This is a genomic window from Embleya sp. NPDC020630, assembly GCF_044334985.1.
Taxonomy (GTDB): domain Bacteria; phylum Actinomycetota; class Actinomycetes; order Streptomycetales; family Streptomycetaceae; genus Embleya.
This window is the reverse complement of the sequence record NZ_JBIRUB010000019.1, coordinates 1-115,343: the sequence shown is the minus strand read 5'-3', so window position 1 is coordinate 115,343 and position 115,343 is coordinate 1. Positions and strand designations below refer to the sequence as shown.

General features: G+C 70.6%; 93 protein-coding genes and 6 pseudogenes. 64 read left to right on the top strand and 35 right to left on the bottom strand.

The features are described 5' to 3' along the window. Positions 1–140: 140 nt before the first annotated feature. A complete protein-coding gene (locus ACH4XV_RS39065) occupies positions 141–317 on the top strand; it encodes a hypothetical protein (RefSeq protein ID WP_395797737.1) in 177 nt (58 codons plus the stop codon). A gap of 1,338 nt (positions 318–1,655) precedes the next feature. Continuing rightward, positions 1,656–2,183, top strand: coding sequence for a hypothetical protein (locus tag ACH4XV_RS39060; RefSeq protein ID WP_395797735.1), 528 nt, complete (start codon positions 1,656–1,658; stop codon positions 2,181–2,183). 194 nt (positions 2,184–2,377) lie between these two features. On the opposite strand, the gene ACH4XV_RS39055 is transcribed toward ACH4XV_RS39060, so the two are convergent. Further along, complete coding sequence (locus ACH4XV_RS39055) at positions 2,378–2,572, bottom strand: hypothetical protein (protein WP_395797733.1); 195 nt, start codon at positions 2,570–2,572, stop codon at positions 2,378–2,380. Between the two features lie 868 nt (positions 2,573–3,440). Here ACH4XV_RS39055 and ACH4XV_RS39050 point away from each other — a divergent pair. Together ACH4XV_RS39050 and ACH4XV_RS39045 are read left to right on the top strand one after the other, a co-directional pair. Then, positions 3,441–4,352 (top strand): glycoside hydrolase family protein, encoded by a 912-nt coding sequence (locus ACH4XV_RS39050; protein WP_395797731.1) that lies wholly within the window; start codon positions 3,441–3,443, stop codon positions 4,350–4,352. 958 nt (positions 4,353–5,310) lie between these two features. Continuing rightward, positions 5,311–5,523, top strand: a pseudogene (locus tag ACH4XV_RS39045) (DUF3592 domain-containing protein); the annotation flags it as partial. 85 nt (positions 5,524–5,608) lie between these two features. Here the strand turns inward: ACH4XV_RS39045 and ACH4XV_RS39040 are convergent. The 3 genes and pseudogenes from ACH4XV_RS39040 to ACH4XV_RS39030 form a co-directional block, all read right to left on the bottom strand. Next, a pseudogene (locus tag ACH4XV_RS39040) lies at positions 5,609–6,614 on the bottom strand (integrase core domain-containing protein). Positions 6,615–7,288: 674 nt separating this feature from the next. Then, positions 7,289–7,540: a type II toxin-antitoxin system RelE/ParE family toxin gene (locus ACH4XV_RS39035; protein WP_395797729.1), complete on the bottom strand. Its 252-nt coding sequence runs from the start codon at positions 7,538–7,540 to the stop codon at positions 7,289–7,291. Further along, the gene (locus ACH4XV_RS39030) at positions 7,537–7,779 is read right to left on the bottom strand and encodes a hypothetical protein (RefSeq protein ID WP_395797727.1); all 243 of its coding nucleotides are present in this window, start codon (positions 7,777–7,779) and stop codon (positions 7,537–7,539) included. The genes ACH4XV_RS39035 and ACH4XV_RS39030 overlap by 4 nt, the downstream gene beginning before the upstream one ends. Positions 7,780–8,168: 389 nt before the next feature. Between ACH4XV_RS39030 and ACH4XV_RS39025 the strand changes: the two genes are divergently transcribed. From ACH4XV_RS39025 to ACH4XV_RS39015, 3 genes are all read left to right on the top strand, one after another. Beyond that, positions 8,169–8,564: a hypothetical protein gene (locus tag ACH4XV_RS39025; RefSeq protein ID WP_395797725.1), complete on the top strand. Its 396-nt coding sequence runs from the start codon at positions 8,169–8,171 to the stop codon at positions 8,562–8,564. Positions 8,565–9,513: 949 nt separating this feature from the next. Beyond that, positions 9,514–10,137, top strand: a complete 624-nt coding sequence (locus tag ACH4XV_RS39020; RefSeq protein ID WP_395797723.1) for a hypothetical protein — start codon at positions 9,514–9,516, stop codon at positions 10,135–10,137. Positions 10,138–10,211: 74 nt separating this feature from the next. Next, positions 10,212–11,330, top strand: coding sequence for a tetratricopeptide repeat protein (locus tag ACH4XV_RS39015; protein ID WP_395797721.1), 1,119 nt, complete (start codon positions 10,212–10,214; stop codon positions 11,328–11,330). 509 nt (positions 11,331–11,839) lie between these two features. Here the strand turns inward: ACH4XV_RS39015 and ACH4XV_RS39010 are convergent. From ACH4XV_RS39010 to ACH4XV_RS39000, 3 genes are all read right to left on the bottom strand, one after another. After that, the gene (locus ACH4XV_RS39010) at positions 11,840–13,003 is read right to left on the bottom strand and encodes a methyltransferase domain-containing protein (protein ID WP_395797719.1); all 1,164 of its coding nucleotides are present in this window, start codon (positions 13,001–13,003) and stop codon (positions 11,840–11,842) included. Beyond that, the gene (locus ACH4XV_RS39005) at positions 13,000–13,125 is read right to left on the bottom strand and encodes a hypothetical protein (protein WP_395797717.1); all 126 of its coding nucleotides are present in this window, start codon (positions 13,123–13,125) and stop codon (positions 13,000–13,002) included. The genes ACH4XV_RS39010 and ACH4XV_RS39005 overlap by 4 nt, the downstream gene beginning before the upstream one ends. Positions 13,126–13,707: 582 nt before the next feature. Further along, on the bottom strand, positions 13,708–20,988 hold the full coding sequence (locus ACH4XV_RS39000; protein WP_395797715.1) for a LamG-like jellyroll fold domain-containing protein: 7,281 nt from the start codon (positions 20,986–20,988) through the stop codon (positions 13,708–13,710). Positions 20,989–21,559: 571 nt separating this feature from the next. Between ACH4XV_RS39000 and ACH4XV_RS38995 the strand changes: the two genes are divergently transcribed. After that, on the top strand, positions 21,560–23,065 hold the full coding sequence (locus ACH4XV_RS38995; RefSeq protein ID WP_395797814.1) for an ISL3 family transposase: 1,506 nt from the start codon (positions 21,560–21,562) through the stop codon (positions 23,063–23,065). Positions 23,066–23,110: 45 nt separating this feature from the next. Here the strand turns inward: ACH4XV_RS38995 and ACH4XV_RS38990 are convergent, their stop codons facing one another. Both ACH4XV_RS38990 and ACH4XV_RS38985 read right to left on the bottom strand, forming a co-directional pair. Beyond that, positions 23,111–23,869 (bottom strand): hypothetical protein, encoded by a 759-nt coding sequence (locus tag ACH4XV_RS38990; RefSeq protein ID WP_395797713.1) that lies wholly within the window; start codon positions 23,867–23,869, stop codon positions 23,111–23,113. Between the two features lie 172 nt (positions 23,870–24,041). Next, positions 24,042–25,616 carry a hypothetical protein gene (locus tag ACH4XV_RS38985; protein WP_395797711.1) on the bottom strand — a complete coding sequence of 525 codons (1,575 nt, stop codon included), beginning with the start codon at positions 25,614–25,616 and terminating at the stop codon, positions 24,042–24,044. A gap of 182 nt (positions 25,617–25,798) precedes the next feature. Between ACH4XV_RS38985 and ACH4XV_RS38980 the strand changes: the two genes are divergently transcribed. Continuing rightward, entirely contained in the window at positions 25,799–25,960 is a 162-nt protein-coding gene (locus ACH4XV_RS38980) for a hypothetical protein (RefSeq protein WP_395797709.1), read from the top strand. Between the two features lie 175 nt (positions 25,961–26,135). Here ACH4XV_RS38980 and ACH4XV_RS38975 read toward each other — a convergent pair whose 3' ends face one another. The 9 genes and pseudogenes from ACH4XV_RS38975 to ACH4XV_RS38935 form a co-directional block, all read right to left on the bottom strand. Further along, positions 26,136–27,437, bottom strand: a complete 1,302-nt coding sequence (locus tag ACH4XV_RS38975) for a methyltransferase domain-containing protein (RefSeq protein WP_395797708.1) — start codon at positions 27,435–27,437, stop codon at positions 26,136–26,138. Then, positions 27,434–28,141: an ATP-dependent carboxylate-amine ligase gene (locus ACH4XV_RS38970; RefSeq protein WP_395797706.1), complete on the bottom strand. Its 708-nt coding sequence runs from the start codon at positions 28,139–28,141 to the stop codon at positions 27,434–27,436. Before ACH4XV_RS38970 ends, ACH4XV_RS38975 begins: the two co-directional genes overlap by 4 nt. Before the next feature lie 105 nt (positions 28,142–28,246). Beyond that, positions 28,247–28,900, bottom strand: coding sequence for a response regulator (locus tag ACH4XV_RS38965; protein ID WP_395797704.1), 654 nt, complete (start codon positions 28,898–28,900; stop codon positions 28,247–28,249). Next, positions 28,891–30,117, bottom strand: a complete 1,227-nt coding sequence (locus ACH4XV_RS38960; RefSeq protein WP_395797702.1) for a sensor histidine kinase — start codon at positions 30,115–30,117, stop codon at positions 28,891–28,893. The genes ACH4XV_RS38965 and ACH4XV_RS38960 overlap by 10 nt, the downstream gene beginning before the upstream one ends. Positions 30,118–30,245: 128 nt before the next feature. Next, positions 30,246–32,819, bottom strand: a complete 2,574-nt coding sequence (locus ACH4XV_RS38955; protein ID WP_395797700.1) for an FtsX-like permease family protein — start codon at positions 32,817–32,819, stop codon at positions 30,246–30,248. 422 nt (positions 32,820–33,241) lie between these two features. After that, a pseudogene (locus ACH4XV_RS38950) lies at positions 33,242–34,024 on the bottom strand (ABC transporter ATP-binding protein); the annotation flags it as partial. A gap of 166 nt (positions 34,025–34,190) precedes the next feature. Continuing rightward, on the bottom strand, positions 34,191–34,421 hold the full coding sequence (locus ACH4XV_RS38945; protein WP_395797698.1) for a ferredoxin: 231 nt from the start codon (positions 34,419–34,421) through the stop codon (positions 34,191–34,193). A gap of 450 nt (positions 34,422–34,871) precedes the next feature. Beyond that, positions 34,872–36,185 carry a PIN domain-containing protein gene (locus ACH4XV_RS38940; protein WP_395797696.1) on the bottom strand — a complete coding sequence of 438 codons (1,314 nt, stop codon included), beginning with the start codon at positions 36,183–36,185 and terminating at the stop codon, positions 34,872–34,874. A 501-nt stretch (positions 36,186–36,686) separates the two neighbouring features. Continuing rightward, positions 36,687–37,157, bottom strand: a complete 471-nt coding sequence (locus ACH4XV_RS38935) for a TetR/AcrR family transcriptional regulator (RefSeq protein ID WP_395797694.1) — start codon at positions 37,155–37,157, stop codon at positions 36,687–36,689. A 36-nt stretch (positions 37,158–37,193) separates the two neighbouring features. Between ACH4XV_RS38935 and ACH4XV_RS38930 the strand changes: the two genes are divergently transcribed. Next, positions 37,194–37,607: a VOC family protein gene (locus tag ACH4XV_RS38930; RefSeq protein WP_395797692.1), complete on the top strand. Its 414-nt coding sequence runs from the start codon at positions 37,194–37,196 to the stop codon at positions 37,605–37,607. Between the two features lie 34 nt (positions 37,608–37,641). Here ACH4XV_RS38930 and ACH4XV_RS38925 read toward each other — a convergent pair whose 3' ends face one another. Then, entirely contained in the window at positions 37,642–38,574 is a 933-nt protein-coding gene (locus ACH4XV_RS38925; RefSeq protein ID WP_395797690.1) for a LysR family transcriptional regulator, read from the bottom strand. A 70-nt stretch (positions 38,575–38,644) separates the two neighbouring features. Here ACH4XV_RS38925 and ACH4XV_RS38920 point away from each other — a divergent pair, with 70 nt between their 5' ends. Together ACH4XV_RS38920 and ACH4XV_RS38915 are read left to right on the top strand one after the other, a co-directional pair. Continuing rightward, positions 38,645–39,532 (top strand): SDR family NAD(P)-dependent oxidoreductase, encoded by an 888-nt coding sequence (locus ACH4XV_RS38920; protein ID WP_395797688.1) that lies wholly within the window; start codon positions 38,645–38,647, stop codon positions 39,530–39,532. 87 nt (positions 39,533–39,619) lie between these two features. Continuing rightward, entirely contained in the window at positions 39,620–40,549 is a 930-nt protein-coding gene (locus tag ACH4XV_RS38915; RefSeq protein WP_395797686.1) for an SDR family NAD(P)-dependent oxidoreductase, read from the top strand. Here the strand turns inward: ACH4XV_RS38915 and ACH4XV_RS38910 are convergent. After that, positions 40,533–40,742: a hypothetical protein gene (locus ACH4XV_RS38910; RefSeq protein ID WP_395797684.1), complete on the bottom strand. Its 210-nt coding sequence runs from the start codon at positions 40,740–40,742 to the stop codon at positions 40,533–40,535. The two genes, ACH4XV_RS38915 and ACH4XV_RS38910, sit on opposite strands and share 17 nt — an antisense overlap. Positions 40,743–40,832: 90 nt before the next feature. Here ACH4XV_RS38910 and ACH4XV_RS38905 point away from each other — a divergent pair. The 3 genes and pseudogenes from ACH4XV_RS38905 to ACH4XV_RS38895 form a co-directional block, all read left to right on the top strand. Then, a pseudogene (locus ACH4XV_RS38905) lies at positions 40,833–40,904 on the top strand (hypothetical protein); the annotation flags it as partial. Beyond that, positions 40,889–41,383, top strand: a complete 495-nt coding sequence (locus ACH4XV_RS38900; protein WP_395797812.1) for a TetR-like C-terminal domain-containing protein — start codon at positions 40,889–40,891, stop codon at positions 41,381–41,383. The pseudogene ACH4XV_RS38905 and the gene ACH4XV_RS38900, both read left to right, overlap by 16 nt. Then, the gene (locus tag ACH4XV_RS38895) at positions 41,373–41,744 is read left to right on the top strand and encodes a winged helix-turn-helix transcriptional regulator (protein WP_395797810.1); all 372 of its coding nucleotides are present in this window, start codon (positions 41,373–41,375) and stop codon (positions 41,742–41,744) included. Before ACH4XV_RS38900 ends, ACH4XV_RS38895 begins: the two co-directional genes overlap by 11 nt. A gap of 9 nt (positions 41,745–41,753) precedes the next feature. On the opposite strand, the gene ACH4XV_RS38890 is transcribed toward ACH4XV_RS38895, so the two are convergent. Together ACH4XV_RS38890 and ACH4XV_RS38885 are read right to left on the bottom strand one after the other, a co-directional pair. Continuing rightward, positions 41,754–42,263: a nuclear transport factor 2 family protein gene (locus ACH4XV_RS38890; RefSeq protein WP_395797682.1), complete on the bottom strand. Its 510-nt coding sequence runs from the start codon at positions 42,261–42,263 to the stop codon at positions 41,754–41,756. Between the two features lie 74 nt (positions 42,264–42,337). Then, the gene (locus tag ACH4XV_RS38885; protein WP_395797680.1) at positions 42,338–42,976 is read right to left on the bottom strand and encodes a TetR/AcrR family transcriptional regulator; all 639 of its coding nucleotides are present in this window, start codon (positions 42,974–42,976) and stop codon (positions 42,338–42,340) included. Between the two features lie 89 nt (positions 42,977–43,065). Between ACH4XV_RS38885 and ACH4XV_RS38880 the strand changes: the two genes are divergently transcribed. The 4 genes from ACH4XV_RS38880 to ACH4XV_RS38865 all read left to right on the top strand — a co-directional run bounded on the left by ACH4XV_RS38880 (position 43,066) and on the right by ACH4XV_RS38865 (position 48,792). Next, positions 43,066–44,031: a quinone oxidoreductase family protein gene (locus ACH4XV_RS38880; RefSeq protein ID WP_395797678.1), complete on the top strand. Its 966-nt coding sequence runs from the start codon at positions 43,066–43,068 to the stop codon at positions 44,029–44,031. Positions 44,032–44,066: 35 nt separating this feature from the next. Further along, entirely contained in the window at positions 44,067–45,728 is a 1,662-nt protein-coding gene (locus ACH4XV_RS38875) for a hypothetical protein (protein ID WP_395797677.1), read from the top strand. 717 nt (positions 45,729–46,445) lie between these two features. After that, positions 46,446–47,654 carry a methyltransferase gene (locus ACH4XV_RS38870; protein ID WP_395797675.1) on the top strand — a complete coding sequence of 403 codons (1,209 nt, stop codon included), beginning with the start codon at positions 46,446–46,448 and terminating at the stop codon, positions 47,652–47,654. A gap of 976 nt (positions 47,655–48,630) precedes the next feature. Continuing rightward, positions 48,631–48,792 (top strand): hypothetical protein, encoded by a 162-nt coding sequence (locus tag ACH4XV_RS38865; protein WP_395797673.1) that lies wholly within the window; start codon positions 48,631–48,633, stop codon positions 48,790–48,792. An 897-nt stretch (positions 48,793–49,689) separates the two neighbouring features. Here ACH4XV_RS38865 and ACH4XV_RS38860 read toward each other — a convergent pair. Both ACH4XV_RS38860 and ACH4XV_RS38855 read right to left on the bottom strand, forming a co-directional pair. Next, positions 49,690–49,926 carry a hypothetical protein gene (locus ACH4XV_RS38860; RefSeq protein ID WP_395797671.1) on the bottom strand — a complete coding sequence of 79 codons (237 nt, stop codon included), beginning with the start codon at positions 49,924–49,926 and terminating at the stop codon, positions 49,690–49,692. Positions 49,927–50,156: 230 nt separating this feature from the next. Continuing rightward, a complete protein-coding gene (locus ACH4XV_RS38855) occupies positions 50,157–50,351 on the bottom strand; it encodes a helix-turn-helix domain-containing protein (protein WP_395797669.1) in 195 nt (64 codons plus the stop codon). Between the two features lie 506 nt (positions 50,352–50,857). Here ACH4XV_RS38855 and ACH4XV_RS38850 point away from each other — a divergent pair. The 5 genes from ACH4XV_RS38850 (at position 50,858) to ACH4XV_RS38830 (ending at position 55,101) form a co-directional block, all read left to right on the top strand. Next, positions 50,858–51,034 carry a hypothetical protein gene (locus tag ACH4XV_RS38850; protein ID WP_395797667.1) on the top strand — a complete coding sequence of 59 codons (177 nt, stop codon included), beginning with the start codon at positions 50,858–50,860 and terminating at the stop codon, positions 51,032–51,034. 407 nt (positions 51,035–51,441) lie between these two features. After that, positions 51,442–51,981, top strand: coding sequence for a hypothetical protein (locus ACH4XV_RS38845; protein ID WP_395797665.1), 540 nt, complete (start codon positions 51,442–51,444; stop codon positions 51,979–51,981). Between the two features lie 134 nt (positions 51,982–52,115). After that, positions 52,116–53,378: a cytochrome P450 gene (locus ACH4XV_RS38840; protein ID WP_395797663.1), complete on the top strand. Its 1,263-nt coding sequence runs from the start codon at positions 52,116–52,118 to the stop codon at positions 53,376–53,378. A 48-nt stretch (positions 53,379–53,426) separates the two neighbouring features. Further along, the gene (locus tag ACH4XV_RS38835; RefSeq protein WP_395797661.1) at positions 53,427–54,374 is read left to right on the top strand and encodes a hypothetical protein; all 948 of its coding nucleotides are present in this window, start codon (positions 53,427–53,429) and stop codon (positions 54,372–54,374) included. Between the two features lie 4 nt (positions 54,375–54,378). Continuing rightward, positions 54,379–55,101: an SDR family oxidoreductase gene (locus tag ACH4XV_RS38830; RefSeq protein ID WP_395797659.1), complete on the top strand. Its 723-nt coding sequence runs from the start codon at positions 54,379–54,381 to the stop codon at positions 55,099–55,101. A gap of 551 nt (positions 55,102–55,652) precedes the next feature. On the opposite strand, the gene ACH4XV_RS38825 is transcribed toward ACH4XV_RS38830, so the two are convergent. The 4 genes from ACH4XV_RS38825 to ACH4XV_RS38810 all read right to left on the bottom strand — a co-directional run bounded on the left by ACH4XV_RS38825 (position 55,653) and on the right by ACH4XV_RS38810 (position 59,062). Then, positions 55,653–56,447, bottom strand: a complete 795-nt coding sequence (locus ACH4XV_RS38825) for a protein-L-isoaspartate O-methyltransferase (RefSeq protein ID WP_395797657.1) — start codon at positions 56,445–56,447, stop codon at positions 55,653–55,655. 474 nt (positions 56,448–56,921) lie between these two features. Further along, positions 56,922–57,470 (bottom strand): TetR/AcrR family transcriptional regulator, encoded by a 549-nt coding sequence (locus ACH4XV_RS38820; RefSeq protein ID WP_395797655.1) that lies wholly within the window; start codon positions 57,468–57,470, stop codon positions 56,922–56,924. A 26-nt stretch (positions 57,471–57,496) separates the two neighbouring features. After that, positions 57,497–57,967 (bottom strand): nuclear transport factor 2 family protein, encoded by a 471-nt coding sequence (locus ACH4XV_RS38815; RefSeq protein WP_380004468.1) that lies wholly within the window; start codon positions 57,965–57,967, stop codon positions 57,497–57,499. Positions 57,968–58,528: 561 nt separating this feature from the next. Beyond that, positions 58,529–59,062 (bottom strand): hypothetical protein, encoded by a 534-nt coding sequence (locus ACH4XV_RS38810; RefSeq protein ID WP_395797653.1) that lies wholly within the window; start codon positions 59,060–59,062, stop codon positions 58,529–58,531. A 271-nt stretch (positions 59,063–59,333) separates the two neighbouring features. On the opposite strand from ACH4XV_RS38810, the gene ACH4XV_RS38805 reads away from it, so the two are divergent. From ACH4XV_RS38805 to ACH4XV_RS38775, 7 genes and pseudogenes are all read left to right on the top strand, one after another. Next, positions 59,334–59,711 carry a peptidase inhibitor family I36 protein gene (locus tag ACH4XV_RS38805; protein WP_395797651.1) on the top strand — a complete coding sequence of 126 codons (378 nt, stop codon included), beginning with the start codon at positions 59,334–59,336 and terminating at the stop codon, positions 59,709–59,711. A 2,178-nt stretch (positions 59,712–61,889) separates the two neighbouring features. After that, positions 61,890–62,660 carry a LamG domain-containing protein gene (locus ACH4XV_RS38800; protein ID WP_395797808.1) on the top strand — a complete coding sequence of 257 codons (771 nt, stop codon included), beginning with the start codon at positions 61,890–61,892 and terminating at the stop codon, positions 62,658–62,660. Next, positions 62,599–64,467, top strand: coding sequence for a hypothetical protein (locus tag ACH4XV_RS38795; RefSeq protein WP_395797649.1), 1,869 nt, complete (start codon positions 62,599–62,601; stop codon positions 64,465–64,467). Before ACH4XV_RS38800 ends, ACH4XV_RS38795 begins: the two co-directional genes overlap by 62 nt. 12 nt (positions 64,468–64,479) lie before the next feature. Continuing rightward, a pseudogene (locus tag ACH4XV_RS38790) lies at positions 64,480–65,034 on the top strand (LamG-like jellyroll fold domain-containing protein); the annotation flags it as partial. Beyond that, complete coding sequence (locus ACH4XV_RS38785; RefSeq protein ID WP_395797647.1) at positions 64,983–65,480, top strand: LamG-like jellyroll fold domain-containing protein; 498 nt, start codon at positions 64,983–64,985, stop codon at positions 65,478–65,480. The pseudogene ACH4XV_RS38790 and the gene ACH4XV_RS38785, both read left to right, overlap by 52 nt. A 150-nt stretch (positions 65,481–65,630) precedes the next feature. After that, a complete protein-coding gene (locus ACH4XV_RS38780; RefSeq protein WP_395797645.1) occupies positions 65,631–66,161 on the top strand; it encodes a hypothetical protein in 531 nt (176 codons plus the stop codon). After that, positions 66,158–68,320, top strand: a complete 2,163-nt coding sequence (locus ACH4XV_RS38775; protein WP_395797643.1) for a hypothetical protein — start codon at positions 66,158–66,160, stop codon at positions 68,318–68,320. Before ACH4XV_RS38780 ends, ACH4XV_RS38775 begins: the two co-directional genes overlap by 4 nt. Before the next feature lie 1,185 nt (positions 68,321–69,505). Here ACH4XV_RS38775 and ACH4XV_RS38770 read toward each other — a convergent pair. Next, the gene (locus ACH4XV_RS38770; RefSeq protein ID WP_395797641.1) at positions 69,506–69,844 is read right to left on the bottom strand and encodes a MerR family transcriptional regulator; all 339 of its coding nucleotides are present in this window, start codon (positions 69,842–69,844) and stop codon (positions 69,506–69,508) included. Between the two features lie 1,099 nt (positions 69,845–70,943). On the opposite strand from ACH4XV_RS38770, the gene ACH4XV_RS38765 reads away from it, so the two are divergent. The 10 genes from ACH4XV_RS38765 (at position 70,944) to ACH4XV_RS38720 (ending at position 80,510) form a co-directional block, all read left to right on the top strand. Next, positions 70,944–71,435 (top strand): SpoIIE family protein phosphatase, encoded by a 492-nt coding sequence (locus tag ACH4XV_RS38765; RefSeq protein WP_395797639.1) that lies wholly within the window; start codon positions 70,944–70,946, stop codon positions 71,433–71,435. 671 nt (positions 71,436–72,106) lie between these two features. Next, complete coding sequence (locus ACH4XV_RS38760) at positions 72,107–72,466, top strand: peptidase inhibitor family I36 protein (protein WP_395797637.1); 360 nt, start codon at positions 72,107–72,109, stop codon at positions 72,464–72,466. 627 nt (positions 72,467–73,093) lie between these two features. After that, a complete protein-coding gene (locus ACH4XV_RS38755; RefSeq protein ID WP_395797806.1) occupies positions 73,094–73,318 on the top strand; it encodes a helix-turn-helix domain-containing protein in 225 nt (74 codons plus the stop codon). Between the two features lie 166 nt (positions 73,319–73,484). Next, positions 73,485–74,417, top strand: coding sequence for an alpha/beta fold hydrolase (locus tag ACH4XV_RS38750; RefSeq protein ID WP_395797635.1), 933 nt, complete (start codon positions 73,485–73,487; stop codon positions 74,415–74,417). Next, positions 74,414–74,995, top strand: a complete 582-nt coding sequence (locus tag ACH4XV_RS38745; protein WP_395797633.1) for a hypothetical protein — start codon at positions 74,414–74,416, stop codon at positions 74,993–74,995. The genes ACH4XV_RS38750 and ACH4XV_RS38745 overlap by 4 nt, the downstream gene beginning before the upstream one ends. 178 nt (positions 74,996–75,173) lie before the next feature. Next, complete coding sequence (locus ACH4XV_RS38740) at positions 75,174–75,389, top strand: linaridin-like RiPP (RefSeq protein ID WP_380029518.1); 216 nt, start codon at positions 75,174–75,176, stop codon at positions 75,387–75,389. Positions 75,390–75,550: 161 nt separating this feature from the next. Then, complete coding sequence (locus tag ACH4XV_RS38735) at positions 75,551–76,486, top strand: hypothetical protein (protein ID WP_395797631.1); 936 nt, start codon at positions 75,551–75,553, stop codon at positions 76,484–76,486. A 30-nt stretch (positions 76,487–76,516) separates the two neighbouring features. After that, positions 76,517–77,272 carry a class I SAM-dependent methyltransferase gene (locus ACH4XV_RS38730; protein ID WP_395797629.1) on the top strand — a complete coding sequence of 252 codons (756 nt, stop codon included), beginning with the start codon at positions 76,517–76,519 and terminating at the stop codon, positions 77,270–77,272. Beyond that, complete coding sequence (locus ACH4XV_RS38725) at positions 77,269–79,050, top strand: ABC transporter ATP-binding protein (RefSeq protein WP_395797627.1); 1,782 nt, start codon at positions 77,269–77,271, stop codon at positions 79,048–79,050. The genes ACH4XV_RS38730 and ACH4XV_RS38725 overlap by 4 nt, the downstream gene beginning before the upstream one ends. Further along, entirely contained in the window at positions 79,047–80,510 is a 1,464-nt protein-coding gene (locus tag ACH4XV_RS38720) for a phytoene desaturase family protein (protein WP_395797625.1), read from the top strand. The genes ACH4XV_RS38725 and ACH4XV_RS38720 overlap by 4 nt, the downstream gene beginning before the upstream one ends. On the opposite strand, the gene ACH4XV_RS38715 is transcribed toward ACH4XV_RS38720, so the two are convergent. Together ACH4XV_RS38715 and ACH4XV_RS38710 are read right to left on the bottom strand one after the other, a co-directional pair. Further along, positions 80,461–80,784, bottom strand: coding sequence for a GNAT family N-acetyltransferase (locus ACH4XV_RS38715; RefSeq protein WP_395797623.1), 324 nt, complete (start codon positions 80,782–80,784; stop codon positions 80,461–80,463). The two genes, ACH4XV_RS38720 and ACH4XV_RS38715, sit on opposite strands and share 50 nt — an antisense overlap. Next, positions 80,781–81,209 (bottom strand): protein-L-isoaspartate O-methyltransferase, encoded by a 429-nt coding sequence (locus tag ACH4XV_RS38710; protein ID WP_395797621.1) that lies wholly within the window; start codon positions 81,207–81,209, stop codon positions 80,781–80,783. The genes ACH4XV_RS38715 and ACH4XV_RS38710 overlap by 4 nt, the downstream gene beginning before the upstream one ends. A 274-nt stretch (positions 81,210–81,483) precedes the next feature. On the opposite strand from ACH4XV_RS38710, the gene ACH4XV_RS38705 reads away from it, so the two are divergent. Next, entirely contained in the window at positions 81,484–81,747 is a 264-nt protein-coding gene (locus ACH4XV_RS38705; RefSeq protein WP_395797619.1) for a hypothetical protein, read from the top strand. Next, positions 81,744–82,397, top strand: coding sequence for a protein kinase (locus ACH4XV_RS38700; RefSeq protein WP_395797617.1), 654 nt, complete (start codon positions 81,744–81,746; stop codon positions 82,395–82,397). Before ACH4XV_RS38705 ends, ACH4XV_RS38700 begins: the two co-directional genes overlap by 4 nt. Before the next feature lie 76 nt (positions 82,398–82,473). Here ACH4XV_RS38700 and ACH4XV_RS38695 read toward each other — a convergent pair. Next, positions 82,474–82,608 (bottom strand): annotated as a pseudogene (locus tag ACH4XV_RS38695) (hypothetical protein); the annotation flags it as partial. A gap of 171 nt (positions 82,609–82,779) precedes the next feature. Here ACH4XV_RS38695 and ACH4XV_RS38690 point away from each other — a divergent pair. Further along, entirely contained in the window at positions 82,780–82,968 is a 189-nt protein-coding gene (locus ACH4XV_RS38690; RefSeq protein ID WP_395797615.1) for a hypothetical protein, read from the top strand. 808 nt (positions 82,969–83,776) lie between these two features. Beyond that, positions 83,777–84,268, top strand: coding sequence for a hypothetical protein (locus ACH4XV_RS38685; protein WP_395797613.1), 492 nt, complete (start codon positions 83,777–83,779; stop codon positions 84,266–84,268). A 611-nt stretch (positions 84,269–84,879) separates the two neighbouring features. Here the strand turns inward: ACH4XV_RS38685 and ACH4XV_RS38680 are convergent. Together ACH4XV_RS38680 and ACH4XV_RS38675 are read right to left on the bottom strand one after the other, a co-directional pair. Further along, positions 84,880–85,419, bottom strand: a complete 540-nt coding sequence (locus ACH4XV_RS38680) for an AAA family ATPase (RefSeq protein WP_395797804.1) — start codon at positions 85,417–85,419, stop codon at positions 84,880–84,882. A gap of 398 nt (positions 85,420–85,817) precedes the next feature. After that, positions 85,818–86,015, bottom strand: coding sequence for a helix-turn-helix domain-containing protein (locus tag ACH4XV_RS38675; RefSeq protein WP_395797611.1), 198 nt, complete (start codon positions 86,013–86,015; stop codon positions 85,818–85,820). Positions 86,016–86,342: 327 nt separating this feature from the next. Here ACH4XV_RS38675 and ACH4XV_RS38670 point away from each other — a divergent pair, with 327 nt between their 5' ends. The 3 genes from ACH4XV_RS38670 (at position 86,343) to ACH4XV_RS38660 (ending at position 88,173) form a co-directional block, all read left to right on the top strand. Next, positions 86,343–86,579 carry a DUF397 domain-containing protein gene (locus ACH4XV_RS38670; RefSeq protein WP_395797609.1) on the top strand — a complete coding sequence of 79 codons (237 nt, stop codon included), beginning with the start codon at positions 86,343–86,345 and terminating at the stop codon, positions 86,577–86,579. Between the two features lie 269 nt (positions 86,580–86,848). Further along, positions 86,849–87,622, top strand: a complete 774-nt coding sequence (locus ACH4XV_RS38665; protein WP_395797607.1) for a DUF5753 domain-containing protein — start codon at positions 86,849–86,851, stop codon at positions 87,620–87,622. A 182-nt stretch (positions 87,623–87,804) separates the two neighbouring features. Next, positions 87,805–88,173 carry a hypothetical protein gene (locus tag ACH4XV_RS38660; protein WP_395797605.1) on the top strand — a complete coding sequence of 123 codons (369 nt, stop codon included), beginning with the start codon at positions 87,805–87,807 and terminating at the stop codon, positions 88,171–88,173. Positions 88,174–88,213: 40 nt separating this feature from the next. On the opposite strand, the gene ACH4XV_RS38655 is transcribed toward ACH4XV_RS38660, so the two are convergent. Beyond that, the gene (locus ACH4XV_RS38655; RefSeq protein ID WP_395797603.1) at positions 88,214–88,423 is read right to left on the bottom strand and encodes a hypothetical protein; all 210 of its coding nucleotides are present in this window, start codon (positions 88,421–88,423) and stop codon (positions 88,214–88,216) included. Positions 88,424–89,433: 1,010 nt separating this feature from the next. On the opposite strand from ACH4XV_RS38655, the gene ACH4XV_RS38650 reads away from it, so the two are divergent. From ACH4XV_RS38650 to ACH4XV_RS38575, 16 genes are all read left to right on the top strand, one after another. Then, the gene (locus ACH4XV_RS38650) at positions 89,434–91,002 is read left to right on the top strand and encodes an RICIN domain-containing protein (protein ID WP_395797601.1); all 1,569 of its coding nucleotides are present in this window, start codon (positions 89,434–89,436) and stop codon (positions 91,000–91,002) included. Between the two features lie 1,020 nt (positions 91,003–92,022). Beyond that, positions 92,023–92,667 (top strand): tetratricopeptide repeat protein, encoded by a 645-nt coding sequence (locus ACH4XV_RS38645; RefSeq protein WP_395797599.1) that lies wholly within the window; start codon positions 92,023–92,025, stop codon positions 92,665–92,667. A gap of 879 nt (positions 92,668–93,546) precedes the next feature. Then, positions 93,547–94,716 carry a ComEC/Rec2 family competence protein gene (locus tag ACH4XV_RS38640; protein WP_395797597.1) on the top strand — a complete coding sequence of 390 codons (1,170 nt, stop codon included), beginning with the start codon at positions 93,547–93,549 and terminating at the stop codon, positions 94,714–94,716. A gap of 18 nt (positions 94,717–94,734) precedes the next feature. Further along, entirely contained in the window at positions 94,735–99,066 is a 4,332-nt protein-coding gene (locus ACH4XV_RS38635) for a DUF6603 domain-containing protein (protein ID WP_395797595.1), read from the top strand. Between the two features lie 7 nt (positions 99,067–99,073). Further along, entirely contained in the window at positions 99,074–101,338 is a 2,265-nt protein-coding gene (locus ACH4XV_RS38630; RefSeq protein ID WP_395797593.1) for a hypothetical protein, read from the top strand. Further along, the gene (locus ACH4XV_RS38625) at positions 101,335–105,567 is read left to right on the top strand and encodes a discoidin domain-containing protein (protein ID WP_395797591.1); all 4,233 of its coding nucleotides are present in this window, start codon (positions 101,335–101,337) and stop codon (positions 105,565–105,567) included. The genes ACH4XV_RS38630 and ACH4XV_RS38625 overlap by 4 nt, the downstream gene beginning before the upstream one ends. Next, positions 105,564–106,073, top strand: a complete 510-nt coding sequence (locus tag ACH4XV_RS38620) for a hypothetical protein (RefSeq protein ID WP_395797589.1) — start codon at positions 105,564–105,566, stop codon at positions 106,071–106,073. The genes ACH4XV_RS38625 and ACH4XV_RS38620 overlap by 4 nt, the downstream gene beginning before the upstream one ends. Further along, positions 106,070–107,548 carry a hypothetical protein gene (locus tag ACH4XV_RS38615; RefSeq protein WP_395797587.1) on the top strand — a complete coding sequence of 493 codons (1,479 nt, stop codon included), beginning with the start codon at positions 106,070–106,072 and terminating at the stop codon, positions 107,546–107,548. The genes ACH4XV_RS38620 and ACH4XV_RS38615 overlap by 4 nt, the downstream gene beginning before the upstream one ends. Positions 107,549–108,272: 724 nt before the next feature. Further along, positions 108,273–110,471: an MMPL family transporter gene (locus tag ACH4XV_RS38610; RefSeq protein ID WP_395797585.1), complete on the top strand. Its 2,199-nt coding sequence runs from the start codon at positions 108,273–108,275 to the stop codon at positions 110,469–110,471. Positions 110,472–110,591: 120 nt separating this feature from the next. Beyond that, positions 110,592–110,768: a hypothetical protein gene (locus tag ACH4XV_RS38605; protein ID WP_395797583.1), complete on the top strand. Its 177-nt coding sequence runs from the start codon at positions 110,592–110,594 to the stop codon at positions 110,766–110,768. A 223-nt stretch (positions 110,769–110,991) separates the two neighbouring features. Further along, positions 110,992–111,405: a hypothetical protein gene (locus ACH4XV_RS38600; protein ID WP_395797581.1), complete on the top strand. Its 414-nt coding sequence runs from the start codon at positions 110,992–110,994 to the stop codon at positions 111,403–111,405. Continuing rightward, positions 111,287–111,589, top strand: coding sequence for a hypothetical protein (locus ACH4XV_RS38595; RefSeq protein WP_395797816.1), 303 nt, complete (start codon positions 111,287–111,289; stop codon positions 111,587–111,589). Before ACH4XV_RS38600 ends, ACH4XV_RS38595 begins: the two co-directional genes overlap by 119 nt. Before the next feature lie 279 nt (positions 111,590–111,868). Beyond that, complete coding sequence (locus tag ACH4XV_RS38590; RefSeq protein ID WP_395797579.1) at positions 111,869–112,441, top strand: hypothetical protein; 573 nt, start codon at positions 111,869–111,871, stop codon at positions 112,439–112,441. Between the two features lie 4 nt (positions 112,442–112,445). Then, entirely contained in the window at positions 112,446–113,285 is an 840-nt protein-coding gene (locus ACH4XV_RS38585) for a hypothetical protein (protein WP_395797578.1), read from the top strand. Further along, the gene (locus ACH4XV_RS38580) at positions 113,279–115,003 is read left to right on the top strand and encodes a prenyltransferase/squalene oxidase repeat-containing protein (protein ID WP_395797576.1); all 1,725 of its coding nucleotides are present in this window, start codon (positions 113,279–113,281) and stop codon (positions 115,001–115,003) included. Before ACH4XV_RS38585 ends, ACH4XV_RS38580 begins: the two co-directional genes overlap by 7 nt. Positions 115,004–115,071: 68 nt before the next feature. Next, a partial coding sequence (locus tag ACH4XV_RS38575; protein WP_395797574.1) for an inositol monophosphatase family protein occupies positions 115,072–115,343 on the top strand: 272 nt, incomplete at its 3' end.

The following is a 115,343-nucleotide window of genomic DNA, read 5'->3' as shown; positions in this document are numbered from 1 at the left end:
GAGCGACGCGCCGGGGGACCACCGTGCTCCCAGTAGTTGTCGGTTCCGAATGAGTCTCGACCACATCGCTGGTTGCGCCATGAGCGGGCGTTGCACCGTCCCTTCGGTCATGGTCCTGGTCGGAGTGGCTCACCGTCTCGTTGGGCGGTCTCGCACCGTTCCTGCTGTACACAGGCACGATCCCGGCGGCGAACCTGGCGATCACCGCCGCGGGAACCGTGCCGGTGCGGCCCGGGATCACCGCCCCCGCCGCCGTGCCCGTGGCCGCCCTCGCCCCCACCCTGCGCAACGCCGTCCTCGAACCATGTACCGGCTGACCAGGCTCTGTTCGAGCACACCTCGCGAGCCGCCGCCGGGGTCGCCTTTCCGTAACCGACCCTCGTCGTGGCGCCGACCGGACCATCGCACGGCAGACAATCCCTTCGCCCCACCCGATTGCCAAGCCTGTCTTCGACCACACGCGGCCGGGCGTCCGAGCCCACCCGGACACCGACGAACGCCCCGCCGACATCCTCGACCACGATGATGGGGAAGCATCCTCGGTGCAATGCGGTAGCGTCCCACCCGGCGCATCCCGCGGTGTCGGTGGTTGGCGACAGCATGCAGGCGCCAACCACCGAGACGACGGGCCATGGGCGCGACGCGGAGTCGTCGGCCCGTGGGTAAGCGAGTTTGACGCCCGAGATCGCGCACGCGCATGTTCTGCCGTGGCTGCCGGCACGGAACCAGATGGCCCATCCGCTTCGTCCGCTCCGGACCAACCGACCGACGACAACGACGGGCACCATCCCCGAGCATCGATCCCTTGCCGCGAAGTGCGATACCCGGAGCGGGACCTCGGTCGGTCCGGAGCGGACACCGCCTCGGCCGGGATCACGGACACTCGCCGAAGGATCGCCAACTCCGCTCAGAGCAACGAGAGTTGTATCCGATCCATTGGCGCACCCCACGCTACCGAGTCCGGTCCTCCCATGGCGTGCGCATGCGGCTCCATTGCGTACCACGCCGACACGGTCGCAACGGGCGCCAACCTCAGTCCGGCACAGGCGCCCGAACCGGCCGCGTCCCCGGCAGAGACCGCCACGCCGAGGACGGCGATGGCGAAGCGCGGCCCGACGCGGCAATGAACACTCACGTCCGCGAGGCTCGTTCACGGTGCGACGGACTCCGATGACGGCCGGCCGGCAACGCACGAGACACGACAGCGCACTCACAGCCCGGGCCGAACGCACACGTCGAGGACGACGAACCACACCCGACCGACGCCCTCCTCGGTCGTAACCGACCCACCACGCGTCGGCGACCCGCCCTGCGGCGATCCCCCAGTCGTGGCGACGGCGAACGAAGAGTGGAGGTACCGTCCCCACCCGCCGTCGCGGACACCGACCCCGGCCGCACGTAGTCCCGGGCGGGTCCGACGACGACAAGGCGGATTCGACCATGCGCGGCGCCCTGGCACGCACGACGGCGGCAGGTACCGTCCTCGCAGCCCGGCAGCCCTCGCGGACCGCCGTCGCGCCCCGATCACCACGGGAGCGAACACCGCACCGGCCCCCGCGGATCACCAGCCTGCCTCCGCGCCCCGCCACCCACGCCCGCCCCGCTCGTCGCCGACCGTCACCGTCCCGCTCGTCCGCTCAACCCACGCACAGGAAGTGGGATCCACCGCCTCGCGTCGCGTCCGACCGCGGGCATGGCTGCGCGCCGTGGACTGGCTGATCACCACGCGCTCGCACCCCAGGGCCGGAGCGACCACCGCCCGCGTCGCGCGTGACCTGGCCGCTCGCATGGACCATCACGAGGGAACCGTGATCTACGGCCTCGACGCCACCGCCGAGCGCCTACGGCTGTCCCGCGCCACCGTCAAACGACACGTCGCGATCCTGCGCGAACTCGGCGCCCTGGCCTGGCACATCCACGGATCCCGGCGCAATCTGCGCAGGCCCGGCCGGCCCTACACCGCCACCGGCACCGTCTACGCCGCCGTCGTCCCGCCCGCCTACGACCACGCCCACGGCCACCGCATCAGCGGCACCGGCTACACCGCCCGCCTGATCGGCCTCACCTCCACCGCCCGGGCCCGCATGGCCGCAGCCGCGGCTGCGGCCACACGTTCGCGAGGCGAAGCCGCTCCCCCACCGCAGCGGGGAGTCACAGGCCCCGCCATGCGCCCCCTTCCCTGAACACACCCACTCCCCCGTTCGGGTCTCGGTCGATCAACGGGTTCAAGAACACACGCACGCCCCCGAACACGGTGGCGACCGCGACCACGATCAATCACCCGGGTAGGGGCGTCCGTTCGCCCCTGCGGGTCGCCCGCGACATTCGCGTCGCCGCCACCGTCCGCGCCCGGGTGACCTGGACCGCCCACGAATCCCTACGCCGCCTGGCCTGGGCCCTGCGACCCCTGATCGACCGCGAACTCGACGCCCCACGCATCGCCGGCGAACTCACCGCATGGCACCTCGACGACTGGCGCCCCCGAAACCCGGCAGCCTTCATCACCGCACGACTGCGCCGCGAAGCCGCCCTCGACGCCCAGCACCACGCCGAACGGGCCGAGGCCGTCCACCCGACGAGCAACCCCGCATGGCGCGCATGCATGGACCGGCTGTTCCCCCCCGCCCACCGACCCGACGCACGCACCACCACGCACCCCCGAAGCACGCCGGGCCGCCCGCGCCGCGGGACGCCACGACCTCGTCCGCGTCATCGAACACCTCGAACACGACTTCACCGACGCCCTGGACCTGTACGGAACCGACCTCACACGACGCGCAAGCAACCTCGCCGGCTCCCCCACCATCCACTGGCACACCCACTGACCCGGCCCCCGACCCGGGGGAACCGCACCCCATCGTCGACGACACGGTCGCATCGCCGGTGCCGCACACTCGCCGGACCGATGTCGCTCCCCGCCGGGATCCGGCACGTGATCACGGTCCGGGGCCCACCGATCGCGTCGGTGCAACGCCCCTCGTGGACTTACGCGATCCCATGCACACACCCGCGAGACGACGTTCGATGGACGGACCGTGCCGAAGAACTTCCGACACAGGCCGTTGCACACGATGGCCGACGCCTTCACCGCCGTCGGCCACGGACTCGAACCACCGACATCCAGGCGCCTAGCAGACCCGGAACTCGCCCACCATCGCCGGAAGTTGCGAACCTCCGCGACTTTCGCGGCTGTCGAGGAAGGCACCACGCCCTCCAGGATGGTGACGCCCGCGGTTCCCGCGGACGACGTGGGCCCGTCCGTAAGGCGGCGGCAAAGGCCGGTCGGGGCGCACGACGATCCGAACCGCTCGTCGTGCACATGGGTCGGCCGATGGGTGCGCCTCGCGGCAGCGCGGGTCGGATGACGCGGGCTTCACGTCGCCGTGGTGTGTTCGTGACGCTCGGCCCGGAGCCGGCGTCCACCGAGAAGGGGTTGAACCATGTTCACGGCATCCGAACGCGGCGCGCGGGCACCCTGGTTGCGTGCACTGGCCGCCGGGTTGGCGGTGGTGGGGGTGTTGGGGGCCGGCGCGGCACCGGTGTCGGCGGATCCGGTGCAGGTCGTGCCGTGTCCGGACGGCACCTATCCGGCGCTCATGAGTCCGCAGCAGATGCGGGAGTTCGTCGCGGGCCACGAGAGCGCGAACGGCCTGGCGGGCGACAAGCACGTGTACACGGACTCGACGGGCCATCCCACGATCGGGGTCGGCTTTCGACTCGACCGGGGCGATTCCCGCGCCATGCTCACCGCGGTCGGCGCGGACTACGACGCGGTCCGCGAAGGGCGGGCCGACCTCACCGGGCGGCAGATCGCCCTGCTGTTCGAAGCCACCTACGACCAGGCGGCGTGGGCGGCGGAGGAACTGGTCCCCGGGTACGCCGCGTTGCCCACGACCCGCCAGGCGGTCCTGGTGGACATGGTATTCAATATGGGCAAAACGGGCGTGGGCAGGTTCACCGGGATGTTGACCGCCCTGGCGAACGGGGACTACGACGCAGCTGCGGCGGAGATGCGCAAATCCGTATGGGCCAAGCAGGTCGGAGCCAGGGCAATCGAGGCGTCGCGGTTGATGAAACTGGGGTACGTGTGCAGCACCGTCAACCCCGACGGCCCCCCGCCGGTGTCCTCGGACATCCCCGGCAGGCCCAAATCCTCCACCCCCGGGGGCGGAAGCGCACACGGCGGCACGGTGCACTACCCGGACGGCGAGACGATCGCCTACGGCGGCTCGGCCGGACCCGGCGAGGGATGCCGCTTGCGCGCGTGGTACTCCGACTACGCCGGGGAGCGCTACTACTCGATCGCCGCCGACTGCCCCGGAGGCGTCTCGATCGTCATCCAGCTCTCCTGAGCGCGCCCACTCGCCCGAGCGGCGCGAACGAGACCCGCGCCGCTCATCGGCGTAGTCGGCCACCGCCACCGTGTCCTCGGGCACAACCACTTCGGCCGAGTCGGCAGTGCCTCGGGCACGGGGCACGATCGACGGCCGGCAAGAACAGGCCCGGTTCGACCCGGCCTGGCGATGTCGCACCGGGGCCCTGACAACTCAAGACGCGGCGGTCACGGGTGAGCGCCGGGCACCCGCGACGCCGGCCTACTTCCGACGGACTCGACCAAGTGCGTGTGTCTCGAAAGGAGTTCGTGCGCCATCCCTGCGCCCTTCGACCGCTCGCCCGGGGTGGGCGCGTTCGCGTGGTCGTCGTACACGTCGAGACGGATGTCGTCATCGTGGTCGCCCCGGACCTCCTCCCTCACGAGAACACGCTCTCGGAAGTGCCGTAGACGCGACTCTGGGCGCCTGGACAGCGGTACGCGCTCGGCCGTTGGCCGTTCTTGCACGGGTCGAAGAGGTGGATGGGCTTTGTGCTCGTCGACGACGGTAGGAGCAGTCCGTTCGGGCGGGCACGGTGGTGACGATGTTCATGCTGATCGCGGTTTCGTAGTGCGTTGCGTGGGTCGGCTCGAGGAGGTTCCATCGGATGGCGTGCACGAGGGCCGGTCACCCGCCACGGCCGGATCGCCTGGACTCCGCACACCGACTCACCAACGGGCCCGGCCACCACCGGATCACGTTCGGGCCAATTTCCGGGACGGCCGGGACGCGCTCGCGCGAAAGCTTGCACCGTCGGACAGGCCGGCGCCACCAGCACACCAACGGGAACCGGAAAGCGGCCTGAAGCACCTTCAGTCTCCGACGGCCGGTCCCGGCAACGGGCAGCAGGTGGCCGAATCGTGCGCTCGGCAAGCTTGTCGGCACCACGGCACGGGAACAACGCGTATACCTCTTGCCATAGAAAACGCTTCCGGGCATGGCGCCGCGTTTCGCCTTCATCATCCTACTGATCGCCGGTTCCGCTTTTCTGATCATCGGAGCGCGGAACATTGACAAGACCAGAAAGCTGCGGCGAACCGGAGAAAAGGCGAACGGAGAGGTTATTCGTCACAGCCAAAGCTCCAGTGACAGTGGAGAGAAGTTATACTCACCCGTTGTGGCGTGGCGGACCCCCGGCGGCAGCGAACATGAATACTGCCCCGGCATGCACCAGAACGGAAAGGGCCGCTTCGACCTGGGGACCCTGCCCTTGCCGAGAACCTCATCCGCGCAGCTCAGGCAGCATGTTGGTACTCGTGGAGGGTGCCACCGAGTCGCGCTCGTCGTCGTATGTCCAGATGAGCGATCCGGTCCGGATCCTCGATCGGGGCGGGCAGCGGGTAGAGGGGACGGGCATTGGCGATGCCCTGGTGCGGTCTGTGCTCGTTGTAGAACGTCTCGAACTCACGCAGGGCGTGTAGGAGATGGCGCTGGTCCCAGATCAGCGTGCGGTCCAGCAGTTCTCGCCGGCAGGTCTGCACCCACCGCTCCATGATCGAGTTCATTCGGGGCATCCGGACGCCGCTGAGTACAACCTCGATACCCGCATCCTTGAGTATCTCGTCGAACATTCGCGGGAACTTCCCGTCCCGGTCTCTGATCAGGAACCGTGCCCGGCAGTCGGCATCCTCAAGGTCCATGACAAGGTTCTTAGCGGCCTGGGCCACCCAGGACGCAGTCGGATGCGCGGTCGCGCCGAGGATCCGAATCCGGCGGTTCGCGTGCTCGATCGCGGCGAACACGTACAAGCGAGCCCCGGACAGGGTGACCGCCTCGAAGAAGTCGCAGGCCGGCAGTGCGCCGGCCTGGAAACGCAGGAAGTCCGCCCAGGTACTCGAGTCCCGCTCGCGTGCTGGGTCGATCCCGGCCTCCTTCAAGATCTCCCAGACTGTGGACGCCGCCACCTTCACCCCGAGCACGAGCAGCTCACCATGCAGCCGCCGATAGCCCCAACTCGGATTTTCCCGGGCCAGGCGCAGTACCAGCGCTCGGATCGAGTGCACGGTGCGGGGCCGGCCTCCGCGCTTCGGTCGGGACCGGACACCGTGCTGGCGGGCGATGATGTTACGGTGCCATCGCAGCACCGTGTCCGGCCGCACCAGTAGTAGCTGCCGCTCCAATACCGCGATCTGATGGCGCAGAGCCAGGATTTCCACATCCTTGTCGCGATCGCTCATCGGCAGCAGCCCGCAGCATCGCGAACGCGTTCGTCACGCCCAGGTACACCAGTCTCATCAGCACGGCCGATCATCATGCCGCGCCCACCGCCAATCGCGCGAGAGCGCCGACTCGGGCAACCAGTGCTGACACCGAAACCCACTCCCACCTGCATGGACGAGATATTCGGCAAGGGCAGGGTCTGATCGGCCATGCGGACGCCGCCGAAGCGGAGGATCTCGACTACCCGGCCGACACAACGCCACACAGCGCCATCGACATGCTCAGGCGTCGGATCGACAACCCCATCCGAAGTCGTAAGGAAAACCAGACAGGAAAACCAGACAGGAACCCGAAAGACGCCCCATAGGAACCGCCACACCAGCGACACCGGTTCACCTCAACCGTGGCCAGGACCCGCCGACCGGACGCCCCAGGCCTCACCCACCAAACAGCCCGCCCCCGTCCACAGGTTTTCCCAACCGAACCGACCATCCGTCCCAAATCCTGCAAACCACAGGCCACAAGCCAGACCAAAGCCGAGCAAGACGCAAAACCCAGGCCACGCACCCAAGATCCAAAATCCCAGACCCTGCAAACGCACTGGTCAACACATGATCAACCGACAAGAACTTTCAAAACACCCGGGACGGAGCAACCGGTTCGAGACATCACTGCACCACGACCTGCCGACCGGGCACTCCAGGCCTCACCCGAACGACCGGCCCTCCATCGATTCCGATCGCGGAGGCGGTTCGTCAGAAGGGGCTGGGCGTGGCCCGAACGACGGTGACACGCAGAACGGACTTGGAGACCTCGTAACGGATGACCACGTCGGCGACGGTGGCATCGCGACAGTCCTCGTAGCCCGCACGGGCGGGAGCGGATCCGTGCCCGTACGGATCACGCGCGAGCACGCTCATGCCACGCTCGAACGCACGCAGCCGATCGGGCCCCAACCGCCTGAGCTCGACCTCCGCAGCCGGCGCGTACGCCACCGCGTAACTCACGGCGTGAAGGGGGTGCCGTCGAGGTTGCGCAGCCCGGAGAAGTCACCCGCGCGCACCCGATCCAGAACGGCACGATCCTCGGCCCGCTCCTCCGGCGTCAACGCCCATTCCAACACGATCTTGGCGTAGAGCTGATCGAACGGAGTGTTAGCGAGCTGCTCCTCGAACTCCACACGCTCCTCCGGACCCAGCCGCTCACGAATCTCCGCGATCGTCGCCGGCCTACCGTCCTCCGCCATCACGCCTCCCGAGTCGTCGGTCCTCCCAGTCTGCCCGCCCCACACACCCCACGTCCGGCACTCCACCGCAAAGGCCGTGGAGCGTATGGCACGACCCCGGTTCTGTAGCGTTGCCCCGAAAACCGCTCGGGCTCCGCGTCGGGCCCACGCGGCAATCGTCGACGCCTCGGTCCCGGACGGCGGATCCCGCCCGCCGGGAGCGCAAGCGACACAAGGGGGGTTCGCGATGTGCCATGTGGATCACGAGGCAACGGCGGTCGCCGCGATCGCCAAGCTGGTGGCGGCATACCCGCATCTGGCGCAGGGGCCGTGTGCGCACTCGGCGTTGGCGGGGTGTGAGGAGGTGGCGTGGTCGGCGATCCCCGGGCTGCCCGGCGGAGATCCCGGTCGTGCTGCGCGGTCTCCTGGATGCCGGAGCGGCCGAGGAGGCCACGCGGGCGCTGGGTTGGGTGGTGATGTCGGGTGTGCTGAGCATCGGCCCGGCGATGTCGGCGGTGCTGCCGTTCCTGTTGCGCCTGGCGGCCGATCCCGAGGTTCCCCGCCGGGACGAGTTGTTCACCCTGGTGCTGGCCGCAGCGCTGTCCGAGGCCACCGACCCCGACAACCCGGTGGACATGGCGATCGGCGGCCCCGAGGAGGACCACCCCGAACGCGGCCTGTGTCGGGCCGCGTTCGTCACCCACCAATCGTGGGTACGCCGGCTCCTCGACGACGACACCCTCCTGGCGCACGGCCCGCTCCACGACGACGAACGCATCTGCCTGCACACCGTCGCCCAACTGTGACACCACCGACCGGGCCGCCGCCGCGCCGGCGGCCGATCGGGAACGGGCCGTAGTCCGGCCCGGCCGGGATCGTCCGTGCCGGCGCTCATGCAGGCGGCCGGACCCGTCATCGCCAGACGACCGTGTCGAGGGACGGCGGCACGCGGCCGGAGCCGTCCCGCGAGTGCGGGCGGCCGGGGCTCAGTGGTGAAGGATCCACCACATGAGCCATCCTCCGGCGGTGCTTCCCGCACCCGTGGCGATCCCGCGGACCGCGTGGGAGGCCGTCGTGCGGGCGGCACGGACGATCCAGGCGTGGACACTTCCGCGAGCCGCAGGGGTGGGGGTGGTGTCGGTCATGTACCGTCTCCCGAGTCCGGTCGGGCGCCCTCGGTATTCGGGCCGCCCGGTGTCAGGACCGATGAGGCCCAGGCAGCGGTGTGTTCGGTTTTCGGGCGGCGACCGGTCCGGAGGATCCCTACGCTGGTCACCCGGGAATCCACGAGTTCCCGAGAAGGGGTTCGGTCCGTGTTCGGACCGAAGACGAGGGCCTGGGGGCGTGGGTGGGGACGGACGAGCGAAACTCGGGCGACGACAGCCGCGATCAGGGCCGCGCGGGTGAGTCAGCCGCGGAATGTTTCGCGCGGCGTCTGCGCGAACTCCGCCAGTTGGCCATGAGCCCCTCGCATGCCGAACTGATCCGGCGGGGCCTGGCCCACAAACCACCCGTCCGCCTCAAGGCAGCCTCGCTCAGCAACTGGTTCAGCGGCCGCTCCACCCCCACCGCACGCTCCACCCAATTCGCTTTTCTTCTTGGGTATTTGGAAAGCACTGCCAACCGACTCGACCCCAATCGGCGATCCACTCCACTCGCGCAATGGCGCGAGGTGTGCGCGCACGGGCCGAAAAGGAACGCCGTACATCTCGACGATCTCCTCCCGGGGACACCGAACCCGACAGGACCGACCACGTGCCGGCAGCCATCGACGACGGGCCCGGTGCGCGCGCAGCCGGCTGGCCAGTCACGGTCGCCTACCGGGGCGAGCACATCGACTCCCGTCACGGCACCCTCACCGATCCTTGCCACCGCCTGAACGGCGCGCTCGAAGCCGCAGGCCGGCCTGTGCGCGAGTTCACGGACCCGTTTGCGCTCGAGGTGCACCAGGCCATCGACGCACCCGAACACACCAGGGAGGCACTGCCGGTGCTGCCGGTGTACGTACCGCGTGCCCACGATCGGGTCCTGCGGGCGGCCGTGGAACGCGCAGCGGGCGGGGAGAGCATGATGGTCACACTGGTGGCCGGGTCCTCCACCGGGAAGACCCGCGCCTGCTGGGAAGCGCTGCGGGGCGTGCCCGATGAGTGGCGGTTGTGGCATCCGATCGCGCCGGGACGGCCCGAGGCCGCCCTGGCCGAGCTGTCCGCCGTGGGACCGCGAACCGTGCTCCGGCTCAACGACGCTCAGTTCTACCTTGCCCTTCCGGGGCGGGCGAGCGCGTCGCGGCGGAGGTGCGCGAACTTCTACGCGACCCCGCCCGCGCACCGGTACTTGTGCAGGCGACGTTGTGGCCGGACCCGTACTGGGACGCCCTGACCGCTTCACCCTCCGCCGGTTCCCCGGACCCACACGCGCAGGCGCGGGCCCTGCTCACCCGAACCGACCTGCGTGTGCCCGACGCGTTCATGGGCACCGATCTGGACGAGGTGCGTGCCCGCGCCGGAGAGGACCCGCGACTGGCGAACGCCCTCGCGAGTGGGGACGACGGGCGTGTAACCCACTTCGTGGCAGGAGCGCTCGCGTTGCTCAAGCGCTACGACCTCGCCCCGGTCGGCGCGCGGGCGGTGATCGAGGCTGCCATGGATGCACGCCGCCTCGGCCACGGACCCGTCCTGCGCCAAGCGTTTCTCGAGGAAGCCGCCGACGCCTACCTCACCGACCACGAATCCGACACCCTCCACAACGACTGGTTCGAACAAGCCCTCGTCTACGCCAGCACCCATGTCCACGGCACCGTCGCACCCCTGACCCGCATCCGGCCCCGGCGGCGCGCCCGCGACACCACCCGAAACAACGGCCATCAACCGACCTATCGTCTCGCCGACTACCTCGAACAACACGCGCACCACACCCGGAGGCGCTTTTGTCCGCGCACCTCTTTTTGGGACGCCACTCACGAGCACGCGCATACCACCGAGGACCTGCTCAACCTCGCTGACGCCGCGCGCGCTCGATTGCGTCTGCGCCACGCCCAACGCCTCTATGACAAGGTGGCGGCTGCCCGCGATCCACGCGCACTGATGAGCCTCGCCGAGCTGCGGGATGAGGCTGGGGATCAGGAAGGCGCCGAACGTTGGTACCGCGAAGCCGCCGACGCCGGGAGCACCAACGCACTGAGCACCTTGGGTCGGATCCGGGAGGCGGCGGGCGACCTCGACGAAGCCGAACGCCTGTACCACCAAGTCGTCAACACCCAACTTGAAAGGATCCGCAGGTCGTCCAATTGGAGAGCAGGCGATCCGCTACTCCTCAGCCGTACATACCACCCAAGCCTCGGCTATGGCGGTGCACGCGGGCTGTTGTCCCTGGTCCAGGCCAGGGAAAGAATGGGTGACCGCGACGGTGGCGAACGCCTCGCCCGAGAAGTCGCCGACACCGGAGACACCCACGCACTGACGACTCTCGCCCAATACCGGGAGGAGACAAACGACCACAACGGGGCCGAACGCGTGTGGGGGTGGCTACGCAACGGCCTCGACGCAGACGACGCGCCATCCTTCGACGGCTGAGGACATATCGGCGCGGTGCCCGGGTGTCGGGCGAGAGTGTCTTCGATCCGGGAGTCCGGGCGGATGACAACCACCGACGGCCGCAACTCCCCGCCTGGGTGAACACCCTTTTTCTACCGCCCCCGGATGGTTTCCCCGCCGTCGGCCTGATCGCGACCTCGGCGGGGAACCGGGCGAGCGGCCGGCCCACACCGATGCGGAATCACCTGGTGATGCCGTTCGCGGGGTGTTGCGGTAGCGGGCGAAGTCGGCCTCTCCCGCTGCGCAACCCGGCATCTGCTGCGTATTCTCTCGCGGGATTTCGATTTCCTCGATCGGACTTTGTGGCGGACCGCTGTCGCGGCGTTGAAGGTCGAAGGCTTGTCATACGTGGCGCCTGATTTCGGACGCCCAAGGCGCAACGCACCTCGCGTCGCTCCTCATCCGCTGGTTCGCCACGGGAATCGGCGCCGCAAACCCTGACGGTCGGAAAGTGCCGACACGCGAGATACCCACGCACGCCATGCGCCTCATCCCGTGCCGACCTCTGCGCGGGCCGGGATGGGCCATCGGGGGCCGGTGTCGGAGTCGCCCGCCCAGATGAACTGCTCGTCGTCGGCCGTGATGGTCATGCCGTGGTCGTACAAGCCGATCGCGCCCGCCTCGATCCACGCGTCCCACACGTCCTCGAGTTCGTCGACGAGGCGACGCGGACCGCCCTGCGAGGCGATCGCGGGCCCGTTCGGTGGTGTGGAGATGGTCGCCCAGGACTCGGCGCCGTCGTGGAGACGGACGTGGACGCCGTCCGTGTCGGCGGTGGTGTCGAACAGGACGTCGGGCAGACGCAGGCGCAGCGCCCACATCAGGTGGGCGTTGTCGTGCAGGGGGCGTGGGTCGCGGGTGAGGGGGCGTTGGTGGTCGGGGTCGCGGTCGGCGCGGATGTGGCGGTGGGTGGGGGTGGTGGGGGTGCCGCGGGCGTTCATGAATTGGGCGAGGCCGTGGAGCCATCCGCTCGCCGAGCGGCCGTCCTTGGCGGTGGTGAGGGCGAAGTAGCCCAAGCGGGTCCAGGGGAAGACGATGTCACCGCCGGGGGTGGTCTGTTCGATCCAGGCGCGGGGGACGCGGTCGACCGCGTAGGTGGCGATCAGCCGGTCGTAGGGGGCGGCCGGGGCCCAGCCGAGGGCGCCGTCGCCGACCCGGACGTCCACGCGCGCTCCGGCGCGGGCCAAGGTCGCGGCCGCGCCGGTGGCGAGGGTGGGGGCGGCCTCGACGCTGGTGACGTGTCCGGTGGGTCCGACGCGGTGGGCGATCAGGGCGGCGTTCCAGCCGGTGCCGGTGCCCAACTCCAGGACGCGGTGGCCGGGTTCGAGGTCGAGGGAGTCGAGCATGTCGACGACGATCGACGTGCAGGACAGGGACGAGGAGGGGACGCCGTCGGTGATCTCGGTGATCGTCGCGTCGTCCGGGCCGGCGTGGACGAGCCGGGCCCAGGCGTGCGGGTCGCCGGCGCGGTGGACCCGGCGCCAGGCGTGGCCGTCCCAGGTCCACACGGTGTCCGGCGCGAATGCGTCGCGCGGCAGGTCCTCGACCGCGTCCCGCAGCCACGGGGAGTCCTTCGGCCACGCGTCGCCGGTGTCCATCGCCGCGAGCGCGCGGCGGCGATGGACACCGATGTCCTCCGGGTCGGCGTTCACTCCTGCCGGTCCTTCTTGTGCTTGCCTTTGGGGTCCTCGGGCTTCGGCACGCGACCGTCGCCATTCCCGGGAGGCGGATCGCCCTTGTCCAACGGCTGCTCCGGCTTGTTGTGCTCGCCCACCGCACACCCCCTGGGGTCGTCACGTTCCGGAGTCCCATGATGACGCGGAACACACCTCGAGAGGAACCCGCCGGCGGCGGGCGCCGTCACCCCTCACGCCGTCGGCGTACCACGGGAAATCGAGGACCGTGGCACGCGCCGCGGCCAATATCGCCCGTCGAGCCGCCGATCGTCGATCGGCCCGCCGCCGACGCGCCCTTCGACCGTGTCGGTACTCGTCGCTGGTGAACGGCAGCGGGCCGAACTCAGCGTGGTCGGCGCGGGGTTCAGCGCATTGCCGGTTCAGCGGCACGAAGTCCACGACCGCGTCGACTCCGAGGTCCCGGAGGCGGTCGCGGAGCCCGGCGGGGTCGCCGAACGCGCCGTGCTCGACCGAGGGGTGATCGTGAGCGCCTTGGTGTTCACGGTATCGGGCGATGTGTCGAGGTCGAGCGGATCGCGGTCCGAGTACGACCTCGTCGGCCCATGCGACCGAATGGCCGGCTGCCCGGGACCCGATGGGGCGGGTCCCGGGCGCCGAGGGCGGAGCGCGATGGTGGCGGTGGGTCCGGTGCGGTGTGCGCCGGTTCGGTGGGAGTGGGGTCAGCGGAAGGTGACGGTGACGGGTCCGGCAAGGGGCGTGTACCCGTCATCGTGCAGGTACCAGGCCGTGTAGGTTCCTGCGGGCAGCTTGCGGCCGGCCGTGAACCTGAGGGTGCCCGCGGTGCCGGGGGCGTACGTCCAGTCGGCGGCGTCGCCGTTGGCGGGGCCGGTGCCGGGGCCGTACAGGCCGATCCAGTTCTTGGGGGTGGCGGTCGCGGCCGGTGTCGCATAGTCGAGGGCGAGTTCGTTTCCTGCGGCGACGGTCGGGTTGGCGGTTTTCAGCGTGGAGGTCGGGGCCGGGGCTGCGGGCACGGGCGCGGGGGCGTCGAGGTTGTAGTAGGCGGCGACGCGGGCGGTGATGGTGTCGGTGTAGGGCACGAGTGTCGGGAAGCGGGCGGCGATCGTGGCCTTGGTGGCGGCGGTCAGTGCCGGGGCGCTGCCGGTGGAGCGGGTCAGGTACGGCTCCAGTTGCTTCATCAGGTGGTAGTCGCTGGTGATGCCGAGCGAGCCCAACGCCCGTGCCAAGGACGGTGTGGCGGTGGTGGTGTCGTGGACGCGGCTGACGAACGTCACCCGGTGCAGGACGCGCCAGCACGGGGGCTTGCGGTCGCTCTGCCGGGTCTGCCGCAGGGCGCGGGCGGCCGCGCCGGTGTCGCGGTCCAGCCAGTCCGGATCGACGACCTTGCCGTAGAAGTCCTCGAAGTTGTCGGCGGAGCTGTCGAGGTAGAACGTGATGAACCGGTAGGCGTCGACGCGTCCGGGCACCAGGACCGGCTTGCCGTCGATGTCGAACACCGGCTTTCCGTTCTCCTGCTTCTGCAGGATGCGCCCGGGATCGGCGCTGACGTCCAGGCGGAACGTGAGCGAATCCCCCTTGGTCTTGCTGCGCGTGACCGTGTAGCCGCCGCCGAGCGTGGCGCTGCCGCTGAGGTTGACGCCGGAAGGTCCCATTTCGAAGTTCCCGAAGCCGCCGTGCTTCACACTGCTGCTCACGCTGTACTCGCCCGTGGTCACCTGGGTGACTTGGTCGGTGGTGGACGTCGTCTCCGAGAACAGGCCGCCCGCGGCCGTCCACACGTAGGTGTTGGCCATGTGGCGGCGCGCGGCGACCTGGGCACTGCGGCGGGCCACCTCGGGGTCCGCGGCGCCGGTGCCGAGACCGGAGCCGCCGTGTGCGCCGAGCATGCCGCCCAGGACACGTTCGGCTTGGGCCTGGACCGGGTTGCGGGCGGCGAAGGTGGAGCTGTCGGTGGAGACGGACTCGTAGAAGCTCTGGAGCTGCTGCTCCTCGCGCTGGATGCGCCGCTTGATGGCGTAGGCCTCGCGGGGGCGGTAATAGCTGCACTCGCCGCCGTCCCCGGCATGGGGGAACACGGGGTCCGGGAACGGTTGCATGGCCCCGGACGCGGCCTTGGGCGCGTAGCCGACGAAGCCGTCGAGCGTCCCCTGCTTCGTGTAGCGGGAGTTGATGGGGAAATCGATGATGTTCCAGTCCAGGGGGATGTCCGCGTTGGGGAGCATGCGGTAGGCGACCAGGACCCCGCTGTGGGCCAGGCGAAGGGCGTACACGTCGGCGGTCGCGGACTGCACGATCGCGAAGCCGGTGTTGGCCGGCACCCACCGCCGTCCGACGGCGGGGTTGACCTGTCCGCTTGCCGCGTCCTCCTCCCACTGTCCGTTGAGGGTGACTTTGCTGGTGCGCGTGGTCGCGGTGCTCTGCGAGACCTGGAGGTTGGTCGACCAGCTGTTGGCGAACTTGATTTCCGCCTCCACGGTCAGGCCGAACTTGACCTCGAGTGCGGGCTTGGCGGTACCGACGCCGAGCGGAGCGGCGACGACGTTGGTCTTGTCCTTGGCCCAGACTTCGATCGTCGCCTTCGCGGAGGCTTCGAGACTGCGTTTCTCGTTCTGGGAGAGCGTGTTGGTGACGGAATCCGCTTGGACGAAGGACACGGCCGCCTTGTCGGCATAGGTGGCGGCGGTGCCCCAGACCATGTTCTCGGACGGCATGGGCGGGGCGCCCTCGAGGAAGCCGACCAGTTGCGGGTCGAACTGTGCCTGCCCGACCCAGGTGGTGGTCAGCGCGCCGATCTTGTATCCGGTGCGCAGATGCCACCGGTGATTCCGGATGTACGCATAGGCGCGCTTCATGACCCCGAACGGGTGGCCGTTGCTGTCGGCTTGCAGGTCGCCGTACTCGGAGACGGCGGGCATCGTGTCGATGGCGGTGTTGAAGGTGCTGACAATGCCGGTCAGCGCGGAGCGGACCTCGGCGGTGTCCGCGGAGATCGGCGCGCTGGAGATCACGTTCCGCGGCGGAGTGGAACCGGGGGTCAGGTCGTTGCCGCGCGGCCCGGCGTCCTTGACGTTGGCGCCGGGCATCGTGGAGGCGCCGTCGAACGGGTAGTAGGCGATGAGGTCGTTCTGTTCGCCGCGCAGGCGGCCGAACATGTTGTCCAGCACCTGCTCGCGGGTACGGCAGGTCCGCCACACCCGGACCTCGTCGAGTACCCCGGCGAAATCGCCCGTCGTCGCTGAAGCGCCCTGCGCTTCGGCGGCGACCGTCGCCCGCGGCCTCCCGGCCGACGGCGGGTCATCGGCGAGTGCCGGGACAACCTCGGCCGATTCCGCGGCGCCGTCGATGTAGAAGGTGGCCTGATTGCCCTTCGGGTCGGGGGTGAGGATCCGCCGTGGGCCGCAGAGCTTGGCGGGGTACGCCCGGCACGCGTCCGCGGTGACCGGCCCGTCCTTCTCGGGGAAGTTCCACCACGCGAGCAGCCCGGGCGTATCGGCGCCGGTCGGGGCGCCGATCTGCTTGTCCTCGCGGACGATGTTCCAGATCCGCGCATACGTGAGGCACCCCCGCAGCCCTGCGGATTCTCGGCCCCGGCGGATGCGCCCGACCTCGCAGTTCTCGTCGTTGCCGACGGGCGGGGCGCCATCGAAGGTGTGCACCGCGGGGGCTGTGAGGGAACCGTCGGAGACGTGGATCGTGATGGTCGCGTTGCCCTTGCCGTCGTTCTTGCGGGTGACGGCGACCCGGGTGACGGTCTTCGCTTTCATCGGGATCGTCGAGCGGAGGATTGTCACCCCTTTCTCGCCGGCCCCGGATTCGAACGCGAACGCGACACGCCCGTCGGGTTCCACATAGAGCGCGTACGGCACCGCAGTTCCCGCACGGCCTCCCCCCAGGGCACCCTTGCCGACGAGCCCGTGCACGACCCCGAGTCGGTCCAGGTACACACCTGCCTCGATGGTCAGGTCCCCGGTGAGATTCAGTCCGTCGGGTCCACCCGCGTCCAGGTGGCCGCCGTCCATCGACATCGCCCAGTGCTGCTTGAACGCGAAGGCGACATGCGTCCAGTCACCGAACGGTGTGGCGGCCTGGGTGCGGAACTCCTGGTCTCCCACCGTCGCCACCGGCCGATAGCCGAGCAGCGGGGACTGAGCGCTCCGGTAGGGGCCTTGCAGCTTCCCGTCGTGCCCGTTGCCGGAGCGGTCGACGGTCAGCCGGTCGTCGAACTGCCAGTACGCCAACAGGCCGCTCTCGTGGCCCCGCAGCCGGCGCCGCATGTTTGCCGTGATCTGCGCCGGGGTCCGCGCACTGTCCCACACCCGTACTTCGTCGATCCCGAACGTGGAAGGGTTCACCCCGACCTCGGCTCCGATGACGGTCTTGCCGTCGGGGCCGGTGTGTCGCATCGGTGCGAGCGGATTGTTGGAGTTCGGGTCGACCAGCGGCTGTGCGGTCCCGTTCCGGTAGACCAGGAATTCACCGGTGCTGTTCTTGTGGACGACACACCAGTGCTCCCAGGTGCCGACCGCAGCCCTGACGGTGGTGGCTGCAACCATTGGGTTGGGTCCGTGAACTCCGACGCCGAACCGATTCCCGTCAGCGAATCCGAGGGTCAGCGTGGTTCCTTTCCCGCCATGGATAGGGCTGCCGTTCGTGAACACGTGGCAGGCATCGGTGCCGTCCGGGCGGACCCACATCTCGACGGTGAAGTCGCGGCCGCCCAACCGCAGGCGATCTCCGCAGTCGACCCGAATGTCGCCGCCCAACTGCAGGCTCTGGTACAGGTGGCCGGTCATGAGGTTCATGCCGTAGCGCGGCGTCCCGGCGGGGGTGGCGTGCAGGACGGTGTACGCCACCATGGCGTTGGCAACCGGCCGCCTCAGATTACGGCCGGCGCCGATCCCGGGGTCGACCCAGGCTTCCAGCGTGAGGTCCGCGTCCGTGGCGAAGTTCGCGGTGGACGAGGCGGACAGGGATTGGAAGTCGCCGTCGAACGACGGTGCGCGCCCGGGCGCGTGGCCGCGCCAGTGCGGTCCGACGCCGTCGGCGAGGTCGGCCGCGGTGCCGTCCGGTACGGCCGCGGTGGTGCCCAGACGGTTGACGGCGACGATCTGCGAGCCTCGTGACAGGTCGACACCGGGGACGGTGCAGGTGGCGTCGGTGTAGTCGTAGAGCACCGCGGTGACCTGCGTGCCGGGGGCCGCGGTCACCGTGGCGCCGATCACGCCGAACGTCGTGGCGCCGGCCGGGACCGCCGCCTCCAGCGTCCGGATCCGGCCGCCCACCGCCACCCGGCTTCCGACGGCCAGCGGTATCGTCGTCGGGGCGGCGAGTTCGACGAGCCGGTCCTTGACCGACCGCACGGTGCCCAGGACCGCCCCGGGCGGGAGGTTTCCGTTGAGGACCGCGGCGAACGACGCCGCGGCGCGGGGCACGCCCCGGAACGTCTCGGTGCGGAGCCCGCGGGTCACCGTGACGGTGCACAGGTCCGCGGCGGAGTCGGCGGTGACCCGGACGGCGAAGTCCCGCATCCGGGTGCCGGTGTCCCGGGCGACGAACTGCACGGAACCGCTGCCGATGGCGGTGCTGCGGGTGGCCCGGGAAACGAGGGTGGAGTAGTAGGCGCTGAAGAACTGGCCCGCGCCGCCCCGGAAGTACATGACGACGTCGCCGGTGGAGGAATCCAAAAGGAACGGCGCCTGGTCGGTCCAGGCGAACGCCAGCAGCGCGCCGAACACCGTCAGGCCCTGGCGGTCGGTCGACACCAGCGGCATGTCCACCACCGTGTCCCCGCCACCGCGGGTACCGCCCGACACCGTCGCCAACCTGTCCTCGGCCGCCTCCAAGACCGCCTGGAAGGTGCCCAGCAGATGCTGTGCGGCCCGCGCGGCCCGCAAGCGCTCCTCCAAGCCGAACAGTTTCACATCGCGCGGGTCACCGAAGTCCCAGGTGGTGCGGCCGGGCGACGGGCTCGCGTTGAGTGCGGCGAACTCCGCGAGAATCTGCGGTATCTGGGCGGCGAGTGCGCGATAGGGAGCCATCACGGCCTGCGTCCGCGCCACGTTCGCTTCCGCGTCCGCGATCTCCGCGGGATCCCCCACCGACGCGGTGCTGCCGCGTTCGGGCAGCGTGAGCGAAGCCGGGGCCGAGGCGAGGCGCCCGTCCCGGGTGACACCGAAGTCCACCGTCGCGACATAGCTGCGGCTCGCGTCACCGCCCGCAGGCGCGGGGCCGGTGGTGCCGTAGGCCAGCAGCAGCCGGGTCTGGCTCTTCTCCTGCGTCACCGTGGTGCCGTAGCCGGATATGGCGGGTTCCTGCTGGGAGTACAGCGTTGCGGCGAGCCCCGTCGACGCCTTGCGGCCGGCGACCCGGAAAACGTCCCGCGCCAGCCCCGGACCGTCCCCGACCGGTGCGCCGGAGGCGACCCACTCCGGGGTGTTGCGCGCCTCGGCGTCGCGCCGCGCCCGGGTATGGTCGCCGACGACGGCGCCGATACCTTCGTCGAACCGGTAGTACGCGGCCAGACCGGGCTCGATCCCGGGCAACCGGCGTCCGCGGTCGGCGAATTCGGGTGCCTGCCGGGCACGATCCCAGAGTCGGACTTCGTCGATGTCGCCCACGAAGCCCGCCTCGGGCGCGTCCGCGACCAGCCGTGCGCCCAGGGTGGTTGCCCACCCCGCACTCGGCACGACGGTCGCCGCGACACCGCCGACCTTGTCGCCGTCCACGTACAGCACGGCGTTGCGGCCGTCGAACACGGCGGCGACGTGCATGTGGACACCGAGCGGAACCTGCGTGCCGGACACCACCCGGACGCCCCGGAACTCCGCGGCCGGCCGGCGGTCCGCGTCCAGCTCCAGCACGAATCCACCGGTGGGAGAACCCATCGCGGGCTGCGCCACGATCGTGCCCGACGCGGCCGCCGGTTTGACCCACGCCTCGACGGTGAAGCCCGCGGGCGCGGCGGCACCGCCGGCGGCCGGGAGCGCGGGTACCCGAACGTGAGTGCCCTTGGCCGCCTCGAACCGCAGCGCGGTCCCCGCCCGGTCGCCCGCCGCGGTCGTCAGCACCAGCGGCCGCTTGGTGAACGGGCACATCCCCGGCGCGCGTTCGAGCACCGATCCGACGAACCTCGGGTCCGGACTGGTGTACAGCTCCGCACCGGTCACGTCGAACAGGCCGTCCTCGCGCTGGGCGCAGTTGTAGCCCTCCACGCCGCCGGCCGCGTTCGTGGCGAACAACTGCCACCGGAACTTCCCCGCGACCGCGGTGGGAATCAGCACCGCGGCGAACTGCCCGTCCCGCACCGGCCCGACGAACGACAACTTGGACGTCGGCTCGTAGAACGGGTTCCCTTCCATGTCCCGGGTGCCGAGCGTGTCGCTCTCCGACGCGCCGCCCGCTTTCGACCGGGACCGCTGGTAGCGCACTTCCACGACTGGCTTCAGGACCGCGCCCACCAGGACGAACCGGTCGCACAACAGCGACCGGTCCACCAGCCCGGCCGGGGTCGTGCCGGTGCCGGCCGAAGCGCTGCCGGCCGCGTCCTCGTGCGACGCCTCGACCGACTGCCGGAACAGGATGATGTAGCGGCCGTCCGAGAGCACCTGGAACGGCTGCGCGGCGCTCAACCGCGCCGTGGTGGACAGGAAGGGGTCACGTTCGTCCGGGGGCACCAGCTTGCCGACCGACTCCGTCCGGCTGCCCTTGCGCACGATCGGCATCTGCAGCGGTCCCGGCGAACCGACACCCGCCGCCGTCGCGCCCGGCGCCGCCACGTCGGCCAGTTCACCGGGGAACGGCACCGGCGCCGGCTCCTCGTTCCAGTACTTCGCGTCCAACGGTCCGCGCTTCGCTGACGCCTGCTCCAGATCCAGGACCGTGTAGCAGATCCGCCGCTGGTCGTCCATCGCGAACGCCACCGTGGTACCGCCGTGCCGCACCATCGTCGTGCTCAGGTACCGGCGATCCCGGTAGACCCTCACCGAGCCCTCGTCGAAAACCACGAACCCCCCAAAAACTCGTGCCCGCGCGCAGGCGGGCGGCACGCGGGGCTCCCGCGACGCGCCTCGGCACAGGCCGAAGCCGCACGCGGCAGGCCGCACACGGAAGCAAGGAACGCACATCACAAGACGACGCGGCCGACCGGCCGCCGCACACCCACGTCGACGGACACGAGGCCCCACCAGCCCCGCGACCCGTTGCCACCCGGTGTCACAACGGACACCCAAAGCCCCTACCCACCAACGCAGTCGACGGCAAACGCTACCCACCGAACAACAACCGGAGCAGGAACAACCGTTCGCCTTCACCAAACCCACACAACATCGAAAACCTCCAGCCTCGATCGGCGAAATCCCCGCGACGATTCGCCGTGGAGCCTTCGCGTATGCACCCGCCGGCGCGGCCTCGACGTCCCGGCGCTGAGGACTATCAAGGACTCGGTGTAAACCCTGGGGACTGTAAAACTAACGGCTCTGCCTCACATTCGGTGGTCACGGACTGTAAGTCCGTGATCATGTGCGGGTGCTGAACGTGAACGAGCTTGTGGGTGTGGTGTTTTCGGGGCTTGGGCCGCTGGTGGTCGAGGAGGTTGCCAACGAGGGTGACGTCATTCGGGTGCGGGCCCGGACGCCTGGTGGTCCGGTGGATTGCCCGGATTGCGGTGGTCGGACTGGCCGGGTGCACGCCTTCCACGAACGCACGGTGACGGATGTCCCCGTCGACGCCCGCCGGGTTGTCGTTTCGGCGCGGCTCCGCCGGCTCGTCTGCCCTGCCTCGGCCTGTCCCCGCATCACGTTTCGTGAGCAGGTTGCCGGTGTGCTGGAGCGCTGTCAGCGGCGGACGGTGCGGCTGTTGGCCCAAGTCCGCGCCGTGGTGCGGGAACTCGCGGGCCGCGCGGGCGCACGGACGCTGCAGGCGCTCGGGACCGGGCTGTCGCGGTGCACCGCCCTGCGCATCCTGACCGGCATCCCGCTGCCGGCCCGCCCGGTGCCGCGTGTCCTGGGCGTCGACGACTTCGCACTCAAGCGCCGCCACCGCTACGCAACCGTGCCGACCAACGCCGAGACCGGCGAACGCATCGACGTGCTGCCCGGCCGCGGCGCCGACGCGCTCGAGGCGTGGCTGCGTCATCACGCAGGCGTCGAGACCGTGTGCCGGGACGGCTCGAGCGCCTACGCCGAAGCAATACGCCGCGCCCTGCCCGACGCAATGCAGGTGACCGACAGGTGGCATTTATGGCGGAACCTGTGCGACAAAACGCTCGCCGAAGTCCGCTCGCACAGCTCGTGCCGGGCCACCGTCAACCCGCCCCGGCCCGGCGGCGTCCACGAACAGACCACACGCGAGCGTTGGCACCAAGTCCACGACCTGCTCGGCCAAGGCGTCAGCCTCATCGAATGCGCCCGCCGGCTGGATGTGTCCCTGAACACCGTCAAACGCTACGCGCGCACACGCGAACCCGACACGCTGCGACGCGCGCCGCGCTACCGGCCGACGCTGGTGGACCCCTACCGGGACCACCAGCGCGCACGCCGCGCGGTCGACCCGGCCGTGCCCGTGCCCCAGCTCTTCCACGAGATCAAGGAACTCGGCTACACAGGCAGCTTCAACCTCCTCTACCGCTACATCACCCAGGGCCGGGCCGAGGGCGACCGGCCCGTGACCACCCCCAGACGCTTCGCCCGCCTTCTCCTCACCCGGCCGGACAACCGCCGCGAGAAGGACGCCGACCTGATCCGAGACCTCGCCGCCGCATGCCCCGAGATGACGCAACTGAACGTCTTTATCGGGGAGTTCGCCTCACTGCTGAACCCCGGCCCAGGGCACGACGCCAGGCTCACGACATGGATCGCAGCCGTCCGCGCCTCCGAACTGCCCCACCTGCACGCCTTTGCGAACGGCCTCGAACTCGACCGCGCATCAGTCGACGCCGCACTCACCACGCCCCACCACAACGGACGCACCGAAGGCGTCAACACCCGAACCAAACGCATCATGAGGCAAATGCACGGACGCGCCGGATTCGACCTCCTCCGCCACCGCATCCTTCTCCCATAACGCTCACGCAGAGCTACCACCGAATGTGAGGCAGAGCCGTTCGATTTACAGACCCCCGTGGATGTATGCCATCCGCCATTCCGGTCCGGTAAGACGGTTGAGGTGTTGGAACGCAAAGCGCTCTCCGGCATCGACGGCTTGTCGATAGAGGTGTTGTGCGCCTTGGGGATCGTGTTGCTCCTCGCGTAGGTGGGCGAGTTCGATGAGCGCGGTCACATATCCACGGTCAACAGCCGCTCGGTACAGGCGCTCGGCGCCTTCCGGGTCGTCCGATTCCCGGGTTTCGGGCGAGGTCGGCCAGTGCGGCGGCGGCGTGCTTCGAGGCTGCTTGCAGCGCGATCGACTCGGCCTCGGCCCGTTCGCCGACGCGTTCCAGGAACAGGACGAAGGCGCGGCTGGAGGTGCTGTCACCGAGGGCCGCGCCGCGCTGGTGCCAGACCCGGGCGCTCGCGGTGTCGCCGGCGCGTTCGCAGAACTCGGCGAGAAGATGGTGCGCACGGATGTGGCCGAGTTCCGCGGCCTTTTCGTAGACGCGTCAAGTCGGGTGTCGGGCGTGCGCTCGGCGGCGTAGACGAACATGTCCACGGGGTCGGTTCTCGTTCCGTCGAGGAAGGACCTCATGTCGTCGTCGGTGAACCTCGCGCTCCTGAGGATCCTGTCCAGTGCATGTTCGTCATCGAACTCGGAGAACAGGCGTGCCACGCGTTGGGCGCTCTCGGTGTCCTGGGCGTCGAGGAGGAACAAGGCCAGCTTTTCGAGGATTTCGGCGCCCGTGCCGAAGTCGGTCGCCGCCTCGTGGGCCACGCGTTCGGCGCCAGGCCAATCACCCCGGCGAGGCGGGCCCAGGCCAGGTCCGTCATCGCTTCGGGAATCCCCGATAGAGCCGCCTGGCGGGCGACTTGCTCGGCACCGATGGTGTCGCCCGCGGCCTCACGCGCGTAGGCGATCGTGCGCAGGGACACCCCGGTGCCGCGTCTCAGGATGACGAAGTCCTCGAGTCGGCCGTGTTCTTTCTCGGTGTCACCTCGATCGCCGTCGGCGATCGTGTCGAGTGCCCGCTGGTGGAGCAGATCGGCGTGGCCAGGCGTGAGCGGTTCAGGGCTGCGTGGGCCAGGGTGAGCAGGTCGGCGGGTGTGCCGGGGTGGCGGGTGGCCGCTTCCCAGAAGGAGGCCGGTGGGCACAGGAGTTGGCGGCTGTGGCGGCCGTGCTGTTCGAGATGGTCGGCGAGGCGGTAGTGGGGTTGGGTGGGTGCCGGTTCGCCGGGGCGTGGTCGGATGCGGGTGAGCGGGCTGCGGGCTCCTCGACACGGGGCGCCCGCCTCGGCGAGGGCTTGTTCGAGCCAGTCGTCGCGTTGGAGGCTCCATTGGAGGTCGGTGAGGTAGCCGGGAGCGGCTTCGGCGAGCAGTCCGTGGGGCAGGGCGAGGGTGTGGCCCAGGCGTCTGGCGTCCATGGCGACCTCGATCACGGCCCGGGTGACCGGGGAGGCGTTGCGGTAGCGCTCCATCACGGCGGGGGCACCGGCGAGGTACTGGGTGATCCGGTCGTCCTCGCAGGCGGCCCATGCCTGGGCCAGTCTGGGATCCTCGTCCAGGCGGCGGCGCAGGTTCTCCCGGTCCGTGCCGGAGAAGTCCGAGGCGACGGGAATGTCGGTGTCCGTGAGCAACGCGCGTGCCTGGGCGTGGGGATCGGGCATGCCGGGGTGGGGGGTGGTGGTCAGGAGGGACCAGAACTCGGGCCAGATCGTGCCCAGGATCAGGACCGGTCCGCGGTCCGGGGTGCGCAGCAGTTCGCGTAGGGCGGCTGCGACGCGTTCGCCCACGTTGGGTGGTTGCAGGTAGAAGTGGGCCTCGTTGAGCCAGACGACGGTGCGCGGGCCCAGACGGGGCAGCTCGGCGAGGGCCGCTTCGGGGCGGGTGGGGTCGAGGGGATGCCACAGGCGCCAGTCGCCGGGCAGACGTTGCACCGTTTCCCAGCAGGCACGGGTCTTGCCCGTGGAGGACTCCCCGACGAGGCAGACCATCGTGCTCTCGCCCGCTGCGGCGCGGTGCGCGGCGCGCATCAACGCTGCGTCGTGTGCGCGTTCGACGTAGACGGGCAGTATCGGCAGATCGGCGCGGGCGTCGTCCGGGGGGTCGATAGCGCGGTGGACCTCCAGTGCGAACGGGTCGGTCGATTCCCGGATGGCGCGGCCCACGCCGTGGTACTCGTCGGTTGCTTGTCCGTCGGTGGGGTGTTCGCGGCGGGGACGGCCGGGAGGTCGGCGCTCTCGCACGGCCTCCTGACGCAGGCGTTCCCACGAGGATGGTGGTACTTGGGTGCCCGTCGCGCGGGCTCGTGTCTCCAGGAAGGTCACCAGGAACGCGAACTTCGCCGCATCCGAGGGCACCGCTCGGCCGTTGAACCAGTCCCTCAGCGACGCGGGCCGCAACATCACCGCCGGGACGTGTGCCGCCCCTTGTCGGACCAGCACGTCGTAGGTGGGCGAACCCGCGAGCGCGTGTAGTTCGCGCAGCCGGTGGACCAACCGGGCAACCGCGTTCTCGTCCTCCACGCGTCCCGCCGTTCGACGTCGGATACGAAGCGAACTCCGACCGAAGAACCCACATTCCTCGGAACGAACAGCGTAGACGCGTCCGATCCTTCGTATCGGCCCTCGCCGAAGAATCCTTCGAACAGGCCGGATGGAACCCGACACCGGCCTGCGGCAAGGCGGGCCCGACTCGGGAGGACACCATGGACACGACCGACCCCACACCCATCCCCGTCGCTCGGCGGATCCGCACACGGATCACTCGGCTCGGGCGCGCCCTGACCGCGCACGCCCTACGCGGAGCCGCCACCGGAGCCGGCACCACCGCCGGAAGCTGGATCACCTGGTGGCTGCTCCATCGATGACCCCCGGGAATCAGGTGCGCCACCCGAAAACCCTGACGCGTCCGCGCCCCGAGGCGCATCCGGTCTGCCTTGTCAGGTGCGCCCGAGCGGCTCGCCACGTCTGGCGCATGGTTCGAGGCGCGCGGTGGTTTCCGCCGCAACTGCGAGTCCCGCGCGCTGACATCCGGGCCGAACGTCACACCGGTCCGACCCCGGGCGTCACACCGGTCGGTACGGACCCGATTGGGATGATCGCCCGGCGCATGTGCCACCGTCCTCGCGGATGGGTGCTTGCAGTGTGTTCACAGTCTCCGGGCGAACGCGCGTCCGTCGGGAGCCGCGAGGCGGACGAGTTGGCCAGTCGGACCCGTCTCGAGGGTGAACCACTCACGGCGGGGGCGATTGAGGCCCAGCCACAGGCGGTGCGCCCGCTCGATCGGCGCCCACAGGTCCCGCTCGCCGGACCGGGCGACGTCGGCTCCGATCTCGGTCTCGGTGATGGTGGTCGCGTGGCCGTCGGGGTGCGCAGGGCGGTGGTATGGCGGCCGTCGGTGTGGGTGAAGGTGCGGGTGGTGTGGGGGTCGAGGTGGAGTTGGGCGAAGAAGGAGAAGGTCCAGTCGTCCAGGATCCTGGGCGTCAGCGGTGAGGTGCGGGTCTCGTGTGCGGCGTGGCCGGCTTCGCTGTGGGCGGGTTGGGGGTCCCCTTCGTCCACGTCGGTGTCGGGCAGGAGCGGCATGAAAGCGGCGGGGGTGTGCATGAGGCGGCCCGCGGCGGTACCGTCGGGGAGTTTCTTCAGCCAGGCGATCGACCCGCCGGCGAGGGTGCCCTTGAGTGGGACCACCAACACCGCGCCCGGCGCGCACTGCTCGAGCCACGCCTCGGGGACACGCGGGGCGGAGGCGGTCGCGATCAGCCGATCGTACGGCGCGTTCGCGGCCCGGCCGGCGGTGCCGTCGGCCAGGACGACGTCGGGGGTGAACCCGGCAGCCTTGAGGCGTTCGCGGGCGGTGTCGACCAGGTGCGCGGTGTGGTCGACGGTGGTGACGTTCTCCGCCCCGACCAGCCGGGCCAGCAGGGCGGCGTTGTAGCCGCTGCCGGTACCGATCTCCAGCGTCCGCGCACCCGGGACGGGGTCGAGGGCGTCGAGCATGTCGGCCATCAGATCCGGCGCCGTCGACGACGACGTCGGTACCCCCGACACACCCCCGGACGGGGCGTGTTCCGCGTGGACGCCGTCGACCTCGGTGATCAGCGCCTCCCCCGAGTACACCGCGTCCCACCACGACCCGCCGCCGGCCCCGTCCGAGTCGTCGGCGCGCCACGGGAGGAAGCGGTCGCCGTGCTCACGGCGGTAGAACACCGGGGTGAACACGTGCCGCGGGACGTTGAGGAACGCTTCGGCGATCCGCGACGACAGCACCACGTCGCCGGCGGCGATCCGCTCCACCAGGCGCACCCGCGCGGCAATCAGGGCCTGCTCTTCGTCGAGAACCTTCACGTAATTCCTTCGGGGTAGTCGGCAATCACCGCAGTGATCGGCAACCCGGTGGCCTGTTCCACGAACCCGTACTGTCCGGACGGATTCAGCTCCAGCATCACCCACTCGCCGGCCGGGGTAATCACGAAGTCGAACGCGCCGTGGGGAAGGCCGAGTGTGTCGAGCATCGCCAGGACGCCTCGGATCACCGCCGGGGGCGGATCGCAGACCTTGTAGGAGAGGCTGTCGTAGTCGCGCCGCCAATCCACCCGGGCCGCAGCGGAGCCCGCGTGGATCTCCGCCGGGAACACCCTGCCCACCACCGTCAACCGACACTCGTACGCCTTCGCGACAGCGGCCTGGAACAGGTGCGCGGTGGTGGCGATCGCCGGATCGTCCAACGCGGCCGGGTCGACGACGCTCGCATACACCGCGACGGAGGAGCCGTCCACCACGCCGCGCACCGGGCCGAACGACTTGTACACCACCGGGCCCGCCACCTCGACCGCGAACGCCCGCGCCGCGGCCGGGTCGTTCGTGATCAACGTGCGCGGGGCCACAAGGCCGCACTCGGCCGCCACGCGCAGCTGGAGCGGCTTGTACTCCGCGTCCGCCGCCCGACCCGCAGGCGGCAACCACCGGCACGGCAACGCGGCGAGGAGCCCGCCGAAGCCCAGGCGAGCCTCGCGCTCCGCGATGCGCCGCGCCGGAGGGGACATATCCACCGGGAAACGCGGCCGGGTCGGACGACGGTAGTACACCGAACGCACCGCGCCGAGATCGAGCTTCGTCCCCGCCGGTACGGGCGGGGCGCGGTCGGGGTGGTCCGGTCAGCCGCCGAGGTAGCGCAGGATGGCCAGGACGCGGCGGCTGTAACCGGAGCCGGCGGCCAGGTGGGTCAGGTCGAGGCGGTCGAAGATCGCGTTGACGTGTTTCTCCACGGCGCTCTGCGAGATGTGCAGGGTCTTGGCGATGGCGGCGTTGGTACGGCCCTCGGCCATCCGGGCCAACACCTCGCGCTCGCGCGGGGTGAGTCGGTCCAGCGGGTCCACGTGGCTGGTGCGGGCCAGGAGTTGGCGCACCACCTCCGGGTCGAACGCGGCGCCGCCGGCGGCGACCCGGGCCAACGCGTCGAGAAAGTCGTCGACATGGGCCACCCGGTCCTTGAGCAGGTAGCCCACCGCCGCGTCGTCCTGGGTCAACAGCTCGACCGCGTAGCGTTTTTCGATGTACTGGGACAGCACCAGTACGCCCACCCCGGGCAGCCTGCGGCGCACCTCGAGGGCGGCCTTGAGGCCCTCGTCGGTGTGGGTGGGCGGCATCCGCACATCGGCCACCACCACGTCGGGTACGTGCCGGGCGACCGCCTCGACCATCGCCTCGCCGTCGCCGACGCTCGCGACCACCTCGTGTCCCTCGTCGGCGAGCAGCCGGGCCAGGCCCTCCCGGAGCAGGGCCGAATCGTCGGCCAAGACTATGCGCACGGTACCTCCGCGATGATCGTGGTGGGGCCACCCACCGGGCTGTCCACCCGCAATGTTCCGTCCAACGCGGCGACCCGGCGGGCCAGTCCGGACAGTCCGCCGCCGGCGGGGTCGGCGCCGCCGATGCCGTCGTCGACGATCCGCACCCGCACCGCGTCCGCGCCGCTCGCGCCGGTCCGGACGGCGTCGACGGACACGGTCACCGTGTCGGCACCGGCGTGTTTGGCCGTGTTGGTGACGGCCTCGGCGACCACGAAGTAGACCGCGGTGGCCACGATCGGCGCCGGTTCGAGCGCCAGCCGGTAGGTCAACTCGACCCCCGCCGCCGCGCGTTCGGCGATCGTCTGCAACACCGCGCGCAGCCCGCCGTCGTCCAGACCGGTGGGATGGATGCGCCAGGCCACGTCCCGCAGATCGGCCAGCGCCTGCTGGGCCTGCTCGTGTGCCTGGCGCAGCAATGCGTCGGCGCGTTCGGGGTCGGCGTTGCGCCGGGCCCGGCCGATCAGCATGCCCAGGGCGACCAGGCGCTGCTGTACGCCGTCGTGCAGGTCGCGTTCGATGCGCCTGCGCTCGTCGTGTACGGCGTGCACGACGCCGGCGCGGCTGGCGGCCAGTTCGTCCACCCGGCGCCGGAGTGCGTCGTTGGGGTCGGGGCCGAGCAGCCGGCGGGCCAGCGCTCGGTCGGTTTCCGCGAGTCCGACCAGGCCGTACAGCGCCAGGTAGCCCAGCGCCGGGCCGGGCAGGAGCAGGACGAGTACGTCGGCGGTGGTGGTGTTCGGGCTGCCGCCGAGCCAGGCGCCCACCATCACCGCGGCGAAGCCGATCCCGCCGGCGGTCAGCGCGAGCAGGGCGCCGCCGAGCAGGCCGAGGGGGACGTGCGCGGCGAGGTAGCGAAGCAGCCGGGCGGGGCCGGGCGGCGCGGGGTGGACCTGGCCCTGTCGGGCCAGGCGTCGGCGTTCGAGTTCGGTCAGGGCCCGGGCGCCGCGGGTGATCAGGCGCAGCGCGCGGCGGCGCGGGCCCGGGCGCGAGCGCGGCAGGACCGCGGTGCCCGCGTGCAGCAGGGCCGCGGCGAGCAGGAAGAGGAGTTCGAGCAGCGCGGTGGCGGTGCCGCCGGCGAGGCCGCGTGTGGCGGTCGCGGCGGTGCGCGCGGCGGCCCGGAGCGTCGGGCCGAGGCCGTGCGGGGGCTCCGCGTCGCTCGACCGGGTGGGACCGTCCATGGCTCCTCTGCGTCCGTTCTGCCTGTCCGTCGTCGGGTTTCTCCCGCTGGTCAGGGTGCGACCCGCAGCCTGCCAGGCGTGGGCGGGCGCCCGAGCGGCCGGGGTCGCTCGGGCGCCGGTGCCCCGGTTCAGCCCTGATCCACCATGGCCGCGGGCAGTGGCACCTGGGCGGCGCGGCGGGCCGGGAGCCAGGCGGCGAGCACTCCGACGGCGACCGCGCCGACCAGTACGGCCGCGCAGGTCGTCCACGGGACGGTGAGCGTGTCCAGGCCCTTGGTCGCCAGCACCCGCTGGGTGGCCACGCCCCACAGCAGTCCGGGGAGCAGTCCGAGCACCGCGCCCACCACGGCGATCACGATGGCCTCGGTGCGGATCATCCGGCGCAACCGGCGTCGGGTCAGCCCCAGGGCCCGCAACAGCGCGAGTTCGCGGGTGCGTTCGAGTACGGACAGCGCGAGGGTGTTGACCACGCCCAGCACGGCCACCAGGATCGCCAGCGCGAGCAGCGCGTAGACCAGGTCCAGGGCCAGGGCGACCGAGGCGTGCAGCGCGTTGCGGTAGCTCTCCCGGTCGCGGACCTTGGTCTGCGGGTGGTCGTGCAGCCGCTCGGCGAGCGCCGCGTACACCCGGTCCCGGTCGGCGCCGGGCGCGGCGGTGGCGATGTACACGTCGTCCAACGGCACCTGGTCGGCGGGCAGTTGGGCGCGGACCACGTGGGTGCCGACGTAGGTGGCGCCGGAGGAGAACACGTCGCCGTCGCGGACGATCCCGCCGACCCGGAGCCGGGCGGTGCCGCCGCCGTGGAAGCGGACCGCGATCGGGTCGCCGACCGCGAGCCGGTACTCCTCGGCGAACGCCTGTGGCACGGTGATCCCGTCTCCGCCCGGGGTCAGCGTCGAGCGGGCGTCGCCGGCGGTGAAGGCGAGCCGGAAGTCGTCGGTGAAGCGCTCGGTGGTGGCGGTCAGGTCGTGGTCCTTGTCGGTGCCGTGTGCGGTGATCAGGTCGGCGCGTACGGCCTTTTGCGCGGTGACGTGATCCAGGCCCGGGGTCTCCCGGACGACGCGGGCCACCTGTTCGGTCATCGGCTTGGTGGACATGACGAAGTAGTCGGCGTTCATGGTGCGTTCGAGTTGTCCGTCGACCGAGGTCACCAGGGACGCGGCGACCAGGGACAGGAAGCCGACCAGCGCGATGCCGACGGTCAGCGCGGCGGCGGTGGCCCCGGTGCGTCGGGGGTCGCGGATCGCGTTGCCCCGGGCGAGGCGGCCCACCGGGCCGGGCCGGCGGGCGAGCAGCCGGTCCAGGGCGCGGACTGCCGCCACGCTCAGGGTCGGCGCGCCGGCGACCACGCCGACCAGGGTGAGCAGTACGCCGAGCGCGAGCAACGGCCCGGCCGTGCCGAGGTCGTCGGCACCGACCGCGCCGAGCAGCGCGGCGGTGCCGAGCAGGCCGGTGGCGCCGGCGACGATGTTGCGTACCCGCAGGGAACGCGCGGTCGCGGGGCCGGCCGCGCGCAGCAGCGCGGCCATCGGGGACACCCGGCCGGCCCGCCGGGCGGGCAGGTAGGCGGAGGTCAGGGTGATCAGCACACCCACCGCGTAGGCGGCCACCGGTGTTGCCCAGCGCAGCGTCGGCGCGGCGGCGGCCGGCGCGTCCCCGACCTGTCCCACGATGCGCAGCAGACCGGCCGCGAGGCCCACCCCCAGGGCCAGGCCCACGGTCGAACCGGCCACGCCCAGCAGGGCCGCCTCGGCGAGGATCAGCCGGTCGACCTGGCCGCGCCGGGCGCCGATGGCGCGCAGGAGTCCGCTCTGTCGGGTCCGGGCGGCGACGAGCATGGAGAACGTGTTGCCGATCAGGAACACGCCGACGAGCACCGAGATGCCGGCGAAGCCGAGCATCAGGTAGGTGACCACGTCGAGCGAGGCGCCGGCGGCGTCGCCGCGTGCGGCGGCCTCGCCGTCGCGGGTGCGCACGGTGTAGGGGGTGGCGTCGGACAGGGCGGTCAGTACGTTGTGTCGCAGGCGGGTGTCGTCGACGCCGGGCGCGGCGGTGACCGCGATGGAGGTGTATCGGCCGGCGCCGCCCAGGAGGGCGCGCTGCGCGGTCGGGGCGTCCACGTACACGTCGGCGTCGTGGGCCCGGTCGGCGCGGTCTCGGCCGATGCCGACGACCGTTGCCTCGAACGTGCCGGGTACGGCCATGATCCGCAGCCGGTCGCCGAGTCGGATCCCGTGCGCGTCGGCGGGGCCCGCGGTGATCACCAGTTCGGCGGGGCCGGCGGGGGCGCGGCCACGGATCAGTCGGGGTGCGGAGTCGGCGTCGGTCGGCCAGTCGGCGATGGTGTCGCCGCGTGAACTCAGCGGCTTGCCGCGGGCGTCCAGGACGACGGTGTCGGTCACCCGGATCCGGCCGTGGGCGGCGCGTGCCCCTTCGGCCCGGGCCGTCGCGTCGAGCACCCGGGCGGGCAGGGTCGCGGGCAGCCCGGTGCCGTCCTGGCGATCGGCGCCGCCGGTTCGGGGCGTCACGGTCACATCGGCGGCCGACGCCGCGAACGAGGTACGCGCGGACGCGGCGACCGAGTCCCGGAAGACCAGGGTCCCGGCGACGAAGGCGGTCCCCAGGGCGATCGCCACCAGGGCCAGGGCCAGCCGGGCCTTGTGTGCGACCACCTCGCGCAGCGCGATCCGGGCGAGCGTCACGACCGCACCTCGCCGGGGTGGCCGCCGGCGACGCGGAAGGAGGCGGTGCCGCCTGGCGGGACGCCGTGCGGGCCGGCGTCCCGCCGGGCGATGCCGGGGCCGGGGCCGCGCCCGGCGGCACCCCGGCCGGGATCCGACCCGACGCCACCCGGGCCGGGGCCGCGCCGGGCCGCGCCCGCGCCGAGGTCCCGCCCGATGACACCCGGTCCGGCGTCGCGCCGGGCCGCGCCCGCGCCGAGGTCCCGCCCGATGACACCCGGTCCGGCGTCGCGCCGGGCCGTGCCCGCACCGAGGTCCGACCCGGCGCCGCCCGGGCCGGGTTCGCGCCGGGCGGCACCCCGGCCGGGATCCCGCCCAACGACACCCGCGCCGACGTCGAACCCGACGCCGTCCGGGCCGGGTTCGCGCGGGGCCACGTCCGGGCCTCGGCCGTCGAAGCGCCTCATGCGTGCGTAGACCGCGTCCGCCGTCGGGTCGGCCAGGTCGTCCACGATCCGGCCGTCGGCCAGGAACACCACGCGCTCCGCGTACGCCGCCGCGCTCGGGTCGTGGGTGACCATCACCACCGTCTGGCCCCACTCGTCCACCCCGCGCCGTAGTAGCCCGAGGACCTCGGTCCCGGCGCGCGAATCCAGGTTGCCGGTCGGCTCGTCGGCGAACACCAGCTCCGGCCGCGACACCAACGCCCGGGCCACCGCGACGCGTTGTTGCTGGCCGCCCGACATCTCGGCGGGCCGGTGGGCCAGTCGCCCGGCCAGTCCAGTGGCCTCGACGATCCGGTCCAGATGCGCCCGGTCGACCCGGCGGCCGGCGATCTCGACCGGCAGCGTGATGTTCTCCAGCGCGGTCAGCGTCGGCAGCAGGTTGAACGCCTGGAAGACGAACCCCAGTCGAGTGCCCCGTAGTTCGGTCAGCGCGGCATCGCTCAGGCCGCCCAGTTCGGTGCCGCCGATCGCCACGCTGCCCCGGGTGGCGGTGTCCAGTCCGGCCAGGCACTGCATCAGGGTCGACTTGCCGGACCCGGACGGCCCCATGATCGCGGTGAACCCTCCGCGGTCCAGGTCCACGTCCACGCCCGCCACAGCGGTGACCCGGGTCGGCCCCGACCCGTACTCCTTGACCAGCCCTCTCGCCCGCGCGGCCACCGGCGACGTGTCGCGCGCGACCTCGACCACCGACGCCCCGCGCGCCCTGCTCCTCGGCATCCGCCGACCTCCTCGCTCGCCGGCGCGGTCCCGTTCCCGGTGAACGGGCCCCGCAACGCCGGTAGGAGCAGCCTGCGAGATCGGCGCGGCGCGCGACATGGGGCGCGGCGCCGGGATCGACTGTGGAAAACCACACCCCTCGGGTCGGGGCGGGCGCGGGTCGGCCTCAGGTGGGCTGGATCGGCGGGTGGCGGGTGATGGCCTCCATCGGGCACAGGAACGCGGCGTCCTCGGCCTCGGGGGTCGGGGGTGGGGCGTCGGGGCGCAGCCGGGCCCGGCCGTCGGGGGCCTTGGTGAAGTGGGTCGGGGCGGTGGCGGCGCAGATCCCGGAGGCGATGCAGCGGTCGAGGTCGATGGGGAAACCGGCGGGCTCGGGGGTGGGCACGGGCGCGGACATGGCAGCTACCGGGTGACGGGGAGGGTGCGCGGGGCGCGGGTCTTCAGGCCGGTCTTCCGGGTGGGTGGCGCGGACCGCCGCGGCGGGCGGCGCGCAATGGTGGGCTGCACGACGGCAAGGACTCGCGGGCCCTGGTTGACGACAGCCCTGGCGCCGGTCACGCCTTCCAGGGCGGTCCGCGGCGGCTGTGGGATGAGGCCGCCGCCGTCATCGCCTGGCAGGACGACGCCCAAGTCCACGCCTACGACTTCGGTATCACCGTCGAGCCGGACGCCCGATGGGCCTGGGCGGGCACACCCGACCAACGCTGGAGAATGTGAACCACGGGCACGACGACGGGATCGACGTGGCCGCGGGCGGTACCGGTCCGGAGCGGCCGGATCGGAACGGCTCGTCCCCTCGAAGTGGTCCCTTGAGGAACGCGTTCCCGTAGCGGCGACCCAGTGGTTCTCAGTCCTCCTCGTCCGCGGTCAGGTCGGCGTTCAACTGCGCGTTGATCCGGGGGGACAGCCACCGGACCACCGTCGTGGCGGCGTCCAGGGCGGTGTCTGTGGTGAACGGCGGGATGTCTCCGTTGGGCGCGGTCGCTCGGCCTGGCAACGTGTCGATGAACGCGTGTAGTCGCTGCCGGCGCAGTTGCTGTTCCACTCGGGCTCGGAGAAGGACTTCACCGCTGGAGTGGGACTCGCGCCACAGGGTGGCGGCCTGCTTGAGGGTGTCGTTGCAGGGGCCGTCGCCGTGGCCCGGGTCCTCGATCGCCTCGCTCTTGAGGACGCCGGGGGCCTCACCGGGGACGGTTCCGATGAGCATGCGGGTGCGCCACACCGCGCCCGTCATGGTCACGGTCGGCGCCCCGGGATCGGAGGCCGGGTCGTGCGCGGCGAGGCCGGCGAGTGCCCACCGCGCGGTCGCGATGTGCCAGGTGTCCTCACCGATCCGGTGCGCGGTCCCGTTCGTCACGTCGATGAGCAGCGTCACGGGCGTGCCGGCCCTTTCGCGCGCGAACACCCGGGGGTATCGGGTGCCACCGGGATGGTCGAGGTCGACCGCGGACCAGCCGTCGCGGAAGCGGCGGTCGTGCACCGCGGCACCGGCGACCTTCACCGAGGTCTCGTCGGACACCAGCGGGTCCACGAACGCGGTCCCCTCGTCCGGGGCCTCGACCGGCTTCGTCACCGCTTCGATGGCCGACTCCAACGAGGCCGACAGCGTGAAACGGTGGCGATGGTGGGACAGATCCCGTTCCAGCATTGGTGCGAACGACGTGCCGTCGCCGAAGTCCTTCCTGTTCGCGCTCACGAAGTACACCTCGTCGCGCGGGTCCCGGTGCAGGAAGTCGACCACCGTCAGCCGGATCGCCACGTCCCGCGCGCCGCCCTCGGCGTTCTCGTCCGGCTTGGCCGGCTTGTCACAGTAGGCCTCGCGTTCGAGCGCCGCGTCCGCCGCTCCCGCAGGCGTGGGAACGATCTCGAAGACGTCGGCGTACACACCCTTCCAGTACTCCTGCGCGGCGGACTCGTCGAGGGCCGGCGACAACGGTGGCACTTGGATCCACGGAGCGCCCTTGGCGAACTTCGCGGCGGCGGCCGAGAGCGCGGTTTGCGCGGCCCGGTACGCGATCACCTTCCTGGCGACCAGCTCGTCCCGCACCACCGCGGGGATGCACACCCGGTGTTCGGTGCGAGCGATCGCGCGGATCACATCGTACCGATCGCTGTCGATGTCCGCGTAGAGGATGTTCGAGTCGCAGAAGATGACCGCCACGCGGGCACCCTACGGCCACCAGGCGCCACGGTCGCGCAGTCTGCCCGAGACGGCATGATCCGATGCCCCGTGGACCAGGCTGGAGTTGGGGGCTGCGTTCGCTCGCTGCGGCGAGTCCGAATCCTCCGGATCCGGAACAGCGGCGGTTCATACGGAAACTCGACACGGCCGGTTTCGGGGTTGGTGAGGCATGCGGAGCCGCGGACATCAGCGTCCACCATGGTTCGCCGGGCCCACGTATGCCGTCGGCAGCTCGTTGGCCACGCCGGCCGATGTGGCTCGCGAACCGACGAGTTCTCGCGAACCGCCAAGATCCACGAGACCCCGCCACGAACCGCGAGACCTTACGTATGCGTGTGGGATCTCAACGGCCGTGTCTCTTGGCGATGCTGTGACCTGCGGCTTCAGGTTGTGTCCTACTCCGCGTCCCAGCGGATCAGTCTCACGAACGTGGCCCTTCTCGGGCCTGGGGCTGCGCGCCAGGGTTCACCACTCAGGTGATCATGAGCCGGCGTCCTGTCGCGTGATTGCCCGCGCCGTGCGGGCGGCCTTCTCCTCGGTGTCCGAGAGGACCGCGTCTCCCACACCGAACAAGCCCAACCGCAGGAAAACCGCCAGGCCGTGCGCGGCAGCGGCGATCCTGAGCAGCAAGTCGAACGCAGCGTCCGGGTTGGAGGCGAGCCGTCGGGCCACCGGCAGCAGGAGGCGGGCCACCTCGTCGCCCGCCGTGGCCAGTTCGGCGAACCTGGACTTGTCGAGTCCCGCATTGAAGGACACATCGAACAGAGCAGGTTCCTCGGCGGCGAATCTGACGTACGCCGCCGCGAAAGACGCCAGTTGTTCAGCGGGGTCCTCGATACCGTTCACGGCCGCGGCGAAGCGATTCCGCTGCTCGCGGTAGCCCTGTGTGGCGAGTTCCGCCAGCAGCGCGTCCCGGTCGGTGAAGTGCTTGTACGGCGCCGCGACGCTCACTCCGGCCCGGCGGCTCGCTTCGGCCAGGGTGAAGCCGTGTCCGTTGCCCGTTTTCACCACATCAGCCTCTCGGTCGCGGACCTTGCCGTGCAGGAAGCCTGGTACGCCGACGCGTTCGGACTCACGCAGGTGGAAGAGCGCCTGGAGATGCCCGAGGTGGGAGTCCGTACCGTCGTTCTGAGTGATACGGCGGGCCTGCGGGTGGAGTTCGTCGAGCGGTCCGGCTCGCGTCCCGTCTCGCACACCGACGCTTTCGCCGCCACCGCCGTGCAGACCTTCACCCACCTGGCTCTTCAAGTCCCCGATCTCGACGGCGCGTTCGCCCGCCTGACGCAGCACTGCGGCGCCGCTGCGGTGTCGCACCCTGCGCCCGGCGCCAGTGAAGGCATGCGCTACGCGTACGTCGCCGACTCGGAGGGGAATCTGCTGGAGCTGATCGAGACGCCATGAGCAGGTGCGGGTCCGGGGCGGCGCGACACCGCGCTCATGCGGAGGGATGGGGCACGTTGACGTCGAGCACGGTCGCGCGGAGGACAGCGGCCACACGCGTCACGGCCTGGGCCGGCGGGGCGGGCAGGCGGGCCAGGAGCAGGCGCCGCTGTTCTTGCGGGCCGCCCCGGACGGGGAGGACCCGCACTCCTGGAGGCGCGGCGGAGACGAGCGAGGCGGGGAGGGTGGTCAGTCCGCACCCTGCGGCGACGAGGTGGAGTTTGGCCAGCCAGTCGCGGGCGGTGTGGACGATCTCCGGGCGCTCGTCCAGGCCGGGCCACACGCCCATCAAGCGGTCCTCCCCTGATGAGGACCCGGCGATCCAGCGCTGCCCCCGCAGATCGGTCACGTCCACGTATGTGCCGCGGGCGAGGGGGTGCGTGGCGGGCACCGCGAGACACAGGGGGCGTTCGGTGAGTGTCTGCAGGGCCAGTGGGGGCGACTCGGTGTCCGGCGCGCGGAACGGTGGCGCCGAGGCGAGCAGGGCCAGATCCAGGCTGCCCGCCCGCAGGGCGCGCACCAGTGCCGGGGTGCCGCCCTCGCGGCCGACGACTTCGAGCCCGGGGTCGCTCTCACGCAGTGCGGCAAGGGCTCGGGGCACCAGCACGGCACCGGCGCTGGGCACCCAGCCCAGACGCACCGTTCCGGTCTGCTCCGGCAGGCCCGACAGTTCCCTGGCGGCCGCGGCGATCTCGTCGAGCACGACCGTCGCGCGGCGCATGACGACGCGGCCGGCGGGCGTGAGCCGAGCCCCGTCGCGCCGCCGTTCCAGCAGCTCGGCGCCTGCCGCGCGCTCGATGGCGGCGATCTGCCGGGAGACCGCGGACTGGGTGTAACCGAGCGATGCCGCGGCAGCGGTGAAGGTTCCCTGTTCGGCCACGGCCCGCAGGACGCGCAACGCAGTCAGTGACACATCAGTGAAGTCCATGATGTTTACGCATGCTAGCTGTTCCAAACTTTCGTTGGACTCATGGATGACGGGTTCCTAGCGTGGACGCATGACCACTTCACGCATCGCCCTCGTCACGGGCGCCAACCAGGGGCTCGGCCGGGCCTTCGCCGAGGGGCTGGCGGCCCGCATGGATCCGCGGGACCTGGTCCTGCTCACCGGTCGCAGTCAACAGCGTGTGGCGGACGCCGCCCGGGAAGTGGGCCGGTTGTCCGCCGCCCGTGCCCGGGTCGAGGGCCGGGTCCTGGACGTCACGGACTCCGACGCCATCGCCTCTCTCGCCGAGGACCTGCGGGTTCGCCACGGACGGGTGGACGTCGTCATCTCGAATGCGGTCGCCCGGCTGCTCCCCGGGGAGTCGCAGTCGGAGCGGGCCGATGAGTTCATCGACGTCTCCAACACCGCCACGCACGCGATGCTGCGCTCCTTCGGACCGGTGCTGCGTCCCGGTGGGCGCATGCTCGTCGTGGCCAGCAGCCTGGGGACGCTCGGCCACCTCGACGGTCGGCTGCACCACCTGTTCGACGACGCGAGCCTGGACCAGGTCGAGTACGCCGTGGAGTCGTGGCGCAGCGCCATCCACAACAAGACCGCGCAGGAGGCCGGCTGGCCGCTATGGCTGAACGTGCCCTCGAAGGTGGCCCAGGTCGCCGCCGTGCGCGCCGTCGCCGCCGAACGCCGCGCCCGTGACCTGGCCGATGACACGCTCGTCGCCGCCGTCTGCCCCGGCATGGTCGACACGGCGACGTCACGCCCGTGGTTCAGCGACTACGGCCAGGCGCAGTCGCCCGCCCGGGCCGCCGAGGCCGTCCTCGATCTGGTCTTCGCCGAGCACGTCGACCCCACGCTCTACGGCGAACTGGTGCGCTTCGGCCAGGTCCTGCCCTGGCACGACGGCACGCCTCCGGTCGAGCAGGACGCGATGCTCGTCCCCTGAGCGCACCCGACCTCACCGACCGGCCGCCGCGCGTCTGCGGCACCCGTCGCCGCTTCAACATCCGGCCTTTCAGCAAGGAGTCCCCTCATGAGTGCCCTCACCACTCCGTTCGGTTTCGCCAGCACCGCAGGCGAGGTCGTGTCAGGAATCGATCTCTTCGGCCGCCGCGCGGTCGTCACCGGTGCCTCCTCCGGCATCGGGGCGGAGACTGCCCGCGCCCTGGCGGCCACGGGTGCGGCCGTCACCCTCGCCGTGCGGGACGTGGCGGCGGGCGAACGCGTCGCCGAGGACATCACCGGATCGACCGGCAACCAGGACGTACGGGCCGCGCGCCTGGACCTGACCGACCCCGCGTCCATCACGGCCTTCACCGCCGCCTGGCAGGGCCCGCTGCACGTCCTGGTGAACAACGCGGGCGTCATGGCCTGCCCCGAGCAATACACCGAGCAGGGCCGGGAATGGCAGTTCGCCACCAACCACCTCGGCCACTTCGCCCTGGCCACCGGATTGCACGGAGCGCTGGCCGCCGACGGCAACGCCCGCATCGTCGTGGTGAGTTCCACCGGCCACCAGCAGTCGCCGGTCGTGTGGGACGACATCGACTTCGCCTTCCGCCCATACGACCCGTGGCTCGCCTACGGTCAGTCCAAGACGGCCAACGTCCTGTTCGCGGTCGAGGCGACCCGCCGCTGGGCCGACGACAACATCACCGCCAACGCCCTGATGCCGGGCGCCATCTACACGAACCTGCAGCGGCACACCGGCGGCCGGGGCAGCGGCCGCGTGCCCGCCGAGCTGATCAAGACCGTCGAACAGGGCGCCGCCACGTCCGCGCTCCTGGCCACCTCGCCTCTGCTCGAAGGCGTAGGCGGCCGCTACTTCGTCGACTGCAACGAGACCGAGATCGTCGACCGCCGCTCCGGCACCCTGCACGGCGTGGCCCGCTACGCCGTCGACCCAGCGGGCGCGCGGCGCCTGTGGGACCTGTCGCAGGACCTGATCACCGGCGCCGCGTAGCCGGGACGCGTCCCGGCTGGACCAGCTGCACCTGCCGATCCGGGACCGCCGAATGGATACCGGTGGACGCCTCCCGCATATAGGCCCCGCGCAGCTCGTGCGCCCGCTGGTACTCCGGTGTCGCGAGCGCCCCGCGCATCGCGGACTGCGAGTCGAAGCCGATCCGCACGATGGCGTCGATGGGCTCCTCCACGCCAATGGAGTGGTGAGCAGATCCAGAGAAGCAGCCAACGCCACAGACCGACGCGACCTGCGCGGCGAGCGCGTCGCCGCCGCGGTGGAGATGCTGGCGCAGCCGCAACCCGTCGCCGTGCCGTCCCTGCGCTCGATCGCGCGGGCCTGCCACGTCGCCCCGTCCGCGGTCTACTGGCACTTCCCCTCGGAGACAGGCCTGCGCTCCGCCGTACTCGACGCCGAGTACACGTCCTTGATCAGCGCGGTCGAAGCGGCACTGGACGGTGCGCCCGACGGCGCCGACCGGCTCATCGTCGCGGGGGCGCATACATCGCCTGGGCGCTGGAGCACCCAGGCGCCTACCAACTGCTGTTCGAGAGCGATGACCAACTCCCGGCGACCCGCGCCGATCACGGCCCGCGCCTGCAGCGGCGCATCGTGGAACTCGCCCACCGTGTCGATCCGCAGACCCCGTTCGCTGCGGCGCTCCTGCTGTGGTCGGCCTGGCACGGTGTCGTCTCCCTGCGCCCGCACAAGACCGAGTGGGACTGGGGCATGGCGCCCCACGAGGCCAACCGGCGGCTGGTGCCCGCCCTCACAACTCGCCACTCCTCACACGAATCTTCTGCCGAGAACGGTTCCCAGCACCATGCCCCCTGACTCCCACATCGCCGATTGGCCGGCCTCGGCGTGCTCCATCAGCCGGGTCGAGCACGCCCTGAGGATTCTGCGCGGCCGATGGAAACTGCTGATCATCCATCACCTGCTGGTCCGCCGGCCGCGCCGCTTCTCCGACCTCGAACGGGCCATCCCGCAGGTGACGCAGAAGATGCTCGTCCGGCAACTGCGCGCGCTGGAGAGCGACGGCGTCGTGCGCCGCATCGTCTACGACGAGATGCCGCCCCATGTGGAGTACGAACTGACCCCGGCCAGCACGGAGTTGGCAACAGCATTTTACGCCCTGCACGACTGGGCGGAACGGTCGTGCAGCGCCGCCTCCGGGGCTGGGGAGGCGGCCTGACGCGCCCCGTCACACCGTGGCGAAGGTGTCCATCCAGATGATCTCCAAGGTGCGGTGGACGATGCGCCATCCCTCCGAACGCCGCTCCAGCCGGTCGACGAAGAAGCCCGTCTGGATGAGATTCCAGCCCTGCCCGTCGGTGTCGCCCTTGTGCGTGTGCAGGTGCTGGGTACGGGCGACCGCGCGGTCGCCATCGATGTCGACAGTGGAAAACCCCTGGAAATGCTGCCACTTGAGCAGCCCGCTCATCGATCCGTCGGGTGCGCGCATCACCTCGACGAGGTCCCTGTAGGGGATGTCCTTCAGCCGCGCGCCGCCGGCCACCGAGTAGTCGACGCGAGCCTCGGGTGCGAACACCGAGTCCCACTGCTCCAGGACGTCGTTGTCGCCGTCGTGGTGCAGGTCCTGACCGAGGCCGTAGCGCACCATCAGGTCCTGGATCTCGATGCGGTCCTCCAGGTACTGAAGGCGCTGCTCAAGAGAGTGTCCGGCGTTCTGCCGCGTTGCGTTGGTCGTCATGGCCGCACCGTACGACGGCATGACTTGTCACTGGAAGTACTGACAAAAAAGTGTGTATAGGGATGAGAGACCCCTCACGTGTCGGGTCCCTGCCGATCCGGAGCATCGGCCCGCAGCAGCGACAGCGTCGTGTCGAGAGCCGCTTCGAGGTGGGCGATGCCGCCGGTGGCCATCAGGATGGTCACCCCGCCCTGCACCGCGGCGACGAGTGCGGCCGACGTCCGGTCGGCGTCCAGCCGGCGGTCGATCTCTCCGGCCTCCTGCATGGCCAGGACGCCCTCACGCAGGGCCGTCTGCCAGGTACTGATCAACTGGCCCGTAAGTTGCCGCGCGGCCGGGGTGGTGCGGCCCAGTTCGGTGATCAGCACTCCCAGCGGGCAGTTGACGCCCTGCCGCTCGTAGCGCCGCAGCACCGCGTCGCGCCAGTCCTGCCAGGCCGACCATGTGCGCAGGTCGGAGAGGTGGGGCTCCTGGTCCTCCAGGACGCGGTCGGCCTCGCGGGCGGCCACCGCGAGGAGCAGCTCCTCCTTCCCGCCGGGGAAGTAGTGGAAGATCTGGCTCTTGCTGGTCGCGGTGCGGGCGCGGATGTCGTCGAGGGTCGTGGCGGCGGCACCTCGCTCGCGGATCTCCTCGGCCGCGCCCTCGACGATGCGCCGCCGGGTCTCCCTGCCCTTGCGGGTCAATCGCTCCGCTCCGTCTGCGCCGATGGTCACGGGTGCCTCCCAGGCTCCAGAATTGGACTTGCCGGTCCATTTTATGCGAGGGACAGTAGGCGGCATCCGAAAGAGGAAGGGTGCCTGACATGCGCGCCATCGTTGTGGAAAAACTCGGCGGACCCGAGCAGTTGCACTTCTCCGACCTCCCCACCCCCGAACCAGGACCGGGCGAAATCCGCGTGGACATCACCGCGGCCGGAGTGAACTTCATGGACACCGGGGCCCGCCGGCTCGGCGCGGCCACCGGTGAACTCCCCTTCGTGCCCGGGGTGGAGGGCGCCGGTCGCGTCAGCGCGCTGGGCTCCGACGTGACCGAGTTCGCCGTCGGCGACCGGGTCGCCTGGGCGTACGCCTACGGTTCCTACGCCGAGCAGATCGTGCTGCTCGCGGCCGACGCCGTGCCGGTGCCCGACGACATCCCCGACGACGTGGCCGCGAGCCTGATGATGCAGGGCATCACCGCTCACCACTTCGTCACCGAGGCCGCCGACATCCAGCCCGGCCAGACCGCCGTGGTGCACGCCGCGGCCGGCGGCCTCGGGCAGAAACTGACCCAGCTCATCAAATCCCGCGGCGGCACCGTCATCGGCATCGTGTCCGGCGCGCAGAAGGCCGACACCGCCCGCCAGGCCGGCGCCGACCACGTCGTACTGTCCACCGGCGCCGCGTTCGTGGAACCGGTGCTGGACCTCACCGGCGGCGAGGGTGTCCATGTCGTCTTCGACGGCGGCGGCGAAACCACCTTCCGCGCGTCCATGAGCGTGCTTCGCAGGCACGGACTGCTGCTGTACTACGGGGCCGTCCTGGGCGCGGCCCCTGTGGTCAACCTGCGGGAGCTGCCCCGCAGCATCAAGATCTCCTATCCGGTCTTCCGGGACCACATCCCCACCCGCGAGGCACTCCTGCGTCACAGCGCCGACCTCTTCGACCTGGTGCGGAACAAGAACCTCGACCCTGGAATCGGCCACCGCTACCCACTCGACGCCGCAGCCCAGGCCCACCGCGACATCGAGTCCCGCGCAACCACCGGCAAACTCCTGCTGCTTCCCTGAACCAGGAACGACCTCAAGGTGCCGGTCCGCAGGACATGCAAGGGGGCGGAGCGCGCAGGCCGGTACCCGCTTCTTTCCTCAACTGTCGTGACCTCACTTGCCGTTCGATACGGCAGTGTCTGCCCCTCGGCCACGGCCTCCCCCAAGAAAGCCTGACCCAGCAGAGCTGCGGCGGGGCCCTCGACAAACTCGCCCCCGGACACATCGCGGACGGCGAAGACATCGGCCGATGGGCGCAGCGGCACGCCACGACCGCCGCGCAGGCGAAGCTCCGCCCCGGACAACTCGAACAACTCCGAGAACTCGGCATCACACCCGAAACCGGCGCAGCGGCGGCGCGGCGGGCGGCGGCGGTGGGCGGCGCGCGGTCTTGCGCGTACCCCGGCTGCGGGCACTCCCTGATTCTGTGGGAGCGCGGTTGTCCGACACCGGTCGTACAGATCGCGCACATTCGTTCGGAGAAGCCGGGCGGGCCCCGCCATGATCCCCTCTACGAGGGCGACGTCAACGGTTTCGAGAACCTGCTCCTGCTGTGTGGGGTGCACCATCCCGTTGTCGACGGTCACGAGTCGGCCTATCCCGTCGAGGAGCTGGAGGAGTGGAAGCAGGCCCAGAACGCCCAGGAGGGGCAGCAGTTGACGTCCGAGGACATCGCGTTGATCCGGCGGCTGTTGACACGCGAGAGCGGCCCAGAGATCGACGACGTCGTCTGCCTCGAAGTCGTCGGCGAGGTGCCCGTGTTCGACCTGGGGGAGGACTACCTGCGAACGTGGCTCGAACGACGCGGACGCGAGGCGCCGGCCTCCCTGGAAACCTGGGAGGGGCGGCGGGCCCGGCACAGTGAGGGGTTCGACGCATCGACGCTCCCCGAGGTGGACACGGTGGTTGCCGAGTCGGGCGAAGGCGCGAGGACTCTCGAGGAGGGGACGGAGTCGGACGCCCGGGAACGCGCCGGGGAGACCTTGACGGCCGAGGAGCTCCGGTACGTCGCCGAGTTGCGCGGCATCGGCGAGCGCGTGCGCCGGACGTACGCGTCCTTGGCGTTCACCACGACGGACCCCGATCCGCGGTCACCCACGGAATACCGTGCCGAGGTCAAGGCCCACCTCGCCGACTGCCGGGAGAAGTTCGTGCGCGAGGCCTGCGGGCTGCTCGCCTCCGGGCCGACGTTGCGGTTTCGGCTGGTGAACACGAGCAAGCACTACGTCGAGGGTGTCCAGGTCGTGGTCACCGTCGCGAAGGAGGGGACCGTGGTCGCCCTCCCCGCCGATGCGCCTCCGGTCGCGGCGTTTCCCGACCTGCCGCGCGCCTACGGCCCGCGGCGCAGGAATCTGTTGCCGTCGCCGGTCCCGGAATGGATGACGCGAGAAGGCGCGACGTGGTCGCCGCGCGACCTCGGCGCCTTGGCATACCGCTTCCCCGATCCGCGTGCCCCCGAGATCGACGAGCACGACGGCGATGTCGAGATCGTCTTCTCCCCCGTGTCCGTGCGGGCCTTCGACACCGTCGACCTCGAGCCGGTGACCATCACCACGCGGGCACCCGCTCCACGATCACTACCCGTGCGCTGGCGAGCAACGGGCACCAACGTGCCCGGCCGGGCGAGCGGCACCATCGACGTCGACACGGCATCGCAGACGAGCGCGTCGCTCGCCGAACGGCTGCTCCCCACCGCATCACCCGAGGCCGAGGCCTGAGGGAATCCCCGGTCCTACGGGTCGGTACATCGAGGGAAGCACGCATCGGCCCCGCGCCCCTCGGACAACCGCGTAACCGCTGCGGCCGGTCGTCCCGTCCGGCTTCGCCACCACAACCCGGCCTGACCGCAACAATCCGGTCCCGGACAGGATCGACACCCACCTCGGGCCACCCACACCGACACCCCGAAACCTCCGGAAAACCCGCGGCTGCCTCACGGCACATCAATACATCACCGAGATACCCGGATCGTTCTCACGAAACTCCGAAAAGCCAGGCCGCCGCCACCGGACCGCCCCGCGAAATCCCCGCCACCACACCCCGGGGTCGCCAACCCACCCGATGGGTTCTCAATCAACCCACGAAGCCCCAGACAAGCCATCACCCCGCCCGACCACCGAAACGCTCCGCCACACCACAGGAACGCCGCGCCCGCGATGCCGGTTCGGCACCACCGCCGCTCGTAGGGGCCCATGCTCTCGATTGAGGATTCCCTTGGGGGTCGCCTCCGCCGTACCTTGGACGCGTATCCGTCTCCGCACGGACCGTGACGGCCCGTGGAACGGGTCGTCGATCAGCAACGGGGAGGAGACGCGCATGGGCGAGCATCGCGATCCCAGCACCGACGACGGGAACCATCCCGGCAGGCCGATCCCACCACCGATCCCGCCGGACAAGCCACCGAACCCCGGCACCCCCACCAAGAAGTGAGCGAGATGGCCGCCGGCACCCACATCGCGGCCGCGGACACGGAGCAGGCCCCGCTGGGCCTGCTCCGGCGCGTCGAGAACGTCGTCGGGGCACTGCCCGAGCCCTGGCGCGAGGCATTCATCGGTGTGCCGCGGCATGCGTTCCTTCCCGATGTCATCTGGTTGCGCAGAGCCGGTGGTGAGGGGCACGAACGCGTGGTCCGCGCCGACGATCCGGCGCGGTGGTGGGACGCGGCCTACGCGGACGTCCCGGTGGTCGTGCAGGTGCGCGACGGGATGCCGTGGGAGGCGGGGCAGACGCCGTGGCCGTCGTCGTCGGTGTCGCAGCCCTCGATCGTCGCCGCGACGCTGCTCGCGCTCGAACCGGCGGTCGGCGACACGGTGTTGGAGATCGGCACCGGTGCCGGGTGGAACGCCGGGCTCCTGGCCCACCGGCTCGGCGGCGATCGGGTGGTCACCGTGGAGGTGGATCCGGTCCTGGCCGCGGGCGCGAGCGGGCGCCTGGAGGCGCTCGATCTGCGGCCGCGCGTGGTCACCGGCGATGGCGAACAGGGATGGGCGCCGGGCGGCCCGTACCGGCGGATCGTGTGCACGTGTTCGGTCACCCGTGTCCCCGGGGCGTGGCTGGAGCAGACCGCGCCCGGCGGGCGGATCGTCACCCCGTGGGCCACCGCCTGGGCCGCTTACGGCACCCTGCGCCTGGATGTCGGGGAAGACGGCGGAGCGCGTGGGAGGTTCGGTCCCGGCGGGGCGTTCATGGCCATGCGCGGGCACCGCTCCCCCGTCGCCGACGTGGCCGACGTCGTCCGCCCCGACCACCGGCCCGACACGTCGATCACCACGCTGTCGCCGTGGGCCGTCGCGGGCGGCGACCGCCACGACGAGGCCGTCATGGGCCTGCTGCTGCCCGGACTGTGGACCCACTGGAACGACGAACCCGAAGAGACCGGCGTGCGATCACGGCTGTGGGTCGGCGACGACGCCGGGACATCGTGGGCGAGCGTCGACTACGACGGACACCAACTCGACACCTTCCACGTCCGCCAACACGGACCCCGCCGCGTCTGGGACGAGGTCGAGACAGCGTGGGGATGGTGGAACGAGCACGGACGTCCCGCCTTCGACACCTTCGGCCTCGACGTCCACCCCGACGGGAAGCAACGCGTGTGGTGCGACAAGACACCCGGTGCAGCCTGGGCGGTACCCCGACACTGACCGCATCCTGCCCAAGCACGTGCGGGGGTCGTCGGTACGAGGGGCACTCGACCCGGCAGGCATCGATTCCCAGGGTGCGCACCGGGGCGCGGGACACCACCGCGGCACGGTCGCCCCAGCCCGCTCGACAGCACCGACCGTCGCCCCGAAGTCGTCCTCGCGCCGGGCCGGCGCGGACTGGTCACGAAGCTCTCTCAGGACGCGCAGACCGAGTACCGCCTCGACACCGAACAACCCCTGGAGTGGATCGGCGGCGGCCTCAACGACGTCGGCATCGAGCCCGGCACGCTGCTGCTGACCGACGCCGACCGGGATCGGGCCCGGGTCCTGGCCGCCGGGTGCGACCCGCGCACCGGCGAGCAGCTGGTCGCCCGCAAACAACTCCTGGATCCGCGCGGCAAGCTCCCCCGCGCGGTCGTCGATGCGATGCGCGCGGCCACCGAAGCGGCCGACGCCACCGCGGCCGGGCTCCTCGCCCACGGCACCGCACCCATCACCCGCCTGCGCCGGTACGCCCAACTCGAACACGAAGGCGGCGCCCACAACGTCTGCGGGCTTTGCCGGTCGGTGTCGGCGGTTTACGCTTCCGCTACAGGAGGGCCGCCAGTGCCGGGGGAAGACGTAGACCCCGTCCTCGACGCTCAACTGTGTCGAGCCACTGTCCTTGCCGTCCGTGATCAGTTCGGCGATCGGGGCGAAGCGCGCCTCGGAGATCTGCTGGGACCGGACGGTGATCCTGTCCATGAGTGTTCCCGCGAGACCGGGGCCGGTGACCGTCCCGACGAAGCGGTAGACCACGTTACGAACCGGTTGACCGGGGAGGAGCAGATACGGGGCGATGACGATGAAGTCGCCGCCGGTGATGCGCCGCATCACCGTCTCGCGCTCCAGCCACATGGTCTCCCCGGGAGGGATCGGGACCGACAGACGGTCACTGAACGTCTCGTCCCGCCGCCATTCCTGACCGTAGGAGGAGGTGACGGACACGTCGATCACCGAGAACAGGGACGCCTCCACCGTCGAGGACACGGAGAAGTTCTTGCTGGTCCCCACGGTGACCTCGCCGCCGATATCCCGCGTGATCGTCTGGGAGGTGGCGTTGCGCACGGCCGGCCCCACCGCGATCGGCGGGGCGTAGCCGAACGACTGGCGCTCCGAACGGGCGACGACGTACTCGCGCCCCGAGTCCTGCTGAGCCTGCAGAAAAACACCGAACGTCTCCGCCTTCGCCGGGTCGGAAAGGTCGAACGTGGGCAGTTCGTGCAACCGTGTGGGGTCGACGTCCCTGGTGCGCAACCGATGGTCGACCTGGGTGGTGTTCGCTTGCTGTTCGAGAAGCGCCATCGAGATCTCCCATGGATTCGAGCAGTCCTCGGACGTTGCCGCGGACAGGTCGGGTACAGCGTGTCCACCACAGGCCTGCGCACGGGATCCGTTCGCGGGAATCTGCCTCGAATCGTTCACAACTGTCCGGATCTCCCCACCACATGCCCGCCCCCACGGCCTGCGACGAAGCCCTCGCCATCACTGACACGATTCCTGTCACCGCCCATGACGCCCTCACGTCGCCCGACGGGCGTTCTCGCGTTCGAGGGTCGCCGAGGAGGTGTGAGCGACCCGTTCACCGCCCGGTTGAGACCACGATCACCCCGGACAAGAGGCCGCCGGACTCCCCCTCGACCACGCTTGCCCTCCGGCTCGTCCGGTGGCGGCGGTGGTCGTCGGCTCGGAGAGTGGCTCCCACGACTTGAGCAAGCGTGCGGCGGCCTCGAAACTCCCCCGGAGCAAGGGCGAAAGGAGAACGAGAAGGGCAAGAAGAAGCAGGACGACGACTGACGGGTCGTCCCGGTCGCCCGGATGCCGGTTCGCCCCCGGGTCGACGGGTCGTGTCCTCCGCCTGTTCGAGGACGGAGGGCACGACCCTGCGGCATCGGAGCAGTCGTCGAGCCGTGGCTTCGGGGCTTCCGACCGGCAACTGCGGACGCCACCGCGTGCGCGGTCTCCTCCTTCGACGCGTCCCCCTCACGTCGCACGATCAGCCGCAGCCCTCGTAGACCATGTCGGCGTACTCGCGGGCCAGCAGGTCGCCCCAGCCTTCCTGAATGGCGTGGTAGTAGGCGGCGGTGTACTCGGCATCGCACCTGCGGGGTTTGCCCCCGTAGTGGGATACCCCCGAGGTCGTCGAGCTTGCGGCCATGGCCGAGTCGACACCGACGGACAGTGCGGCGGCGGCCAGGACACCGACGCAAACGATGCGGGACAGACGCTTCATCAGTACACGTTCCTTCCATTGACGATCGAGCGATCACCGAACGGACGTGCTCAGGGAGGCCCGTAACCAACCGAGATCGTGCCCTCGCGGCACGCACCGTCGACTCGGGACGCACCGAGAGTATCGACGGTCGGGGGCAGTGTGACGGGTCACATCATGACCTGTCACGGAACGTGCACGAGCGTGGTGCGGCCCGGGCATCGAAATGTACGCACGCGCCGAAGTCTCGTTCAGCGCAACGCAGTTCGCCTCCCCGCCCGGTATCGCCCCGGCATCGACCCGATGGTGTTCGTCACCGCCGCGATGAAGCCGCTCGGGTCGGCCCAGCCGCAGGCATGGGCGGTTCGGGTGGTGCCGTGGCCCTCGGCCGGCAGTACAAGTGCGCGGTGGACGCGTAGTCGGGTGCGCCACTCGTGAAAGCTCATGCCGAGTTCGTTGGACAGAAGTCGGCCGGGGGTGCGGGAACCGGCCCCGACGGCCCTGCCCGGTTCGGCCAACGGGGCGTTGTTCGCCGCGTCTTCGGACAGGACCCGCCGGAGACGGGTACGGGCGGCCGGTCGTAGTCCCGCGCGGCGGCGGGTTCGGTCAGGGCCGGGACCACCTCGCGGGTGAGTGCCGACATCAGGAACACGGCGGACCGGTCCGGGATGCGCCGGGCCACGGACGGTGCCGGGAAGATGATCCGCATCTGACGGACGTCCGGCACCGCCTCGACCGACCGGTCGGGTCCGTTGCCCCCGTCGAGAACCCGTTCGCCGGTCGAGATCATCCGTTCAGGCCGCTCGTGTCCATGGCAACTTGATCGTCCCCGCCGGCGGCCTTGAGACATCCCCGCTGGTGTGAAGTCCCAAGAGATGTCGGGCACGGAAGTCCGGTGACATGTTGGACGGTCCGAGCACATCCTTGACAGCGTCGTGTCGTTGAGCCAAACGTGGGTGAGAAGCGGGATGAGAACGCTGTCGACGACCGCCGCCGGCTGACCGAGCACCGGCATCGGGCGGTCATGCCGGTGAAGGGCGGCGATCCGGTGGCCCGGCAGGCGGGAGCCTCCCGGCAATCCGTGTACGCCTGGACCGCGCGGGACGACGGATGGATGAAAGGCGGCTGACGCCGCTTTCGGTCCGTGCGGCCGGGAAACTTCCGACCACTGCACAGCAAGGCAGGACCGAGAGCTTCCGGACCCCTCCGGCAGCGTGTCTGATACAACGTCGAACGAGGCCGGGCCACACGACGAACACCGCCCTCAGCCGACACTCCCACGGCCACTTGCCCGTCGTTTCCAGCCGGCACCGCCACCGAGCGCCTTGTGCCACCGCCGGACCCGGGCGGTCTCACGTACCGAACACTGGTCTCTTCCTTGCTGATGCCGGGCCTCCCCCATGGGACTGATCACTCCGGCGAAGCAGGAGCACGTACTCGAGCAGGACAGCAGCAGCGGGAACATATGGCCGAATGGACACTGGCAGGCCATCCGGGGCTTTGAGACGCTCCCAATCTCATGAAGGAGGCTCGTCAATGAGGCGGAACTCTGTCATCAGCGCGTTGAGCGTCCTGGCGTTGGCCGCAGCACCGATCATGGCCGCGCCGACGGCCCAGGCGACCGTGGGAGACGTCCTGTGCACGGTGCCGAGCAACGACTCCTCCACGTATTCGCCACCGCTCAGCCTCACACCTGCCGGCACCACCGTGACGATCACTCGCGATCTGAACACGTGCACGTCCCTGAGCGTGCCCACCATCAACTCTGCCCCCGTCACGGTCCACAGCGTCACCATCCCGTCCTACTCGTGCCTGACCCTCCTCAACACCGCGCCGACGACCATCAGCTTCACCTGGAACACGGGGGCGACCACCGTCGTCAGCGGAACCCGCACCGTCAACCTCGCCGCCGCCGCGCTCACCACCACGGTCACCGGCACCGTGACCTCCGGCCTGTTCACCGGCGACACCGTCGTCTACCAACTCGTCGCACCCTCAACCGACGTCCTCGCCTGCACACTCGGCCTCGGAACCGTGTCCAGGATCGACAGCATCGCCACCCTTACCATCGACTGAGCCGGACTCGCCGGGTCCACCGTGCCGAGCAACGGCTCCGCTCCGACGTTCCCCACAGTGCGAGCCCGCGCTGCCGACGCCCGCCCGCCACCATCGGGCCGGGGACTCGACGCGCACCAGGACAGGACCGCGTCATGCATTCGGAGGACCCCAGTAGGCCGGAGCGGCGCCCCGACCCGCGTTGCCCGGTCCACCACCTACCCGACGACCCGGGTTCGATGGACAACCCCTATCCACTGCTGGAACGGCTGCGCCTCTCGGGTCCGGTAACGCGGGTGCGCCTTTACCGACGCTTCAACGTGTGGTGGACCACCACACACTCCGCCGCCGTGGCCGCGTTGAACGCCCCGGAACTCGGCAGCGACCAACGGAACGTACATCCCGACCTGGCCCCGCACATCTCGCCGATGCGGGTCGGGCTGATCGACAAGGACCCCCCGGACCACACCCGTCTCCGTGCCGCCGCGCTGCGCGCCTTCTCAGGACGCGCACTGCCCGAGTTCGACCGGCGCGCGAGGGAACTCTGTGCGGAACTCGTCGACGGGCTCACCCCGGAGCGGCCCACAGACCTCCTTTCCGTCCTGATCCGGCCGCTGGTCGACCACACCGTCGCCGAACTCCTCGGCCTGCCACACCGGACCAACGAGACGCTTCGGTCCCAGGCGGAGAACCTGGTCCGGCCGCTGGACGGGGACGCCGTCAGGGCCGGGATCGCCGAGGCGCGCGTAACGCTCCAGCGTCATATTCGGGCTGCCGCTCGTCCTGCGTCCGGTGACGCGAGACGCCGAGGCCCCCGCCCGCAGTGCGACGTGCTCTCGGACGAAACGGCGGAGGATTGGCCGCCCGCGACATCCGAGGAGTGGACGGACGTGGTCCTGCAGATGTACGTGGCGGGCCGCCAGAGCACAGCCGACTTCCTCGGCACCCTGCTCCTCGGTGTCCTCGCCATGGACGGGTGGGCGGGTCTGTGCCGCGACCCGGCTATTCGGCGTTCCGCCATCCAGGAGTATCTGCGGCTTGATGGTCCGATCGTGCGCGGGGTATGGCGGTTCGCCCGTACCGACTTGACCTTGGCCGGCACCCCGATAGCCGCCGGTGACATCGTGATCGTCTCGCTCGCTCTCGCCGACCGCGACCCGGCCGTCTTCCGCGGCCCGACCCGCGCGGATTGGCTGCGCAGCCCCAACCGGCATGTGCAGTTCGGCCTGGGCGCCCACCGCTGCATCGGAGCACCGCTCGTGCACAGCCTGGGCGACGCGCTCCTCAACGCCCTCGCCGGACGCTTTCCGAACGCCCGCCTGGCGGAGAGCACGGCAGCCCCGCCTCGCGCGCGGCCTCGCGTCTTCCGAGGCCCGGACCGAGTGCCTGCGATCCTCGACCCGCCGCATCCCCGCTAGCCGGCACCGGCCGGCACCACAGCCGCCCTCGATCTGCCGGAGGACCGCATGAAGCGCGTGGACATCGCCTGGCCCGGCCTGGGCGCCGCAGTCACCGCCACCCTCGCGGAGGACCTCAACCCCGAACTTGCCCTGGTCTGGTGGGACATGCTCCCGTATCGCAGCGTCCAAAGCCACGCCGTCGTGGCCGACGGCCACTTCTACCACTTGGCACCGAGTGTCGAACCCGTCCACGCTCCCCACACCAATCCGGAGGACCGCAGCCGGGCTCCCGACGGGAGCATCTATCTCTCCCGGCTCCAACACCTCCTCATCAAGTACGCGCCGCTCCTCGAACCCACCGTCTGCGCCCGCGTCGCCCAGGTCTCCGAGGAAGACCTGCCGACGCTTCGTCAGGTGGCCGAGCAGTGTTGGGAGGCGGTCTACCACACCAAACAGATAGTCGAGACGCGCGTATCCCGGCACGGAAAGCCAGACGCGCCGTGGCATCTCCCGCGCCAGCCGGAGATAGCCGATCCCGAGGCCCAAGCCCTGATGGACGACCTGCATGCGCACACCGCCCGCATCTGGCTCACCCCGCCCCGCGACCTGCTGGACCTGCACACGGGCCGCATCCCGCTGGGCAGCCGAGGCCAGTACTTCTCCACCCTCGTCTACGTGAACGGGGAGTTGCGCCTGCTCGGCTCCACCACTCTCAACCCCTTGGTTGCCGCCACGTTCGATCCGCAGGTGACCGTTGGGTCGCTGCGAGCGATGCTGCCGCGCCTAACGGTGATGCAAGCGGACTTCCTCGGGCACTGCGGATTCCACAACCTGCACGCGTTCCTGCACCGTGCCTACCGGATCCTGCCGGCCATCCGCTCCAAGGAGGAATTCCGGTCGCTGGCCGCGGCGCTCGCCCTGTACGTCAACTGCCAACGCCGCTGGGCCCTGCACTACTTCCCCTGGCATCACGGCGAAAGCCACCGCTTCGTCCCGGCTGCCCCGGACCGCTGAAGTCATGGACCTCGGACTCGCCGGACGCTGCTACATCGTCACCGCAGGCACGTCCGGACTGGGCTTCGCAGCCGCCCAGGCCCTCGTCGCCGAGGGCGCCAACGTCGTGATCTGCTCCCGCGATCAGCACCGCGTCCACGAAGCCGTCGCCCGCCTCGCCGCACCGCAACGCACCGCTGGACTGGCCGCGGACCTCCTGGATGCGCAGACTCCGAACCTGCTCGTCCACACCGCCATCCACGCCTTCGGGCGTGTCGACGGCTCGCTGCTGGGCACCGGAGGCAGCGTACGTGGAACCGTCCTCGGCGCCACCGATGCCGCCTGGCGCGACCACTTCGAGCTTCTGTTCCTGAGCATGGTGCGGTGCGCCCGGACGGTCGCCCCCGTGCTCCCCGAGCACGGGGCCATCGCTTTCCTGCTCTCGACCTCGGCCCGCATCCCGCTGCCCGGGTTCGCTCTGTCCACCGGCCTTCGACCGGGCCTCGCCATGGCCGCCAAGAGCCTGGCAGCGGAACTCGGCCCACGCGGCATACGCGTGCTGTCCCTTCTGCCCGGACGCTTTCCCACCGACGGCGCCCCACTCGAACCTCACGAAACTCCACGGAACATCGCGCTGCGCCGATTCGGCCGGCCGGAAGAGTTCGGCCGCCTCGCCGCCTTCTGCCTCTCACCCGCCGCCGGCTACCTGACAGGCAGCAGCGTCGTCATCGACGGGGGCAAGTTGTGAGGCATGCCGGAACCGCACCCCGCACGGGTGGTACACCGACTTCGAAGGACAGACTCACGACCCAGTTCCTTGTCTCTCGTCTTGCGGCCTGCGCGGGCCGTCCTGGGACGGGCCGGCAGACAACCCGGGCACAGGCGTTGCATCGGCTTGCCCGCGCGGCAGTTCCCCGGATCGCATGGCAGTTCGCCCGTGCCTACCCATGGGCGCGGTGCCTCGCTTCACCTCGGCCGCCCACATGGCTGTGGTTCCCGTGACCCTGGCTCGCGACTCGCGGCTCGCGGCTCGCGATCAGCCGGTCGGCGCTGTGGAACGTGCGCCGACGGACCGTGCCGCCACAGACGGCACAATCCGCCGGCTGACGGTTCCGCATCACCCGCGTCGCCAAAGCCCCCTTGCGTTCCGCTGCGACTCAGGCGCGCCGGCGTCGGGTCAGGATGACTGCGGCACCGCCCAGTGCGCCGAACACGGCGGCGGATCCGGCCAACGCACCCAGTGGTGCCGGGGCGCCGGTGGACGCCAGGTGGCCGGTGTCGGGCCCGGTGCCCGGTCCGTTACCCGCCCCTGATCCGGGCCCGGTCCCGGGTCCCGGCGGCGGTACCCACGAGGATTCCGACGGCGTCGGGTGTGCGGTCGTCGGCGTCGCGTTCGGAGATCGGGTCGGACGCGTCCACGTGGGATGCCCTGACGGCGGCCGCGTCGACGAGGTGGGAGGGATCGGCGTCCTGCTCGGCCACGTCAGCGTGTCTGAGGTGCTCAATTTCTTCGGTGTTCGTCTGAAGGACGTTCGGACGACGACCATCGGCAAAGCCCGCCGCGGCCACCGAGGCAACCGTGCCGCCGGCACTCGCCACGCCGGGCCACCCCTCGGGAAGGTCGATCGTCGGCGGCGCGGCACGTTGCGCGCACAGCTTCGTGAACGACAGCGCCATCGTGAACGGACCACTCGCCCGCGTCGACGACTCCACGACCAGGCTCAGGGCCGCGTCGTGGGGGCCGTAGTCGGTGCCCCAGGGCAGGGGGAAAATTGTGTCGGGGGCGGCTTGTTCGAGCCAGGTCGCGGGGATGTGGCGGACTCCGGCGGTGACGTGGATGCGGTCGCAGGCGGCGCCGGTGGGGTGGCCGTGGGGGCCGTCGCCGGTGATCACGGTGACGTTCGGGTATCCGGCGCGGGTGAGGTTCTTGCGGGCCTGGTCGGCGAGGTGTTCGTCGACCTCGACGGTGGTCACCGTGCAGCCGCGGGCGGCCAGGAGGGCGGCGGTCCAGCCGGTTCCGGTGCCGCTGTCGAGGACGCGTTCGCCGCCGTGGATGTCGAGGTACAGGAGCATGTCGGCGACGGCGGAGGGCATCGATGCCGACGACGCCACCGGGCCCGGGGTGGGCCCGGTGTGGCGGCCGTTGGCCGGCGTAGGTGAACGGCGACACGCGGTCCGGGGCGAACAGCGCGCGGTCGACGGTACGGAACGCCCGCTCCCAGCCCGGCGGCATGCGGTCCATCGACACCGACAGGTCCGCGATCGAGGCCGGTTCCACCGCTCGGTCGTCCTTCCGGCGGCGCGCAGGACCCGAGCGACGTTCGAGCGCGGTACGCCGACACGGCCCCGGCGACCCACCCGCCCGGTACGACGACGAGCAGCGGGCACGTGCGCCCGGTCCTCGTTGTCGTCCCGACCGCTGAGGCGCTGCGGCTGCCAGACGGCGCTTTCCACGGGGCGGTGACGCCGGCTACCCGACCCACCCGACCCACCGGTACGCGCCGTGACTCCGGCCGGCGTCCGGCACGCGGAACCCGGGGCCGTCGTCGCCGAACCGCCGGTGTCGGGTCATCGTGCGGTGAGGACGTGCGCCCACGGCTCGTCGATGTCGGCCAGGCCCAGCACGGCGACCACGTTGTCGAGCATTCCGGCGCCGAACCAGTGCCGCACGGCGTCGTCCTCGCCCAGGAGCTGCCGAACGGTGGCGACCTGTTTGGCGTAGCACCGGCGTACGGCCTGCCCCACGAGCGGCTCGCCGGCGGCGCAGTTCGCGTGCATGAGGAAACGCAGGATGCTCCGGTCCGCGACGAGCGCGGCGTAGGCGCCACGCGCCGCGCCCAGCGCCTCCTCCGGCTCCGGCCCGGCCCCACCTGATGCCGGGGCGTGGGCGACCAGCGTGTCGGTCATGACGACCGACACGTGGTCGACCACCGCCGCGAACAGGGCTTCCTTGTTGGGGTACAGGCGGTACAGGTACGGCTGGGAGACGCCGGCCCATTCGGCGATCTCGTGCGTCGTCGTCCCGTAGAACCCCTTTTGCGCGAAGCAGTCGACCGCGGCGGCCATGATGGCCCGGCGTCGTTCGTCGCTCTTGGTGCTGGTACCGGCGGCAGGCATGGGCGTCAGTCCAACATGGCTTGGGGTCAGGTGCCAAACGTGACGCTGCGGTCGGAGGCGGCCGGCACCTCGGAGGGTGTGAGGGCCTCGATCGCGACCAGGGGGTTCCAGTAGTCCAGGTAGTGGGTGATGCGTGCGTCGTCGTCGGTGCGGACGACCGAGATGCAGGTCTGCTCGTACGGCTTGCCGGTGGGCAGCGCCGTGCCCGTCGAGCGGAATTCCGCGACCACGAGACTCGGATCGACCGTGTCGTGGAACACAAGGTCGACGAACCTGACGTCGAAGGTCTCGGGGAAGCCGCGCATGTGGGCGAGCAGGGCGTCTCGCCCGATGACCTGCTTCGGCACGCCGTCCGGGGCGTACGGGAACTCGAGTACCGCGTCCGGGGCGAACAGCTTCACCCACTCCTCGGTGTCTCCCGCGGCGGTGAGGCGCAGGTGCTCGGCCACGGCGTGCTGGGCAGCGGCGCGGCGGGCGTCGTCTTCCGTGCGTGTCATGCTCGCTCCTATATTAGTGGTCGACCGATAACCTACTACGTCCGCGATCGGTGTGGGTAGTTGGTGTGAATGGTCAGCCTGCCGACACCGGTCTCACGCCTCGTTCATCACCCTGCGGCAGCCGATTGGTCGCCTCACGTCGGCCGGCGACGCGAGAATCCGAACCACCGCTACAGGCCCTCCGTCGACTCCCGTCGCCGACGACCGACCGCTGCCATGACACCGACCATTCACAGTGCGTTCCGGTCCGTCTGGCAGGGCATTCTCACCATGCGGCCGGCCGATCCCTGGGTGTCGTCCCGCCCACCCGGCCGAGACGAGATCACCGACTCCCCTACGCACGAAGACAGATCCCGATTTCGCAGCCACGCGCCCCAAGGACCGTCCGATGAGAAACCCGCCGGACGACAACACGAGACCACCACCGGGCCCGCTCCGCAGCCCCATCGCCGCACCCAACGCGCCGACCCGACACCGAGACCTCCAGGCGTGGCGAGCCCCGCCTCGAACCACCAGAACAGTCCCGGCGGGAGCACCGGATGCCCCCTGCGACCGTCACGCTCACAGACTCTGCGTCCGTCGAAGGCACGGACCTGGTCCCGGCGGGGCCACCCGCCCGTCGTCCCCGTCGGCGGGAAGGTCTCGGGGCGTATCTCGCGCGCCGGCCTGGTGTGTTGCGCGCCCGGCCGGCGCACCCGGCCGATGTTCCGGATCCGGCTGCACCGCGGCCGCAAGGGCGACCCGAAGGGCGTCCGCGAGAAGGACTTCGCCGAGCCGTTGGACTCCGCGCACCGGGAGCTCGGCGGTCCGATCGCCGACCACGGTCACCCACGCGTCGAAGGCGCGATGCTCGACCAGGGCCTGGAGGTAGTGCACGGTCACGGCGACGGCCGCCGGGTCGTCGCCCGGGCGCGGGCCGGTGGTGGGGATGAACGTGGTGTGCCGCTGGGTCCGCGCCTTGACCGCGACACGATCACACTGCTCGGCGACGAACGCGCGGGCCGCGTCCGGGTCGCACGTGAGCAACGCGTCGGGCACGGTGAACCCCACCCGGGCTGCGGACGGCAACTGTGCCGGCCTCAACTTCGCGGCCACCGCAGGAATCGCGCCACCGCCTGGCCCGCGCGAGCTGCCACGGCGGGCTGGGCCGGATCCGGCAAGCGTACCGCGAGGGCCAAGAATGACGGTCGGCTCGAATATGGAAACACCGCATGATCGTGAACCGGCAAGATCAGCATTCCGGATTTCACGGAAATCGCGACAGAACCAGAAAAGGCCATCAGACGCGTAGCGCATTCACTCGGTCACCCATATGCTGAACTCCTCCTTGCACTCGGCAAGGTTGACTCCACCCCGGAGGGTAGCAATGAACATTCGGAAGTCCGCGGCGGCCTCTGCCGCCTTAGTGATCGCCGGTCTTGCATTCGCCGGACTGTCGGCAAGCCCTGCCGCCGCGTCTCCGGAACAGTGCAGCAGCAACCGCTTCTGCCTGTACGAAGACGAGAATTTCCAGGCGGTTTTCGCCGGTTTCACCAGGAACCAAAGCCAACTGTCCGACCGGGACCTCGACGACAAGACCACCGCGATCATCAACAACACGGATGACGCATGGTGCGTATATTCCGACGTCTCGTACACGGGCTCGCGGCGTGAAATCGGGCCCCGCCAGGTCGTTTCGTCCTTGCTGGCCTACGAGTGGCAGTTCAACGACGTCATCAGCTCCATCTCGCGTGGCGGTTGCTGACCTGCCCCTGCCGAGACCCCGAAATGGTGGTGCCCTGCCTGCTCGCACGAGCGGACAGGGCACCATCGTGCCATGGCCGCCCGGGAACGCATCCACACGATCCGCCACATGTGAAGCCGCACCGGCCCTCCGACCGTCGAACGTGTTCATCGTCCCCGACGAGTCGTGGATAATCAGCCCGGCCGAGTGGAGTGCTCCGCGGCGGAAGAAATCGGCGCAACGCCAAGAAAAGCGTCATCACCAATTCCTTTCCCTGGGTACGCACGCATAAGGAAAAGAAGGAAGCGATGACACTTTTTCTTTTTACGAGATCCCAACGACCATTGGCGCACCGCCTTCTTTCCGAATATCACTCGTCCGACGGGTCGGGAACTCCGCCGGGTTGCCGCTGGAATCTTCACCGTCTGCACGGCGCCGCATCAAGTCGGTCCAGCTGATTCAAACTCGCCCTCAGCCCTGATGGCACACTCGAGAAACAAGTTCGAGGCGCCGCAGGCGGTCCGGCACAAATGGCTGTTCCGGCGCGAGCCGGTGCCGACCAGGGCGTCGTCGCGGATCGGGGAGACGAAGTGGGAAATCGTACTGCGCGCACGTTCACTCCCACGCCCGAGCAACCCCTTTCTCCAACCCGAGTGCCTCTCCGGACACCGGGGGTTTCAGGTGCCCTGACCCACGCGCTCGCCGCCGCCGGCCGCATCCTCGCCTGCACGTCGGTCCGAAGTACCCGGACGACGGTGCGTCGTGCCTGTACATCGACAACACGCGTGTGGTGCCGAAGGGTGACGCCCGCGCCTCGGGTACCACGACCCGGGATCGGTTTCCCCCATCACATCGATGCCTCCCGTAGTGGGTTCGTTCGCTGACGTCCACCTCGTGCGGAGCCAGGGTCGGGTGCGGTGGTGCGGTCGGCGAAGTCAGGCCCGGATCGAGGGCCATCGCGGCGCGCGGCCGATCGGTTCACACGCGAGCGCACGGATGTCGCAGCCGGCCCGCCGGACTCCCGGCCGGGCGCCGACCGGCGGGCCGACGCACCGACGGCGCCGGCGAAGCTTCGACGTGGACGCGCCTCGAGTACTTCGGGGTTGCCGAGTGCCTGTGCGGGGCTCTCATACGCGGTGCGTACGAACGATTACACGATTGCAACGACCGGCCTCACAGGGGAACCCGCCAAGGTTGCACGACGTGACTACGAAAGTAGCTGGCTGTACTGCCGCGCCTGTGCTACGAACCGACCCCGATCACGGGCCGCTTCGCAACGCGCGAGGCGCCGCGGGACGAGCCGTGGCGCGCGACCGGGAGGGCCCGGAGCCGATGGCCGTCCGTCCTGCGCAACACGATCGACCGCGTCGTCGCACTGCTGTGGCCCACCCTGACCACCGGCACCTCGGAATCGTCGGACGGCGGCGCATCCGGCCCGTGACCGCGGCCTCGATCGGGAGGCGGGAGCGTTGCGGGTTGCGAAGGCGGACGGCCCGCCACCAGCGGCCTGCACGGGCGGCCCGGCCACTGCCACGATCGGGGTGGCGACATCGGGGGCGACCCGGTCGTCGCCGACCAACCTCTCCGCCGTCGGCCCCGCATCAGGGACCACAGGGCCCAACTCGCCGGCCTGTCTCGTCTGTCCGCACGCTGCTCCGTGACATGTGGTGCCTGCGCTGTACAGCACCGGGCCGACTGGGTGGTGTCGGCGGATCGCGGCGAGTGTCGAGAGGGTTGGGCCTTGATCGCGTGAGGGGCCAGAGGGCTCCAATCGGCCAAATCGAAATCGAGGGGCTGCGGTCGAGCGGCCTACGGCCGGCGGAAGCCGAGGGCTGGATGACACTGAGGCCGCAGGTGGGAGACGCGGTGCCGTGGGTTGAGCGGTGAGCCGTCCGTCCCACTCGAGGCGCCGCTTCCGCGGCACGGAGAGGGACTTCCGGACGTCGTCCGGCCGCCTCTTCCGACGCGCGATCATCCGGTGTCATGATCAGATCGCCCGGTTCGATCGGGGGGTGGGGTGAGGCGGGTCGGGGGAAGCGGAAGGCATCGGGAAGGGCGGGGGCGAACGGGCGTTCGCGAGACCGGGCATGCGAAGTGGCGCCCCTCTGGAGTCTGGGCGCGCGTGCGGCTTCGCTCGCAGGGGTCGATCGTCCACGGCTCGTACACAACTGCGCGCAGGGCTCGGACGGGTTGTTCGACGTGGTGGGCGCTCGGCTCTACACCAGTCCGGACCCGAAGTTCGCCTCCTCGGTGCTGGAGCGCGGGCCGGGGACGTGCCCGCACACCAAGAGGCCGCTTGTGCCCGTACCGGCGACCCGCGACCGGGCCGGCACGGCGATGCGGTTCGACCCGGCGAAGAACACGCACGTGCTGCTGCCGGCCGCGCAGCCCGGGTCCGCGGCGGTTGCGTCGTCCGGTTACACGGTGGAAGCGTGGGTGCGTCCGGCCGCAGCCTCGGGGACCATCCTGGCGCACCATACCGGGGCATCGCCGACCAGCACGTTCGCGGTGGAGTTGGACGCGGACCGCAAGCTGGTGGCGGACCTGGGCGGGACCCGCGTGGTGTCGGGCACCGCGGTGCCCGTGAACGCCTACGTGCACGTCGCGGCGGTGTTCGACGGCAAGAACGCGTCCGTGTACATCGGCGGAGTGCGGGCGGGCGTACGCGCGGTGACGGCGGTGCCGGACGCGAGGTCGGCGGCGAGTGTCGGCGCGAAGCTTGTGTCGGGTACGCCGGAGGCCGGGTTCAAGGGCGACGTCGACGAGGTGCGGGTGTGGGAACGGGCGCGAACCGAGGCACGAGTTCGGCGATCGGGGGCTGCGCCTGTCGGGCATCGAGCCGGGCCTGGCGGTGTACTGCCGCTTCGACGAGGGGGCCTGCACGGTGGTCGGCGACCACACCCGGGCGATGCGCGACGGCACGGTGCACAACGGTGCTGTGTGGGCGGCCTCCGACGCTCCGGTGGGTGACGGGCCGGGGCTGTCGCGGGACGTGTTCGGCTTCGCCGGCCGCGCCGTGTCGACCGGTCTGGCGGCGGTCGTGTACGCCCAGCAGGAACCCGCCACGTCCGGGTACGGCACGGCGGTGGGGCACGAGAAGCGGCAGACGCGGGTGCTGGTGGCGTGCGGAACCTCCGGCCCTGCACCGACGGGAGGTTCGGCCAACCGCAGTTACCTCGCCGCGGTGGACTTCGCGGTCGCCCGGGACGGACGCCTGGCAACGGCCCCGTCGCTGGTCGCGCTGACCGAGGCGGGCAAACCCACGATGGTGGGCGACGCGGCAGCGGTGGCCGCCGCACAGGCGGCCGTGGACGCCGCGCGGGCGAGTCTGGACAAGGACCGGCAAGTGGCCGCGCAGATCCCGCAGACCCAGGCGAACATCGGCTACTGGGAGGGGATGTTCGGCTACGCGTACGTGTCGTTCTCCGGCTGGTATCGGCAACTCCAGGAGCAGCAGGCCGCGCAGCAGCGGCTGGGCGCGCGCCAGGCGGCCCTGGACACCGCGGAGGACGCATTGGTGACCGTGTCGGGCGGCACCCGCGGAGGCGGCGACACGGTGGTGGCCATGCCGGTGGTCTCCACCGACCGGCAGGGACTGACGGTCTGCGGCGCGTTGCTGGCGTTCGCCTGGACCGAGGACGCGCCGTTCCTCCTGGACGGCACGGGCGGCGACGTGGTGCTGTACTTCCGGGGCGGGGCCGGGCAGTTCTTCTCGGCCTACTACTCCACGCTGGTCACCCGCGCGACCCGGAGCCTGGGGGCGGGCGCGGACCGGCTGGAGTTCGTCGCCCGCGACACCGCCACGCGCGCCAAGGACTTCACCGTGCGGGTCGCCGCCGATGCCGGTTCGGCCGCGGACCTGTGCACGGTGACCGTGACCTGCGGGTCACGCACCGAGACCTACCTGCGCGTGCCGCGCGCCGCGGCCTCGCTGGCCGCGGTCCTCAACGGCAACCCGCCGACCGGGACGCTGCTGGGCATCGTCCTGTCGGTCAAGGACCGGCTCGTCGAACTGACCGCGCCTTTGTCCGCACCGCTCGCGGTCGGCAGCCTGGTCCTGGTCGGCGGGCGGGTACGCAAGATCGACGCCGCCGCGCCGGCAGGCGCGACCACGTTCACCGTCGCCGGCGACCCGGTCACCGCCGCGGCCGGATCGCAGGTCACCGCGGCGCTCTACGACTACGCCGACGCCACCGCCGGCGTGACCGGTACCGACCTGTCCTCGGGGTCGCGGATCGTCGCCGTCACCCGCGTGGGTTCCACCGCCGCCGTGGTCGCCGACGGCGACGCGAAGGACGCCGGCGACGGGGTCGGGCCGCACTGGCGGGGCCACGCCCCGGGCCGCGCACCCGCGTTCGACGGAACCACGCAGTACCTGACCGCCGTGAACGGCGCGGACTTCGGCACGGACGGCGACCTGACGCTGGAGGCGTGGCTCAACCCCGCCTCGGCAACCGGCACCGTGCTGCGCGCCGCCGGTCCCGCCACCCCCTACGGCCTGGCGCTGCGCGGCACCACGTTGTCCAGCGGCATCAGCTTCGAAGAGGACAACGTCATCGAGTGCGGCGACCGCCTCACGCTGACCGGCATCAGCTTCAGCATCGAGATGTGGGTCTTCCGCCAGGCCGTCAACCGCGAGGACCTGGTGTTCAGCACCGGTCTCAGCCTGCTGGTCGGGATCGACTCGTCCAACCGCTTCCTGTTCGGCGGCGACTTCGGCACCCCCGGCCGGGCCGACCTCGACTATGCCGTGACCACCGCCACCGTCCCCGCCTAGGAATGGCATCACTGGGCGGTGGTCCACGACGCCTCCACGGGCACCCGCCGGGTGTACCGCGACGGCGTGGAGATGGCGTGCACCTCCGGAACCGGCGGCGCGGTCGCCACGGGCACCTTCGGTGGCCAGAGCTTGGTCGGTCAGGGCGATTCACGCACCGTCAGGCTCGGGTACCGGGCCCAGGACGGGAACCCTGGTGCGCGCGTCTGCCTGGACGAGGTGCGGGTGTGGGGCCGCGCGCGGACCGCGGACGAGATCAAGGAGACGATGCGCCGACGGCTCCGCGGCCGAGAGAACGACCTGCTGGCGTACTGGCAGTTCAGCAACGGATCGACGCTCGACCGTTCCGGCTGCGGTAACCACGGGACCCTGGTGGGCCCGTACCGGCCGTCGGTCTCCGGGCTGGACGGCTACGCCCCCGTGGCCACGGTCGGCGCGCAGACGTTCACGCTGTCGGAAGGGGCCCCGTCGGCGACTGGAGCCACGTCGCGCTGGCGTTCAAACAGCACTGGGCGATGGCGATGGACGGCGCCGGCCACCTGGACGCGGGCGGGCCCGAGGGCCTGAACCAGCTCGGCGATCTGACCATCGAGGCCGGCGTGCGCCTGGACGCGCTCGGCGTCGTGCACGGCCTGGTGGGCAAGGGCGTGGTGGAAGGCGGGGCGGCGGGCACGGCACTGCCGTACGCGCTGGTGGTGGAGGCGGACGGGCAACTGGCGTTCATGTTCGAGAAGGGCGGCGGCGGCAAGGACAGTCTGGTCACCGTCCGCTCCGGGACCAAGCTCCAAGTCGGCGTGTTCACCCGGGTCGCGGTCACCCGCAAGGGCGGCCACAACGACAGGGGCGGCGTGGCGATCCGCCTGTACATCGACGGCACCCCCGTCGGGCACAAGCCATTCGTGTTCGAGGGCGCCGCACCGGTGGGCAACGACGAGAACTGCGAACTGGGCCGCCACCGCCAGGGCCGCACCACAAGTCACCTGCGCGGCTCCCTGACCGACGTACGGATCTGAAACGTCGCCCGCGACGAGAAGCAGATCGGCGCCGCGATCACCCCCAAGACCCCGGGGCTGACCGCGTGGTGGGCCTTCCCCGAGAAGGAGGGCGCCGTCACCGCGGACGCCTGCGACACCTTCCCCGCCAAGGTGCGCGGCGCCCGCCGCGTGCGCACCCCCGACCCCAACGGAAACCTCGCCACCTTCTACATCGACGGCGCCCCGCAACCGGCCTGGATCGCGCCCATGTACGCCCAACCGATCTACCCCGGCGAGGCGCACGCCACCCTCGCGGGCCGGCGCCACAGCGGAACACTGGCCAACGGCTACGCCGGGTCCATGGACGAAGTGCGGATCTGGCGGACCTGCCGCACCCGGGAGCAGATCCTGGACAACATGTTCGGCCGGCTGCGCGGCGAGACGAAGGACATGGTCGCCTACTTCCCCTTCGACGGCGCCTCCACCCAGGCCGGCGCCACGGTCAAGGACTCCGGACCACGCGGCAACGACCTGAGCCCCTCGCCCGACGCCCCGCGGAACGTCATCTCCAGCGCACCCATCTCCGCCGACGCCGCGGAAGTCCGCTCCGCACTCACCGGAATCGGCAGCACCTTCAACGCCCGCATCGACGCGCCCCCGCCGCCTCCGAGTACGGAGACCTGCAAGCCGACGCCGACGGACGTGCGTTCGGCGTCATGAAACGCGCCTACACCTTCATCCGGCACGGCAGGTGGGAGCTGCACACCGGCTTCAAGACCGGGGAACTGACCAGCACGTGGGTCGGGCAGGCCCAATTCGACCCGCAACTGGTCGGCTTCCTCGAAGGCGCGCCGCCGATGCCCTCGGAGAACATGGTCTGGGGAACCGCCGACGACTACGCCGAGAAGGCGTCCGTGTCCTTCGTCCAGGCCGACTCGGTCACCAACACCATCTCCAACGACGAGAAGCGCAGCCTGGACGCGTCCGCCAAGGGCAAGGTGGAGTTCTGGGTCAACGACGACACCTCCATCGTCGTCGCGCCCCTCGGCGTCGGCACCGCGAAGGAGGCCGTCAAGGTCAAGGTGGGCATGACCGTCGAGGCCGAGATCAAGTTCTCCAACGGCTGGGCCACCAACCTCGCGGTGTCCCAGAGCACCGAGACCACCCGCACCAGCGGCGTCGTGCTGACCGGCCAGTGGGAGGAGGACGCCCGGACCGGCCAGGTCAACCCCGACGCCGGCCGGCGCTGGATACCCGCCAACACCGGCTTCGCGATCGTCCAGTCCGCCACCGCCGACCTGTACGCGCTGCGCCTGGCCCACACCGGCGTCCTGGTGGCCTACCGGATGATCCCCAACGCCGACATCCCACGCGACTGGAACATCATCGCGTTCCCCATCAACCCCCGCTACACCAAGCAGGGCACCCTGGACGGCCTGGTCGGCTTCGCCCCAAAGGGCAGCTCCGGCGCGCTGCAGCCCTTCCCCGACCCCGCGTTCCCCAACGCCGGGGACGGCGGCGAACACAGCTACTACCGCCCCCGCGAGGCGTACGCCATCAAACGACGCATCCAACGCGAGGAGCAGCAACTCCAGAGCTTCTACGAATCGGTGTCCACCGAGAGCGCCACCTTCGCCGCCCACAACCCCGTCCGCGACCAGGCCAACCGGGTCCTCGGCGGCATGATGGGCGGCACCGGAACGGGTCTGACTCCGGACACGGCCAATCCGGCCGAAGTCCGCAAGGCCGCGAACAGCGCGTCCCGCCGCCACATGGTCAACACCTACGTGTGGACCGCGGCCGGCGACCTGTTCTCGGAGACGAAGTCCACCACCGACCAGGTCACCCAGGTCACCACCGGCGACTACACGGTCAGCAGCAGCCTGAGCGTCGGCGGATTCGCCGAAATCGAAGCGGGCCCGGTCGGCGTCAACCTCTCCGGCAGCGTCACCCTCGGCGGCGGCTACGCGGTCACCCGCAGCAAGACCAAGGAAGCCAAGCGCACGTTCAGCCTGGAAGTGAAGGCCGAGCCCGCACGCGACCTGCAAAAGCGCGAAGGGGACAAGCCCGTCTTCGACATCGCGCGCAACCCGGTCCTCGTGCCCGGCCGCGTCGACGCCTACCGGTTCATGACCTTCTACCTCGACAGTTCCACCGACAACTACGAGGACTTCTACGGCAAGGTCGTCGACCCCGAGTGGCTCGACCGCAACACCGGACCGGACGCCCGCGCGCTGCGTCAAACCCGGCAGGGCGACCGCAAGCCCCCGTGTTGGCGCATCCTGCACCGCGTCACCTTCGTCAGCCGCGTCCAGGACACCGCCACCACGACCCCGTCCCTGGCCAAGGCGATGGGCACTCTCGGCATTACCAGCGACTATCACCTGATGCGGCAGTTGGAACCCCACCTTGCCGGCGCCGGCACCGACCGTGCCGCACTCACCGCCGCCGCCAGGACCACCATCGCCACCCGATTCCCGGCCCTCGCCCCGTACACCGACACCATCGCCGAACGCCTCGCCGCCTACTACAACCTCCCCGCCGAGACGACACCGACGACTCCTGCCCCGCCTTCGACGCCCGCGGCAACCAGCACCCTCACGACAGCCGCCTCCACCGTCGCCACCGGCGGCACCATCACCATGCGCTACTCGACCCCGGCCGCCACCCTCGCCGCCACGAACTGGATCGGCTTCTACCGTGACGGCACCGGCCCCGCCAACGGCTCAGCCGTCGACTGGAAATACGCCCCCGCCGCCGACGGCAGCCTCGACTTCCCCGCCGGCGGCAAGCTCGCCCCCGGCAACTACCGGGTCTGGTACCTCCACAACGACGGCTACACCGCACTCGCCGGGCCGGTCGCCCTGATCGTCACCTGACCCGCCCGAGCAGCACACCCCTTGGCCGCACCACGACGGGCCAGTGGCCAGTGCCCAACGCCGGCAGCCGCCCCCGTCGCGTCCACCACGCGACGGGGGCGGCCCCGGTCCGGCTCCGTTTCCGATCGACCGACCCACCGTGCGGAACGCCATCACCGGCCCGGTGCCGCCGAGGACAAGGCTTGGAGCGACGGGTGAGGGCCCCGGCGCGAGTCGCCGGTCGCTCGCCGGGCAATCACGTTCGTGCCCGGGTGATTGCCTTCGGTCGTTCGGGTCGAACGGTGGTCGGCCCTGCCGTGGCGGGCGGGTCGGGTCGGGTCGGGTGCGTTCGGCGCGGCGGGACACGACGTGCGGGTGTCCGGACATGCTTCAGGCCATTTCCTCGATACGTACAACCGGTTGCCGTCGTTGTGGGGACTGTGGGGGTGGTCGCCGCCGGGGGGGTGGCCACGCGACGGACGGAAGGGGACCTCGCGTCGGAGACGGAAGCGCGGGCGGCGGAGGACGGGTCGACGCAGGACGCAGGAGGGAACAGCGGAGGCGGCGGGAGCGGCGGGCAGGGTCGCCACCACGTTCGTGGGCGGCCTCTCCGACCCGAAGGGGCCGGCGGTGGCCGGGGACGGCAGCGCGTACGTCGCGGACACGAGGCGTTCATGCGCGGCGCCTGCGACACGGTGGGCACGACCTCGATGCCGATCGACTCGAACACGACGTCGAAGGCAGCGGCACTTCGGCGCGACGGCCGTGTCCTGGTCGAGGGTGCCGTCGATCGTGAAGTGGGCCGGGCCGGTTTGGGCGGGTGCCCTTTTCGTGGGGTCCACACATTCACCTCGCGGCGTGGTGTGCGGGCTGTGCCCCGCAGGCGGGGAGGGGAACGGCTCCGACCGCGCGTGCGGTCGGAGCCGTTCCGGTTCGTCGCGCGGATCATCGGTGGGGGATCACCGGTGGCCGCGGACGAGTCCATGCCGCCTCGCCCCGCCCGGATCCGATCGGCGACGGTCGCAACAGGCCGGGCGTGAGGTCGTCGAGTCCGACGGCGGGAGGAGGATCACGGGAACGTCGGGGGCGGGCCCGCGCCCGGATTCTTACCGCCGGGGGGTGAAGTCGCCCGGAACGCTCGGCGTTGCGGGCGGGATGTGCGGGCGGCGTCCGTGAGGCCGATGGGGGTACGGGTCCCGGTCGTCTTCAGGCGGCGGCCGTGGGGTTCGCCGCTTCGAGGGGCGGGCTGTGTGCGGCGTTGAGGCGCCGGGCTTGTTCGAGTCGGGTCTCGAGGGTGACGATGCGGCAGGCGGCCTCGATGGAGGTCCCGCCGTGCGCGAGTTCCCGGGCCCGGGCTGCGATGCGCAGCTGGTGGCGGGAGTAGCGGCGGTGTCCGCCGGCGGAGCGCCGCGGGGTGATGAGGCCGGCGTGCTCGATCGCGCGCAGGAAGCCGGGGGTGGTGCCGAGGAGTTCGGCGGCGAGGCCGGTGGTGTAGGCGGGGTGGTGGTCGTCGTCGAGACGGCCGTGCGGGTCGTCTGCCGTCATCTCACCTCTCTGTCCGTCCGTGTCCGGTCGTGGAGCTGCACGTGGAGGGGCCCTGGTGCCGTTGGCACCAGGGCCCCGAAGGAACTGCTACACCATCTGCCGGCCCTGGCACTGCGCCGGCCCTCTGTTTCCGCAGACCCGACCGAACTTCCGTCGGGAGTGCGGGGATCGCGGATGCGTGACCGGAGACCACCTCACTATCGATGTCCTGCGGTACCCGGGCCGACACTCCCGCCCGGGCGATCCGATGGCGCTTCCACTCCTTCGTCGTTTCCTCTGTGACATCAACTGCTACTGCGTACTGCGGGTACTGCGACTTCGGGTGATACGTACTGCGGTTGCTGCGTACTGCCTGTACTGCTCCATCGGTTACTGCGTACTGCGGGTGATACGTACTGCTCGGTGGCTTTTCACTGCGCCACCTTCGGCAGCCAGCCCCGATCGCCCATCCTGCATCCGCTTGGCGTGGAACCCCACTGCCGAACCTCCCGGTGCGCGCGTCCACAGCCGACGCCTTCACCGAGGTACCGCTCACCTACTCCAACTGCGGGTACTGCGAATACCGAACTGCGGTACTGCTCACGGCGACCCCGGTCAACGCGGGCCACCCGGTGCGGCCGTCAGTCCCGTCGCCGTCCTGCGACAACCCTGACTCCGAGACTCCACAAGCACACCGTCCTGCACACTGCGACTACCTGTACTGCCTTACTGCGGCTGGCAGTTCGTCCCTGCCAGACCCTTCGGTCTCTCTGGGCTACGACAGAAACCATAACCACACCACCACTCGATGTCTACTCCAGTCAGCATAGATTTTTGATGATTCGAAGCGCACAAAATCTGCCCCGTGGCGCACCGCCGCGATGCGTGGTGGCAGGAGTGACCCGACCCATCAGCGGAACACCGGCGCGAGGCGACGCCCCGCCCGCGTGCGGGGACGGCTGGGCGGCCCGCCCGGACGGCACCGAGGCATCGGCGCCCGGGCCGGCCGCGCGGGACGCGGTGGCAGGCGCCCGTGTCCCCGCCCCGGACCGGACCGTGCCCGTGCCCGTGCCGGCCCTCGCCGCCTTCGGGGCGGGGCCCGCGGTGCTGGTGATGCTGTGTGACGGACTCGGCCACGGCCCCCTGCGCAAACCGCCGCCCGGGCCGCGATCCGCGCCTTCCACACCGGCGGCACCCGACCCGACGAGATCGTGCGGGCGATCCACCAGGCCCTGCCGGCACACGCGGCGCCGCGGTGGCCGTGGCACGCGTCGAACCCGACCGCGCCCACGTGCTCTTCTGCGGCGTCGGCGACACCGCCGCCGCGATCGTGACTCCCACGTCCAAGACCGACCTGCCCTCTCAGCCCGGCATCGTCGGACACCACACGCGCGCCCCCCGCACCACCGCGCACCCACTGCCTCCCGGCAGCGCGCTGGTCATGCACTCCGACGGCCTGACCCGACGATGGAACCCCGAAACCCTCCACGGAGTCCTCCGACACACGCCCGCCGTGATCGCGGGACACCGGCCCTGCACCGCCGGCCCAGAGCCCCGGAACGGCTACGCGCGACTCGTCAGGTGCCACCCGCGGTACCGCAGGCAGCTATAGCACCGTTGGAGCACCCGGTCGACCCTCGGGCTTCGATACTGCCCGAGGCCCGCAACGGCGGACTCCCGGTCGGGGTACCGCACCTTGCCGCTCGGGCACCCGCCCCGCCCGGACTTCGGGGCCGGGCACCCTACGTCGTCGAGATGGTGCGCGGTTCGCCGCCCTCGTACCGATCGAAAGGTCGCCGGGTATGCCGCCATTCCCGGAACGCGCAACGGCGCGCGACTCCTCGGACAGGTCCTCCGGGAACCGACTGCGGATCCCGACAGCGTCGAAGTGCGGAACGAACGCCCTTTCTCTGTCCTCGCCCAACCCCGTGAACATGCCCGCGAGGAACGACCGGTCCCACGGCTGAGCGACGACGAAGAGCTTGCTCCGCGGCCGGGTCGGCTCTCGGAACCCACGCACCGGCCGACACGGCCGCCTCCCCGCGAGAAGGGGACTTCCCCTTCTCGCCCCGCGTCCGGCGTCCCGAACAAGAACGGGACACGTTCCGAACAAGGCGCTGACCAGGCCGAACGGCTCCCGGACTGTCCGGGACGACGATCCGTCCTTGCCTGGGTCTCCGGGGATTGGCCAGCCTTTCGTCTTGTCATCGGGACCCATGCACTGGGGGCACACACCCACCCAGACAGCCGAGACCCACACCACGACATGTAGAGGAGTAACCAATGAACGGAATCAGGAAGATCACCACCGTCGCGGCCGCCACCGCGATGAGCGTCGGCCTGCTCGCGGTCCCTGCGGCTTCGGCGCAGACCACGGCCGCGGCATACAGTTGCCCGAGCGGCTGGATCTGCCTCTACAGCCAGACGGGCGGCTACGGGGAAAAACTCCAGTACCAAAACCCCGGCTACTGGCAGAATCTCCGCTTCACGGCGCGATCCGTGTACAACAACCGCGACACCGATGCAGCGGTCGCCGTGGGGTCGAACGGTTCCGGTGGCAGTTTCTGTATCGACTCCGGGCACAAGAACGGCAACATGACGGCGAAGTCGGTGTACCTGGCTTACACCGACGGCAACTGCTGAGGCGATTCGCCCGAGTGAACATGACCGGACGCTCACGGTCACTCGATGCCGTACGTCCGCGTCGCGCCCGGCCAGGCAGGGCGGTTCGTGCCTCGGCCGGGCGCGTCCGGTGCCCCCGACTCCGGCGGATCATCGGCGGCGGGCTCGCACCATTTGCGTCCGGGGCGATCCCCGGCGGGTACGGGCCGGCCCGTACGTGGCCGAAGGTCGCGTGTCGCGTGTCGACCCCGGGCACCGGGACGCCGTCCCGAACGGGTCCGCGCACCGATGGTCCCCCGGGTATCGATGTGCCCGACGAGCGCATGGACATGCCTTCCCCCGAAGTCTGCGATGGACCACGGCGGGCACACCGTCACGACAATCCGGGTGCGCTCCGCAAAGCCCTCGAGGTCGTGGGTCGGGATCGTCCGTGGCGTTCCCGTCCGACCCGCGCCGACGACGCCAAGCGCCGGTGTCGTGAACTCCCCCGTCCATGAGCGTGGTTGAGGCCAGTCAAAGTGAAATGAGTACGCGTATTTCCACTCGCCACCTCTACAAGCTCTTCCAAGGGCAGGGCCTTTCAGTGGCCGACGGGATCCGCAGAAAAGTCGGCTTGAACGCTGCAGACACGATCTCGCCGATCCTGCTCTGCGTTCCCGCACGATCCTGGCCGTTGCAGCCCGGTGGGGTTTCACGGATGGCGCCAACTTCAGCCGCGCCTTTCGAGCTTCATACGGCATGCCTCCCGGAGACTACGGCCACCTTCACGCATTTGGTGTCGTGCGAGAACTGACAAGAACCGTGCAGGCCACGACAAGAACTTTCCGATCGTTCCTCGACACACTGGTTCCGGGGAATGATCGATCCTCGTGACTGCGGACGAGCCTTCGTACAGGTGGCTTCGTTCAATACGGACAAGTCTGGTGCCCGTTCGGAACGATCAATCGGCCTATAAGGGGTCGGTCGGGCGTGCTCATGTTCGAAACCCCAATCACAACACACGATTCGGCACCCACGAACGAGAGGAGGTGCGTCGACGGTGACGACGACGTCGCTCGAACGGAAGTTCGCCATCGGCGTGGCGGGACTGTCCGCGTGGAGCTGGGCAATCGGTGCGCGTGCGAGGCGCGCGGGCAGGCGCCGACGCGAGGCGGAGTTCTCCGTGATGCCGCGCGGGGACGGCACCGTGGTCGAAGTCGATCAACGGCGCCCGGCGAACGCCGCGTTCGGCGTGGTCTTCTTCAACGGACTCGGCCTGCCACACGAGGAGTGGACCGGTGTTCGCCGGTATCTGCCCGAGACCGCCGCACACGTCGGTTACAACCGGCCCGGCCACGGCCTCAGCAGCCCGCGCGACGGGGTCACCCTGGAAGAACACTTCGAGATCGTGGACGAACTGCGCGACCGCTACCTCGACGGGTTGCCGGTCGTCCTCGTCGGGCACTCGCTCGGGGGCCACCTGGCCGCCGCGTACGCCGAACTTCGCGGTGGTACGGGGCTGTCCCACGTCGTCATGGTGGATCCCACCGTCACCGCCGACCTCCGGGCCCGGGCCGGCGACTCCGCCGACGCGTGGACACGGCAACGGCTGTTGATGGAACGCGTGTGGGCGGTGGCGGGGCTCAACGTCCTGCGGCCCCTCGGATCGTTCGGAGGACACTTCTCCGACGAGATCAGGGCCAGCCTCACCCAGTATCACGCGCTGCCTCGCACATGGGCCACCGCGTACCGGGAGTACTTGGCCGCGCATTCCTACCGACCGGTACGCGGCCTCGACATGCCGTTGCACGTGGTGACCGCCCTCAAGGGCACGATCGCCGAGCGCCACCTGGCCTCGCAGCAACGGCTGCTGGCGCTGTCGGAGCGTTCCCGACATCACGTGTACGAGGACGTCGACCACATGGGCGTCGTCGCCGACGAGAGGTGTGCGAAGGCTCTCGCGCACCTGGCCTCCCCCGAGAGCCGGCCGTGAACGGGCAACGCGCCGTGTACGCGGCGGTATCCACGGGGCTCGCCGTGTGGCTCGTCAACACCGCCGCCGGGCAACTTCCGGACCAACGGTTCGACCACCTGCTCGAAAAGGGGCCGCTGCGCCTCCTGCGGGCACCCAACTGGCGCTTCTTCGGACCCAATCCCGGGGTGTCGGACATGCACCTGCTCTACCGCGACATCGTCGACGGCGCGGCCACTCCCTGGTCGGAGATCGAGGCGATCCGGGAGCGGCCCTGGTACAGCCTGTTCTGGAACGCGGGCAACCGAGTCCCCAAGGTCGTCTTCGACGCTCTCCAAATCATCGTCAAGGCAGCCCACGAGTCCGGCTCCGAGATGCCCAACCTCGTCGCCAGCTCCGGCTACCGGCTCATACGGCGCTACCTGACGACGTGCGTCGCACACGAACCAGGCGCCCAACACACGCAGTTCATGATGTTGCAGGGGCATCCCGAGACCGCCGAACGGTACCGGGTGCAGCCCATGTTCGCCTCCGAGCACATACCACTCAAGCCCGCGCAACCGCCGGCCGACACCCCCGCGGCCATCCTTGCGCGGTAGGTCGCGTCGACCGGGGATTCCGCCCTCAGGCCACCGTACGCGCTGTTCGCCTGCGCGCGTGAGGACGGAATCCCCAGCCGAAGCGGGCGCCTGACGCGCCGCTGGGGAGTGGTCGACGTCATGTCCAAGCACCATCAAGGAGATCCGTCACCGGATCCACAAGAAAGGTATGGATCGAATGTCTCTCGTCACCGAGTTCGCGAACGAACGCCTGATCGAGGTGTCGCCGGGGCTGCTCACGGCGGCCGATGTCGCCACGGGGCTCGAGTCCCCTGCCGACCCCGTGATGGCCACCTTCCTGACCGTCACCTGCCCCGAGGTGGTCGCCCTCGTCGGCGCCGCGACCGGGGCGCTGGCGGCGAACGTCTACAACTATGTCTCCCGCAACGGCTGACACCCGGCCGACGGCCTGAACACAGCCGGTCCGGCATTCGGGACCGCCGACGCCGACGCGCGTGCGCGTCGGCGTCGGCGGTACCCGCCCTTGTACCGGACATGCGCACGTGCCGTACCCGTGCCCGACCGTTGCCCACTACGAGACCGAAAGGAGAACCCGTGCTCCGTCGTCTGGCCCGGAGGGCCGCGTCCCTTACCCCGCCGAACCCCACCGTCACCGCGCGCCGACTCGCCTCCGCCGGGACACTCATCGCCGCGCTGGAGACGCTCAGCCGGCACGAACGTTTCGCGAAGGGTGATCTACTGGGGAGTCAGGTCGACGCCTTGGAACCGGAGTTCGCCACGCGGTTCCCCGGACTGCATCGTGCGCTGGCGTCGACGGCGTTCCCGTACGCCCTTTTCGGCGCGCAGGCCGCGATATCCGCGGCCACCCTGATCTGGCCGAGAAACCGTGCGCTCCGCGTCGTGGGCGGCGCCACGCTGGCCGCCCTGCAGAGCGTGCAGGCCCAGGTCATCCCCTTCGGCCGGGACGGTGCCGACCAGTTGCAGATGGTCATCAATGTCACCATGGCCTCCACCGGGCTGATCGCCGACCGCGCACGGGCCGACGACCTCGCGATGCGCACCCTCGCGCTGGAGACCACGATCTCCTACGTGTCCTCGGGACTGGTGAAACTCGTCTCCCCGGTCTGGCTGAAGGGGGAGGCCGTGGCGGGAGTGATCCGCACCAAGAACTACGGAGACCCCCGTGCGCACAAGGTCCTGTCCCGCTACCCGACGCTCGCCAAGGCACTGTGCTGGGGCACGATCGCCATCGAGTGCGGGTTCCCCCTCATCTATGTCCTCCCCAAGCCTGCGGCCCGCGTCTACCTCGGCACGATGACGGCGTTCCACATCGGCATCGGCGAATTCATGGGGCTCAACCGCTTCGTCCTCGCGTTCGGCGCCACACACCCGGCAATTCACTACGTGCTGACCCGGCGTAGGTGCGAACTGACCGTCGCACCGCGGCCGGTGGCGCGTCCAGACGCGCCGGCCCGGCGCACCGTATCCCGGCCCACAACGCCTCGGCCCGTCGCGGCACCCGTCGCCTGAACCGCGACCCATCACGGAAACGGAGAACTCATGACGATCGCGGAAAACGGCTACGGCAGGCAGTTCGGCGCCTGGTACGATCGCATGTTCCAAGACGAAGCCGCGACCCGGACCACCGTCACCGCCCTGGCTTCGCTGCACCCCGAACCCGACTGGGGCACACTGGAATTGGGCGTCGGCACCGGCCGCATCGCGCTGCCGCTGTCGCACCGCGTCGGCCCGATCACCGGCGTGGACTCCTCGCCCGAGATGTTGGCAGTGCTGGAGAAGAAGCCAGACGAGGGAGTGGTGACCGCCGTACTCGGCGACATCCGCACCTATGCCGACGATCGGCAATATGGCCTCGTCTACTGCGTCTGCGCCACCCTCGCCCTGATCCTCGACCCCGACGGACAGCGGGAAGTCATCGCGCGCGCGGCGGCGCGATTGCGGCCCGGCGGCAGGCTGTTGGTCGAGACGCACAACCGTCCCGGTGTCGAGGCACTCCACCAGGGGCAGGCACGCACGACGATATTCATGCCGTACCCCGACCCGGACACCGGCGTCCAGTTGAACGCCACACTCCTCGCCGGGAACCGCATCTGGCAGGTGTCCACCATCCTCTTCGAGGCCGACGGCACCCACCGCATCGGCACCGAGATCGCGCACCTGCTCACGCCCGGCGAAGTGGACGCCTACGCTGAAAGCGCCGGGCTGCGGCCCGACGGGCACTTCGGCGACTGGCGGCTGCACGACTACGCCCCCGAGGGCGGGGTCTTCGTCGCCTCCTACACCAAGCCGGCATGAACCTCCGCGAGACGGTGCGCCGGCACCGCGTTCTGTTGCTCGCGGGCCTGGTCATGAGCCTCGTCGGCGCCGCGGCGAAGCTCGCCCAGCCGTGGATGTTGGGCCGCCTGATCAAGGCCGTCGCCCTCGACGCGTCGCTCGTCGGGCCTATCACGCTGATCGTGTTGTTCTTCGTCGCGGATGCCACCCTCGCCGCGGGACAGGCCTACGCGATCGGCCGCGCCGGGGAGAACATCGTCTACGACGCCCGACGCGACCTCGGCGGTCGCCTGTTGCGCAGCCGAATCCCGGACTTCTCCCGTCTGGAGCACGGCGACGTCTTCGCGCGGGTCGTGTCCGACACGTCCATCGCGTGCCTGGTCGTCGCCCAGTCGACGACCCAACTGGTCACCTCGGTCTTCATGCTGGTCGGCGGCATCGTCCTGATGGCCCGGATCGACTGGCAACTGCTGCTCGTCACCGTCGGCTGCCTCGGCATGGCCGCCGGTTGCGCGCTGCTGCTCGCCCGCCGGCTGCGCATCGCCGCGCTCCAAAGCCGCGAGTCCGTGGGGGCGTTCGGCTCCGGGCTGCAACGGGTGCTGGGCGCGCTCACCACGGTCAAGGCGTCGCGCGCCGAGCAGCGGGAGACCGAGGAACTCGCCCGCCTCGCGGATGGTGCGCGGCGCAGCGGGATCCGCGTCGCCGGTTTCGGCTCCTTGCTCGCCCCGGCGATGAACATCGGTACCCAGCTCACCCTCGCCTCCGTCATGTGCTGGGGCATGGCTCGCGTGGCCACGGGCTCGCTACCCGCCGCGGACCTGACCGCCTTCGTGACGTACCTGTTCTATCTGGTAACACCGTTGGTCCTGCTGTTCCTGTCGATCGGCCAGATCCAGCAGGGGCGCGCGGCGATCCAACGCGTGGGGGAACTGGGCACGATCCCGCAGGAGGAACACGAGGAGGAGCCGCGGCACGAGTGGGTCGAACCGCGCGGAGGCGGCGAGACGTCCGCGCGGCGATGGACGGGTGATCCCGCTGGTGGGCCGTCGGAGTCGGCATCCGCGGTCGAGTTCGACCGGGTCCGTTTCGCGTACCACGCCGACGCTCCCGTGCTGCGGGGCGTGTCCTTCACCGCGCCGCGTCGCGGACTGACCGCGATCGTCGGCGGCTCCGGTGCCGGGAAGACGACCCTGTTCCAGCTCGTCGAGCGCTTCCATCGGCCCGATGCGGGCACCATCCGCGTCGCGGGCCGCGACATCGCCGCCTGCCCGCTCGCCGAACTGCGCTCCCGGGTCGGCTACGTCGAACAGGACGCGCCGCTGCTTCGCGGCACGATCCGAGACAACCTGACGTACGCGAACCCGGACCCCGAACCAGCCGAGATCCACCGCGCGTTGCGGCTGGCCGGGCTGGACGGCTTCGTCGCGGACCTTCCCCACGGGCTCGACACCGAACTCGGCGAGCGCGGCGCCGGGTTGTCCGGCGGCCAGCGGCAACGGCTCGCCATCGCACGTACGCTGGTGCAGCGACCGGAGGTGCTCCTGCTGGATGAAGCAACCGCACATCTCGACAGCGACACCGAGGCTGCCCTGCGGGACACCATGACCGAAGTCGCGCGGGAATGCGCGGTGTTGGCCATCGCACACCGACTGTCCACGATCGTGCGCGCCGACCGCATCATCGTGCTGGAGGACGGCGGAGTGCGGGCCGTCGGCACGCATCGGGAGTTGCTCGTGTCCGACGAGGTCTACCGGCGGCTTGCCGAAGGGCAGTTCGCTACGCTGGAGGCGCCGGCATGACCCGCCCGGACGTCGCCGTCGTCGGCAGCGGCCCCAACGGCCTCGCCGCCGCCATCACGATGGCCCGAGCCGGGCTCACCGTTCACGTCCACGAACAGGCCGACACCATCGGTGGCGGCCTGCGCGGCGAGGCGCTCTTCGACCCGGCGATCCGGCACGACCTTTGCGCGGCCGTGCACCCCATGGCGGCGGCCTCGCCCTTCTTCCGCGAGTTCGACCTCGTGTCGCGCGGCGTCGCGCTGACAGCGCCCGCGATCTCGTACGCGCACCCCCTCGACGGGGGTGCCGCCGCCCTCGCCCACCGCGACCTCGACCTCACCTGCGACGGACTCGGCCCGGACGGGCCGCGCTGGCGACGGCTGATGGAACCGCTGATCCGACGCGGCTCGGGGGTCACCGATCTTCTCCTGTCCGATCTGCGCTCCCTGCCACCGGACCTCATCGCCCCCACGCTGCTCGGCCCGCGCGTGCTCGGGCACTTCACGCGCGTGAACGGCCTGCGGACCGAACCGGCCCGAGCGCTGCTCACCGGCGTCGGGGCCCACGCCGTCGGCCGACTGCCCAGCCTGCCCGCAGGAACTGTCGCGCTGTTGCTGGGGCACCTGGCCCACACGACCGGCTGGCCGGTGCCGCGCGGAGGCAGCGCCCGCATCGCCGAAGCCCTGACCGACGACCTGCGGGCGCACGGCGGCACCGTGTTCACCGGGCACCGGGTCACCGACCTCGCGGAACTCGACGCCCGCGTCGTGCTGCTCGACACCACACCGCACGGACTCCTCGCGCTGGCCGGGGACCGCCTCCCGCGGCGCCGCCGCCGGGCGTTGGAGCGCTTCCGGTACGGACCGGGCGCCGCGAAGGCAGACTTCCTCGTCGGTGAGCCGATCCCCTGGACCCATCCCGACGTCGGCCGCGCTGGGACCGTCCACCTGGGCGGAACGCGCGGCGAGATCCTCGCGACCGAGAACGCGGCGGCCCTGGGACGGGCGGCCCCGGAACCGTTCGTGCTCGTTGTCGATCCGGCCGTGACGGACCCCGACCGCGCGGTAGCGGGTCGCCGCCCGGTGTGGGCGTACGCTCACGTGCCGAATGGGGACGTACGCGACCCGGTCGCGCTGATCACCCACCGGATCGAGCGGTATGCGCCCGGGTTCGCGGACACGGTGATCGCGGCGCGGGGTATGTCGGCGGCCGCATACGAGGCGTACAACCCGAACTACCCCGGCGGCGACATCGGGGCGGGCGCCGTGACGCTTGCGCAGTCACTGTTCCGGCCGGTGCCCGCGTGGCATCCGTACCGCACTCCCCTGCCCGGCGTGTACCTCTGCTCCGCTTCCACACCGCCCGGCCCGGGAGTGCACGGCATGTGCGGCCACTTGGCCGCCCGAGCCGCGCTGCGGCGCGAGTTCGGCATCACCTCCACTCCTGGCCTCGCGCCCGCCGCAGGACGGCACGGGGGGTAGTCGGCGGGTCCGAGTCAAGCTCGACCACGCCGGCGCAGGTGCAGCGGTCGGAGACGGGCGCAACGGCGGCCCAACCGAGTACGTGGTCGTCCCGGTCGACGGCGACCAGGCGGTGTTCGCGCAGTCGGGTCGTGTCGAACGCCTGCCAGGTGGGGGCGGTGGTCTCGAAGGTGGCGTCGCCCCCGTCGATGCCGAACCGGCAGATCGCCAGGACCGGGTCGGCGTGTTCGGGGCGCATCGCCGTGACGTGCGCGCCCGTCGCGGTGCCGGTCATGCCGCCTCGATGGCGAGTCCGGCGAGCAGGGCGCGGACGCGTCGTTCGATCTCGGAGGTGGCGATCACACGGTCGTACGGGGCGGTGTCCGGGTGGCCGAGGGCGCCGTCGCCGTGGACGACGGTGGTGGTGTCGGTGAAGCCGGCCCCGGCCAGGGTGGCGCGGGCGTTCGCGGCGAGGGTCGGGGTGGCTTCCATGGTGGTGACGTGGCCGGTGGGGCCGACGCGGTGTGCGAGCAGGGCGGCGTTCCAGCCGGTACCGGTGCCCAACTCCAGGACCGTTGGCCGGTTCGACGTCGAGGGCGTCGAGCATGCCCCCACCACCGACGGGCGGCCCGCAGTGATCTCGGTGATCGCCGCGTCGTACGGGCCCGCGTACAGCAACCGCGCCCAGGCGCTCGGGTCGGCGTCACGATCGACGGGCACGTACGCGTTGGATGTGCGTCGAGGTCGGGGTCGGGGTTCGTCACGGCTTCGGCTTCCGGTGCCGGCCGTCCGGTTCCGGCTCCTCCGGGACCTCACCGTCCTTGTTCCCCGGCGGCGGCCTGCCTTTCGAAGGGTCCGGATCCGGCTTGTTGTGCTGACCCACGTCCCGCCCCTTTCCCGTCGGTGTGCGGTGCGGGCCGGGGCCGGTATCCGCACGCACACCGAACGAGGCAGTGTCGCGACGTCCTGTGAGGGAGACCGGGTGCACGAGGGCATGAGCGTCGGGGACCGCTACCGGGTGGAACACCTGCTGGGTCAAGGGGGTTTGGGAGAGGTCTGGGAGGCGGTGGACCTCGGGCTCGACCGGCGGGTGGCGATCAAGTTCGTCACCAGTGTCGTGCAATACCCGCACGCGGCCCGGCGGTTCGCCCGCGAGGCCCGGACCCTGGCCTCGCTCCACCCACGGGCGGCGTCGTCACCGTCCAAGAGGCCGGCACGATCGACCGCCAGGGCCGGCCGCTGCCCTACCTCGTCGTGAAGAAACTCCACGGCGCAACGTGGGAGACCGCTCCCGTGGACTCGATCCTCGACACCGGCGCCCGGGTGGCGGACGCGCTCGCCCACGTCCACGAGGCGTGGATCCTGCACCGCGACGTCAAACCCGCGAACAGCATGATCTGCGCGGACGGACGCGTGGTGCTGATGGACTTCTGCAACGCCCGCAACGACGCCTCCGACACCCGCACCGTCACCGCCCCGGGAATGGCGTTCGGCACCCCCGCCTACATGGCCCCTGAGCAGATCCAGGGACAGCCCGCATCATCCGCCGCGGACCTGTACGCCCTCGGCCTGGTCCTGGTCGAGAAGCTCACCGGCCACCGCCTGCCCGCCGATCAACTCACCACACAGGTCCGAATCGCCGTCCCCGCGCACGTGCGTGCCCTGCTCGCACGCATGACCGCCCCCCGCGTGGGCGCAGCACTGGTTCCCGCGTCAGGGGCTCTGCTCCACCGGTGCCATCGGCTCGGCCGCGCGGGCGTCGAACCGCTCGCGCGCGGCCACGATTTGAGCAGCATCCGGCCGGCGCGGACAGCAGCACGCGGTCCGACCAGGACAGCTGCGGCTTCGGCATCGCCCGGCGCAACACCGCCACGTTCGCGTCGTTGCTGGTGCAGCGCCGGCCCTTGAAGCCGCCGCAGGTCGGGCTCGCGGGGTTGTAGGAGTGGGTGAGTTGCGCGCCGGTGCCGCCGGTGGTGGCGTCGGTGACGGCGAGGGTGTTGCCGGACGTGTCGTAGGAGTAGGAGGTCTTGTTGCCGTTCGGGTCGGTCAGGCCGGCGGGCAGTTGGGCGCCCGCGTAGGTCTGGTAGCCGGTGAGCGAGGCGGTGGCGCCGGTTGGCATCTGCACCGAGGTCAGGTTCCCGGAGGGGTCCCTTGCACCACCGACTGACGGGCGAGGGCGAGCGGCCGATACGGGCACCGCCGTTCGGTCGGACGTGTCGTGTGCATCGTTCGGGGGGCGGCCTCCACGGTGGTGACGTGGTCGGTGGGGCCGACACGATGGAGAACCGTCTTGTACGAGGAGAGTGGCGAGTGGCGGGTGTACGACTGCGGCATGGTCGAGTTCCTGTGCCGCCTCCTCCTCGTCGATCGGGAGAACCCCCTCGACGTCCCCCCGATCCTCAAGGGCGTGTCCCGGCCGAGAGCCCGACACTGGCGAACCCTCCTCGCCGAAGCCCTCTCCGACCACCCCACACCCTGAAACCCCGTCGCCGTGCCCGCACCCGTCGGACCGATCGCGATGTCGTCCGACAGGCGAGTTCCGTCCGACGAAACGGTCGCCGCCGCACGCTGCGGATCGGCCGGGTGCGTGCGGGCTCGTCGCGAGCATCAAGTGGGGTGTCGCGCACCGCACGGACCGATCGTCCCGGCACCTCCCCCGCCACCGATGACGGCGTCCCACACATCGTCTTCCTCCTTCGGCGGGTCACGCAGGCGGTACGGGCGGACCGGGCGGGGTGTGGCTTGGCCCGCTGTTCGGTGCGGGCGGTCCGGGAGGTGGGCCCGGTGAGCGGGGCGGCGTCGCGCATGCTCTCAAGGTGGTGATCCTGTCGGCGATCGTCCCGGGTCCGCGGACCGTGTACGCCGTGACGGATGCGGCCGTTCCCGGGGACAGATCCGGGGCCAGGCGGGGAACATGGCCTCCTCGACGTAGTACATCGAGCGGCTGTGTGGGGTCTGCCGTCGCGCGGGCGCATGCCCAGGCGCACCGTCCCGGCGTCGGGCGCCGCCCCGGGCGCACGGACGCCGGGGTTGTACTCACCTGGGCCATCCGTCGATACGGCGGGCGCCGCCGCGTTCCGCGATCCGCCCGACTCGGCAAACAGCCCCGTCGGCCGCAGCGTCGCACGGAGCACCCGGTCGAATTCCCGCAGGGTTTTCGAAGTTCCCTTCATCGCGGTAGCCGGATGGCGTCGGTGCGTAACGCTAGGGTCGTGGAACTCGACGACCGCAGGAGGATTTCCGTGTTCACGTCGTTCCCACCCCCGGTGCGCGGTACGGTGCTCGCCGTGACGGTATCCGTCGTGTTCGCCGTCTCCTGCGACACCTCGAACGGCGGATCGCAGGAGGCGGCCGCGGCGAGTGCGCCGGCGAGCGTGCCCGTGCCATCGCACATGCTCGGCACCGACTCGCCCACCCCCGCTCGTACTTCGGCGTCCGCCGGTGCGTCGAGCGCGCCGTCGGCCGCGGTACCGAAAGTGAAGGTACGGGACGCGTTCGCCGGGCTCCAGGCAACCCTGAAAGAAGCCTGCACCCCGAGCAACTGCGCCTACTTCCTCGGGCGGGTCCACGACGAACTGCACCGCCTGGACCGTGCGATGAAGACGGATCCGAAAGGCGCCGGCCACTTCCCCGAACCGATAGCCCTGATCAAGGCACTCGACACCGAACTCCGCGGCGACCGATCCTTCGAAAACCTGAAGAAGCACCAGACCACGCTGCTCCACACCCGGGACCGGATCAACACCTGGATGCAGGGCCACCCCGACGACTACCGCTGACACACCACCACCCACCCACGAGTCGACACCTCACCCGGGCGCGGATGAACGAAACGGGCGGCGGCACGTGACTCGTGGGGGTACTCGGCGAGGATCACCTCCCGTCCTCGTGTTCCCGGGACGAGAACACCAGGTGGAGCGGGCAGGGGGATGGCGGCAGTCCGCCGGGTGTCAGGGCGCGACCCATTGGCGCGGGCAGGGTTCACGTCGGGCCCGACGCCACCGGCGCGGGACCCCTGTTCCGGGCGTGCCGACGTCCGTCGGCACGACGTCACGAGTCGCACGTCGATGCACCTGTGTTCGAATTCCCGGCCACGCGGCCCGCGATGCGCAGTCAGCTGGGGAGCCGCATCCCACGTCGCCCCTCCGGCGCGAAGGTCACCTGGAACAGGCTTCGGCGAATGCGTCGACCCACGGTTTTTCCACCGGATCGCGGAGACTCGCGTCCGATGCCTGTGGCGCGCCTCGGCCGCGCGGCCACTTCCCCGAACGTGCCACCACCGATACGGCGTCCAGGTGGTGGCGTTGCGGAAGGTGATCGACCGACGGCATCCCCGTCGAGCACAGGATGTTCCCGGCGGCGGGGATCGTCGAGCCCCGAGCGCTCCGCGTCAGAGATCGTGCGACGACAGCCCGGCCAGGCCCGTGTCGCGCAGGATGAATTCGATCGTCTCCTTCAGGGGACTGTCGGCACCGATGATCGTCTCGCCTCCACCGGGCAGCAGATCGCGTTCGCGATACCAATCACGCAGGTCCCGCGCGGTGACGTGTGCCAGGTACTCCGGATCCGGCTTCGTCGCGTGACGCTCCAACGTCTCGGCCAAGGGAACGTCCAGGTAGTAGCACCGCGTGGTGCCGCGATGATCCCGGACCAGGTCTGCCAGCATCTTCCCGTACCGATCGGCGTACAGAATGCCCTCGACGACCACGTGGTAGCCGGCGTCGAGGGCGTATCGGGCCACCGTGGAGATCAGGCCGATGTTGGCAGCGCCCGGACGATCCCGCTCGCGCAGTACGACGCGGCGAAGGTTGTCCTGCCCGACCAGGGCCAGCCCCCGGCCGAATCGGTCACGAATCCCGGCCGCCACCGACGACTTGCCCGACGCCGAGTTTCCCCGAAGCACGATCAGGCGGCCCTCCTCACGTCCCACACTCACCCCGGGACTCTACCGACGACCGCAGAGTCCACGGACCGCCGTTCGTCCGCAATCGGTGGGTTTCCCGTACACAAGCCCGGATCCCGAAGCGGCTCACGAACCACGAGTGGCGAGACAACGACGCGTCACTCCCCGCCTCCGTGGGACGCGTACCCGGCTCCTGCGCACGCCGGACATCCGAGGGACGGTCGCTGTTCGAATATGCCGTCGGTCGATCTGCGGAACCCGATCCCGACCTTCGCGGTGTCCTGTCCGGCGCGATACTCGGCAACGACCTCCTCGTGCCGTGCCGGGATGCCTCTCGGGCGCCGTGCAGGGCTGGTGATCGGGCCCGGTCGAGAAGGGGAAGGCGACGCGCCGGCCCTACGTCGCCGCGTGGGCGTTGCGCAGGCTCAGGGATTGCGGAAGAACGCGCCGACATCGACGCCGAGAGCGTCGGCAATGGCGAACAGGTTGTCCAGGGACACGTTTCGGCGGCCGTTCTCGATGGCTCCGTAGAACGGGCGGCTCAGGCCCGCGGCCTCGGCGATCGTCGCCTGCGAGACGCCCGATTCCTTACGAAGCCCGCGAATTCGCCTGCCCACCGCCACGCGGCGGGAGGCAACCGACGACTCTCGTTCCGGCTCGGACGCCGCCGGAGCGTATCCCACCAGCGGACGGGCGTGCACCGAGCCCTGATGGGGCGTTGGGGTGGGCTGTGGCGGCAGGAGTCATCGAGCGGCGGGCGCTGCAGTGCGTCCGCGATCTTGCCGACGTCCTTGGTATCGACCCACCACTCGTTCGAGGGACTTCGCGACCTCGTTTGGCCGGCTAGCATGAGGAATCGGCTCGTGCAAATGCATATGGCATTGCACGGGAAGCCGTGCTGTCGTGTACGGGCATGCGGATGTCGGGCGGGTGGGAAAGCGGTGGTCAACGTGCGGGAAGGTACGAACGGCGCACCGGCGGGAACGTTGGGCGTCTCCGAGTGGGTGCGGAGCGCGGCGAGTTCGGCCACGGGGCAGTGCGTGGAGCTGGGCGTGACGTCGGAGGGGGCGGTCGCGGTGCGCAATTCGCGGGATCCGCACGGGCCGGCGCTGGTGTACACGAAGACCGAGATCGCGATGTTCGTCGCCGGCGCCAAGGCCGGGGAATTCGACGTCCTGATCGAATAGTTCACGCAAAGAACGCGGTGTGATGATGCGATCGGCGGACGGGGGTGTGCGCCTGCGGAATACTGACGCGCATCCCCCTTTTTTCTTCTTCCTTCGTTCGTGTGGAGTCGCCGCGTGACGTTGTCCTCCGACGCCGTCGGGAACTTATCCTCCGATCGCGCCCCGCAGTCGGTGCCCGATCGGCCGTCGGCCGCGATGAAGGTCCTCGGATCGATGCTGCGGGACTTGCGCACGGAGCGGGGCGTGGGCTGCAGACCGCCGCCGAGGTGGTGCGCGGGTCCCGGTCGAAGATCTCCCGCCTGGAACGCGGCGAGAGCCCGCCCAAACACCACGACGTCATGGACCTGTTGCACGCCTACGGCGTACGCGAGCCCGCGACACTGGCCACCGTCGAGGATCTGCTGCGCAAAACCGACGAGAAACCCTGGTGGCATCGCTACGCCGACGTCACCCCCGGCTGGCTGCGCCGGTTGATCAGCCTGGAGGAGTCCGCGACACGGATCAGCACCTGGGAGGTCCACGTCGTCCCCGGCCTGCTCCAGACCCCCGACTACGCCCGCGCCGTCATCGCCGGCGGCCTGCCCGACGCCGAACCCCACGAGATCGACCAACGCGTCGCGCTGCGCCGGGGACGCCAGGAGGTCCTGGGCAACGGGCAGCGCACCGAGATGCTGATCGCGCTGATGGACGAGAGCGTGTTGAAACGTCCGGTGGGCGGGGCGCGGGTGATGGCCGATCAGATGAGGTTCCTGCTCGAGGCGATCGAACGCCGGTGGGTGCAGGTGCGGATCGTGCGGTTCGCCAGCGCGACGGACCTGACGCCGCCGTCGTCGATGACGCTGCTGCGCTTTCCCCACGGGGGCCCGCAGGAGATGGTGTATCTCGAACACGTCGAGGCCGCCACGTACATCAGCCGCGCCCGCGATGTGGAGCGCTACCGCGCGCTCCTGGAACGGCTCTACCTGGCCGCGGAGTCCCGCACCAGCAGCAAGGAGACGATCGTCGCCGCCCATCACCGCTACCGCGCGCAGGCACAGACATGAGTATCCGGTCGGGCCCGCGCACACGTCCGGGTTGGTGCGCCGTTCCCGCGGATCCCCTGCGTACCGATCCTTCCAGGTCGACCACGCCGGGGGCAGCCGCGTGATGATGGGGGGCGGCACGCCGTGGCGAGTGACCTCGGTGGGACAGTACGCGGATGCGTGTTCGATACTTTGCGTCCGTCGTGCTCGTCGTGGCACTGGCGACCGGCTGCACATCGGGGGAAGACATGAAGGATCCGGCCGGTTCGACTCCAGAACCGGGCGCGGCCGGCTGGCCGACGCCGTCGGGGGGTTCAACGCCTTCCGGAAAACCGAAGACCCTGGTGATGCCGAACGGCGATGCCGTGACCGCGCCACCGGCGCAGTTCGCGGAGATGCCGGTGCTGGTGACGTTCGTCGGGGGTCCGGCGAACGGCCGGACCGAGAGCCTTCCCCTGAGTCGTCTCAAGGAGACGATCGTCGTCGACGGTGTGGCCTACAGGACGCGGCCGGGAATTCCGCCCGAGGTCGACCCGGACCGAGGGGCCCAGGTGTTCCGCCCCGTCGGGTGAGCCCGACAGTCGCCGATCCACCCGCCGGGCAACGGCCGGTTCACGGTCGCGGGCATTCGCCCTGCGGATCAAAGCAGGCGAGGCCGTGTTCCCGGGCCGGGTCGGCGGCGTACTCGGACGCTTCCTCGGCCCTGCCATACGACATGAGCAGGGACACGATCGATCCCGATGCCTCGTCGACGACAGGTGCCGACGCCTCCACGACGTTGCCGTCGACGTCGTCGGGGTACCGCGCGACGAGGGTGTCCACGTGCGCCAGGATGCTCGGCGCCACAGGCACGACGCCACAGGCACGACGACATCGTCCGACTCCGAGTGGCGCTCGTAGAGTTCGTCGTACATCGCGCCGGCTCGATCGTCGTCAGGGAGACGGTCGCCCGTCTCCCACGGCAGGGTCGTAGCTCATCGGCACATCGTTGCAGACGGTTGCGTCGACGCCGAGCGTTGTCGACGGCGAGTACTGTGCCGCCGACGCACGACGGCTGTGCCTCGACGAAGTCTCGACCACGCCGCCCCGTACCCGCGAGGTGCGGGAGGCACAGCGTCTGTGCGAGGCCCATCACCCGCAACGGCGTGGTGGGTGGCCGTGATGGGGGTTCAGGGGATGCGGGCGACGCTGGGAGTTTTCGTGTCGATCGGGGGCGGGCCGGAATCGTTGTCCTGGTCCATGGTGTCCCCTCGACGTCCGCGCCACTCCCCCGCCAAGGTGACACGCCCCCATGCTAGGGAACCGGGCATCGGGCGGTGGGCAACTCCTGTGGGTGAACGAGGATTTCGGGGCCTGTTTGCGCGGCGCAGGCGCGGATTCGGGCGCGCGCGGGCGCGTGGCGGGGCACGCGGCGTCGCGTTCTCCGGGATATCGGCGCCCTCGATGCGGAGGTGGAACCGGGCCGCGCGGTGCGTGACGATCTTGCGTTCCATCCCGGCCCGCTCGTCGATCGCGGTGATCGTCAGACCCCATCGTGCAGGGTGCCTCGTGTCGAAGGCAACGATGTGGCTCACGCGTTCGAGCCGCTCGACGTCGACCCGTACCGCCATCGCTCCGCCGATAAAAATATCTCCTTTTCTCCTTAAACAGGGCAACTCACAGGATGGATGGTGACAAGCTGATTTGGCATCGTAACGCCAGGTATTTCAGGGCGACTTGCATACTGCTCGTGCGCCCGGAGTTTCGTTGCGTTCGTGACGGGCCGGCCCGGTTCCTCGCACGGCGGCGGCCCGTCTGGACAGGACCTCGAAGTGCCCCAGGGGAGGAACACCTTGCCCATCCGAATTCGGCTGCCACGCGGCTTCGCCGCCATAGGCACCGCCCTGCTCGCCACCCTGTTCGCCGCGGTCGCCGTTCCGCTGACGGCGTCGGACGCCGCGGCGGCGTCCCCCATCTGCCTGAGCGGCAAACTCCAGTACGACTACCAGTCGGCCGAAGCCGGCACGAACAAGCCCACGATGACCAAGCCGGTCCGCAACGCGAACGCCCAACTGTGGGGCAAGGAGAAGTCCACCGACGCCCCGCGCCAACTCACCCCCGACTACCAGTACACCGGCGTCGACGACGGCGGCTTCAACCTCTGCTACACCCCCACCTCCACCACTTCGATGAGCAGCATGTGGGTGCGATTCCGCACCGAGAGCACCAAGCTGTGGAAGGTCGGCGACACCACCGGCGCCCCCTACACCCTGGACTCACCCACCCAGGCCAACATCTCCGCCGGCGTCAACCTCGGCACCCTCAAGCCGACCGCCGGCACCGCGCGGGCCTGGCATGCCTTCGACACCGTCAACCTCCTGTGGTGGAAGCGCAACAACTCCGTCAGCGACTGCTGGTCCACCCACGAGGCGAACAACAACGCCTGCACCGAACTCAATATCCGATGGACCGCCGACTCGGTCGACGGTCCGTTCTACGACCTGGCCAACACCGTCCACCTCTCCGCCGCCGACCCCGACTCCGAGCACACCGTGCTCCACGAGGGCGGCCACTTCCTCCTGCATCGCCTGTACGACGGGTGGTGGCCGAACGTAACCGGCTGCAACCCGCACTACATCGACAAGGCCAGCTCCGGCACCTGCGCCTGGGTCGAGGGCTTCGCCGACTCCGCCGCCGCCTACCTCCTCGGGGACTACCGCTACGTGTGGCCCACCGGCGACAGCCGGAGCTTCACCTACTCCACCGGCTGGGACACCGGGGACCGGGTCCAGGGCAACGTGGACGGCTCGCTGCTCGACCTGTGGAACAACGTCGACGGCGGCTGGAACGGCACGATCAGCGTGCTGACCACGCACACCCCCTCGACATTCGCCGACTACTTCAAGGCCGTTCGGCCCACCGCCAACCCCCCGCTCGCCACCACCGGAAGCGCGCTGAACCGCCTGGCCGCCCACGCCATCAACTACGGTCCCACGATCGTGGGCGACGGCCGGACCCACGCCCTCACCAACGGCGGCGGCCTGGCCATGGAACGCGTCGGCCAGTGCGGTGCGTCCGGCAGCGCCCCCGCCAACCTCTACACCTACGATCCCACCAGCACCAGACAGCAGTGGACGCTGAGGGCGAACGCGAACGGCACGGCGAAACTCATCGACGGCTGCCCGGACGCACTCGTGCTGACCGCGCCCTACAACGCCGGCGAACAGGCCACCCTGCGGGCCGTCAACTCCTCCAACGCCTGGCAGGAATGGCAGGTCACCCAGAACAGCAGCGGGACCTTCACGATCACCAACCCGGCCAGCGGATTCACCCTCGACAGCGCCTCCGTCACCATCGGCGCCGCCGTCATCACCAAGCCGACCGCCAACACCACCACCCAGAACTGGGCCGCGCTCAACTGACAGCCGACAACACCCATGGCGCTCCTGCGGCCTCCGGCCGTCGGAGCGCCCCTCTTCGGTACGGCCCAACCCCGCGACCGGCGTGATCATCCGGACCGACACCGCCGCCCCGCCGGCGATACCCGCCATCCCTGCCCTGGACCACCGTCTTCGAGGAACGACTCCCTCGAAGAGCGCGGCATTCCAAAACTGCGCCTTCGCGAACTCACCGGCAGCAGCCTCCTCTTCTCCGAACACCTGCCGATCGGCGGCCGGCTCGAACTGCCCTACACCCCACCCGGCTCGCCCGCCAGGAACGGAACCACGAGGTCTGGGCGGTCGCGCGGCCTGGGTCGGTGCTACTCGGGCACGGGAGGGTGACCGGTTCCGGGGTGAACGGGGGCGTGTCTCGAGGCCCCGGAGGTGTCGCAGGCGGGGCCTATGCGCCGCTGTGGACGTTGAAGATCTCGACTCTCGAACCCGGACTCGGTCCGGGTGTATTCCTCCGGACCTGGTCACCCGCCTTCTCGAGCTCGGGCACCACGAGGTGGTGAAGACCTGGGCGGCGCGCGGGGAGTGGTTCTGCGCGCGCGAGCACGCACGGTTGCCGGCCGCGCGGGACCGCCAGTCGAGGCGCTGCGGGCGCTCGACCCGTACGTGGCCACGAGGTGGTGGAGGGCGGGCCGAGGTGCTGGAGGGGTGGGGGAAGGCCGAGGAGCCGATCGCGCCGGTGCGCCCGCACGCCGAGGGCGGGGGTTCGCCGGAGCCGGCGTTCTGTGCCCGTCTGCTCGCCCGCCACGCTCGCGCCGACGAGGCGTTCTGGATGCTCGCTCCGCACGTCGCGGAGTGGATCCCCGCGGCGGCGCTGGTCGACGTCGCCGCGGTCGCCGGTCGCGACGAGGACGCCGCCGACCTGCTGACCGCCCGCATCCGGGCGGTGCGCGACTGTGGCCGCTGCGGCTCACCGTCGTGCGGTGGCCGTGGCGTTACCCATGGAACGCGGTCGAACTACTCGCCGGGATCCGTAAGCGCCTGGGCCGTGTGGACGACGCCGTCGCCCTCCTGCGCACCCGGGAGTCCACGTCGGTCGGCAACCGCGACGCGCTCGCCGACCTGCTCGCGCGGCACGGCCGGTTCGAGGAACTGCGCGCCTATGCGAGGGTCGAAAGCCACGGCCACGCGGCGGCGCGTCTGGTGGAGTGGCTCGAGGAACGCGGCGACGTGGAAGGCGCGATCACGGTGCTGCGGGCTCGCGTCGACGCGCGGGCCGGCTTCTTTCACCCCGAGGTGCACCTCGCGCAATTCCTGGAGCGGCACGGCCGCGTGGAGGAGGCGATCGCGGTGATGCGGGCCCTGGTCGACGCCGGCCCGGAGGACTGGACCGTGTCCATGCTGTGCACCCTGTACGCCGACCACGGCCGGGCCCGGGAGGGCTTGGCCCATCTCGACGTCCTGATCCCGGGGCAGCAGGACTGGGAGTTCTTCGCCGGCCGGATCGCCCTGCCGGCCGCATGCGGGCTGCACGAGGACGCGATCGCCCAGGCCCGCGCAGACCCCGAGGGAGACAGCTCGTACGCGGCGTGGACCATCGCCGAGGTGCTCGCCGACGCCGGCCGGCCCGAGGAGGCCGTGACCGAGCTCGAACGGCACCCCACCGCCAACCCGGAGTTCCGGCCCGGTATCTGATCGACCTCGGCCGCATCGAGGAAGCCGTGGCGCACCTGCGACGGCCCCGCCCCAGGCCGGCCTGGCCGGCTGCGACCGGTGGCACGGACACACCCCCATTCTGAACGTCGGTGGAGCGTGACATCCGGCGCGCGATCGTCACGTCGGCGGCGCCCTGACCGCGTTCACGCGCCGATCGAGCCGTGCATTGGGTCCGTCGCTCAGCGGCGCCGGGTGGGCTGCGGCGGTACAACCCGGGGCTTGGATACCGCGGGCCACAACGATCGCTTTCCCCTGGAAACACCCGAGATTGCCGCGGCGTGGATGCCGGAGTTCGAACGCAGGCGCGGCGCCTGCACGATCTCGGGCCGGCCAACCCCGAGGCTCCTGCCTGGGGGACTGGAGGCGAGGCCGGGCATCGCCTTCCCCCGGCGGCGGCAAGGGGTTCGTCGACGCGGTAGGGCCGTGCCGGCTGAACTCCAGCGCGCGGCGAACGCCTCGTCGACGGCGGTGTCGGCGCGTTCGCCGGTGGGCAGGAAGGCGAGAACCTTGGACACCGGCGGGTGATGGGGAGGATCCGGCCATCGCATGGCGAGATATCGCTTTGTGGTACCGAGTGATTGCGAAGTGTGATCTGATCGGGGCCTGGCAGAGCCGTAAACAGTGTCAGGTCACGTGCGTAGAGGGCGAGGGGGCGTCTCGTGCCGTTGTCCGTGGTGGATTCGCTCGTCGGTCATCCGATGCGGAGGGGACTTCGTCCCGCGCCCGGATAGGGCCCGACTCCCGAGGCGCGCCCGGCCGTCGTGACCCCAGCCGCACCGCCCGGCCGCCGGGTCGCCCGGTCGACCTGTTGTCCAGCCACTCCGCTGCCTTGCACATCCGAGATGTCTGGAGTCTGCGATGGCCATTCCCGTGCCACCCGGCCCCCACGCGAGGGTGATCTTCGTCGGTGTCGGTCAGGGCGACTGCACCCTGATCATCTTCCCCGACCCACCGCACGGCACCGGCGAGGTGGTGTTGATCGACTGCGGCTCCACCAAGGGCGCACGCTGCCTGATCACCACCCCCACGCAGGAGGTCGTGGACGCCCTCACCAATGTCAAGCGCCTCCTCGCCACCTTCGTGCCGAGGAAAACGATCGACTACCTGTTCATCTCGCACGCCGACGAGGACCACTACAACCTGCTGGTGCGCGCGCTCGACGGATTCACGGTGAAGTCCGCCTACTACACCGGGGTGCTGGAGGACTACCAGAACGGTCGCGACAAGTCCGGCGGTCTACCGAACGCCACCTACCGGTGGCTCCAGGCCAACGGCGCGCAACCACTGCCCAATTCCCTCGCGTTCAGCGGACCCCCGGCCGGCGGGGGCACCGGCGTGCCCTGGCAGTACGGTCAGCCGATCGTGCGCCTGGGCACCGACGAAGGGCTCTACGCCGTGGCGGCCAACGCCACCGGCACCTACGCGACGCGCAAGGCGAAGTGGGAGAAGTTCCTGGCCCCGGCAACGGATCCGCACGAGAAAACACGCCTGCGGAAGGAACTCGAACGCTACGACCCGAACCCGGACAGCGCGGTGCTGGCGCTGGTCTACAAGAAGGCCGTCATGGTGTTCGCCGCGGACTCGACGGTGGTCACCGAGGACTTCATCCTCGCCAACTGGGCACCCCGGCTGCCCTCGGCGAACGTCACCCTCAAGATGGGGCACCACGGCAGCGACACCTCCTCCCGCGAGCGCTGGATCAAGCTGATCAAACCGCAGCGGCTCACCGTCAGTTCCGGGACCAAGTCCTTCAACGGCTCGGGTATCCCCAAGATCAGCCACCTGGAACAGGTGAAAACGTGGTCCGGCGTCGTCCAGCCCGCCGAACCGCACGAGTACACCTACTTCGACGACCGGGCCGCGCCGAACCCGTCGTTCCTGGTCGATCAAACCGACCGGGCCGTGTTCACCTCGCAGTTGATGGTCAACCCGGACTGGACGTCCACGACACCGGACGACGAGCGCTTCATCTGCGGCACATGGCACCTGACGCTCGACGCCGCCGGCAACGTCATGATCGGCTACTGAGACCCGGGGGACAACGCCATGGCGCTGACCACAGACGAACTCCGGCGCAGGTTTCCCACGATCGGCGGCGACTTCCGCCTGACCGCCGCGGAACTGGCCGTGCCGGGCACGGAAGACCTCTTCGGCACCTACCTGGGCGGCCCGCTGGCCGTGACCGGGGTCACCGCCGTCGACCCGGAACACCTCACCCTCTCCGGGGCGGTGACCGTGCCCGGCCTGACCCCGGGCGCCGCGGCGACGGTCACCTTCACCGCGAACACGACGGCATCGCCGCCGGTGGTGGCCGGTCTGACCGTCGACGTCACCCTGACCACCGCGCCGGACCCGGGCGAGTGGAAGATCGACCTCCCCTACCTCCGGCTCGAAGCCGGCTTCCTGCGCGCCTACGGCTTCGACCGACTGTTGTTGGTGTTGTCCGCCGAACCCGGCGCCGACGACGCGGTGTCCACAGTCGCGACCGTGGGCGGCGACCTGCCGTTCGCCGCCGCCGGGGAAGCGGCGCTGCGGTTGCGCACGCTCGTGCAGACCGGCCCGGCCGCCAGTACGTACACATTGCACGGCGCGTTCGCCGGAGTGGGCTTCACCACCCTCGGCGACCTCGGCCAACTCGTCCCGGGAGTACCCGGCGGCCGCTTCGTGCTGCCCGACCTGCCCGGCCTGCCGCTCCCGGCCACGCTCGAACTCCTGGAATTGAGCGTCGTTTTCACCCCCGACGCGCAGCGCGCGGCGGCCGGTCTCGATCCCGTGCTCGGCGCGTCGGTACGGGTGGGCCTCCCGGCCCGCTGGGACCTGATCCCCGGCGTGTTCGACGTCGAGGAGATCGACGTCGAGTTCGGCATCGCGTCCCCGCGCAGCACCGGGGCGAACGTGCACGCCCGGCTCGGTGGCGTCCTGCGCATCGGTGACGCCTTCGTCGGCGTGTCCGTCTCCGTGCCCGAACTCGACCTCACCGCCGAGCTGCTCCAACCGCTCCCGCTCGCCGACGTGCTCGCCCTCTTCGTACCCGGCGCCCAGATCCCCACCGGGACGGTCGAGGCGTTCGGGGCGTGGCTCGACGCGCGGTCGAAGGACTTCGGCGTCGAACTGGACCTGGCGGGCGACTGGGAGATCGGCGACGTCTTCGCGCTCACCGGCATCACGCTGTCCGTCGAGGGCACCGGGACCGCCGGCCGCACCGTCGGGCTGAGCGCCGAGGCCGCCGTCGGTGGGACCCGGCTGAGCATCGCGGCCCGCTACGACAACGGTCTGTGGCGATTCTCCGGCATCGCCAACGACCTGGTCCCCGCCGACCTGTTCGCCCTCTTCGACGTGCCACCACCCGCGCTGCTCGCCGACCTGACGGTACGTGAAACCAGCGTCTCGTTCGACAGCGGCGGCCGGGAATTCGACCTCGGCTGCTCCTGCGCCTTCCCCCTCGGCGATGCCGACGCCGTGCTCGACCTGACCGCCCGGCTGACGCGTCGGGCAGCCGGCGGGTACGACAAGAACGTCGCCGGCACGCTGACCGTGCAGGTCCCCGACGGGCACGACGACCCGCGCACGCTGGTCTTCGCCGTCGAGTACCACGAACAGGGCCCGGCGGCGACGATCACCGGGACGTGGCACGCGGACGAAGGTGTCGCGCTGACCGACCTGGTGGCCGCGCTCGGCATCGAACTGCCCCATCTGCCCGACGTGTTGCGGCCCGTGCTCACCACACTGTCGGTGCGGTACGAGTCCGCGACGGGCCGGGTGCTGCTGACCGCCTCGACCGAACACACGGGCTGGGTCTACGCCGCCCGCCCCGGCACCGGTCCGGGCGCACCCCGGGTGCACGCGGCGGCGGTGCGCGCCCGGCTCGGGGCACGCGCCTCGGACCTGCCGCTGGTCGGCGAGGCGATCCCGCCCGGCGCGGACCTCGTCGTCGACGGCATCGCCTTCACCTCCACACCCACCGGCTGGGACGCGCCGCAGGCCGCCGCGATCAACGACGCGTTGCATCGGATCGACTCCGGCCGCGAACGTCGACTGCCGCGTTTCGCCGGCGGCACCGCGGCCGGGCCCGGCTTCGCCGTACAGATCGAGCTGAGCATCGGCGGGGTGGCGCAGGACCCGCTGCTGCTGCCGATCACCACCGGCCCCGCCGGCACGCTCGCGGCCGCCGCCCGAACCCCGCTCACGGTGCACGCGGCACCGGCCGACACGGGCGCGCGCGACCTCGACCTGACCTTCGGGGCGGTGCGCATCTCGCGGATCGGCGTCGGCCTCGCGGACGGGCGCATCCTCGTCGCGCTGGACGCCGTGCTGTCGGTGGGCCCGGTCCGGCTCGTGCTGATGGGCCTCGGCCTGGGCATCGACGGGGAGTTGACCGTCTCGCCCCGACTGCGCGGCGCCGGCGTGCAGTTGGACCAACCGCCGCTGCGGATCAGCGGCATGGTCGAGCGCCGCACCGGCTCGGAGGTCGCCCCCGGCCTGACCGAACAGTTCGTCGGACTCGCCTCCATCGAGACCGGATTCTTCGCCCTGCACGCCGCCGGCTCGTACGCCAAGGCCGTCGACGGCTGGTCGTCGATGTTCTTGTTCGGCGAACTCTCCGGCGGCGAGCGGGGGTTGTTCGGCCCGCCCCCGTTCCGGGTGATCGCCCTCTCGCTCGGCTTCGGCGTCAACAGCACCGTCCGCACCCCGACCATCACGGACGTCGGCACCTTCCCGCTGGTCAACCGCCTGGACGGGAGCGGCAGCGGCGACACCCCGGAACAGGTGCTGGAGAAACTCGCCGGTCCCGGCGGCTGGATCACCCCGCGCGAGGGCCGGTACTGGGGCGCGGGCGGCATCGAGTTCAGCTCGTTCGAGTTCATCCGCTCCCGGGCGCTGCTCCTGGTCGAGGGCGGCGAACAGTGGAAGGTGCTGCTGATCGGGCGCACCACGATCGACCTGCCGCGCAACAAGGCCGCCGCCAAACCGATCGCCCGCGTCGTGATCGACCTGGCCATCGGATACCACCACGACCACGGCCTGTTCTCGATGGACGCCGTCATCGCGCCCGGCTCCTACGTCATCGACCCTGCGGCCGAACTCACCGGCGGCTTGTCCCTGTACATCTGGGGCAAGGACCGCACCGCCGTCGGCGGCGGCAAGGGCTTCGTGTTCACCCTGGGCGGCTACCACCCGCGGTTCAAACGACCCGCGTACTACCCCAATCCGCCACGTGTGGGCTGGCGTTGGGCGATCGGGCCGGTGGCCATCCGGGGCCAGGTGTACGCGGCGCTCACCGACGGGGCTTTCATGGCCGGCGGCGAGTTGTCCGCGAACTACGACAAGGGACACGGCATCAAGCTGCAAGCCTGGTTCACCGCCTGGCTGGACGCGCTCGTGCAATGGAAACCCTTCTACTTCGACCTGTCCATGGGCCTGAGCATCGGCGTCGCGGCCACCGTCAAGGTGTTGTTCATCCGCGTGCGGGTCTCCCTGTCGGTCGGGGTGTCGCTGGACCTGTGGGGGCCGCCGATCGGCGGCCGGGCCCGGATCAAGGTCTGGTTCATCGGCTTCACCATCGGCTTCGGTACCGACCGCGCCGGCGTACCGGCAATCGAATGGCCCGAGTTCGCCGTGCAGTTGCCCGCGCCGCTGTCGATCGCCCCGCTGGCCGGACTGCTGGTCGACGTCGACCCGCAGGAGACCGCGAGCCGGTCCGCGGCGGGGGAGCCACTGCTGGTCTCCGGTGACGGATTCACCGTACGCACCGAGTCCGCCGTGCCCGCGAGCCGTATCACCCTCAACGGCAAGACCTTCGCCGGCAGCGCGGACGACACCATCGACATCCGGCCGATGGGCGCCAAGGGACAGGGCGTGGTCTCCGAACACCACGTCACGCTCGAGCGGTTCGACACCGAGTACACCCCCACCGGATGGCGCGTCACCGTGCACCGGCAGGACATGCCCAAGGGCATGTGGGGCGCGCCACTGGGCAAGCCCACGGACGTGCTCGACGGCGACGGCCTGCTCACCGACCGCCCGGCCGGCCTCACCTTCGAGATCCCCGAACCCGAACTGGGCCCCGCCGTCGGCTGGGTCGACGGCAAGGCACTGAAGGCCGACGGACTCCCGGACGCCGAGATCCCACGACTGGGCGCGCACCCGGAGGGGCCGCCGTCGATCCCCGACGACGAGGGCGAGGGCAGTATCCGCGCCATCGTCGACCCGGACACCGGCATCGCCGCGCCCACCACCGCCGAACGCCGCGCCTCGGTACACGCCGCCCTGGCCGCGCTCGGCCTCGCCCCCGGCACCGACGAACCGCCGACCCGCTACGCCGACCTCGCCAGGAGCACGTTCACCACCGCGCCCATGACCACCACAGCCGAGAGGTGAACCGACGTTGAGCGGTACCGAAGACCTCCTCGTCGCCTTCCACGACTACCGTCGCCCGCTCGCCCCCGCCGGCGTCTACACACTCACGGCGGAGCACCACCTGACCAAGGGCGGCAACCGGGTCGACGCGAACCCGGCCATCCCGACCACCACGCGGCAGTTCGAGATCCGCGCGGTCCGGTTCGTGCTCGACCCGGCGTCCGTGCACGCCCACTACCCCGCCGAGGGCGCCGCGGGCGACTTCCGCCGTACCCTGCCGCACATCACGCTGGACCGCTCCATCCTGCCCTGGGAACGGCTGATCAAGGGCCGCGCCGTACCCGAACAGGCGCCCTGGCCGGCGCTGATGGTCTTCCGCGCGGGCGAACTGCCCGACGACCCCGAGGGAATGGGCCGCACCACCACCCGTACCGTCGCCGAACTGCGCGACCCCGGCGCCGGCATCCTCGGCCCCGACCTCAGCGACGAGGGCATCACCCCGGGCGTCGCGGCGAGCCGCTGCCAGAGCATCGACGTGCCCGCCGCGCTGTTCACCGCGCTCGTACCGCGCGAGGAGGAACTGCACTACCTCGCCCACGTCCGCAACGTCGCCACCAAGCCGCAACTCCTGGACGACGGCGAGATCCCGACCGAGGGACAGTACGCCGTCCTGGCCGCCAACCGGCTCCCCCGGCACACCGGCACCTACACCGCGCACCTGGTCTCCCTGGAGGGCTTCGACGGCAGGCTCGACCCCGGCCGACTGGGCGCCGGCATCCGGTTCGTGCGGCTGTGCGTACTGCACTCGTGGACGTTCACCAGCGACCCGGCCGGCACCCGCGACGCCGCCGCGCTGCTGGGCAACCTCGTCGCACCCGCCCGCACCGACCGGGAGAACCTGGCGCTGCGCCTGCGCCCGAACGGCGAGGTCGCGGCCCGGTCCACCGGGGACGCCGAGGACTACACCCGCCGCCGACTGCACCTGGGCTACACCCCGGTGCCGTACCGGCTGCTGTCCGGGGAGACCACCTACGGCTGGTACCGCGGCCCGTTCGTCCCCGTGATCGCCGCCGAGACCCGCGACTTCGCCCGGGATACGCCCAAGACCACCGCCGACCACGCGTTGATCTACGAACCCGAACACGGCCTGTTCGACGTCTCCTACGCCGCCGCCTGGACCCTCGGCCGCACCCTGGCGCTGAGTGACCCCGACTACAGCGAGGAGATCACCCGCGCCCGGCGCGAACTCGCCAACACCGCGGCGACCGTGATGGCCCGAGCCGCGGCCGGCCGGGCGCTCGCCGACGGCGACCCGGACGGGCGGACCCTGCGCGAGTTGGCCGATCCCGGCTTCGCCGCCCGCCTGCTCGACGCACTCGGCCGCCCGCCGGCCACGCCCGACCGGGCGGCCCCGACGCCGACGCGGCGCCGGCGTACCCGCCCGACCCGGCAGGGCACCCGCGCCGCGCTCGCGGCCGAAGCCGCGACGGCGGCCCTGACCGCGGCCGCCGAACGACACACCCGCACGCTGCCGGCCTGGCTGGACGAACTGACCCTGCTCCGCCGCGTACCGTTCAACTACCTCGTCCCACACCCCGCGATGCTCCCCCCGGAATCGATACGGCTCTTCCGCATCGACGAGAACTGGATCGAGGCACTGCTCGCGGGCGCGCGCGACGTCGGCGTACACAGCTCCCTCGACGCCCTCGTCGACACCGCGCTCACCGCCGCCGTCGACCAGCGCCGCACCCGTACCCGTACCGGGGCGGCCGGCCGCGCCGGACTGCTGATCCGCTCCGAACTCGTGCAAGCCTGGCCGGTGTTCGACCTCATCGCGAGCATCGCCGGCGCCGACGTCGGCGAACTGCGCCGCGACCACGTCGCCCCCGACACCCTGCTGGTGCTCCTGGACGCCGTCCCCGACGAGATCGTCATCCGCGAACCCGGCCAGGGCATCCACTTCGGCGTCGACAGCAAGGAGGGGCCGGGCGACAACAGCGTGGTCAACCTGCGCGACCACCGGCCCGGTGACAACCTCGGCCACCCGCTGCGCCGCAACTACCCCGCCGAGGGCGGCCTGCTCACCCGCCACCTGCGCCTGCCGCACGAGGGCGACGTCCCGCAGGTGCTCGCGCTGCGCGGCGACCGGGGCCTGGTACCCGCGCTCGCCGCCGGGCTCGACCCCGCGCTGCGCGACCTCGCGCCGGGCGAGTTCGCCCTGCAACTCGTCAACGCCCCCGTCGAGCAACGCCTGACCCTCGACCCCGCGCCGGAACGGGAGAGCGCCCGATGACCGACACCGATCCGACGATCGGCAGCGCCTCGACGACCGACACCGACCTGATCGTCCCCGTCGAGGTCCACGCGCTCCTCGCCACGCGTGACGTGGCCGCGTACGACGACTTTCGTCGCTGGAGCCCGCGCTACCCGTGGACCTTCGCCGAGGAGTTCCGCAGCAACGCCGAACCGCCCGTCCAGTACGCCGAGGGCAACCCCGAAGAGGGCATCCATGTCCAGTGGCAGTTGCCCGAGGCGCTGAGCACCGGCGTGATCGACGCCGCCACCGGCGTCAGCAAGTTCCCGCTGGTGCCGAACCGTTGGCTCGTGGTGCGCTACGCCGAGGTGCGGGGCACGCTGAAGGCCGCCGGGTTCCTGGTCCACTCCGACTACCTGGAGAAGGCCGACGGCGGGCCCGTCGAGTCGGCCTTCACCCCGTTCGTGGACCCCGCCTCCCCCAAGGAGCGGCCCCGCGCCGACTACATCGGCCGGGTGCATACGCTGAGCGAGGGACCCTGGCGCGAACCGGCCGCCCGGACGTTGTTCCTCACCGCCATCGGCAGCGGACTGCCCGCGTTCGCGGCGTTCGCGCCGTACCACGAGAACGTGTTCCTCTTCCACGACACCCTCGCCGACCTGAAGGCCAACGACAACTACCCCCCGCCGTGCACCGTGAGCTACCAGGTGATCGGCTGGTACAGCCGGGACGAAGCCGACATCCTCGCCACCGCCGGCGACATCGCCGGCCTGCTGCCCCCCGACGCCGACCCCGACGACCCGGCGGATGTACTCCGGGCGCTGGGCTGGGCCGCGCCCGACGGCATGCCGAGCACGATCACCCGCACCCTGTACGCCGGCACCGCCCTCGGCATCCCCTGGGACCGCGAGGGTGGACACCCCGAATCCGACCGGCCCGCGAGCGGAAACGTCAACGTCGCCATCGGCCACAGCACCGCCGACGCCGTCGCCGCGCTCGCCGCGCAGCCGACCGGTGACACCGACCTCGCCGACCGGGTCCGCGCCCTGTTCCACGGCAACCCCGACGAACTCGACCACCCCGACGGGAAGGTCTCCCTGGACGAGATCACCCGCCGGTCGTGGTTCAGCGGACACGACGGCGGCGCCCGCTGGCAGGTGGTCAACCGACCCGGCGAACAGGCCGACAACCAGGCCCCGCCGCCCGCGCAACCGGGCTGGATCGCGGATCTCAACGTCGACCAGGACGACTACGACCGGGCCGGCCACAACCTCGCCGCCGCGCAGTGGCGGCTCTGGCGCCTGTGGTGGTTGCGCCACCTGCCCGAGAACCGCCGCCCGCTCGACTTCGACCTCGACGAGAGCGCCTGGGACGCGCGCATCCGGGACGCCGGCACGCGGGTGACGGACTGCCGGGCCGAAGTCGAACGGCTCGCGCCCAAGGTCCCGCACGGGCTCACTCCCGAAGCGCTCCAGGCCGCGATCGATGGCCACGCGGAAACCCGCGAACTGCCCGCCGAGTTGGAGCTGAAGCGCACACCTCGGCAGAGCTTCCACAGCCCCGCCGACCCCGTCCTCGCGCTCACCGGCTCGGGTACGTCACAACCGCTCGGCCGGGACGAGGACGACCCGCTGCCGTGCCGGCTGCCGTCCCGGCTGCTGACCCGGGTGAAGATCAACGGCACTTGGGCGGACGTCTCCGGCACCCCGCTGCTGCCCGTCAACACCCCCGAAGTTCCGGGCGGCATCGGGGCGTTGGTGGCGGAGTTCGCGCTGCTCGACCGGGCCGTACGCACCCCGGCGACCGGTGGCGAGCCCGCGCTCACGGCGCTGCACGCCGTCGTCGCCGACCCGGACGCCAACTCCGTGGGTCCGTGGCCCGAATACACCGGGGTGTGGCGGCAACCCTGGCTGCCGCTCTACCTCCAGTGGGAGGTCAAGTATTGCGCCACCCCGTACCGGAGTCCGGACGCCACCCTCAACTGGGAGTTCGGCCCCGGTCGCGACGGCGACCCCGAACCCGACATCCACCGTTACCGCTGGCAGGGTACGAACGCGGCCGAGGGCGACGGGGACGGCGGCCGACGGTGGACCGCCTTCGGCGCGCGTGCCTTCGTCACCCCTTCCACCCGCTACGTACTGCGCGAGCAGGCGCGCCGACTCGCCGACCACGCGCCGCCGGAGCTTGCCCGGCAACTACGGGACATGCGCGAGGAGTTGGAGACCCTGGATGTGCTCTCCCAGAGCCTCGACGGCTTCCACGACTGGCTCCTCCAGCAGGACGGCGCCGCCCAGGCCGTCACCGACGCGTCCGTCCTGGCCCTGGCCGGGGAGACCAACCACGTGCCCGACGGCGCGGAGGGTCATGGCACGCGGCGTTTCCAGCCGGTACGGGCCGGCCAGTTCCACTTCATCGAACTGATCGTCGTCGACCGCTTCGGCCGGGTGTGCTCGCTGGTGCAGCCGGTCGGCAGCCAGCCCATCCACTTTCCGCTCGTGCGGGCGGAGAGCGTGGTGCCGGATCGCGATCTGTTCCTCGACCCGCCCGGTCCGCAGCGCTTCGTGCAACTGCCGCCCCGGATCGGACAACCGGCTCGGGTGCGGCTGGATCCCGTGCCGCTGCGGGTCGACGAGCCGCCCGCGGAGGTGGATGGGGCCGGAACCGGGGCCGTCGAGGTCGCGGGATCGGCCGGCGCCGAGACTCCGGTGGCCGGGTGGCTGCTGGTCAACCACCTCGACCGGACCCTCCTGGCGTATGGCCCCGACGGGGAGCCGTTGGGCGAACTGCGGGTGGTCCGCGACGTCGACAACATCCGTACCACCGCCTGGAATACGCTTCCGCACGCGCCGTTCCGGCACCCGGACGACGACGACTTCGCCGCCGCCTACCCGCACCTCGCGGCCTTCGCGCGCGGCCTGCTCCGCCACCAGCCGGCGGCGTTCGAGGCACTGACCGAGACGATCGACACCGCGCTCGACCACATCGTCGAGCCCGCGCCCGACGAGGACCGGTCCCCGGCGCGGTTGATCGGTCGCCCCATCGCACTCGTCCGGGCCCGGCTCAACCTGGATCTGATGGGTGAGCCGCTGAGCGACCCGAGTTGGAAACGTGCGCTCGTGCCGGCGGGCGAGCCCTACCCCGACGAGAGCGAGTACCCCGACTACCGCGACTACCCGGACTATCGCTGGACCGTGCGCCTGGGCGATCCCGACCGGCTCTCCGACGGGCTCATCGGCTACTTCGCCGCCGACGACCACGACCTGCGCACCCGGTACCACCGCTTCCACGCCGTCGACCCGAGCGGTCCGGCCAACACGTACGTCACGGCGATCGACACCGGCGCCCACCTCACCGTGCCGGCTCGGCCCGCCGATCGTCCCGCCACCCACCACCTGACCCTGCTGGCCTGCCCGCACACCGCCGTGCACGCCACCACCGACATCCTGCCCGTCGCCGAGGTCGGGGTGGACGCCGACACCACGCATCGGGCCCTGGCCCGGATCCGCGCCTCGTTCCGGCTCAATCCCCTGCTCGCCCCCGACCGCTTCGGCCCGCCCATCGCCTCGGCCTCCGCCGAGGCCGGCGCCGGGCATCCCGCCGCCGCGATGGCCGACGGCGACCCGAGTACCTCCTACGAGAGCGCCGAACCGCCGGTCGCCGGCGACTGGGTCGGCCTCGACCTGCACGTGGAGCGGGAGGTGGCGGGCGTCGACATCCTCCTCGGCAGGGCCGACGGCAGTGGTATTCCGGCGGCGACCGAACTGGAGGCATCGGCGGATGGCGAGCAGTGGACCGTGTTGCGGGGCTACGGCCGGGTGACCGAGATCCACCACGATGTGGAACCCCCGCTCGCCGGACGCTTCCTGCGGCTGCGCCACACCGGTGTTGCCGACGAGCCGTATGCGGTCCGGGAGTTCGGCGTGCGGGCCGAGCCGCCGGACAGCTCCCTCGTGATGCCCCGTCCCGCCGCCTGGCACGGCGAGTGGACCTGGGCCGAGCCGATCGTGGTGGACGGCACGGCCGACGGCGCGGCACTGCCGGACTGGGACGAGCACGTCATCCACAACGCGGACCCGTTGTCCCACCCCGACGCGCCCTTGCCGGTGGCCCGTTCGGGCTACCTCCAACTGCAACCGGCCGGGTCGGTGCGCAGGCGCGGTGCGGCGCCGGGCGGCGGGGGTTCGCCGGCTCCGACGGTGGCCCCGACGGCCGCACCGGTCGCCCCGGTCGCCCCGGTCGCCCCGGTCGAGGAAGGAAGTGCTTCGTGACCAGCCCCGATTCGGCGCTGCTGCTCCCGTACCGCCTGGAGCACACCCCGGCGCCGGCCACCCGACCCGCGGAGACGGCCCTCCACCGCGTCCGGCTCACCGTGGGCGACGACCCGGAGGGCCGCACCGCCTGGCCGGTGCGGTGCGCGCGGATCGCCCTCGCGCTCCCTATCGCCCACGACGCGGTCGTACGGACCGGCGAACCCGTGATCCTGCGCACCCGACTGGACGTGCGACGCGGCCCCGGGCGCGGCCGACAGTGGTTGGTCGAAACCGGCACCACCGACCCGACCACCACCCTCCTCACCCTCACCCCCGCCGAACCGGCCGGTTTCGACGGCAGTTGGACCCTCACCCTCATCCTCGACATCAGCACCCCGCTCGGCACCCTGAGCCGGATCACCGAGGACACCGCGCCGGGTGACGGCTCCCCGCGGCGCCGCGCCGGGAACACCACTCTCACCACCGCCACCGCCACGCCGTCCGAGAAAGTTGGAGAGCCGTGACCACCGCCGCCCTTCCCATGCTGCTCCCGCCCGCCATGGTGCCCGAGCCGGGGACGCCGAACGTCTCGACGTTCGCCAAACCGGAGTACGCCAAACTGACCCTCACCTACGGCAAGGTGAAGTCGGGCGGCACCTGGCCCGTGCACTGCAAGTGGTTCAAGGTCCGGATCCCGACCGGCCGTCAGGCATCCGCGCTGACCAGCGAACCGGGGCTGATCAAGTACGAGTTGACCGTCCCCGCCGGCAAGCGGCAGTGGACCGTGGACCGCGACACCCGCGACCCGAACCAGGTGATCTTCACGTGTTCGCCGCCGCCGGACGAGCCCGCCGCGTTCGACGGAACCTGGAGCGTCGTCCTGGAGTTGTGGGGCATCGAGGTCAACGGCGGTGTCGGCCCGGTCGACATCGTCTGGGAGGAATCGACGTCGACCACCGGAGCGACCGGCCGCTTCGAGGAGCGCGAGGGCCGAGGCGAAGTGCGCAAGCGCGACGACTCGTTCTACCTGCACAGCTTCCGACCGGCCAGCGTCGCCATCGCCCGCAACACCAAGGCCACCCTCCTGTGGGACGGCACCCCACACGCGACGTACACCATGTACTACCGCAAGCCGGACGGCACCCAGGGCTCCGCCCCGGCGAGCAACGGCAGTTGGACCTCCCCGGTGGCCCTGGTCGACGACTCCAGCTTCACCCTCGAAGCCAAGATGGGCAACGAAGTCCGCTACCTCACCACATACATCAAGGTCAACACCCCGGACATCGCCGTCACCAGCGTGGCGGCCCCGACCACCGCAGGCACCATCGCCGTCAAGAACACGCTGGCGCTCGAGGGCAAGGCCGGGCTGACCATCCCGCAGAACGGCGGCCAGATCACCGTCTTCGGCGCACTCACCGCGAAGGCCGGCCCGGCGGCAACCACGGGCGAACTCACGGCCAACGGCCCGCTCACCACGAACGGCACCATCACGGCCAAGGGCAACGTCACCATCGAGTCGGGCAAGTCCCTGACCGTCAACGGCAACGTCACCGTCGACCCCGGCGCCAACGGATACATCTGGCTCAAGACGGGCCGCCTCGACATCAAGGACACGGCCAACATGAACGTCTACGGCACCCTCGCCGTCATCAAGGTCAAGTCCACGATCAACGGCGCCTTCACGGTCGAGAACAGCATCAGCCAGACGGCGGGTTCGATCAGCACGACCGGCAACATCACCGCAGGCGGCCACCGGGTGCTTCGGGCGAATGACACGCTGCGCTTCGTCAGCCACACAAACAGGCACCTCGAGGAGAGAGCAGGGGGTTCGCAGGAGTACCTGCCCGTCGAAACCTGCAAGACCCTCTACTCGAACTCGTACTGGAAGACGATCCACGTCTCCTCGTCCCGCGCAGCCGAAGAAACACCCGAGAACGGCCGGGAACCCGTGGACATCGAGCAGGAGAAGGAGATGCCGACCGCCGACACGGAGACCTGACCCGCCGGGGTCGGAGGATACGACGCGGGCCCGTCGGGATGGCCCGACGGGCCCGGAAGACGCCGTACGGTCAGGCGCGTTGCCGCTCGATGACCGTCCTCGGCGCGGCGAGCGGTTGGTCTCGGTCGCGATACAGACCGGTTGCTCGGCTGCGGCCGTGTCGGCGGTGTGCAGCCACAGGGTTCCGCCGCCCCGGTCCTCCCGAACGGGCTGGGCGAGGCGGTCGGGTACGTGCGACCCGAGGACGAAGCCGACGGGATCGAACGGGCCGGCGACCACGTCGTCCCAGGGATGCGCCGCACCCCGGCGGTGACCTGGATCCGCTCGTAGGGGCCCGCGTCGGGGTGCCCGAGGGTGCCGTCGCCGGAGTGCCCGCCGTCGTCCCACTGCATCACCGGTGCACGATCCGAGTACACCGCCGCCCGCCACGCGCCCCGGCTTCGGGGAGGGGGTGTCGAGGTGGGTCAGGACGGCGTAGTCGCCGCTGTTCCAGTGGCGGCGGGTCCATTCGGGGCCGTCGATGCCCGACCGGTTCCTCGGTGTGGCGAGCCCTCGGGTGGTTGGGGTTGTCGGCGCGTCGGCGGGGTTTCGTTGTATCGAAGAGGACAAAATAGGGCGAGATTATTGGGTTTTGCATGTTCTTGTGCGTCTTTGTGGTCGCGGGTCGCCGCGTGGTACTTCGTGTGCCGGTTGCGGCCTGTCGATAGGTGCGGAGGGAAGCGGCTTGTCCACCTATCTGTTCCGGCTGGGGAAATGGGCGTTTCGGCGTCGGCGGTGGGTCGTGGGATTCTGGCTCGCCGTCGCGGTGGCCGCCATCGTCCTGGCCATGGTCAGCGGTGGCCAGACCAACGACAGCTTCACCATCCCGGGTACCGAGTCGCAGCGGACGACGGACCTGTTGGAGCAGAAGTTGCCGGCGCTCGGCGGCGCGCAGACCCAGGTGGTGTTCGCTGTGAAGAGCCCGGCCAAGGTTACCGACCAGGGCCCTCGCGCCGGCATCGAGGCGGCCGTCGCGCAATTGCGGACCGTGCCGCAAGTGGCCTCCGTGTCGGACCCGTTCACCGATCAGGGGGTCGCGCCCGACCAGCAGGTCGCGTTGGGCTGGGTGCAGTACACGGCGCAGCCGGCGGACGTCGAGGATTCCACCCTGGACAAACTCGAGGATGCCGTGGCGCCGGCCGAGCAGGCCGGTGTCCAGGTCGAGTACTCGGGCAGTGTGTATCCGGGCTGGCGGATCACCCCCTCCGAACTGCCCGAGCTGATCGGGCTGGCGATCGCGCTGATCATCCTGCTGATCACCTTCGGCGCGGTGGTCGCCGCCGGCGTGCCGATCGTCAACGCGATCATCGGCGTGGTGATCGCGCTGATGGGGGTGACCGCGCTCGCGTCGGTGGTGGACATCGCGTCGGCGTCCACGACGGTGGCACTGATGCTCGGTCTGTCCTGCGGGATCGACTACGGGCTGTTCATCCTGTTCCGGCACCGCAACAACCTGATCGCCGGCATGACGCCGGAGGAGTCCGCGTCGCTGGCCTTGGGCACCGCCGGGAGTTCGGTCGTCTTCGCCGGGCTCACCGTGATCATCGCCCTGTGCGGGCTGGCCGTCGTGGGCATCCCGTTCCTGACCCTGATGGGACTGTGCGCGGCGGCGGCGGTGTCGGTCGCGCTGCTGATCGCGCTCACCCTGCTGCCGGCGATCCTGGGCTTCGCCGGTCCCAAGGTCGCCAAGTTCATCGACACCCGGCTGCGACCCGGGCACCACGAGGAGGTCGCGCGGATCACCGCGACCGAGCCGGCCCGGACGTTCGGCGCGACCTGGGCGCGCTTCGTGGTGCGTTTCCGGATCCCGGTCCTGGTCCTCGGCGTCGGCCTGTTGCTCGTGCTGGCGATCCCGGCGGCGAGCATGGACCTGGGGCTGCCCAGCGCCGCGTCGCAGCCCGAGTCCTCCACCCAGCGCAAGGCGTACGACCTGACCGCGGAGAGCTTCGGGCCCGGCTTCAACGGGCCCCTCCTGGTGGTCGCCGACGGACCCGTCGACCAGAGCGGCGTGCAGACGTTGGTGAACGCGCTGCGGCAACAACCGGACGTCGCGGCGGCGGGTCCGCTCGCCGTGAACAACGAGGTGGCCGTGGTGCGGGTGATCCCGACCACCGGACCCAACTCCGACACCACCGCCGACCTGGTGCACCACATCCGGGACAACCGCGCGGCGATCGAGAACGGCGTCGGCGCGCCGATCCTGGTCGGCGGCAGCACCGCCTCCAACATCGACGTGTCCACGAAACTCTCCGACGCGCTGCCGGTGTTCCTGCTGGTGGTGGTGGGGCTGGCCTTCGTGCTGCTGACCTTCGCGTTTCGGACCATCCTGGTGCCGATCAAGTCGATCCTCGGCTTCCTGCTGTCGATCGGCGCGGCCTTCGGCGCGGAGGTCGCGATGTTCCAGTGGGGCTGGGGCCAGGACATCTTCGACATCACCCCCACCGAGACGATCAGCTTCCTGCCGATCCTGATGCTCGCGATCATCTTCGGCCTGTCCAGCGACTACGAGGTGTTCGTCGTCTCGCGGATCAAGGAGGACTACACCACCACGGGCGATGCCCGAGGCGCGGTCGCGCGCGGCACCGGGTTGTCGGCGCGGGTGGTGACGGCGGCGGCGCTGATCATGTTCTCGATCTTCGTGGCGTTCATGTTCACCGACGACCCGACCATCAAGGTGATCGGCTTCAGCTTCGCGGTCGGTGTCTTCCTGGACGCCTTCGTGGTCCGGCTCACCCTGGTCCCGGCGACGATGGCGATCGTCCGGGCCAAACTCTGGTACCACCCGCAGTGGTTCGCGAAATACGTCCCCGACCCGGACATCGAGGGCAAACGCCTGGAGGAACGGCTGGCCGGCCCGGCGCCGACGGGCGGCGCGGGGCACTGAGGCGGATTCGGTCGAGGACGAACTGAGGTCCGGGAGGACATCCTGATCGCGCGTCGGGACGGCGATCCGGAGGCCTCGGTCGCGCTGGTCGGCCCCTGGCGGACCCGACTCCAGCGTCTGTTGCGCGAACAGCTCGCGCTGGCGGACGAGTTGCAGCGGGTACTGGACGAGACGCCGCTGCCCGCGCTGAGCGACGACGAACAGGGGGCCATCCGGTCGATCGTGGTGCACGCGAGGGTTTCCGATCAGGGGCGCGTCAACGTGGCCGGGCGAGACCGGCACATCCACGAAAAGTGACTACGCCCGATCCTACGGAGGCGAATGTTCCCCGATCCGCCCCGGACGACGGGGACGACGCTGGGGGCAGCAGGCTCCGACACGGGCCCGCCCCCGGGCGTGGGCATCACCGCCTCCGGCGCTTCCCACGTCAACGTGGCGTTCGGGGATCAGCACATCCACTCGCGTTCAGCCCCGACGGCCGCGTGCCGGCCGCCCGCGGCTCGCACAACAGTACCCAGCTGTGGATCATGACGAACCCCGATCCCTGACCGGACACACGGACATCGTCCGGGCATCCGGCTTCAGCCCCGACGGCCGTACGGTGGACACCACCGGCGGCGACCGCACCATGCGACTGTGGAACCTGTCCGCGTCGCTGACCGGTCACTCCGAACAGATGCGGGCCGTCGCGTTCGATCGCGCGAGTGACACGCTGGTGGCGACCGGAGGAGACGGCCGGGTGAGTTCGTGGAACATCGCGAAAACGTTCGAAACGTTACAAAGGCCGTCTTCAACCCCCCGGCAAGACTCTCGCCATGGGCAGCGAGAACATGCTGTTGCTGTGGGACGTCACCGACCCGGACCACCCGAGGGCACGCACGCCCCCGCCGGCCGCACACAACCGGTTCGTGAAAGGGGTCGCCTTCGATCGTAGCGGCGATCTGGTGGCCACCGCGAACAACGCCGGCGTGGTCCAGCTGTGGGTCGTCACCGCCAAGGCGGCCATCCGGCGGATCTGCACCGAGACCGCCCCGCCCGCCGACCTACTGCCGCGGCCCCCGGACCTGACGTCGCCGGAGCCGCTCCGCGTCCCCCTGGACACCCCACCGTGCCCGTGACCGGCCACCGGCCGAGCCGACACGCACCGTCCCCGCGTCTTCCCCCGCAAGATCGGGGTCAGTGCGGACGATCGCAGCCGTCAGAGGTGCCCCGTTCGACGCTCGCCATGGGCCGGGGAGTCGATCGCTCGACGGCCGGTCGAAGTTCGCCCGTCGAGTGGGGCCGGGCGGCCTCGTCGGCGGCCGTTTGCCCACCGACCGGGGCCGCGCGCTTCCGGCGGACGGGCAATATCCGGCAAAGGGGATCCACGGCGCGTGGCCGGTCGCTATCATCGAGTGATGGTGCGGCCGACCAACGCGGTGCCCGAGGACGGCGCCGAGGAGCGGCCGGCCGTGTGTCGTCGCCGTCCGGGGGGAGACGCGGTGCTCGTCGAGATTGAGCGCAAGTTCCTGTTGGCCGCCTCGGGGAGCCTTCGGCACCCGGTCCTCGCCGCCGCGGAACGGGTGAACCTCGAACAGATCTACCTCGAAGTGAGCGCCCACGCGGAGGAGCGAATCAGGCGCAAGGAGGGCAAGGAGGCGGTTCACTATGCCCACACCATCCTGAGGCCGTTGCGCCCCGGAGTGCGCGAGATCGAAGAGGTGGAGATCACCGGCGATCAGTACGACGAATTGCGTGAACGCCGTGATCCCGGTCGACGACCCGTGACGAAGGAACGCTGGTTCTTCACATGGCGTGGCCAGTTGTTCGAGCTCGACGACATCCGCGAACCCGCTTCCCGCGCCTGTCGCATCCTGGAGATCCAACTCGCCGACGAACGGCAAGAGGTGCTCCTGCCGGATTTCCTGCGCATAGATCGGGAAGTCACCGGAGTTCCGCAGTTCTCGAACGCCGACATCGCGCGAGGGTGAAGTCGTGGTCTCCGCCATGCATCCCGCGGCTTCGGTCGCCAACCTCGCCGAACAGGAGGAGATGCACGCGTGCGGCCGCCGGGGCGCCCTGGCCGACGCGCTCGCTCCGTTCGAGCAGCGACGAGTCGTCGGCGAACTCCTGCGGACGATCCTTGCGAGCGAGTCCGGATTGGCCGCCGTCGCGGCGAAGTCGTACCGCCATCCGAACGGATTCTCGAAAGTCGTCCTCGCCTCGGGTCCGCATCACCAGTTGCGATTGCACATCTGGTGGATGCGAGAGGCGACCCGGCACGACACCGCCAATGTGCACAATCACCGTTGGGACTTCTCCTCGTTGTTGCTCACCGGAGGCTACCGCTACCAGCAGTTCGTTCCCCTGGATCCGGTGATGTCGGCCGCGGTCGCGCCCGGAGCCGGACCGGGGATCGAACCAGAGGCCGAACGGGCGAGCGAACCAGGATTCGAACGAGGTCCCGAACCGGGGCAACCGTTCCACGCCTACGCGTACCACTCCGCCGACGACTCCTCCTCGTACTCGCTGATCCCCCGAGGCACGCGCCGACTGCTGTGCGTCTTCGACGCCGACCTGGCGGCCGGCACCAAGTACGAACTCTCGGCCGACGTGCTGCACCGGGTGCTGGGCGACCCGTCACGCACGACCGCGAGCCTGGTCCTTCAGGGACGGGACCGCCGTGCGAGCGTCGACGTCTTCGCTCGGAGCAGCCTGCGGGCCGGCCCGGCGATCGCGCTCACGCCGTTCTCGCCGCGCTGCCTGGCCCGCCAACTGACCTTCCTGCTGAAGCATTTGGAGGGAGTCGAATTCTCGGAGGACGCCTCATGTTGACCCGGGTCGACCTGATCCTGCTCGCCCCGGACGGCGACTGGTTCGTGTTCCGAGCCGACGGATCCCGTCTGGGGTACGTGCGGCTGGACCTCACCGCCACCGGCGCGGACCGCACGATCGGTTTCGACGAACTCGTCCAAAACCACGCGTCGAGGATTCTGGGGGTGGACGTCTCGTACGTGGGCCTGGTCGCGTGCGAACGTGTCGACGACACGGTGGTGCTCGTCGCGGTCGCCACCGTCCGGCCGGCCCAGGTCACACTCCCCGGCGACCGGCAGTTGCGGGTGTTGAGCTTCGCGGACGCGGCAGGTCGGGGGACCGACATCGACCACGCGGCCCACCTGGTCACGGCACGCGACTGGTGCCGGGCGGCCGGCTCGGCCACCGACCTGACGATGTCGATCCAGCGCGCGTTCGCGATGTCCGTCGCCTACCTGGACAGCCACCTGTCGATCGAGAACGGCCAGTGGGGATGGAACCAGTACCAGGACGGCCGATCCATCGGCGTGTTGTCCACCGCCGAAGCCCTGCTCGCGCACATCTACGCCGGGGCCCAAGGGGAATTCGTCACCCGACCGGCGCAAACGCTCGAGGCCGTACAAAATCCGGACGGCGGTTGGCGGGTGCGCAGTTCGCTGATCGGCGGCCAGAGCAGCCTGTCGATCATCGAGAGCACCGCCGCGTCACTGATGGCCCTGCGCGAGGCCGGCCGTTCGGCCGCGGATCCCACGATCGCCCGGGGGATCGCCTGGTTGGAGGCTCGGCAACGGACGGACGGCGGTTGGTCGTCGTCGCCGGCGGACGACCAGTCGATGGTCTTTCCGACCACTGTCGCGGTTCGGGCCCTGGCCGGTTTCGGCCGGATGGACGCCATGACCAGAGGCGTTTCCTGGTTGCGCCACGCACAGTGCCCCAACGGCGGCTGGGGCGCGTCCGCACGCGCCACCGACAGCAACGGGACCCCCTCCGCCGCGTACACGGGCTACGCGATCGTCGCCCTGCTCGCCGCCCAGTCGCCGGCCACCGACCCGGCCGTGGTCGCCGGCTGCGACCACTTGATCGAGACGTTCGACGCCTTCAAGGACGAGCCGTGGGAGTCGACCACGGCCAACACCTCCGTCGACCCCTCCCGTTCGATCCGCATGGACTACCGGCACTTCGGCACGCCATGGGCGTTGACGGCGCTGAGCCTCGCGGGACACGGCCTCGACGAGGCGATCATGCTGGACGGAGTCCGTCGGTTGCTCGCGCTGCAACAGGCCAACGGTACGTGGAAGTGCAGTGTCACGGCCCCCGAATCCCCACCCGTGTGGGCCACGCACGACGCGGTTCTGGCCCTGCGTACCGTGTTGCGGGCCGGCACCCGCGACCTCGTACCGGTCGCCGTCGCCCGATATGTCGAACGCGACCGTCGCGCGACGCTGGCCTGTCTCGCCCACCAAAGCGCCTGGATCTCCGGACACCCGGCCGCGCCGGCCGATGGCCGCAGTCGATGGTCGACCGCGTTGTTGTCCACGCTCGCGGTCGCGGGCGCGGCCCTGATCCTCTGGCAGGGAGGCGTGTTCGCACAATTGGGGTCGAGTTCCTCGGCCCGACAGGCGTGGGCTGCGGTGGCGAGCATCGTGCTGCCGGTCGTCAGCGCCACCATTCCCGCCATCGTCGCCGAGGAACATCGCCTCAGACGTGGTGGCAACACGGCCGGACCCAGGACGGAATGAGCATGGGCCCCGAACCCGGCGGAGCCCGGACGAGCGACCTCGGGCCGGGTCGGGACCCGCTTCCGCCCATGGCCCGCGAGTCGGCGGTCGCCCGCGAAGCGGCGCGGGAAGCCGGGCGGGCCTTGCGTGAGCGGTTCGGGTCACGCTCGATCACCGCGCACAAGGGCCTCAACGACGTCCAGTTGGAAGCCGACCTCGCCGCCCAGCGCATCATTGTTCGGCATCTGCTCGAAGCCTTCCCGCACCATGGCGTGGTGGCCGAGGAGGAGCCGTACACCCACTGGTCGGATCAGCCGTTCGTCTGGGCGGTGGATCCGCTCGACGGAACCAACAACTTCGG

Bases quoted from the DNA above. Each gene is read 5' to 3' on its own strand.
- ACH4XV_RS39050 (WP_395797731.1), top strand. From the start codon at position 3,441: ATGTTCACGGCATCCGAACGCGGCGCGCGGGCACCCTGGTTGCGTGCA.
- ACH4XV_RS39030 (WP_395797727.1), bottom strand. From the start codon at position 7,779: ATGGCGGAGGACGGTAGGCCGGCGACGATCGCGGAGATTCGTGAGCGG.
- ACH4XV_RS38980 (WP_395797709.1), top strand. From the start codon at position 25,799: ATGGACACGACCGACCCCACACCCATCCCCGTCGCTCGGCGGATCCGC.
- ACH4XV_RS38960 (WP_395797702.1), bottom strand. From the start codon at position 30,117: ATGGACGGTCCCACCCGGTCGAGCGACGCGGAGCCCCCGCACGGCCTC.
- ACH4XV_RS38945 (WP_395797698.1), bottom strand. From the start codon at position 34,421: ATGTCCGCGCCCGTGCCCACCCCCGAGCCCGCCGGTTTCCCCATCGAC.
- ACH4XV_RS38925 (WP_395797690.1), bottom strand. From the start codon at position 38,574: ATGGACTTCACTGATGTGTCACTGACTGCGTTGCGCGTCCTGCGGGCC.
- ACH4XV_RS38920 (WP_395797688.1), top strand. From the start codon at position 38,645: ATGACCACTTCACGCATCGCCCTCGTCACGGGCGCCAACCAGGGGCTC.
- ACH4XV_RS38915 (WP_395797686.1), top strand. From the start codon at position 39,620: ATGAGTGCCCTCACCACTCCGTTCGGTTTCGCCAGCACCGCAGGCGAG.
- ACH4XV_RS38895 (WP_395797810.1), top strand. From the start codon at position 41,373: ATGCCCCCTGACTCCCACATCGCCGATTGGCCGGCCTCGGCGTGCTCC.
- ACH4XV_RS38890 (WP_395797682.1), bottom strand. From the start codon at position 42,263: ATGACGACCAACGCAACGCGGCAGAACGCCGGACACTCTCTTGAGCAG.
- ACH4XV_RS38880 (WP_395797678.1), top strand. From the start codon at position 43,066: ATGCGCGCCATCGTTGTGGAAAAACTCGGCGGACCCGAGCAGTTGCAC.
- ACH4XV_RS38875 (WP_395797677.1), top strand. From the start codon at position 44,067: ATGCAAGGGGGCGGAGCGCGCAGGCCGGTACCCGCTTCTTTCCTCAAC.
- ACH4XV_RS38870 (WP_395797675.1), top strand. From the start codon at position 46,446: ATGGCCGCCGGCACCCACATCGCGGCCGCGGACACGGAGCAGGCCCCG.
- ACH4XV_RS38860 (WP_395797671.1), bottom strand. From the start codon at position 49,926: ATGAAGCGTCTGTCCCGCATCGTTTGCGTCGGTGTCCTGGCCGCCGCC.
- ACH4XV_RS38855 (WP_395797669.1), bottom strand. From the start codon at position 50,351: ATGAGCTTTCACGAGTGGCGCACCCGACTACGCGTCCACCGCGCACTT.
- ACH4XV_RS38845 (WP_395797665.1), top strand. From the start codon at position 51,442: ATGAGGCGGAACTCTGTCATCAGCGCGTTGAGCGTCCTGGCGTTGGCC.
- ACH4XV_RS38840 (WP_395797663.1), top strand. From the start codon at position 52,116: ATGCATTCGGAGGACCCCAGTAGGCCGGAGCGGCGCCCCGACCCGCGT.
- ACH4XV_RS38835 (WP_395797661.1), top strand. From the start codon at position 53,427: ATGAAGCGCGTGGACATCGCCTGGCCCGGCCTGGGCGCCGCAGTCACC.
- ACH4XV_RS38830 (WP_395797659.1), top strand. From the start codon at position 54,379: ATGGACCTCGGACTCGCCGGACGCTGCTACATCGTCACCGCAGGCACG.
- ACH4XV_RS38825 (WP_395797657.1), bottom strand. From the start codon at position 56,447: ATGCCCTCCGCCGTCGCCGACATGCTCCTGTACCTCGACATCCACGGC.
- ACH4XV_RS38820 (WP_395797655.1), bottom strand. From the start codon at position 57,470: ATGCCTGCCGCCGGTACCAGCACCAAGAGCGACGAACGACGCCGGGCC.
- ACH4XV_RS38815 (WP_380004468.1), bottom strand. From the start codon at position 57,967: ATGACACGCACGGAAGACGACGCCCGCCGCGCCGCTGCCCAGCACGCC.
- ACH4XV_RS38805 (WP_395797651.1), top strand. From the start codon at position 59,334: ATGAACATTCGGAAGTCCGCGGCGGCCTCTGCCGCCTTAGTGATCGCC.
- ACH4XV_RS38795 (WP_395797649.1), top strand. From the start codon at position 62,599: ATGCGCGACGGCACGGTGCACAACGGTGCTGTGTGGGCGGCCTCCGAC.
- ACH4XV_RS38785 (WP_395797647.1), top strand. From the start codon at position 64,983: ATGGCGATGGACGGCGCCGGCCACCTGGACGCGGGCGGGCCCGAGGGC.
- ACH4XV_RS38775 (WP_395797643.1), top strand. From the start codon at position 66,158: ATGAAACGCGCCTACACCTTCATCCGGCACGGCAGGTGGGAGCTGCAC.
- ACH4XV_RS38770 (WP_395797641.1), bottom strand. From the start codon at position 69,844: ATGACGGCAGACGACCCGCACGGCCGTCTCGACGACGACCACCACCCC.
- ACH4XV_RS38760 (WP_395797637.1), top strand. From the start codon at position 72,107: ATGAACGGAATCAGGAAGATCACCACCGTCGCGGCCGCCACCGCGATG.
- ACH4XV_RS38740 (WP_380029518.1), top strand. From the start codon at position 75,174: ATGTCTCTCGTCACCGAGTTCGCGAACGAACGCCTGATCGAGGTGTCG.
- ACH4XV_RS38730 (WP_395797629.1), top strand. From the start codon at position 76,517: ATGACGATCGCGGAAAACGGCTACGGCAGGCAGTTCGGCGCCTGGTAC.
- ACH4XV_RS38725 (WP_395797627.1), top strand. From the start codon at position 77,269: ATGAACCTCCGCGAGACGGTGCGCCGGCACCGCGTTCTGTTGCTCGCG.
- ACH4XV_RS38720 (WP_395797625.1), top strand. From the start codon at position 79,047: ATGACCCGCCCGGACGTCGCCGTCGTCGGCAGCGGCCCCAACGGCCTC.
- ACH4XV_RS38715 (WP_395797623.1), bottom strand. From the start codon at position 80,784: ATGACCGGCACCGCGACGGGCGCGCACGTCACGGCGATGCGCCCCGAA.
- ACH4XV_RS38705 (WP_395797619.1), top strand. From the start codon at position 81,484: ATGAGCGTCGGGGACCGCTACCGGGTGGAACACCTGCTGGGTCAAGGG.
- ACH4XV_RS38640 (WP_395797597.1), top strand. From the start codon at position 93,547: ATGGCCATTCCCGTGCCACCCGGCCCCCACGCGAGGGTGATCTTCGTC.
- ACH4XV_RS38635 (WP_395797595.1), top strand. From the start codon at position 94,735: ATGGCGCTGACCACAGACGAACTCCGGCGCAGGTTTCCCACGATCGGC.
- ACH4XV_RS38625 (WP_395797591.1), top strand. From the start codon at position 101,335: ATGACCGACACCGATCCGACGATCGGCAGCGCCTCGACGACCGACACC.
- ACH4XV_RS38595 (WP_395797816.1), top strand. From the start codon at position 111,287: ATGGGCAGCGAGAACATGCTGTTGCTGTGGGACGTCACCGACCCGGAC.
- ACH4XV_RS38590 (WP_395797579.1), top strand. From the start codon at position 111,869: ATGGTGCGGCCGACCAACGCGGTGCCCGAGGACGGCGCCGAGGAGCGG.
- ACH4XV_RS38580 (WP_395797576.1), top strand. From the start codon at position 113,279: ATGTTGACCCGGGTCGACCTGATCCTGCTCGCCCCGGACGGCGACTGG.